General features: G+C 69.5%; 80 protein-coding genes, 5 tRNA genes and 1 riboswitch. Of the genes, 31 read left to right on the forward strand and 54 right to left on the reverse strand.

Annotated elements, in window-relative coordinates:
* The 10 genes from C5H89_RS09090 to C5H89_RS09135 all read right to left on the reverse strand — a co-directional run.
* The coding region (locus tag C5H89_RS09090) for an acyl-CoA dehydrogenase family protein (protein ID WP_205304936.1) at positions 1 to 1111 on the reverse strand (1111 nt) is incomplete at its 3' end.
* A 5-nt stretch (positions 1112 to 1116) separates the two neighbouring features.
* On the reverse strand, positions 1117 to 2325 hold the full coding sequence (locus C5H89_RS09095; RefSeq protein WP_104106669.1) for a thiolase family protein: 1209 nt from the start codon (positions 2323 to 2325) through the stop codon (positions 1117 to 1119).
* On the reverse strand, positions 2322 to 3500 hold the full coding sequence (locus C5H89_RS09100) for a CaiB/BaiF CoA-transferase family protein (RefSeq protein ID WP_104106670.1): 1179 nt from the start codon (positions 3498 to 3500) through the stop codon (positions 2322 to 2324). Before C5H89_RS09100 ends, C5H89_RS09095 begins: the two co-directional genes overlap by 4 nt.
* A gap of 2 nt (positions 3501 to 3502) precedes the next feature.
* The gene (locus C5H89_RS09105) at positions 3503 to 4294 is read right to left on the reverse strand and encodes an enoyl-CoA hydratase-related protein (RefSeq protein ID WP_162799299.1); all 792 of its coding nucleotides are present in this window, start codon (positions 4292 to 4294) and stop codon (positions 3503 to 3505) included.
* A 109-nt stretch (positions 4295 to 4403) separates the two neighbouring features.
* A complete protein-coding gene (locus tag C5H89_RS09110; RefSeq protein WP_104106672.1) occupies positions 4404 to 5066 on the reverse strand; it encodes a TetR/AcrR family transcriptional regulator in 663 nt (220 codons plus the stop codon).
* Between the two features lie 93 nt (positions 5067 to 5159).
* Positions 5160 to 7472: an acyl-CoA dehydrogenase gene (locus C5H89_RS09115; protein WP_104106673.1), complete on the reverse strand. Its 2313-nt coding sequence runs from the start codon at positions 7470 to 7472 to the stop codon at positions 5160 to 5162.
* On the reverse strand, positions 7469 to 8641 hold the full coding sequence (locus C5H89_RS09120) for a thiolase family protein (RefSeq protein ID WP_104106674.1): 1173 nt from the start codon (positions 8639 to 8641) through the stop codon (positions 7469 to 7471). The genes C5H89_RS09115 and C5H89_RS09120 overlap by 4 nt, the downstream gene beginning before the upstream one ends.
* A 65-nt stretch (positions 8642 to 8706) precedes the next feature.
* Positions 8707 to 9558 carry an enoyl-CoA hydratase-related protein gene (locus C5H89_RS09125; RefSeq protein ID WP_162799300.1) on the reverse strand — a complete coding sequence of 284 codons (852 nt, stop codon included), beginning with the start codon at positions 9556 to 9558 and terminating at the stop codon, positions 8707 to 8709.
* Complete coding sequence (locus C5H89_RS09130) at positions 9555 to 11330, reverse strand: AMP-dependent synthetase/ligase (protein WP_104106676.1); 1776 nt, start codon at positions 11328 to 11330, stop codon at positions 9555 to 9557. The genes C5H89_RS09125 and C5H89_RS09130 overlap by 4 nt, the downstream gene beginning before the upstream one ends.
* A gap of 26 nt (positions 11331 to 11356) precedes the next feature.
* Positions 11357 to 12280, reverse strand: coding sequence for an SDR family oxidoreductase (locus C5H89_RS09135; protein WP_104106677.1), 924 nt, complete (start codon positions 12278 to 12280; stop codon positions 11357 to 11359).
* Positions 12281 to 12492: 212 nt separating this feature from the next.
* Between C5H89_RS09135 and C5H89_RS09140 the strand changes: the two genes are divergently transcribed.
* The 3 genes from C5H89_RS09140 (at position 12493) to C5H89_RS09155 (ending at position 17421) form a co-directional block, all read left to right on the forward strand.
* Complete coding sequence (locus tag C5H89_RS09140) at positions 12493 to 13527, forward strand: hypothetical protein (protein WP_104106678.1); 1035 nt, start codon at positions 12493 to 12495, stop codon at positions 13525 to 13527.
* Between the two features lie 445 nt (positions 13528 to 13972).
* Positions 13973 to 14152 (forward strand): hypothetical protein, encoded by a 180-nt coding sequence (locus C5H89_RS19125; RefSeq protein ID WP_205304938.1) that lies wholly within the window; start codon positions 13973 to 13975, stop codon positions 14150 to 14152.
* Between the two features lie 1406 nt (positions 14153 to 15558).
* Positions 15559 to 17421 (forward strand): DUF262 domain-containing protein, encoded by a 1863-nt coding sequence (locus C5H89_RS09155; RefSeq protein ID WP_104106680.1) that lies wholly within the window; start codon positions 15559 to 15561, stop codon positions 17419 to 17421.
* A gap of 345 nt (positions 17422 to 17766) precedes the next feature.
* Here C5H89_RS09155 and C5H89_RS09160 read toward each other — a convergent pair whose 3' ends face one another.
* The 6 genes from C5H89_RS09160 to C5H89_RS18925 all read right to left on the reverse strand — a co-directional run bounded on the left by C5H89_RS09160 (position 17767) and on the right by C5H89_RS18925 (position 30639).
* Positions 17767 to 20721, reverse strand: a complete 2955-nt coding sequence (locus tag C5H89_RS09160) for an AAA domain-containing protein (protein ID WP_104106681.1) — start codon at positions 20719 to 20721, stop codon at positions 17767 to 17769.
* 205 nt (positions 20722 to 20926) lie between these two features.
* Positions 20927 to 22465 carry a hypothetical protein gene (locus C5H89_RS09165; protein ID WP_162799302.1) on the reverse strand — a complete coding sequence of 513 codons (1539 nt, stop codon included), beginning with the start codon at positions 22463 to 22465 and terminating at the stop codon, positions 20927 to 20929.
* A 248-nt stretch (positions 22466 to 22713) separates the two neighbouring features.
* Positions 22714 to 23814, reverse strand: a complete 1101-nt coding sequence (locus C5H89_RS09170) for a 3'-5' exonuclease (RefSeq protein ID WP_104106683.1) — start codon at positions 23812 to 23814, stop codon at positions 22714 to 22716.
* Complete coding sequence (locus tag C5H89_RS09175; protein ID WP_104106684.1) at positions 23811 to 25685, reverse strand: DUF1998 domain-containing protein; 1875 nt, start codon at positions 25683 to 25685, stop codon at positions 23811 to 23813. Before C5H89_RS09175 ends, C5H89_RS09170 begins: the two co-directional genes overlap by 4 nt.
* Positions 25685 to 28927, reverse strand: a complete 3243-nt coding sequence (locus C5H89_RS09180; RefSeq protein ID WP_205304939.1) for a helicase-related protein — start codon at positions 28925 to 28927, stop codon at positions 25685 to 25687. The genes C5H89_RS09175 and C5H89_RS09180 overlap by 1 nt, the downstream gene beginning before the upstream one ends.
* Positions 28924 to 30639 carry an NERD domain-containing protein/DEAD/DEAH box helicase gene (locus C5H89_RS18925; RefSeq protein WP_162799303.1) on the reverse strand — a complete coding sequence of 572 codons (1716 nt, stop codon included), beginning with the start codon at positions 30637 to 30639 and terminating at the stop codon, positions 28924 to 28926. Before C5H89_RS18925 ends, C5H89_RS09180 begins: the two co-directional genes overlap by 4 nt.
* Here C5H89_RS18925 and C5H89_RS09190 point away from each other — a divergent pair.
* From C5H89_RS09190 to C5H89_RS09200, 3 genes are all read left to right on the forward strand, one after another.
* Positions 30638 to 31852: a sigma-70 family RNA polymerase sigma factor gene (locus C5H89_RS09190; RefSeq protein ID WP_162799304.1), complete on the forward strand. Its 1215-nt coding sequence runs from the start codon at positions 30638 to 30640 to the stop codon at positions 31850 to 31852. The two genes, C5H89_RS18925 and C5H89_RS09190, sit on opposite strands and share 2 nt — an antisense overlap.
* A gap of 404 nt (positions 31853 to 32256) precedes the next feature.
* Positions 32257 to 33446 (forward strand): IS3 family transposase gene (locus tag C5H89_RS09195; protein ID WP_104106686.1). Its coding sequence is split into 2 segments (ribosomal slippage): positions 32257 to 32541 and positions 32544 to 33446, totalling 1188 coding nucleotides; the frame shifts between segments, so codons are not numbered across the junction.
* A gap of 449 nt (positions 33447 to 33895) precedes the next feature.
* Positions 33896 to 34834, forward strand: coding sequence for a NaeI family type II restriction endonuclease (locus C5H89_RS09200; RefSeq protein ID WP_162799305.1), 939 nt, complete (start codon positions 33896 to 33898; stop codon positions 34832 to 34834).
* A 38-nt stretch (positions 34835 to 34872) separates the two neighbouring features.
* Here the strand turns inward: C5H89_RS09200 and C5H89_RS09205 are convergent, their stop codons facing one another.
* The gene (locus C5H89_RS09205; RefSeq protein WP_104106688.1) at positions 34873 to 36006 is read right to left on the reverse strand and encodes a DNA cytosine methyltransferase; all 1134 of its coding nucleotides are present in this window, start codon (positions 36004 to 36006) and stop codon (positions 34873 to 34875) included.
* 179 nt (positions 36007 to 36185) lie between these two features.
* On the opposite strand from C5H89_RS09205, the gene C5H89_RS09210 reads away from it, so the two are divergent.
* Positions 36186 to 36557: a very short patch repair endonuclease gene (locus C5H89_RS09210; RefSeq protein ID WP_104106689.1), complete on the forward strand. Its 372-nt coding sequence runs from the start codon at positions 36186 to 36188 to the stop codon at positions 36555 to 36557.
* Between the two features lie 706 nt (positions 36558 to 37263).
* On the opposite strand, the gene C5H89_RS09215 is transcribed toward C5H89_RS09210, so the two are convergent.
* The 4 genes from C5H89_RS09215 to C5H89_RS09230 all read right to left on the reverse strand — a co-directional run bounded on the left by C5H89_RS09215 (position 37264) and on the right by C5H89_RS09230 (position 40123).
* A complete protein-coding gene (locus tag C5H89_RS09215; protein WP_104106690.1) occupies positions 37264 to 38460 on the reverse strand; it encodes a hypothetical protein in 1197 nt (398 codons plus the stop codon).
* Positions 38461 to 38536: 76 nt separating this feature from the next.
* Positions 38537 to 38833 carry a winged helix-turn-helix transcriptional regulator gene (locus C5H89_RS09220; protein WP_104106691.1) on the reverse strand — a complete coding sequence of 99 codons (297 nt, stop codon included), beginning with the start codon at positions 38831 to 38833 and terminating at the stop codon, positions 38537 to 38539.
* A gap of 693 nt (positions 38834 to 39526) precedes the next feature.
* A tRNA-Val gene (locus tag C5H89_RS09225) sits at positions 39527 to 39598 on the reverse strand.
* Positions 39599 to 39640: 42 nt separating this feature from the next.
* Complete coding sequence (locus C5H89_RS09230) at positions 39641 to 40123, reverse strand: PGPGW domain-containing protein (protein WP_104106692.1); 483 nt, start codon at positions 40121 to 40123, stop codon at positions 39641 to 39643.
* A 117-nt stretch (positions 40124 to 40240) separates the two neighbouring features.
* Here C5H89_RS09230 and C5H89_RS09235 point away from each other — a divergent pair, with 117 nt between their 5' ends.
* Positions 40241 to 40675 (forward strand): SsgA family sporulation/cell division regulator, encoded by a 435-nt coding sequence (locus C5H89_RS09235; protein WP_104106693.1) that lies wholly within the window; start codon positions 40241 to 40243, stop codon positions 40673 to 40675.
* Positions 40676 to 40711: 36 nt separating this feature from the next.
* Here C5H89_RS09235 and C5H89_RS09240 read toward each other — a convergent pair whose 3' ends face one another.
* Positions 40712 to 41533, reverse strand: coding sequence for an aminotransferase class IV (locus tag C5H89_RS09240; RefSeq protein WP_104106694.1), 822 nt, complete (start codon positions 41531 to 41533; stop codon positions 40712 to 40714).
* Positions 41534 to 41669: 136 nt separating this feature from the next.
* On the opposite strand from C5H89_RS09240, the gene C5H89_RS09245 reads away from it, so the two are divergent.
* The 4 genes from C5H89_RS09245 to C5H89_RS09260 all read left to right on the forward strand — a co-directional run bounded on the left by C5H89_RS09245 (position 41670) and on the right by C5H89_RS09260 (position 42541).
* Positions 41670 to 41742 (forward strand) — tRNA-Gly (locus C5H89_RS09245).
* A 46-nt stretch (positions 41743 to 41788) separates the two neighbouring features.
* Positions 41789 to 41862, forward strand: a tRNA-Cys gene (locus C5H89_RS09250).
* A 15-nt stretch (positions 41863 to 41877) separates the two neighbouring features.
* A tRNA-Val gene (locus C5H89_RS09255) sits at positions 41878 to 41949 on the forward strand.
* Between the two features lie 286 nt (positions 41950 to 42235).
* A complete protein-coding gene (locus C5H89_RS09260) occupies positions 42236 to 42541 on the forward strand; it encodes a hypothetical protein (protein WP_162799306.1) in 306 nt (101 codons plus the stop codon).
* On the opposite strand, the gene C5H89_RS09265 is transcribed toward C5H89_RS09260, so the two are convergent.
* Positions 42538 to 42864: a hypothetical protein gene (locus tag C5H89_RS09265; RefSeq protein ID WP_104106696.1), complete on the reverse strand. Its 327-nt coding sequence runs from the start codon at positions 42862 to 42864 to the stop codon at positions 42538 to 42540. The two genes, C5H89_RS09260 and C5H89_RS09265, sit on opposite strands and share 4 nt — an antisense overlap.
* 174 nt (positions 42865 to 43038) lie before the next feature.
* Between C5H89_RS09265 and C5H89_RS09270 the strand changes: the two genes are divergently transcribed.
* Positions 43039 to 43112, forward strand: a tRNA-OTHER gene (locus C5H89_RS09270).
* Positions 43113 to 43215: 103 nt separating this feature from the next.
* Here C5H89_RS09270 and C5H89_RS09275 read toward each other — a convergent pair.
* The 3 genes from C5H89_RS09275 to C5H89_RS09285 form a co-directional block, all read right to left on the reverse strand.
* Positions 43216 to 44043, reverse strand: a complete 828-nt coding sequence (locus C5H89_RS09275; RefSeq protein ID WP_104106697.1) for an HAD family hydrolase — start codon at positions 44041 to 44043, stop codon at positions 43216 to 43218.
* Between the two features lie 20 nt (positions 44044 to 44063).
* Positions 44064 to 46682: a phosphoribosyltransferase gene (locus C5H89_RS09280; protein WP_104106698.1), complete on the reverse strand. Its 2619-nt coding sequence runs from the start codon at positions 46680 to 46682 to the stop codon at positions 44064 to 44066.
* A 65-nt stretch (positions 46683 to 46747) separates the two neighbouring features.
* Positions 46748 to 47326: a TerD family protein gene (locus C5H89_RS09285; RefSeq protein ID WP_104106699.1), complete on the reverse strand. Its 579-nt coding sequence runs from the start codon at positions 47324 to 47326 to the stop codon at positions 46748 to 46750.
* Between the two features lie 175 nt (positions 47327 to 47501).
* On the opposite strand from C5H89_RS09285, the gene C5H89_RS09290 reads away from it, so the two are divergent.
* On the forward strand, positions 47502 to 48746 hold the full coding sequence (locus tag C5H89_RS09290) for a hypothetical protein (RefSeq protein ID WP_104106700.1): 1245 nt from the start codon (positions 47502 to 47504) through the stop codon (positions 48744 to 48746).
* Here C5H89_RS09290 and C5H89_RS09295 read toward each other — a convergent pair.
* From C5H89_RS09295 to C5H89_RS19500, 8 genes are all read right to left on the reverse strand, one after another.
* Positions 48737 to 49915 (reverse strand): HpcH/HpaI aldolase/citrate lyase family protein, encoded by a 1179-nt coding sequence (locus C5H89_RS09295; RefSeq protein WP_104106701.1) that lies wholly within the window; start codon positions 49913 to 49915, stop codon positions 48737 to 48739. The two genes, C5H89_RS09290 and C5H89_RS09295, sit on opposite strands and share 10 nt — an antisense overlap.
* Before the next feature lie 30 nt (positions 49916 to 49945).
* Positions 49946 to 50692, reverse strand: a complete 747-nt coding sequence (locus C5H89_RS09300) for a hypothetical protein (protein ID WP_205304942.1) — start codon at positions 50690 to 50692, stop codon at positions 49946 to 49948.
* Positions 50692 to 51819 carry a DUF475 domain-containing protein gene (locus C5H89_RS09305; RefSeq protein WP_104106702.1) on the reverse strand — a complete coding sequence of 376 codons (1128 nt, stop codon included), beginning with the start codon at positions 51817 to 51819 and terminating at the stop codon, positions 50692 to 50694. Before C5H89_RS09305 ends, C5H89_RS09300 begins: the two co-directional genes overlap by 1 nt.
* A gap of 105 nt (positions 51820 to 51924) precedes the next feature.
* A complete protein-coding gene (locus C5H89_RS09310) occupies positions 51925 to 52503 on the reverse strand; it encodes a TerD family protein (RefSeq protein WP_104106703.1) in 579 nt (192 codons plus the stop codon).
* Between the two features lie 319 nt (positions 52504 to 52822).
* Entirely contained in the window at positions 52823 to 53842 is a 1020-nt protein-coding gene (locus tag C5H89_RS09315; RefSeq protein ID WP_162799307.1) for a cobalamin-dependent protein, read from the reverse strand.
* The gene (locus C5H89_RS09320) at positions 53839 to 54603 is read right to left on the reverse strand and encodes a GGDEF domain-containing protein (protein ID WP_104106705.1); all 765 of its coding nucleotides are present in this window, start codon (positions 54601 to 54603) and stop codon (positions 53839 to 53841) included. The genes C5H89_RS09315 and C5H89_RS09320 overlap by 4 nt, the downstream gene beginning before the upstream one ends.
* Before the next feature lie 139 nt (positions 54604 to 54742).
* Complete coding sequence (locus C5H89_RS09325; protein ID WP_104106706.1) at positions 54743 to 55984, reverse strand: HAMP domain-containing sensor histidine kinase; 1242 nt, start codon at positions 55982 to 55984, stop codon at positions 54743 to 54745.
* A complete protein-coding gene (locus C5H89_RS19500; protein WP_275887113.1) occupies positions 55984 to 56115 on the reverse strand; it encodes a hypothetical protein in 132 nt (43 codons plus the stop codon). Before C5H89_RS19500 ends, C5H89_RS09325 begins: the two co-directional genes overlap by 1 nt.
* Before the next feature lie 229 nt (positions 56116 to 56344).
* Positions 56345 to 56420: riboswitch (cyclic di-GMP riboswitch) on the reverse strand.
* A 226-nt stretch (positions 56421 to 56646) separates the two neighbouring features.
* Here C5H89_RS19500 and C5H89_RS09330 point away from each other — a divergent pair.
* The 8 genes from C5H89_RS09330 to C5H89_RS09365 all read left to right on the forward strand — a co-directional run bounded on the left by C5H89_RS09330 (position 56647) and on the right by C5H89_RS09365 (position 64126).
* Complete coding sequence (locus tag C5H89_RS09330) at positions 56647 to 58266, forward strand: ABC transporter substrate-binding protein (RefSeq protein WP_104106707.1); 1620 nt, start codon at positions 56647 to 56649, stop codon at positions 58264 to 58266.
* Complete coding sequence (locus tag C5H89_RS09335; protein WP_240181782.1) at positions 58254 to 59255, forward strand: ABC transporter permease; 1002 nt, start codon at positions 58254 to 58256, stop codon at positions 59253 to 59255. Before C5H89_RS09330 ends, C5H89_RS09335 begins: the two co-directional genes overlap by 13 nt.
* Entirely contained in the window at positions 59252 to 60115 is an 864-nt protein-coding gene (locus C5H89_RS09340; RefSeq protein WP_104106708.1) for an ABC transporter permease, read from the forward strand. Before C5H89_RS09335 ends, C5H89_RS09340 begins: the two co-directional genes overlap by 4 nt.
* Positions 60112 to 60993, forward strand: coding sequence for an ATP-binding cassette domain-containing protein (locus tag C5H89_RS09345; RefSeq protein WP_240181783.1), 882 nt, complete (start codon positions 60112 to 60114; stop codon positions 60991 to 60993). The genes C5H89_RS09340 and C5H89_RS09345 overlap by 4 nt, the downstream gene beginning before the upstream one ends.
* Entirely contained in the window at positions 60987 to 61631 is a 645-nt protein-coding gene (locus tag C5H89_RS09350; RefSeq protein ID WP_104106709.1) for an ATP-binding cassette domain-containing protein, read from the forward strand. Before C5H89_RS09345 ends, C5H89_RS09350 begins: the two co-directional genes overlap by 7 nt.
* A 77-nt stretch (positions 61632 to 61708) precedes the next feature.
* Positions 61709 to 62302: a type 1 glutamine amidotransferase domain-containing protein gene (locus C5H89_RS09355; protein ID WP_240181784.1), complete on the forward strand. Its 594-nt coding sequence runs from the start codon at positions 61709 to 61711 to the stop codon at positions 62300 to 62302.
* A gap of 41 nt (positions 62303 to 62343) precedes the next feature.
* A complete protein-coding gene (cobT, locus tag C5H89_RS09360; RefSeq protein WP_104106710.1) occupies positions 62344 to 63378 on the forward strand; it encodes a nicotinate-nucleotide--dimethylbenzimidazole phosphoribosyltransferase in 1035 nt (344 codons plus the stop codon).
* Entirely contained in the window at positions 63371 to 64126 is a 756-nt protein-coding gene (locus tag C5H89_RS09365) for an adenosylcobinamide-GDP ribazoletransferase (protein ID WP_104106711.1), read from the forward strand. The genes cobT and C5H89_RS09365 overlap by 8 nt, the downstream gene beginning before the upstream one ends.
* A 37-nt stretch (positions 64127 to 64163) precedes the next feature.
* Here C5H89_RS09365 and cobU read toward each other — a convergent pair whose 3' ends face one another.
* From cobU to C5H89_RS09380, 3 genes are all read right to left on the reverse strand, one after another.
* Positions 64164 to 64706: a bifunctional adenosylcobinamide kinase/adenosylcobinamide-phosphate guanylyltransferase gene (gene cobU / locus C5H89_RS09370; RefSeq protein WP_104106712.1), complete on the reverse strand. Its 543-nt coding sequence runs from the start codon at positions 64704 to 64706 to the stop codon at positions 64164 to 64166.
* Positions 64706 to 65698 (reverse strand): potassium channel family protein, encoded by a 993-nt coding sequence (locus C5H89_RS09375; protein WP_104106872.1) that lies wholly within the window; start codon positions 65696 to 65698, stop codon positions 64706 to 64708. The genes cobU and C5H89_RS09375 overlap by 1 nt, the downstream gene beginning before the upstream one ends.
* Before the next feature lie 103 nt (positions 65699 to 65801).
* A complete protein-coding gene (locus tag C5H89_RS09380) occupies positions 65802 to 66761 on the reverse strand; it encodes a YihY/virulence factor BrkB family protein (RefSeq protein ID WP_104106713.1) in 960 nt (319 codons plus the stop codon).
* Positions 66762 to 66778: 17 nt separating this feature from the next.
* Here C5H89_RS09380 and C5H89_RS09385 point away from each other — a divergent pair, with 17 nt between their 5' ends.
* Both C5H89_RS09385 and C5H89_RS09390 read left to right on the forward strand, forming a co-directional pair.
* The gene (locus tag C5H89_RS09385; protein WP_104106714.1) at positions 66779 to 68413 is read left to right on the forward strand and encodes an acyl-CoA dehydrogenase family protein; all 1635 of its coding nucleotides are present in this window, start codon (positions 66779 to 66781) and stop codon (positions 68411 to 68413) included.
* A gap of 140 nt (positions 68414 to 68553) precedes the next feature.
* A complete protein-coding gene (locus C5H89_RS09390; protein WP_104106715.1) occupies positions 68554 to 68898 on the forward strand; it encodes a hypothetical protein in 345 nt (114 codons plus the stop codon).
* Between the two features lie 4 nt (positions 68899 to 68902).
* On the opposite strand, the gene C5H89_RS09395 is transcribed toward C5H89_RS09390, so the two are convergent.
* Positions 68903 to 70348, reverse strand: a complete 1446-nt coding sequence (locus C5H89_RS09395; protein WP_104106716.1) for a glycine hydroxymethyltransferase — start codon at positions 70346 to 70348, stop codon at positions 68903 to 68905.
* A gap of 345 nt (positions 70349 to 70693) precedes the next feature.
* Between C5H89_RS09395 and C5H89_RS09400 the strand changes: the two genes are divergently transcribed.
* From C5H89_RS09400 to C5H89_RS09410, 4 genes are all read left to right on the forward strand, one after another.
* Positions 70694 to 72403, forward strand: a complete 1710-nt coding sequence (locus tag C5H89_RS09400) for a nitrite/sulfite reductase (RefSeq protein WP_104106717.1) — start codon at positions 70694 to 70696, stop codon at positions 72401 to 72403.
* Between the two features lies 1 nt (position 72404).
* Positions 72405 to 72569 carry a hypothetical protein gene (locus tag C5H89_RS19130; protein WP_199286643.1) on the forward strand — a complete coding sequence of 55 codons (165 nt, stop codon included), beginning with the start codon at positions 72405 to 72407 and terminating at the stop codon, positions 72567 to 72569.
* The gene (locus tag C5H89_RS09405) at positions 72566 to 73312 is read left to right on the forward strand and encodes a phosphoadenylyl-sulfate reductase (RefSeq protein ID WP_104106718.1); all 747 of its coding nucleotides are present in this window, start codon (positions 72566 to 72568) and stop codon (positions 73310 to 73312) included. The genes C5H89_RS19130 and C5H89_RS09405 overlap by 4 nt, the downstream gene beginning before the upstream one ends.
* A gap of 70 nt (positions 73313 to 73382) precedes the next feature.
* The gene (locus C5H89_RS09410; protein ID WP_104106719.1) at positions 73383 to 74126 is read left to right on the forward strand and encodes a sirohydrochlorin chelatase; all 744 of its coding nucleotides are present in this window, start codon (positions 73383 to 73385) and stop codon (positions 74124 to 74126) included.
* Positions 74127 to 74130: 4 nt separating this feature from the next.
* On the opposite strand, the gene C5H89_RS09415 is transcribed toward C5H89_RS09410, so the two are convergent.
* The 7 genes from C5H89_RS09415 to C5H89_RS18930 all read right to left on the reverse strand — a co-directional run bounded on the left by C5H89_RS09415 (position 74131) and on the right by C5H89_RS18930 (position 79174).
* The gene (locus C5H89_RS09415; protein WP_104106720.1) at positions 74131 to 74511 is read right to left on the reverse strand and encodes a DUF3037 domain-containing protein; all 381 of its coding nucleotides are present in this window, start codon (positions 74509 to 74511) and stop codon (positions 74131 to 74133) included.
* On the reverse strand, positions 74508 to 75287 hold the full coding sequence (locus C5H89_RS09420; RefSeq protein WP_104106721.1) for a HipA family kinase: 780 nt from the start codon (positions 75285 to 75287) through the stop codon (positions 74508 to 74510). The genes C5H89_RS09415 and C5H89_RS09420 overlap by 4 nt, the downstream gene beginning before the upstream one ends.
* A gap of 18 nt (positions 75288 to 75305) precedes the next feature.
* Positions 75306 to 75893, reverse strand: coding sequence for a regulatory protein RecX (locus C5H89_RS09425; RefSeq protein ID WP_104106722.1), 588 nt, complete (start codon positions 75891 to 75893; stop codon positions 75306 to 75308).
* 17 nt (positions 75894 to 75910) lie between these two features.
* Positions 75911 to 76966, reverse strand: coding sequence for a recombinase RecA (recA, locus tag C5H89_RS09430; protein ID WP_101524745.1), 1056 nt, complete (start codon positions 76964 to 76966; stop codon positions 75911 to 75913).
* Positions 76967 to 77115: 149 nt separating this feature from the next.
* On the reverse strand, positions 77116 to 78438 hold the full coding sequence (locus C5H89_RS09435; RefSeq protein WP_104106723.1) for an MFS transporter: 1323 nt from the start codon (positions 78436 to 78438) through the stop codon (positions 77116 to 77118).
* Positions 78435 to 78626 carry a DUF3046 domain-containing protein gene (locus C5H89_RS09440; protein ID WP_104106724.1) on the reverse strand — a complete coding sequence of 64 codons (192 nt, stop codon included), beginning with the start codon at positions 78624 to 78626 and terminating at the stop codon, positions 78435 to 78437. The genes C5H89_RS09435 and C5H89_RS09440 overlap by 4 nt, the downstream gene beginning before the upstream one ends.
* On the reverse strand, positions 78623 to 79174 hold the full coding sequence (locus tag C5H89_RS18930) for a DinB family protein (protein WP_104106725.1): 552 nt from the start codon (positions 79172 to 79174) through the stop codon (positions 78623 to 78625). Before C5H89_RS18930 ends, C5H89_RS09440 begins: the two co-directional genes overlap by 4 nt.
* Positions 79175 to 79228: 54 nt before the next feature.
* Here C5H89_RS18930 and C5H89_RS09450 point away from each other — a divergent pair, with 54 nt between their 5' ends.
* Positions 79229 to 79738, forward strand: coding sequence for a GNAT family N-acetyltransferase (locus C5H89_RS09450; RefSeq protein ID WP_104106726.1), 510 nt, complete (start codon positions 79229 to 79231; stop codon positions 79736 to 79738).
* A gap of 21 nt (positions 79739 to 79759) precedes the next feature.
* Here C5H89_RS09450 and C5H89_RS09455 read toward each other — a convergent pair whose 3' ends face one another.
* From C5H89_RS09455 to C5H89_RS09465, 3 genes are read right to left on the reverse strand one after another with little or no spacing between them, the layout of a single operon-like run.
* Positions 79760 to 80557 (reverse strand): ABC transporter permease, encoded by a 798-nt coding sequence (locus C5H89_RS09455; protein WP_101526199.1) that lies wholly within the window; start codon positions 80555 to 80557, stop codon positions 79760 to 79762.
* 10 nt (positions 80558 to 80567) lie between these two features.
* The gene (locus tag C5H89_RS09460) at positions 80568 to 81362 is read right to left on the reverse strand and encodes an ABC transporter permease (RefSeq protein WP_104106727.1); all 795 of its coding nucleotides are present in this window, start codon (positions 81360 to 81362) and stop codon (positions 80568 to 80570) included.
* The gene (locus C5H89_RS09465) at positions 81362 to 82276 is read right to left on the reverse strand and encodes an ABC transporter ATP-binding protein (protein WP_104106728.1); all 915 of its coding nucleotides are present in this window, start codon (positions 82274 to 82276) and stop codon (positions 81362 to 81364) included. Before C5H89_RS09465 ends, C5H89_RS09460 begins: the two co-directional genes overlap by 1 nt.
* A gap of 105 nt (positions 82277 to 82381) precedes the next feature.
* Here C5H89_RS09465 and C5H89_RS09470 point away from each other — a divergent pair, with 105 nt between their 5' ends.
* Both C5H89_RS09470 and C5H89_RS09475 read left to right on the forward strand, forming a co-directional pair.
* On the forward strand, positions 82382 to 86827 hold the full coding sequence (locus C5H89_RS09470; RefSeq protein WP_104106729.1) for an ATP-dependent helicase: 4446 nt from the start codon (positions 82382 to 82384) through the stop codon (positions 86825 to 86827).
* Positions 86820 to 87602, forward strand: coding sequence for a DNA-formamidopyrimidine glycosylase family protein (locus C5H89_RS09475; protein WP_104106730.1), 783 nt, complete (start codon positions 86820 to 86822; stop codon positions 87600 to 87602). The genes C5H89_RS09470 and C5H89_RS09475 overlap by 8 nt, the downstream gene beginning before the upstream one ends.
* 42 nt (positions 87603 to 87644) lie before the next feature.
* On the opposite strand, the gene C5H89_RS09480 is transcribed toward C5H89_RS09475, so the two are convergent.
* From C5H89_RS09480 to C5H89_RS09505, 6 genes are all read right to left on the reverse strand, one after another.
* Positions 87645 to 87953 carry a helix-turn-helix transcriptional regulator gene (locus C5H89_RS09480; protein WP_101524753.1) on the reverse strand — a complete coding sequence of 103 codons (309 nt, stop codon included), beginning with the start codon at positions 87951 to 87953 and terminating at the stop codon, positions 87645 to 87647.
* A gap of 66 nt (positions 87954 to 88019) precedes the next feature.
* Positions 88020 to 88514 carry a nicotinamide-nucleotide amidohydrolase family protein gene (locus C5H89_RS09485; RefSeq protein WP_104106731.1) on the reverse strand — a complete coding sequence of 165 codons (495 nt, stop codon included), beginning with the start codon at positions 88512 to 88514 and terminating at the stop codon, positions 88020 to 88022.
* The gene (locus tag C5H89_RS09490) at positions 88511 to 91417 is read right to left on the reverse strand and encodes an ExeM/NucH family extracellular endonuclease (protein WP_104106732.1); all 2907 of its coding nucleotides are present in this window, start codon (positions 91415 to 91417) and stop codon (positions 88511 to 88513) included. Before C5H89_RS09490 ends, C5H89_RS09485 begins: the two co-directional genes overlap by 4 nt.
* Before the next feature lie 155 nt (positions 91418 to 91572).
* Complete coding sequence (locus tag C5H89_RS09495; protein ID WP_162799308.1) at positions 91573 to 93906, reverse strand: 5'-nucleotidase C-terminal domain-containing protein; 2334 nt, start codon at positions 93904 to 93906, stop codon at positions 91573 to 91575.
* 67 nt (positions 93907 to 93973) lie between these two features.
* Positions 93974 to 94618 (reverse strand): CDP-diacylglycerol--glycerol-3-phosphate 3-phosphatidyltransferase, encoded by a 645-nt coding sequence (pgsA, locus tag C5H89_RS09500; protein WP_104106734.1) that lies wholly within the window; start codon positions 94616 to 94618, stop codon positions 93974 to 93976.
* On the reverse strand, positions 94615 to 95593 hold a 979-nt coding region (locus C5H89_RS09505; RefSeq protein ID WP_104106735.1), incomplete at its 5' end, for a radical SAM protein. The genes C5H89_RS09505 and pgsA, both read right to left, overlap by 4 nt.

Here is a 95593-nt window from a genome sequence, read left to right on the forward strand (position 1 = left end):
TGAGCCCCGACACCGCGATCTGGTTGAGCGCCAGCTCCCGGGCCACCGGGGTGGACTTCAGGAGCCGGAGGTAGCCGAATCGGTCGTACATCATCGTCTCGTCGGTGAAGCCGCTGCCACCGAAGGTCTGGAGCGCCGCGTCGGCCGCCTTCAGCCCGGCGTCGCAGGCCTTGACCTTGGCCATGTTGCAGGCCAGCCCGGCGTTCTCCCCCGCCTCGTACGCCGCGGCTCCCCGCTCGATCAGGGCCCAGGCGGCCTCGAGGTCGACCAGCGCCTCGGCCAGCGGGTGCTGCACGGCCTGGTGCTCGCCGATCGGCACCCCGAAGACGACCCGCTGCCGGGCGTACTCCGAGGCCTTGGCCAGGCACCAGCGGCCGATGCCGACGGCCTGGGCGGCCACGATCAGCCGCTCGGGGTTGAGGCCGTCGAAGAGTGCTCGACCGCCCTCCCCCGGCTTGCCGATCAGCGCGTCCGCGGGCACCTCGACGTCGTCGAAGTACACCGTCCACTGGTTCTCCGGCACGCCGACCATCACGCCGACCTGCTGCAGCTGGAGCTGCTCGCACGGCAGCGCCACGGTGAAGATGGAGAAGCCGCCGCTCTCGGAGTCGCGCGCCACCACCAGCATCACGTCGGAGTCGTCGACCGCGGAGATGTAGGTCTTCTGACCGTTGATCCGCCAGCCGTCCGCGGTGCGCGTCGCCTTGGTGGTCATGTTCGCCGCGTTGGAGCCGGCTCCGGGCTCGGTCAGGGCGAAGCAGAACCGCAGGGACCCGTCCCCGATCGCCGGCAGCCACTCCTTCTTCTGCTCCTCGGTGCCGTGGCGCAGGATGACCGCACCTCCGATGGCCGTGGAGATGGTGAGCTTGCCGGCGGGGAAACCTCCGGCGGCGAGCCGCTCCGCGACGAGCAACAGGTCGCTCATCCCCCCGGCGCCGCCGTACTCGGCGGGCAGGGAGATCGCGGGCAGGCCCGCCTGGCAGACCTCGCGCCAGTGCTCTCGTCCCGCTTCGACGTCACCGAAGGCCCGGTCCTGGTACTTCGCGCCGAGCGAGAACGCCAGGTCAGCCAGGGCCGCGCGCTCGTCGGTGCCGATGGACTCGTTGTCCACTGCGGTCACCTGTCCACGCCCACGCTCAGCGCCACGGCGTCGGCCTGACCGAGGCCACCGCAGATCGAGGCCACGCCGCGACCGCCACCGCTCTCCGCGAGCCCGCGGGCCAGGGTGAGCAGGATGCGGGCACCGGAGGCGCCCGGCGGGTGACCCAGCGCGACCGCACCGCCGTTGAGGTTGAGCCGGTCCAGGATCCGCTTCTCGCGCGCCACGTCACCGTTGGCGAGCACCCGGGCCGAGGTCAGCGGCACCGCGGCGAACGCCTCGTTGATCTCGAAGCGGTCCAGCGTCTCCAGGTCCCAGCCGGGCTGCTTGAGGGCCTTGTTGATGGCGTCCGCCGGGGCGACCGGGATCTCCCGCGGCGCGCGGGCCGCGCTGCCAGCACCCTCCAGGGTCGCCAGCGCCTCGAGGCCGCGCTGCTCGACCCAGCTGCGGCGAGCCAGCACGAGGTAGCAGCCACCGGTGTCCTGGCCGGGCGCGTTGCCGGCGGTCACGATCGGGCCGCCGAAGATCGTCTTCAGCGACGCCAGGCGCTCCAGGGTGGTGTCGGCGCGGGGGCCCTCGTCGTGCTCCAGGCTGCCCTTCTCGCCGGCGTACGCCACGACCTCGCCGTCGAAGTAGCCGCGGGCCTTGGCCTCGAAGTAGTTCTGGTGGCTGCGCAGCGAGAACTCGTCGGACTCCTCACGGGTGATCCCGTGCTCGGCCGCGACCTCGCCGGCGTCCACGGCGACCGGCTTGCCGCCGATGTCCGCGCCGGGCTCGGCCATCGGGTCCTTCAGCTTGGGCCCGCCGCGCTTGATGCCCCAGCGGATGTTGGGGTTCATCAGGAACGCCGCGCGCCCCATGTTGTCGGCGCCGCCGACCAGGACCACGTCGCTCTGGCCGCTCTGGATGGCCCGGGAGCCGAGCTGCACGGCGGTCATCGAGGAGCAGCAGGCGCGGTCGATCGTCAGCGAGAGCCGGTCCTCGGGGATGCCGGCGCGCAGCATCGCCACGCGTGCCGGGATGGACCCGTCGAGGGCCTCCTCGGCGGGGATGGTGACCCCGTTGTAGACCTCGTCCACGTCCTCGGGACGGATCCCGGCCATCCGCATGGCCTCGACCATCGCGAAGGCCGCGAGGTCCACGCTGGCGACCTCCCGCAGGGCACCGCCGAACCGGCTGAACGGGGATCGGGCCCCGGCCACCAGCATCACGTCGTTCTCGGTCATCTCGACTCTTCTCCTCGGTCGTTGGTCGTGGTGGCCCAGGCGAGCGCGGAACGCCTCACCTCGGGCGGCAGGTCCAGGCCTGCCAGGACTGCTTCGGTGTCCCCGCCCACCAGCGCTGAGGCCGGGGACGGGGTGGGGAGCGGAACGCTGAGCTTGATCGGGTTGCCGACCTGCAGGACCTCGTCCTGGCCGGGGACCGGGACGAACATCCCCCGGGCCTGGAACTGCTCGTCGGCCGCGACCTCGGAGAAGTCCTGGACCGGCGACACGCAGGTCTCCAGCCCGTCGAGCAGCTTGGTCCAGTGCGCCAGCTCCTGGGTCGCGACCAGGGCCGCGACCTCCTCGATGGCGCTGGGGTCGTGCTGACGCGCGACCAGGTCGGGGCGTTCCACCGCGGTGACGAACTGGGCCCAGAACTGGGGCTCGATCGCCGCCACGCTGAGGTAGCGGCCGTCGGCACAGCGGTAGACGCGGTAGGCCGGACCGGCGCCGGTGACGGCGGTGGACTCCGGACCGGCGGCGTCGCCGCCGGCCATCCAGGAGCTGACGTGCAGCCCCAGCGCCCACAGCGCGGCGTCGGCCAGAGCCACCTCGACCCGGGTGCCCGGGGCGCCGGAGCGCACCGCCAGCAGGGCGGCGAGCAGGCCGATGCCGCCGGTGAGCCCACCGAGCAGGTCCGCGACCTGGATGCCGCCGGGCTGCGGTCCGTGCGCCTTGGTGCCGCCGAAGTGCATGGCGCCGGCGTACGACAGGTAGTTCATGTCGTGCCCCGGCTCCTGGTCGCGAGGACCGCCGGTGCCGTAGCCGTTGACGGAGCAGTAGACGAGGTTGGGGTTCAGGGCGCGCAGGTCGTCGTAGCCGACGCCCAGCCGCTCGGCGACGCCGGGCCGGAAGGACTCCAGCACCACGTCCGCCTCGGCGACGAGCGAGTGCACGACGGCAAGCCCGTGCGGGTGCTTGAGGTCCAGCGCGACGGACTTCTTGCCGCGGTCCAGGAAGGCGTGGGTGGCCGACGTGCCGGCCACGGGCGCACCGAAGGCGCGACCCTCCTCGCCCACTCCGGGCCGCTCGACCTTGACGACCTCGGCGCCCAGGTCGGCCAGCAGCTGGCTGAGCACGCCGACGGGCAGCATCCGGCTGAGGTCGAGGACGCGGATGCCCTTGAGGGGACCCATGCTCAGCGGTGGCTGAACTGGGGGGCGCGCTTCTCCACGAATGCGGAGAAGCCCTCGCGGAAGTCCTCGGACTGCGTCACCTCGAGGAAGATCTCCCGCTCGGTGACCAGGGCGGCCGAGAGGTCCTCGTGGGTGGCCCGCTTCAGCGCCTGTACGGCGATCCGCGGGTGCCCGGCGATCTTGCGGGCCATGGCGCGAGCGTCCTCCACCACCGAGCCGGGCTCGCTGAGCCGGTTCACCAGGCCCAGCTGCTCGGCGCGGGCGGCGTCGATGACGCTGCCCAGGAACATCAGCTCCATGGCGACCTGGGCGCCGATGCGGCGCGGCAGGCGCTGGGTGCCGCCGCCGCCGGGGATCAGGCCGAGCTTGACCTCGGGGAGGCCGAACTTGGCGGTGGGCTCGCTCAGGATGATGTCCGCGGTGAGCGCGATCTCCAGGCCGCCACCGACGGCGCTCGCCTGGACGGCGGCGATGACCGGCTGCGGCAGGTCGGCCCAGGCGGCGAGCACGCCGCCGGCCCAGGCACTGTGCTTCTCCATGCCGCCGGGCGCGGCCCGCAGCTGCTCGAACTCGCTGATGTCGGCGCCGGCCATGAAGGCCTTGGTGCCACCACCGGTCAGCACGACGACCCGCACCGACTCGTCCTTGTGCAGGCGGGCGGCGACCTCGCCGAGCCCCTCCAGCACTGCCTTGCCCATCGCGTTGACGGGCGGGCTGTCGACGAGGACCACGGCGACGCCGTCCTCGATCGTGACGGACACCGGTCCGTGGTTCTCGGTCACGGCTTCGCTCACTGCTGCCTCCAGGTCCATGCGTGCCGGTTGCCGGCAACGACGTTCACGCTATGGACCGAGGCTAGATCGGCAGATCCGCCCTGTCAACCAACCGTTTGATTAGTTAGGTTCAGGACGAGAGGGCGTCCTTGTTCACCGGCTCCATCAGGCTGGCCATGGCGTAGTCGGACATCTTGGTGACCACGTCGTCGACCGAGAGGGAGCCGCCGGGGTGGTACCAGTAGTAGACCCAGTTGGTCATGCCGAACACGGCGCGAGCCGCGAACGCCGGCTCCACGCCGTCGCGCAGCGCGCCGGTCTCGATGGCTGCCGCGATGAGGCCCCGGAACTCGGCGTCGTAGGCCTCCTGGGTCTCGCGGATGATCTTGGCGCGCTCCGGGCTCAGGGCCCGGAAGTCGCGCACGAAGACCTCCGAGAAGGTGGGGTTCCACAGCGACTCGCGCATGTGCCCCTCGATGAAGGAGCGGATCGCGGCCACCGGGTCCCCGACCAGGTCACGCCACTGGGAGTTCTCCTGGGTGATGTGCTCGTGGTTGCGCTTGATGATCGCGAAGAGCAGGTCTTCCTTGGTGTCGATGTAGTGGTAGAGGCTGCCCTTGAGGATCCCGACGTCGTCGGCGATCTGCTGCAGGCTGGTCGCGTCGTAGCCGTTGCTGCGGAAGATCTCCGCGGCCGAGGTGATCACCATCTCGTACCGGTCGAACCGTCGAGGGGTCCTGGCGCCGTCGCCCTTGTCGACCTCGTCGCTGGGGCGCACTGCTCGCTTCGCCATCACACTTCTCCGTCTTCGATGCGCCGCGGCGCCAGTTCTGGGGTGTCGATCCGACCCATTATCCAGGGTGCCGGGCCGGATCCCCGCAATTGCTCAGTCACGGGGCAGTCCGAGCGCCCGCTCGCCGATGAGGTTGCGCAGGATGTTGTCGGTGCCGCCGGCGATGGAGAACGCCTGGGCGGCGAGCACCCGCTTGAGCAGGTCGCCGGTCCCGGACCCGCGAGGCCAGAGCGCCGAGCCGCCCTCGAGCAGCTCCACGGCCAGCGTCGAGGCGCTGTGCATGGTGGCGGTCATCAGCAGCTTCGCCACCGCTCCTGCCTCCGCCGGGAGGCGGTGACGGTGCTCCGCGCCGGCCAGGTACTCCAGGTAGGTGCGGAGCGCGCGCTCGCGCAGGGCCTGCTCGGCCAGCCCCGCCCGGACCAGGGGATGGGTCCCCCGCCCGGCCGCCAGCTCCACCAGGTCGGCCAGGGTGACGCGGCGCACCGCGGTGGTGCCCATCGCCATCCGCTCGTGCTGGAGGACCAGACGGGCCACCCGCCACCCGTCGTTCAGGCCGCCCAGCAGGGACTCCCGCGGGAGCCGCACCTCGTCCAGGAACACCTCGTTGAAGTCGGTCTCGCCGGTGATCTGGCGCAGCGGGCGCACCTCGACGCCGGCGGCGTCCATCGGCACCACGAACATGGACAGGCCGGCGTGCTTGGCCGCGGTCGGGTCGGTGCGCGCCAGCAGCAGGCCGAAGTCGCACAGGTGTCCGTTGGAGGTCCACACCTTCTGGCCGGTGACGAGGTAGCCGTCACCGTCCGGCACAGCCTTGGTCCTGGCCCCCGCCATGTCCGAGCCGGAGCCGGGTTCGGAGAAGAGCTCGCACCACACCTCCTCGCCCCGCAGCAGCGGGGGGAGGTAGCGCTCGCGTTGCTCGGGGGTCCCCATCGCCAGGATGGCCGGCCCGATCATGCCGATGCCGATCCGGAAGAGCTTGTCCTCCCCCGCGCCGGTCGCCCGGGTCTCCTCGAAGAAGGCGTCCTCGTACGGCGCCGGCAGCCCGGCGCCGCCGTACTCACGGGGGTAGGTGATGCCGGAGAAGCCGGCCTCGTGCAGCGCGGCCTGGTGGCGCTTCCCGGCCGCCAGCCCTTCCGCGGTGGTGCTCACCGGACCGGGCCGCACCTCGGGCGCCTCCCCCGCGGCGATCGCCGTGGTGAGCCAGGCCCGGGCCCGGCCCCGGAACGCCGCGAGCTCGGGAGTCTCCAGGGGCGCCGCCGTGGGTACGCCGTCCTCGATCGGGTCGGCGAGCGTCGTCAGGTCCAGCAGCCGGCCCAGCCGCACCGAGCGCGCCCCCGCCACGCCCCGGCCGGCGGCGGCGCGGCGGTAGAAGAGGTGGGCGTCGTGCTCCCAGGTGAACCCGATCCCGCCGTGCAGTTGGATCCCCTCGTGCGCCATCCGGGCGAACGCGTCCTCGGTCACCAGGCCGGCCGTCAGCACGGCGGCCTCGGCCCCCGGTGAGCCGGGCTGCTCCGCGAGCAGCCGCACGGCCGCATCCACCGCCGCGGTGGCCGCCTCGATCTCGACGAGGCGGTCGGCCAGGTTGTGCTTGACCGCCTGGAAGGAGGCGATGGTGCGGCCGAACTGCTCGCGGGCCAGGGCGTAGGCGGTGGTGATCTCGTGGAGTCGGCGGAGCGAGCCGAGGCTCTCCGCAGCCCGCAGCACCGTGGCGGTCGTCGCGACTTCGGTGAGCCGCTGGGCGGCACCGGCACCGGCACTGGTCAGCCGGGTGGCCGGGGTGTCCCGCAGCCGGGCCAGGCCGGTACGACGGGTGAGGTCCAGGTTGTCCACGTCGTGCCGGTGCAGCCCGTCGGCGTCGGGCTGGACCAGGAAGAGCGCCACCTCGTCGCCCTCGCCAGCTGCGGCGTCCGCGGCGTCCACCCGGGCCGCGACCAGCAGCACGTCGGCGGAGTCCAGGTGCTCCAGCGGGCAACCCTCGCCCTGGAGCCGCCAGCCGTCCGGTCCGGGCTCGGCTCGCACCAGCGCGGGGTCGAGGCTCAGCGCCACCACGGTGCGACCGTCCGCGACCTCGCTCAGCAGACCGCTCGCGGCTCTCGGCTCGGGGTCCTGGTCGGCGCCGAGCAGGAGCAGTCCGGCCAGCCACTGCGACAGGTACGGCCCGCCGTACAGCACCCGGCCGGCGGCCTCCGCGACCACGGAGGCCTCCCGGATGCCGGCGCCGAGCCCGCCGACCTCGGCCGGCAGCAGCAGCCGGGCACCGTCGAGCTCCTGGCAGTAGCGCCGCCAGGTGCGTCCGTCGTAGCCGGGTCCGACCTCGAGGTGCCCGCGGAGCGCGGACAGCGGTGCCTGCTGGTCGAAGAACGCCTGTGCGGCGGCCGCCATCTCCGGGTGCACGGTGCTCGTCACACGCGCTGGATCAGGGTCGCGGTCCCGAACCCGCCACCGCAGCACATGGTGACCAGCCCGATCTCCTTGTCCGCGCGCTCCAGCTCGTGCAGCAGCGTGGTGATGAGGCGGGCGCCGCTGGCGCCGAGCGGGTGGCCCAGGGCCATCGCGCCACCGTTGACGTTGACCCGGTCGCGCTCGGGCTTCAGCTCCCGCTCCCAGGCGAGCACGATCGGGGCGAAGGCCTCGTTGACCTCGAAGAGGTCGATGTCGTCGATCGACATCGAGTTGCGCTCCAGGATGCGCTGGGTGGCGGGGATCGGTCCCTCGAGCATCAGCACCGGGTCGCAGCCGACGGTGATCGCGTCGAGGATGCGGGCCCGGGGCCGCAGGCCCAGCTCCTGGGCCCGGCGGGCCTCCGCCACCAGGACCGCGGCGGCCCCGTCGGAGATCTGCGAGGAGCTGCCGGCCGTGATCCGACCGTCCTCGCGGAACACCGGCCGCAAGCCGGCCAGTCCCTCGATCGTGGTGCTCTCCCGGATGCCCTGGTCGCGGGAGACCTCCCCGGCGGCGGTGCGGACGGTGGTGATCTCGGCGTCGAAGCGGCCCTCGGCGACCGCCCGAGCAGCGAGCCGGTGGGAGCGTTCCGCGAGCTCGTCCATGGCCTCGCGGGTGATCTGGTACTTGTCGGCCACCCGCTCGGCCGCCTCGCCCTGACCGACCAGGGCGTGGTGGGCCAGGAGCTGGTCGGTGAAGGGGTCGCCGAAGTCACGCTGGATGGCGGGGCCGGCCGAGAAGGGGATGCGTCCCATGTGCTCCACGCCGGCGCCGAGCATGACGTCCGCCGCGCCGGAGGCGACTGCCGCGGCGGCCATGTTGACCGCCTGCTGGGAGGAGCCGCAGGCGCGGTCGACGGTGGTGGCCGGGGTCTCGACGGGCAGGTTCTCGTGCAGCCAGGCGTTGCGGGCCACGTTGGCCGACTGCACGCCGAAGGGCTGGCCGCAGCCCGCGGCCACGTCGTCCACGGCCGAGGGGTCGATCCCGGCGCGCTCCAGCACCGAGGAGTAGACGCGCCCGAGCAGCGCCACCGGGTGCACGTCGGCGAAGACCCCCTTCTCCAGGTTGCCCTTGCCGATGGGGGTGCGGGTGGCACCGACGATGACGGCCTCGCGGCCGGTCAGTCCTGTCATGGTCTCTTCTCCGGTCTGCTGGTGGGGATCGCCGCCGTGAGCGGCGGTGAGGGTGCGGGGGCGCCCTACGGGGCGGGTGGGATGAGCTCCACGGGGGGCTTCTCGCCGAGCCGGCCCTGCGGGATCGGCAGGTACTCGGGCCGGGCGTCGCGTGCCAGGGTGGCTCCGGTGGTGACGAAGTCCCTGCCGGCCAGCGAGCGGGTGGTGATCTCGTCGGCGTCGTCGAGCGCCTCCCACAGCGTCGACTCCTGGGCGCGCTGGGCCTGCCACTTGATGACGCCCATGGAGACCGCGGAGCTGTTCTCGACCAGGTTCCGGGCGTAGCGGATGGCCGCCGGCAGCAGGTCTGCCTCGTCGTGCAGCTGGTCGACCATGCCCAGGGCGTGGGCCTCCTCACCGGTGATCACCCGCGAGGTGAAGAGCAGGTCCAGCGCCCGGGAGTGGCCGACGAGGCTGGACAGCAGCCAGGCCAGTCCCTGCTCGGCGACCAGCCCACGGCGCGCGAAGCCGGTGCCGAACTTGGCCTCGCGGGTGGAGAAGCGCAGGTCGCAGGCGAGCGCGAAGACCAGCCCGATGCCGGCGCAGGCGCCGTTGACGACCCCGATCACCGGCTTGGCGATGGTGCGGGCGACCAGGAACTCCCGGCCCGGCATCTCGACCTTGTCGCCGTCGCCGAGGCCGCTGAGGACCTCCAGGTCGGCGCCGGCGCAGAAGCCGCGCCCCGCCCCGGTGAGCAGGATGACCCGGATCTCGTCGTCGTCCGCGGCCTGGTGCAGCCTGGCCGGGAGGCCCTCCTGCATCGCCGGGTCCATGGCGTTGAGCCGGTCGGGACGGTTGAGGGTGATGATGCCGACGCCGTCCTCGACGGTGAGGGTGACCGCCTCGGCGGCGGCTGCGGAGAGTCGGGCGCCGGTCACGTGTAGAGCTCCTCGATGACGTCGTTGTAGAGCGAGGCGATCTGGCCGCGCCGCATCTTGGAGGTGGGGGTCAGCTCGCGGCCGGGCAGCCACTCCCCTGCCACGATGTGGAACTTCTTGATCTGCTCGGGCCGGTTGAGGCGGGCGTTCCCGGCCTCCACGCCAGCCGCCACCTGGGCGCGCACCCGCTCGTCGTCGGCCAGGGCGGCCAGGGAGATGTCGGCAATGCCCTGCTGCTTGGCCCACCCGGTGACGTACTCGGTGTCCAGGACGATCAGCGCGACGGTGTAGGGCCGGGCGTCGCCGAAGCAGCAGACCTGACCGATGAACGGGCTGGCGGAGAGGATCGCCGACTCCACGGTCACGGGGGCGATGTTCTTGCCCGACGAGCTGATCAGGATCTCCTTCTTGCGCCCCACCACCCGGAGGTAGCCGTCCTCGTCCAGGGCGCCGAGGTCACCGGTGTGCAGCCAGCCCTCGGGGTCGATGACGTCGGCGGTGGCCTGCGGGAGGTTCAGGTAGCCCACCATCACCGCGGGGCCCCGGAGCAGGATCTCGCCGTCCTCGGCGATCTTGAGCTCCATGTTGCGGCTCACCTGGCCGACGGTGCCGATCCGGATGCTCCCCGGGTACGACGCGGTCCCCGACGCCCCGCTCTCGCTGAGGCCGTAGGCCTCGCCCATCGGGATGCCGATGGAGTGGTAGAAGCTCATCAGCGGGCCGGGGTTGGGGGCCGTGGCCACCACCGCGACGGTCAGCTGGTCCAGTCCCACCGAGCGCTTCCACGGCATGAAGAGCTCCTCGCGGGCCCGGATCGAGGCCTCCATCAGCTCCTGCGGGACGGGCTGCTGGGCCTGCTCCAGGTCCACCCGCTGCTGGCTGTCGGCCAGCGCCTTCTCGGCGTCCGCGCGCTCCGGGCCGTCCAGGCCGAGCAGCCAGGTGTCGAAGGAGGCGCGGAGCTTCTCGAAGATGCGGGGCGGGGCGAAGAAGTAGTGGGGGTGGATCTCCTGGAGGGCGGAGATCACCTGGCGGGGGTCGTCGACGGTGACGATCTCCCAGCCCTGGACGAGGGCGATGACGTAGCCGCCGAGCCGCTCCCCGACGTGTGCGGACGGCAGCCAGGAGACGACCACGCTGCCCTCGGGGATCCGCTGGGCCTCGAGGGTGGCCTCTGCGGTCGCCAGGAAGTTGCGGTGGCTGATCATCACGCCCTTGGGCACGCCGGTGGTCCCGCTGGTGTAGATCAGGGTGAGCAGGTCGTCGGCCTGGGGCCGCGCGACCTCGGACACCTCGGTGCCGCGGCCGGCCTCGACCACGCTGTCGATCGAGGACCAGCCGGGGAGCAGGTCGCCCTCCAGCTGCACCCGGCGCTCGGGCAGGTCGACCGAGGCGATGGTGCCCATCAGGGCGGGCTCCGCCACCACCAGGGTGGCGCCGGAGTCGGCGAGGGCGTGTGCCTGCTGCTCGGGCGAGGAGGTGGCGTAGAGGGAGAACGGGACCACGCCGAGCCGGACCAGGGCGAGGTCGATGGGGTAGAACTCGGGACGGTTGCGCAGCAGCAGGGCGGCTTTGTCGCCCCTGCGGAGGCCGAGGGCGTGGAAGCCGGCGGCGAGCTCGTCGACCTTCGCCGAGAGCTCGCCCCAGGTCCAGCTGAGCCGGCCGTCGTGGCTCCGGACGGCCGTCTGGTCGCCCCGCATGCCGACCATCCGGTCGAAGGCGTCGGTCAGGGTCTCGGGCAGCGGCAGCAGCTCGAAGGCTTTCGTTTCCATCATGAGGGCTCCTGGGTTCCGGGATGAGGTCACGCGGTGGCGGGAGTGCCGAGGTCATCGACGCCGAGGACGGCCTCGAACCCCTCGGCGACCTGCTGAGGGGTCCAGTCCACGTCGCTGCGCAGCACCCGCTCCGGGGAGAGCGCCCAGGGGGAGATCTCCTGGATCTCGCCGCCCCGGACGGCGAAGACCCGGCCGGTGACGGTGGTGCTCTCGGCTGCGAGGTAGGCGACCAGGGGTGAGACGTTCTCGGGGCTGAACTCGTCCAGGGCACCGGGGGCGACCGGTGCGCGCATCAGCTCCCCGATCGGGCCGGGGGTGGACTCGGTCATCCGGGTCCGGGCGCCGGGGGAAATGGCGTTGACGCGTACTCCGAGTCGTCCGAGCTCGGCGGCGGCGACGATGGAGAACGAGGCGATGGCGGCTTTGGCAGCGCCGTAGTTGGCCTGGCCGGGCAGCGCCAGGTAGGTGCCGGAGGCGGACGTGGTGTTGATGACCGAGGCGTTGACCGGCGTGCCGGCCTTGGCCAGGGGCTGCCAGTAGGCGACGGCCTGCCGCACGAGCGCGAAGTGGCCCTTGAGGTGCACCGCGATCACCGCGTCCCACTCGGCCTCGGTCATCCGGTGCAGGAAGGCGTCGCGCAGGATGCCGGCGTTGTTGACCACCACGTGCAGGCCGCCGAAGGTCTCGGCCGCCCGGGCGACCAGGCGACCGGCGCCCTCGAACGAGGAGACGTCCTCGTGGTCGGCGACCGCCGTACCGCCGGCGGCGAGGATCTCCTCGACCACCTGCTGGGCGGGGTCCTGATCGCCGTCGACGGAGCCGTCCAGGGAGCCGCCGAGGTCGTTGACCACCACCCGGGCACCTTCGCGGGCCAGCAGCAGGGCGTGTGCCCTGCCGAGCCCTCGACCGGCTCCGGTCACGATCGCCACGCGTCCCTCGAGGGTTCCCACCGACTGCCTCCTCGCCCGCCAGGGCATTTCGATCTGCACCGCCGCGCACCGCGCCGGCGGTCGCTCGCTGCGACGCGCGTCACACTAACCAATCAACTGGTTGGTAGGCAAGGGCCTCGTCTCGCTTGCTCGGCGCTCTCGGCCAGGTGGGATGAGCGACAAGGCGCGGAGGAGCCGCGCACGAGTGGCGCATCTCGGGCAGACTGCGCGACATGTCCCTGCCCCCGGCCGCCTGCTTGGACCGTCCGACCACGACCGGCCGGTCCCGCCGCACGGTCGTACGCGGGCCCGAGGACGTCTTCGTCTTCCCCGTCGATCCGCCGACCGGCCCCCCTGCCGTCTACCGCATCCACTCCCCCGTCGGCAGCGCCTCCTCCTCCGCCGGCACGCACGACCGACCGACGACGAAGGCGCACGGCGTCGACCCCCAGGCCGAGACCCCGTTCCTCCTCGGGGCGGCGCACGGGGCCAACACCGAGCCCACGTCGCTGGAGTCCGCTGCGGGCGGCCCGCTCGCTCTGCGCCGCACCTACTTCCAGTCCACCGAGGTGAACCTCGCTGTCGCGACCGCAGCCGCGGACCTGGCCAAGAACCGGACCCCGTTCGTCTCCTTCAAGCTGCCGACCACCTGGGACCGGATGGCCGCAGGTGACGGCGACGCGTGGGCCCGGGACGCCGCGCGACGACTCGCGGCTGTCGGCGAGCCCGGACGCGAGGTCTGGGTCGTCCTGCACCACGAGCCGGAGAACGACCAGGCCGACATCCGCCAGTGGACCGCCCTCCAGCAGCGGCTGGCCCCGATGTTCGACAGGCCCGGCATCCGGTTCGGCATCTGCGTAACCGGCTGGAACCAGTTCCACGGGGAGCCCGAGTTCTCGTTCGAGGCGATGTACCCCTACGGCGCCCCGATCGACTTCGTCGCCCTCGACGTCTACCAGACGTACGGCGAGCTCAAGAACCCGACGAAGTGGTCGGACCTGTCCGACTACTGGCGCCGGATGGGCGCCTTCGCCGCCTCGGTCGGGGTGGACTGGGGACTCGGCGAGTTCGGCATCACCGACGAGGGGTTCGCGGACCCGCGCGGTCGCACGTTCTTCACCGACACCGTCACCGGGATGAAGGCTCACGGTGGCTCGTTCGCGGCCTACTTCGACTCCCACCTGAACACGGGAGGCTCGTCGCTGGCGCTCAGCGGCTTGAAGCTCGTGGCGTGGGCTGCGGCGGCACGAGGGCTGCGCGACTACTGACGGTCCAGGTCGCCGCGGGTCAGCCCACCTGGAGCGATCGGGTCGAGTTCCCCCAGATCATGCGATCGACCGCGCTCACTGCGCTGCCCGGGTCGGAGGCAGTACCGAGGGTCAACAGGAGAGGCACGTAGTGCTCCGTGGTCGGGTGGGCGACCGCCACCCCGGGCGCCTGCGGTAGTCGGTGAGCGCGTCGACGTCGGCCCGGCGAGCGCGTCGACGGCCCACTCGTCGAAGGCCTGGGTATGCGCGGCGAGCCGGGAGTCGCGCATGACCGCGAAGCTGTGGGCCATGAAGCCCGAGCCGATAACGAGGATCCCTTCGTCGCGCAACGTGCGAAGCCGCTCGCCCAGGGCGAGGAGGTCGACTGGGCGGAGGCTGGGCATCGAGAGCTGCGCGACGGCTACGTCGGCGGCGGGTACATCGCCATCAAGGGGATGAAGGCCCCGTGTTCGAGTCCACGGCCGGCGAACTCGTGGACGGCACCGCCCGGCTTCAGGAGGCTGCTGAGGCGGCGGGCGAGGTGCGTGGCGTGGCGTCCGGCGACAGGAGGACCAACGTCACGCTGACCGACGACGGCTACGCCAAGGCGGTCGAGGCAGCACCGGACCATGGCGCCCCCACCTAAGTCGCCCGGCACGGCGCGACCCTCGCCGAACTCATGGCACTCGGAGGTCATTCCACTAGCCACGCCGCCCTGCGCTATCCACAAGCCGCATCTGATCGCCTCGCAGAGCTGGCGCGGAAGCGAGCTGCAGCACGGGGCTGGAAAGGAGGTACGAAAGCCACCCATGAAGCGCGTGATCCGGAGGCCCGGACCTGAATCTGCGGCCCATTGCCCCTTAAATCTCCCCGCCTCGTCCATCGCCCGGAATGCGTCGACACCTCCGGCAGGAGGCGCAACGTCAGACCGCCACCCTCGACGAGATCATCACGATCGTGTCGACCATGCTCGAGCGAGACCGGCTCATGGTGCTCCTGGCCGACAGCTGCGCCCTGCGCTTCGGCGAGCTCGCCGAACTACGACGCATGGACGTCGACCTCAAGAACGCCGTCATCCACGTCAGCCGCAGCGTCGTCCGCTCCGTCTCCGCCGGCGTGGTGGCCAAGGCACCCAAGCGCGAGGCCGGGAGCCGCGACGTCCCCATCCACCCGACATCACCGAGCACAAGACCCAGCATGCGGCTCCCGGCCACCAGGGCCCCATGTTCCTCGGCGCGAGCGGTGACTACCTACTCCCAGCGCGTTCTACGGCAAGGTCTCCAAGAGGGGACGCGGCAAGCCGGAAACCCAGGGATTCGGTTGGTTCGAGCCCGCCGCCTCGCTGGGCGTGAGCACCTCTGCTTCCACGATCTCCGCCACGGGTCCTTACCGAGGCGGCCCGCCACAGGGCCACCCTCGCCGAGCTCATTGCACTCGGCGGCCACTCAACCAGCCACGCCGCCATGCGCTACCGACAAGCGGCATCCGACCGACTAGCAAACTTGCGCGCAAGCGGGGCGAAGCGAGAGGCAGGAGAGTCGAATCTACGCGCTGAGTGGTCTACACATATCCAACCAATAACGGTGGCGCCGCGTTCGTGAGAGGCATGCATCCCCGCCGCGTCAGGGGGCGGAACCTGCCGAACGGCCTGCGCACCGACCCTCGCCTTGGACGGCCGAGAGATGGGGTTCTGGACCGGCGAGCCAACAGCGCTCACCGGGCGACTGCCCAGACGCGCAAGCAGTACCTCGCGGGGCGCTACACCCGCGGCTGGCCGAGGCCGGGCCGTCGCGTCAGTCGGTGCGACGCAGAGACTCGTAAAGCAATGCCCGGGCCGAGGCGTTCAACTCGATGTCCCATGGCGACATCGGACACGTCCCACCCGTCGACCGGGCCGCCCGCCGAACAAGCAGTATCCGTACGGCAGGAAGGCAACGACTACCAGCCCCCCGACTACCGACGTGTTAGTTCAAAGCCTCCACTGACCCGGCACGAGACAGTCATCGCTTGGTTCGGGCACTCAGAACCGTGGCCGCATGCAACGATCGCCACATGCAAGGCAACCCACGCAGCATCGCAAACATCCTGAACGCAAGCTCGGCCTACCGAATTCCGCCTTACCAACGGGCGTACCAGTGGGAGGCAGAGCGCTGGCAGGGGCTGGCCCACGATGTTCAGCAGCTCACGATGAAACCGAAGGGCGATCCTCCACACTGGCTCGGAATTCTCCTTCTGAGCGACGACACCGGAACCAAGCATCCCGGCGACGATTCCGTTCAGAGCTACACGGTCATCGACGGCCAGCAGCGCCTCACCACGACGATCCTCTGGCTCGCCGCACTCGCGCACCATGCGAAGGACAACGGGAGGGCGATCAAGCTCGACGTTTCCAAATTCGCCGCATTGCATGTTCAGGAGATCGATCGACTCCCGTTCAAGGTCGCGTTGGAGGGCAAGTGGCGACTCGCAAAGAATGCCCCGCTTCTCGGAAAGCGCCCACTGCAAGCCTACGCATACTTCCGATACCTCTTACACTTAGGCACCGATGCGTTGGCGGAGGAGGAGTCCGTCAAATACCAACAGCTCATGCCCGAGAAGGCAAAGGGGTCGTACGAGGCCCAATGGGACCAATTTCTCGCCACAAAGCGCGGCTCGGGCGTCCCACGCGGCCAGGCGGTGGACTGCGAACTGTTGGCTCAAACCACCCGCACCGAGATGTCGCTCTTCAGCCTCATTCACGACCCGAAGACTGACGAGTCGCAAGCCACGATCTTCGACACGCTCAACGGCATGCGCACTCCGCTCGAGCCGCTCGATCACGTCCGCAACTCTCTGTTCGTCCGCCTGCCCGAGGCGGACGCAAAGGATCTTTACGAGAAGGAGTGGAAGGATACCGAGGATGCCATCCGCAACGTTCGTATGAAGCGGATGGCCTCCGAGAAGGTCTTCCTATACGACTACCTGATCGCGCACGGCGAAAAGCGTCGTCAGAAGGCCCTTAACGCCAATCGGGGCGCCGCCCACTTCAGCGTGATGACGCGCAACATGGATGGGGACGCGCTTCTGGAACTTCTTCGAGAGGATCTGTTGCCAAGCATGGCCTCCTGGCCTGTTGTCGTGCGCCAGTCAGATACCTACCGGCACGCTGGAGTGAAAGTTGAGATTCCAGTCGCGGCAACGCAGCTCCTAACGTCTCTGTACGACCTCTCTGCGAACCCGGCCAACCCGATCGCGCTCCACTTTGTCACGCAGTTCGCGCTTGGCAATGTGGAAAGTGACGAACTGGTGGAGGCGCTCCTGTACGCGGAGGCCTACATCGTGCGCCAGATGCTTGCGGGAAAGTCGCTATCACCTTTGCGCGCCAGGATCATGGACGTGATGGGCAAATTCGATCGAAGCATCGTTCCCGCCGATCTGCTCACCGAGCTACAGGCATCGGTCTGGCCGACCGACGACGAGATCAAGGACATCGCGCACGAGAAGCCAGCGTACGCCGACCTGGGTGCGAGGCCGGTGACAGCCATCCTGCGCGGCATCGAGGCTGAGCTGAGCGGCGCCGGTTCGATGTTCTTTGTTCACGGAAAGAAGCCAAATGAGTACACGATTGAGCATCTCTTCCCGCAGAAGCATGCGAAGTGGGACGCCGATATTGCGGCGTGGGGCGCTGATCCGGCGGATATGAGTCACCGGTTACATGCACTCGGAAATCTGGCGGTAGTCACTGGCGCACACAATTCGGCAGTCGGCAACAGCACGTTCGCCGATAAGAAGGCCTACCCGACGAAGCCAGGCAAGAAGGTCGCCCCCATGGCAATCAACGCGGGGTGGCTAGCCGAACCGCAATGGACTGAGGAGGAGATCGACAAGCGAACGGACGAGTTCATCACCTCCGCTCTTGCACGCTGGTCTTTCTGAGACCGTTTTCGGTGCGCTCATGTCCAGACCGGGCAAAGTCCGCTCTGGGGCCATTCGATAGACCTGCAGCCGTCTTCAGTTGCGGCTCTCCTCGCACCCATCAGTCTGCTCGGCCTTGGGAGGTAGACACCCTTGAGGTTGAGCTGGCGCACCTTTTCGGGATGTCGACGACTGCGACGAAGAGTAGTGAACCGAGTCTCAGGGAATCTCTTGAGTGCCGCCCGCAACCGTCGAACTCTGCAGCCATCTGGGCACCCCGTCACCCTTCGATCCGACTCCGAGCAACGCCAGGCGACTCACGATTCCGTGCCGCTGAGGAGGATGCACTGGGCACATCCGTCGGCATCAGTGGAAACAATGCTCTGGCCGCAACAGTCGCAGGCTGCCCTTCACGCTGTAAACTCTTGCCCGGTATGGCCAGCCGTGTGGACACGTCGGGTCTTTGTCTTTAGTCGAGGGATCTATGTCCCCAGCGCGCCTCAACAGGCTGGAGACGGCGTGCGCGAAGGCCGGATTGACTGTTTTCACGAGGTCCCCCTGTTTCACGTCCAGGAGACCGCCTGTGGATGTGATCGTGGTGGATGCCGTGAAAGCTACGTTCTCGAAGCAGGGATCCACGAATTGCACGCTGCAGCCCACCTCTTGAAGTTGACCGATCAGAGCCCAGGAGTCTGGGGTCGATGCCGGAGGAAATCGGAAATAGATTGCGATGTTCGCCGCGATCGCTTCCCGTAGGCGTTGCATAGTGTGGGCTGAAATCTCGTCTGGGATACGCGTCGACCAGATCATGACCCAGCCTGACGTTGCACATTCGAGAAGCAGATCCAGCGCATCGCGAGGCGGCATGTTCGAGACGTCTGGACAGGCAGGTGCTCGGCTATCGAGTAAATCGCGCGCGTCGACAATATTTCCCAGCTGGTCAATATGTTGGACGACCTGGCTCAGGATCGATTCCCTCGGCAACTTTCGTACCCGATCCATGTCGGCCACAACGACCAGTTGATCGCGCGACCTGGACAGTGCGACATTCAACAAGCGCGACCCCTCATCTTGGGTCGAGAACGCGTTGAACCAGAGCGCGGGCTTTGTTCCGCCCATGCGTCCCTCCGTCATATCCCAAACGATGAGGTCTCTCTCACCGCCTTGGAACCGGTGGACGGTGGCCGCCTCTCGTCTCGCCGAATCACGGCCGACGAGTGTGCGTAGGAGAGAAGCTTGGGGACTGAATGGTGAAATGAGCCCCAACGGAACGTCCGCAGCAACCTGATCCAGAAGTGAAGCGACCACTTGAGCGTGAACGACGTTGTACCGCGAGTGCAACCCACCGCGTCGGCCCATCCATGGGGCCAGGCCCGAAGTGTCAATTAGGGCGACTTCACCCATTGACTGGATAGGTCTCCGCGGCGGACGCGCTGGTATCGACGAACCACTCGTGAGATTGACTTCCGGGTAGAAGTGGTCTCTCACGATGCGTTCAATTTTGCCTCGCATCCGGTGTTGCACTCTCAGCGTGACCATCGAGCGAGGGGGTACTCCGTTCGAGACCGCCGCCACTATGCCTGCGGTCTCAAAGATGCTCTGCCTTAGCCACCGCTGGGCCGCAGGCTCGGTGGACTGCGCGATTGGACCGAGCTGGCGGAAGTCGCCCGCCACAATCAGGTGACCATCTCCGAGACCCGCTGCAAGTACGGCCAGGTCCGCAGACACCATGCTGGCCTCATCGAGCACAACAACATCGAAACGCTGCTTCTCGAGATCCTGCAGGTACACCCGGTGGACCGTCGAAAAGACCACGCCTGCGTCGGACACGATCGCGTGGCGAACTTGATTCACCAACGACTCTACAGCGCGCCTGCGATCCACCAGGGTCCCCAATTGTCGGATGGTCGTGGCGAGTTCTTCCTCAAGGCCCGTCTCGCGGATCAAGCGGAGGAGTTCTAGCAACTCTAAGTCCGGATGACCCAAGGCGCCGGAGCGTGCGGCGCCCAAAGGGTCACGCACGATTTGGTCGAGTTCACTGATTCGCGCCCGCGCGGCTGCGATTTCTCGGCGACAAGTAACAAGCTGGTCTCCGGCCCCGACGCCTAGGTGGGCAGCAATCGCTCCCACTGAGAGACCCTTATCGCTCGACCGCTGATCCATGTCTCCACCGAGCCGCACCACAGCCCCAGGCGGCAGCTCGGGATCGACTGAGAGGTATTTCTCCAGCGCCGTATCCACCGCTGCGTTGGTGTTCGAGACGAAGAGGACGCGCTTGCCGCTGCGACGGAGGCGTCTGACCAGGTGGGCCAGCGTCGTCGTCTTGCCCGTGCCTGGAGGCCCCCAGAGCCAGGAGGTGCCTCCAGTGAGGGCAACGTCGTGGAATTTTTGTTGTTCGGCGCTCAGTGCGTCGTCAGGCGAGGTCTGGGATACGGAAGTGTAGACAGCATCGGGATCGACCAACGGGGCCATACCGGAAGCAGCATCAAACCAATCGCACCCTTGAGAGAGACCACTGAGCAGGTCGAATCGACGTCTCAGCAAGAATGAACTGTCCAGCAATAGCGTTGCGGTCGGAATTGCATTTGGCGGCCGCCCCGACACCCATGCGGTAAGCGACGTGTCCGACATGTCGAGCACTTCGATCTCAACGGGGGGGGCGGTGCCGTACGCCAGCTGCAAGGCACCCCCGTCCACCACAGCCGTGTCCAGGACCGCGTCGAATCTGACCGTGTGACCGTGCTTGGTCAGTGCGAGTAATACACCCGCCCCCAAGTAGATGCGCTGGCCTGAAGCGGTACGGTCCGACTCGCGTATTTCGAGCTGGAGTGCCTCCTTCATCTCACTCAGGACCTGGCTCCACTCGGGGTGACTGCGCCTGGAGGTCGCGACCTTTCGAACTGGTCGTTGCCGCGTCAGTACGGGGTGGTGGAGCACGTGTTGCAGGCTGTCAGGGAGTGCTTCGAGGCTGGCGGTCAACTCTCCGCCTGACGTGTCACGCCGGTCTTCGACGATGTCTATCTGAATGACGGGATTGATGCTTTCGTCGCACAGTCCCCGTAGGCAATCTGTCCACTCGCCGAGCAGAAGCAGGCCACCGTCGTTCGCGTTGATCGCTCGTATGGCGGCTCGCCACATCGGCGTCGTTCGCACGGCCGCCAGCTGAACGACTTCCGGGCGCGCTAGGAAGTCTTGGACTTGGTGGGCGGGCAGCTCGCGGCAACGAACGGCGCCCCACACCATGAGCACACGCCTGGGGTTGCCGTCCCCTTCCCAATCGGGAGGGAGCTTGCCGGACAGGCCCAAGGATTCCGGTGGCATGCCCTCTAGTTTGCAGAGGTATTCGGAGCCAGGTGCGAATTTGCAGGATCCCAGCCGTCAGCCCGTCACCTTTTCGCCGCGTCGAGTGCCCCGATTCGGGCAGCACGCCCCATGTGTTTAACCCGATCGCTTAACACCCCAGCCGTGTTCGCTGCCCCGTTACGTGTAGAACCTCCGCAGCATCGGGACCTGGTCGGCCCGTGATTCACCGACGGGACGCGAACGCCTCTGCGGCGCGCCGATGCTCCCCTCCCGTCAGCGACCGCAGGCGGCCAACGAACCCCTGCTCGTCGACTGCAACGCTCATCACTATCTCTTCTGCAGAAGAGATAGTGATGAGCGCGTCACCCGTCTCGACCGAGGCGCCTGAGGGCACCTGGACGCGATGCTCGACCGGCCACCCCATCGCCCGCGAGACCTTGATGCGAGTCGCTTCCTTCTTGGCGTCCGCGGTCTTCTGGTACTTCGACAGCAGGTCGGGGAGCAGGGCGCTGTGCGTGGCCACCTCGACGCCAGCGATCTTCAGCGATGTTCCGCGGCTGTTCGCGACGAACTGGACCTTCCCAAGCGGGGCAGCCCCTCGGCGCGCGACGCGAACCGCCCACGATGCCGTCAGGTCGTCCAGCTCCAGCGAACGGAGCTCAGCCGACTCTCGTGACAGACCGCGAAGGCGACCAGCGAGCACTGCAGCCACGATTCGGGTGGCGTCATCGGCGCCAGTCTCCTCGTCCGACCAGGCGAGCAGCTGGTCGAGGTCCTGGCGGAGCAGAACCAGGAGAAGCGCCTTGGCACTGACAAGCGCACGAGCCGACGGGCGGAAAGGCTCGAAGTCGACCTCGACGTTGACGATCGAGCGGACACGACCGAAGTTACGTACCAGCGCGTCGGCCGCATCATCGGCCAAGCCAGCATCGCGGACCCGCGCCTCCACGGCGTCGAGCACCTCGTTCGGGCTCCACACTTCGGTTACGTCTCGGTCACCCAGGACGTCGTAGGCGGCACGGAAACCGACATGGTCCGGCTGCGCACTGTCTGGTCGTGGGCGAACGTCCGGCGAAGCGTGGTCATCGAGGTCGAGCCACTGGAGCCACGAGGGCACGCGCGCCGATGCCGGCACCTTGCTGGCACCAAGCAACGCCGCCACGAGAGCGAGTTGCTCGCCGGAAGTGGCTGAAGCGACCGCCGCGTTGATGGCTCCGCGGATTCGGTCAAGGCCGCGCCAATCGACCGCAGGCGCAGGGCTCGGAGCACTGAAGGTAGTTGGAACTGCCGCCTCATGCATGAACAGGGCTGGCGTGACATGCAGCAGCTCGTCATGTGCATGGACGTTGCCGTAGCCTCGAGCGAGGTGCTCGCGTAAGTCTCGCTCAGAGGGTAGGTGGATCGCAAGCGCGTCCGAGAGTGCAACCGCGGGCACGAAGACGACCGGGGCATCCGTCTTCACCTTCCCGGCGACGTCGAGCGGGAACTCTACGATAATCGGCGCTCCCGCGCCGCGCTCGGTGGTCACCGCTTCGATTTGCGCGGACGTCGGCGCATGACGAAGAAGCGGAACCCAGCCGGGGGTCTCCTGCAGGAGATCGGCGTAGTACTTCTGGAAAGACTCCCGAGGGGCCACGAGCCGAGTACTCAAGATGCCGTTGAGGTTCATCCGGTTGGTCAGGAAGTACAGCGTGCTAGCGGGCGCGGCTGGTTGGCTGCCGGGTGCGGCCTTGGCGACCGATGACTCGTTCATCTCGGTCATGTCAGCCCCGGACTCTGACGGCTCCTCTGCGATTGCGCGCTCGTGGATCGGGAGCGGTTCCTCACCTTGCCCGGCGACCAGCTGCTCCACCGCCCGTGCACCTGGGCCCAGCGCCCTATGGGCTCGACCGTCACCATCGCCAGCGCTTGATGCAAGCTCCGCGGCGTTGGAGGCCTTCGCGGCTTCAAGCGGAGGCAGGCTCTGCTGGTCGTCGTTCGGGCCATTGAATGGAAGCTGATCGTCCTCGCTCACAGTTCGCGCACCAGGCCTTTCAAGTCGCTCAGGATCGGCGGGAGTCCCCCACTCCCGCTGTATGAAAGATGCAGCTCGTCCCGGGCGCGGGACATCACCACGTAGAACATCATCCTCGTTGCCGCGGACGTCGGGTCAACCGAGTGTTGCTGGAGCTCTGGCACGAAGAGCGTGTCGAACTCCAGACCCTTGAGCGAACGGAAGTTCACGATGGTGACGGCGGGGATATCGAAATCGAGCGTCTTGTGCTGTTTGTTAGCCGAGGCGTACATCTGTATGGGCACCGGCAGTTTGCGCTCTTCGAGGAGGCGCAGGAGTCGGTACTGCATTCGCTTGTTTTCGCAGGCGATGCCGATGATCAGGTTGGTGCGAGAATTGACGTAGCGCGCGACGAAGTCGGCCAAGTCGGTGTCGGAGTCGTAGCGACGCAAGGTTGGCTTTTCACCGTGCCGAGTAGGCAGCTCCGGGATGCCGGTCGGCGTGCCGGAATAGAACTTGGCCGCCACCGCGGCAATCTCAGCCGTGTTGCGGTAGTTCCGCTTGAGCTCAAGCTGCTCGTCCGCGCTGATGGCCTTCGCGATCTCCTCGAGAGTGGTGTTCTGGTCGGACAGCTGTTGGTTCTCGTCGGCGAATACGGTGACGTTCTTGGTGAAGAACCGGGTGAGTCTGTAGAAGCCGAGCGGAAGATCCTGTCCTTCATCGACGAGTAGATCTGCGAGTGTGCCGGGGTTTGGTGGCGCCGCGAAGAACTGGCCGGTCATCTCCGCCCAGTCGTGGGCGTAAGAGTTGCCCTCCAGCGTCGGTGGCTGTTGCTTGAAGTGCTCTCGCCAGAAGCGCCAGATCCAACTGTGGAAGGTACGGACAAAGCCGGCGACTTCGAGGGTATCGGCGGCCTGTGCGGTGTACTGCTGCAGCACGTTGTTGTACATGAGCAGGGCGGGCTCGCGGTCGTCGAACGTCAGCACCTGCGCTCGGTAGAGCGCCATGACGGACTTGCCAGTGCCGGGCGGGCCTGAGACGAGATAGTTGCCATCCAGGTCGAGGTTGTAGATGAGGTCTTGCTCCTTGGAGAGGTCCTCGAAGGCTGGCAGTCTCAAGAGATCCCTCTGATCCCTGCGCCAGCTGCTTCGATGGCTGCGCCGAGCACGTCTTGAAAGAAGCCGGGCACCTTGTCACTACCAACGACGAGAACCCGGTCGAGTAGATAGTTGCCGCTTTCGCAGCTCGTCTCAGCAACCAGCGTGCAGGCGTGACAGGCCGCGAAGTTGAGGCTGGCGAAAGTCGAGGCAAGGTTCTCGCTGCAAAGAGGATCAGACGAACACCACATGGCATCTTGCAAGGCCTCCAGCACGATGCCCTGCAAGTGCGGCGGCTCGCCTTGGCGCACCAAACCGCCCAGCGTGCCTTCCGAGTCTCCCGCGGCGGTGTAAATCAAGATGCCCGCCTGCTTGGACGCTCCGCCGGGGTCCGCTGAGCTCCGGGCGTAGATGCGCTCACGGAGGCTCGTGGCGGCGTAGCCGGACTCGAATGCGAGACGCCGAATCAGAAGGTGCGCGAACGTGTGCAGGAGGACGTACCGAGGCGCGAGGACCGGACCGGTGCGCTCACGTAGTCGCGGCTCCATGAACGATGCGTTCAGCCTCTTCTCCAGCTCCAGGACGCGATCACGAACGGCACCCTGCTCCTCCCAGACAGCCAGACGTCCCTCGTCCAGTGAAAGGAAGATCCCTTCGCCGCGCACGTCGATGGCGGGCAGCCAGTCGACCGTGGCCTTGTGGTTGAGCGCTACGGGCACCAGCTTGTCGCTACCCGCCGGGGTGACCCGGTGGAACCCTTCGAGGGCCCGCACTTCGCGGAGGCGGTCAGCCAGCACCACCTTGTCGACCCGGTCAGCCAGGAGCGAGGTGACCCTGGTCTTGGTGGTCTGCACCAGGTCGACGTGCCTGGTACGGAAGTGCGGGTCGTCGGAGTTGTCGATCTCCGTCAGGAAGGCCGCCCATTCCTCTCCCAGGAGGTCACCCGGCGTCGCCTCGACCGTGGTGGCCTTGCCAGCCTCACGCTGCTTCTCGTCACGGACCAGGCCCTTGACGTACTCAGGCGTGACGCCGTGCGCCTTGACCAGGGTCTCGACCATCATGTCGAACATCGGGGCGTCCTCGTTCACGCCCAGCAGAGGCCGGAAGAAATCGTCCGCCTTGATCGCGAGGGCCTTCGCGCTCTGGGAGTCTGCCCGTGACGCGTTGGGGATCTCGATCGACGAGTGCACCAGTGGGAAGTGGACATTGGAGGCGCCTCGCTGGACTGCCAGCGGCACCTCGTCGCAATCCGCGCGCTCGTCCCAGCGCTGCCAAGGCTGCCGGCCGTTGCAGGTCACACCGATCGACTTGAGCGATCCCTTGCTCGTGATGCCCATCAGGTTGCGTCGGCTGTGGCAGCTGTGGCAGTGGACCTGGAGCGTGTCGAGACCACCCGCTCCCTTGCCCGAGACGGACTCGAAGAAGAGGTTGTCTTTCTGACACTGCCGCGCTTCGGGACTGGTGTTGCGTGAGTGCGCCCATCGCTTCCAGTCCAGATCATCCATGTGCCCGTTCGGACAGATCTGGATCCAGCGCATGGGCACCAGCTGCTTCTTGCCGGGACAGCTTCCGCAAGTCGGCGCCTTGTCCGATTGCTCGAGCGCCCGCGTCCAGCGGGTCATCCGCCGGCACTTCTGGCAGAACAGCCACGCTGGGAAACGGGCGTAAGGCACACCTGCGGACGGAGCAGCCCAGGCATTGCTGGCGACGGCTGGGGCGGCGCGGAACTCCGAGACACCGAGGACAGCGGCCAGTCGCTCACTCTGGATCCGTTCACCGCGCGGACCCCAGCGGAAGGTGTCACACGCGACGAGCGACTCACCCTGGAGATCGAAGATGGCGCCGACACCGAACGGGACGATGGTCTGCGACTGCCGAATCTTGCGTTGCATCAGTCCCCCTTAGCGGCAGCGCCGCCGCCGCTGCGCGCGACCTCGATGAGCGACTCCAAGTCCACGTTGCGCATCGATCCGAGCGTCTGCCAGCCAACCGCCTTGGTGTGGAACTGACGGATCAGGTTGATCTGGCCCTTGCCGTTTGGTTTGTAGTACAGGAGCTTGCTCTCCTGGTCTGCCCGTTCAGCGCGCTCGACCCAGTCCTCAATGAACTGGTCGAGGTACTGTTTTGCGCCCTGCTTCTCACGCAGCTCGACGCGTTCGACGACATCGACCAGCCTGGCGGCCATGTCCTCGACCTCGGGCCGTCTGTCCAAGATCTTGCCCGCGCTCCCGTCCGACTGCATGCCCAGGCGATGGCGGGCCAGGATGACCAGTGCCGCGTGGAGAGCGCGGTCACGCGACGGCGGCGAGTACGGCGTCACGCTCGTGGGCTCTACGTGGCGATACAGAGCCGAGTGGAAGGCACGGAAGTTCTCGTAGTGCGAGCGATCGCGCGGCTTGGTTGAGCGGAACAGACCGAAGACCAGACCCGGGGCCGTCGAGCGACCGACTCGGCTGGTGGCCTGGATGTACTCGGCTGTCGCCTTGGGCTGCCCGTTCACCAGCATCAGGCCGAGACGCGGGACGTCGACACCGACCGACAACATGTTGGTGCTGGCAAGGAAGTCGATCACCGAGCCGCTCAACACCGGCAGATTGAGGCGCTCCAACAGGCGGGGCTGCAAGGCACGTGGCACAGACGACGACAGCTCCTCGACGTCGTACTCGCGGCGCGGTCGGTCGACGACCAGGCTGCCCAGCCGGGCATTGATGTCGTCGCGGGCGATGGTGACGGTACGGCCGAGCTCGCGGAGCGAGCTGTGGTAAGCCACCACGGTCCAGTAGGCGTCTTGGGCGTCCCCTGTCAGACCGAGATCCACTGGTGCCTGGAGCAGCGCCGCGCCGGTGTGCACGACGGCAGTGTCAGAGGTGTGACCCTGCGCCATCATGCCGACGTAGAGCCGCCCCGGTGTCTTCTCGTCGGCTCGGGCGAAGTAGGAGTCGTCGGCGTCGATGCCCGACGGCGGGAACAGGTCGACCCGCCGCCCGAAGAGGCCCATGATCTGAGCGGAGGCGCGACGGATCGTCGCCGTACTGGAGATGACCTTCGGCGGACGGTCGTCGACCTCGCACAGCAGATTGATCGCCGCCTCGTACAGGCCGACGGTGGTGCCGAGCGGTCCGGTCAACAGGTGCAACTCATCCTGGATGATCAGGGTCGGTGGGCGGTTGCCTGCGCTGCGACCGAACAGCACCCCGGACTCGGGCACCCAAGCGAGCTGCGCGAACTTGTCGACCGTCCCAAGCAGGAACGTCGGAGGCGCGTCGTAAAGCCCGTCGTCGATGACCTGCACCGGGATCTGCTCGTGAAACTCGCACTTGGTGGACGGGCAGTTGAACGCGAACGAGCGGTCGGTCGACGTGATTCCGTAGAGGGCGTCGTTTTCGTGGTGCTCGCGCGGGACGATCTCAGTGCCACACCAGGGACAACGGTCGAGCAAGAACCGCTCGTCCGTCTCGCCGGCATCCCGCAACTCCTCGAAGCGCTCACGTGCCTTGGCGTACCGGTTGGGCGATGTCGCCTCGCCGACCCAGAGTCCGACCGAGATCGGCTCGTCGCCCAGGTCGGAGCGCTGGCGGCGCAGGTACTCACAAGCGGCCGTGGTCGAAGCGGTGCGCTTGAACTGGTCGGCGGTCAACAGCGACAGCGTGTACCGACTGACGACAGCAGTCCCACCGCCCGTGTCACCGAGCACCAAGCGGCGGCGAAAGATCTCGAACGCCGCTACGAGCAGATACGCCTCGGTCTTGCCTCCACCAGTCGGGAACCAGATCAGGTCGACGACCTCGCGATCGTCATGTTGGTCGTCAACCAGGCCACGCAGCGTCGTCAGGAAGAAGCCGAGCTGGAACAGTCGCCAGCTCGCGCCCGGCCCGTAGGTCGTCGGCATATCGGGAGCCGCGCCAACCGGTCGGCGGGAGCCCGCCATGTCCTTCTGGCTGTGGCGCATCTGGAGCAGCATTGCGCGATTGGCCAGACGGAATGCTTGGAGCACCTTGACCCGATCTGGATGGTCCGTGAAGACGCTGGCCCCGTCGCGCATGCGCTCCAGCGCACGCTCCAAACGCTCGATGATCGACGTAGTGGCTCCCTGATAGCGATCGTCGAGCCCGGCTGCCTTCTTCTTGACCTTGCCGATCCAGTCCTCGTACGGATCAACGAATGCGTTCAGCTCGGCCTGCAGCACATCCGCCGAGATCGCCTCGTCGGCCAGCCAGGCAACGTCCAACGCCTGCGCAGCGTCCCCGTCAGCACTGACCCGCGGCACGACGTGCGACGGCATCACCTCGGAGCGAACCGAGGACACGACGCCTTCATGGGACGACCACTCCGGGGAGCAACCATGCCCGATCGCGTACACCTTGGCCTCGCGGTGGACCAGGCGAAGTTCGCCCTCCTCCGGGTCATGAGAAGCCAGGGCAACGCTGGGGTACTCCAGCACATGGAACCCAGCCGGCACCGTCACGTCGAACTCGACCTGCATGAGCATCTCGTCCCAGTGACGCTCCGGCCGCTCGTCATCCGCATGGCGCGCGTTGACCAGTGTGATCGTGACCAGCGAGCCGTGCGGGTAGCTGCGCCAGCGGACGTGCACCTCCGCCTTATCGCCCCAGACCTTGGTGGGCTCCTTGTCGGTGGCGCTCACCTTGACGGTGGCCTCATCCAACTGGTGACGACGCCAGATCTTCGAGGAGCCCTTGGCCTTCTGGCGTGGATCCTCTTCCTCCAGCCCCTCAGTCGCCCGCCCCTGAAGCGACAGCTCCTTGAGAACTTCCTCGGCGACGGCGCCACTGAGCGTCTCGTACTCGGCGGCGCGGGCCCGCACCGTGAGCTCAGGCGCCGTCGTGAAGAACGACAACCCCTGAGAGGCAGGCAGGAAGTCGTTGGCCGCCGAGACCGGATCGTCGCTGAACTGACTCTCTTCGCCTGTGTCGGTGGCGGAGGTCTCGTCGCGCTCCTCGCCCTCGCTCTCCACGTAACCTTCGAAGGCGACCTGACGCGGGAACAGGATGCCCATGAGGTAACGGCGGTTCGGGGGATCGAAGATGATCTCCGCTGGACCATCGAAGGGGCCGACGAGTTGCCGCCTGACGTAGGCCACGAAGTCGTCTCTGATCTGGATCAGGTCGGTCATACGGCTGCCTTCTTGTATGCGTTCATTGCACCGTCGAGGTGCTGCTTGAACAGCTCACCGAGCTGCTTGTTGACGTGGGGCGAGGTAGCCACCCAGAGGCCCGCCCGCGGGCGGCTGAGGGCGACGTAAAGGAGATCCAGTTCGGTCTCCGTAGTGACTGAGTCGATGTCGACCACGCAGACGAAGCGGTTCTCCATCCCCTTGATGTCCACGGCAGATGACCAGGTCATGCCTCCGCCGGGCCACACCGAGGCGAGGGCTGGCGACATCTGCGTCAGGCGTCCCTTCCGAGCAGCGCGCAGACTCTTGGCGACTGAGGTCTCCCACTCCCCGCGTAGCGACACGAGGGTGATGTGCTCGGGGGCCACCTCTTGCTCCGCAAGGGAACGCAAGTGCCCCTCAAGGGCGGCCAGCTCGGCCTGCTGGTCGTCGACCGCGACGAAGACGACCTCGGGGCCGGTGCCGGCGGTTGCCACTCCGGTATCTGCCCCGGTGTACGCCCGAGTCTGGAAGGCAATCTCACGAGTATTCCGGCAGTTGAACTTCAGGGCTGGCTTCACCGGACCGAACGACTGGACGAAGGCCAGCGCGTCCGGGTCGAAGTCGCCGTACAGGTGTGCCTGACTGTTCTGGTCGAGGAACATCGTCCAGCGCCCGTCGGCCCAGCCACCGACAACCGCTTGCTCCAGATGATCCAGGATGTCGAATGTCATCAGGTCCTGCGCCTCGTCGACCACCAGCACGTCGTAGGGAGTCACGTCGCCCAGTTCCGAGACCGCCCTAACCTCGACCGCGGTGCCCTCCAACGTTCGAGTGGCGAACGCCGCCAATACCTCGCTGCGGCAAGTGAAGAGCACACGTTGCCCGAGTAACGCTTGGCGTCGGGCCACCTCAGCCGCGAGGAAGGTCTTGCCGGTGCCAGCGCCACCACTACAGATGACCCGGGGCTCATCGCTAATCAAATCGAGCCGGGCGTACTGCTCGTCGGTTAAGCGAACCATCGCCGCATCGAGCAGGCTCGCCCGCGCGTCGAGCAGCGGCGAACGGTCGAATGAAGGTCGCAGATCCTGCATCACGCGAGCGCGCAGCTCCTTGCTGATCGGATTCTTGCTCACCTGCTTGCCGAGCCAGTACTTGCTTGCTCGGTCGATCGCTTTCCCAATGCCTCGATCGAACGGACCTCTGCCGCAGTAGGTGTCGTCGTCCCACTCGAAGCTGCTCGCCAGATTCACGTCGGGCGTGACAACCAGGCAGCCAAAAGCAACGTGGTCGATCTCTACACCGAGTCGCTCCTTCAGGCGCTCCCGCAGGGCGTACATCGCCGTCTGGACTTGTTTGAACGGGCCCTCACGCGAGGTCCGTCGGTGCCCCGCTCGATCGCTATACGTCCACACGCCATCGCGGCAGGAGACCTGGCCACCCTTGACCTCGACCGCGAGGATCAGGTCATCGAGAATAAGCACAAAGTCGAGTTCGGCCGTCAACTTGTATTCATGGTGTGGCAGGTTCAGCGAGTGCAGCGCAGCACCGCTAAGCGCGGTACCTGCCAAGGCTTCGAATACCCGACGTTCAGAGGTGGTGATGCCCTCCGTCCCGAGTTCTGTCGGCACCATCCGCAATGATCTGCTCCATAACGTTCGTGTGACGCCAATAATGCCGATGAGAGTCCGCTGTTGGGGCCGTTTCGGAAGAAGGGAGGCCAGAATGGACATGGAGTACCTGTCCCGCGTCCTCATGCGCCTTCGGCCCTTCGTGCGCGACGGGGCGATCCGCCGCACACGCCTTGAGCGAGTTCTCGGAACCCTAGAGATGCCGTCTGACGCAATCCGGCCAGAGGTCGAGCGCCTGCTCACCAAGGCAAAGATCCGGATCGACGAGGACGATGTCCAGGCACCGGCCACGGTCCCGTCACCGGCACAGGCACCGGCGCAGCCCCGTCCGGCAGAGCCTGAAGAGGACCGACGCGAGGGTCCTCCTGCCACTGACGCCGAGCGAAGCGAACCGCTCGACTGGAGTGAGCGCCAGTTGGCGGTGAAGGCAGCCTTGGGCCGCATCAAGGCGGATCGCCATATCGCCCATCACGCCTCGATCCTGCTGACAGCCCAGCAGGAGGTTGGACTGGCCATCCTCATCCGCGGTCGCTCAGGGCGCCCGCTGGAGCAGGGCGGGTTTGCCTCCCTGACGGGTGAGGCACGCGACGCGGCCGAGTGCCTGTTCCTGCACAACCAACGCTTGGTGCACTCCGTCGCCAAGAAGTACCCGCAGACCGGCATGAGCTACGACGACATCGTCCAGCACGGCATGACCGGCCTCATCCGAGGCGTCGAACTGTTCGACCCCGAACAGGGCAACAAGTTCTCGACCTACGCCATGTGGTGGATCCGGCAGTCCATCACGCGCGGCATCGCCAACGAGGCCCGGCTGATTCGACTGCCGGTCCACATGGTCGAGAAGCTCAATAAGGTCTGGGCGGTTCGGGCGCGCCTCACGGTAGCCGGCGAACCGCCGTCCCTATACCAGCTGGTGCGAGCCTGTGAACTCAGTGAGAAGCAGGTGCGCGAGTGCCTGCAGTTGGGCCCGCCGGACCTTCTGTCGCTCGACATAAAGATCGGCGATGGCGAGGCGACGTTGGGGGACGTGCTCGACAAGGCCGACCCGGAGCTGGATCCCGCCCACCAGGTCGAGTACCTGCTGCTGCAGGAGCAGTTGGGCGCCGTCCTCGACACGCTCAGTGACCGCGAAGCCGGCGTTATCTCGATGCGCTTCGGTCTGACCACCGGCGAGCAGATGACCCTGGACGAGATCGGCAAGGTCTACGGTGTCACGCGTGAGCGTATCCGCCAGATCGAGTCCAAGACCCTCGACAAGCTCAAGCACCGCTCCCGCAGCCACGTCTTGGAGCCGTTCCTCTACGGCGGGAGGTAAGCGTCCTAAGGAGAATCAGGCGGAGGGCGAAGGCGAAGCTGTTGAACCGGAGGGCGCGCTCGTCCCCACTAGGACGTGAGTTCCTTCAGCCGGTCCGAGTTGGCGACGATCGAGGGCTGCGACCTCGTCAACTATCGCTGTGCAGTGGTCGCCGCCTAGCGGCGGTCGCCGGTTTCATCGACCGCACGAGGCGCACAGCGATTCACTCGCCTTGACCGGATCCAACCGGACGGTCGACATCCGCTACTACAGGAGCGGCGTCTTGTTGAGCGAAAACCTATGTTGCCCTCGCACTGCAGGTCTTGCGGGCATCGCGTGCTCGCTTTAGCTCGCCCGGGACTGCTGCACGGATAGGTGACACCGACAGGTCCTAACCAGATGGTTGGGGCTGGAAGGATGTCCCCGTGACGAAGCCGTACCCCAAGGAGTTCCGCGACGACGTGGTCCGCGTCGCGAGGAACCGTGAGCCCGGTGTCGAGCTCTCCCAGATCGCCAAGGACTTCGGGATCCACTTCACCACCCTGTACACGTGGATGAAGAAGGCCGACATCGAAGAAGGTGAACGCCCCGGGACCACCGCAGTCCAGTCGGCCGAACTGCGTGAAGCCAAGAAGCGGATCAAGACCCTCGAACAAGAAGTCGAGGTCCTCAGGCGGGCCGCGGCCTACTTTTCCCAGGCCCATCTGCCGGGAAAATGAGCTACCCGCTCGTCCGCGACCTTGCCGCTGACGGAATCCCAATCACGGTGACGTGTCGGGTGCTCAAGCTCGCCCGCCAGCCCTACTACCGCTGGCTCGCGAACCCGATCACCGCCGCGGAACTCGACGGGGCCTACCGCGCGAACGCGCCGTTCGATGCCCATCGCGACGATCCCGAGTTCGGCTACCGGTTCCTGGTCGATGAGGCCCGCGACGCCGGCGTGATGATGACGCCACGAACCGCGTGGAAGATCTGCTCGAGCAACGGCTGGTGGTCGGCGTTTGGGAAGAAGAAGAGCGGTGTGAAGAAGGCCGGACCGCCAGTGCACGACGACCTCTGCGCAATCACCGATGAGAAGGGTCGCACCCGGCACGAGTTCACCGCTGATGCCCCGAATCGGCTCTGGATCGGGGACATCACGGAGCACTGGACAAGTGAAGGGAAGCTCTACGTCTGCGCGTTCAAGGACGTCTACTCCAACCGGATCGTCGGATACTCCATCGATTCGCGGATGAAGTCACGACTGGCCGTCACAGCCCTGAACAACGCCGTCGCCCGGCGCGGCGACGTTGCCGGGTGCGTGGTCCACACCGACCGAGGATCCCAATTCAGGAGCCGGAAATTCGTGCACGCCCTGAACCGTCACGACATGGTCGGATCCATGGGCAGAGTCGGGGCCTGCGGCGACAACGCCGCCATGGAATCCTTCTTCGCCCTGCTGCAGAAGAACGTCCTGGACCGCCGTTCCTGGGCCACCCGTGAAGACCTGCGGATCGCGATCGTGACCTGGATCGAGCGGACCTACCACCGCCGCCGCCGACAAGACCGTCTCGGCCGGTTGACCCCGATCGAGTTCGAGACAATCATGACCACGCCAGCCACTCAGGCTGCGTGACTAATCACTGTCACCTGATCGTGCAGCAGTCCCGTCCGTCCGCCTACACGGTCGCTCGTCCATGACTGTGACCAGCAGTGACGCGGGCACGTCAGGAGCTACCGTAGGTAACCGAAGTCCCGTCGATAAGTTCGTTCTCCCACAAGCATCCACACCCCGTCCCGGCAACGGGATCTCATAAAAGGGATGATCGTCCGGGCGCCCGTGTAGCTCGTCCAGACAGTCTATGGTGAGCTACGGCTGCCCGTCCCGTTCGAGCGCGGCTGTGTCACGGGTAACAGGCCCCCTGAACGTGCCTCGAGACACTCCGCTCTCCCCTCTGGAACAAATATCCCCGCGCGCGTGTTTCGGCCAACTAGTGCGTCGCTGTGGGGATTACGTCCCTACATCTCGGGTGCTGGTTTCGCCATTCACCGGCGCGCGAGGGACTAGGTCGATAGATTTCGGTCGTGCCCCGAGTTCCGCAGCCACCACTCGCTCAGCCAGGGGACGAGTGTGTCTCTGATCGATCGGGCGCACCCCACACGATCTCCCATCCTGACGACGACATCGACCTGCAACAGGTTCTCGCGTGGCTCCGGAGCACACCCGTCGAGCAGTTAATGACCGGTGCTGTGGTCGAGGCGGTCGAGTACGTTTTGGACGGTGCCAGGACGTTTCGGTTCGACCTTGATGCGCCGGAGGTGGATTCCGACGAACGGCGCACAGTCGGAGTCAAGCTTCAGTACCGGATACTCGAGGCTTTCGAGCTTCCGAAGGAGCGACCGCTCGATACCACGATTCTCGGCATTCCCGTCGAGCTGAAGGCCACAATCGGCGGAAACTGGGCCATCCCACGGGAGGGCCAATGCGAGATCTGCTGGCTGACGCAGGTCGACTCCAAGAACGACCGCTTCCGGGTGTTCCTCATGCGCACCCACCGGGGCTGGCTGAACGAAGGCAAGAACCAAGACGCGAAGCGCACGATCCGCGCCGACGCTCGCGACACCTTTGCAACCGTCCTGCTCGACTGGACGCCCCTCCCCCGGAACCCACTGAAGGATCTGACGCCCGAGCAACTCTCCGTCGTCTTCGAAGCACGAGTCGGCATCAAACGACGCGTGACGGCGCTCTTCGGCTTTCTTCCCGAAGTGGTCATCCCCCGTTTCGCGATCGAGACCGTCGCCGCCATGGCAAAGGACCCCCTTCGGCGCGCGCGACAGGCTAAACCGGACGTCTTCTTCAGCCACGAGCTCGTGGTCCTAATGGGGACCTGGACACCCCAGCGCGAACTCGCTGCTCGCCACGGATTCGACTTGTCAGGGGACGCTTGGGTCGCGATTCACCCGGAGACGCTTGGGGCCGACTACGGAACAGCCAAAGCGATGATGGAGCGGACGGGCAACTGATCGAGTGGCAGACACCCCGGACTGTTCGGCTTTGTCACTCACGAGATGTACGGCTTGACTTGCCGTGCTATCGCGCGTGCAAGGCCCGACGGGACGGCGTTGCCGATCTGCTTCGCTATGGCGATTTTCGAACCGACCCATAGATAGTCTCGCGGAAAGTCCTGAATTAGCGACGCCTCGTAGTGGGTCACGACCCGATTGACCGACAGCTTCGGATTTCCCTTGACGAACCTCGGGTCGTCATCGCGACGACGTTTGCCCGGTACCCACTGCGGGTGCAGATAAGCACCCTTCTCAGGCTTGAAGAACTCAGTACGGATCGTGTGCGACGGAAAGTCCCAACGCATGCGGCCCATGACGTCTGTAGTGCCGGTCGACTTCTCTCGCCAGCAGCGAGGAAGGAGTTCCGTCGGCACGTCGAACCTGCCACCGCCCGGCGGCACGTATGAGTATCGCTCGAGCGACAGAGGATTCGGGTTCCGCCGAAAGTGAACGTCGAGCCCTTTGAACACTCCTGGCATCGCTTCACCGAAGAACTCAGTGAGCGAGTCAGGCAGTTCGGTTGAGTCCGGTCGGGTCGGAAGTCCCTCGATGACATCCTGCACCGTCTGCCAAGACTTCAACCCCTTGGCACCGCCTCGAGCGTGGGTGGGGGCCGGCAGATCGATCTTGCCGACTCTCGAGCCGATGACGATGGTTCTACGCCGACGCTGGGACACGCCGTAGTCGGCAGCGTTCAACACACCGTACGAGATCTCGTAGTCCTTCAGAAGGCCGTGCTCGACCTCCCCTACAAGCATCTGGAACTCAGGCGACTTCGCGAACCGATCGACATTCTCAATCACAAACACCTGCGGCCGCGCAGTCCGGATGAATCGCATGTACTCGCGCCAAAGCTGATTTCTCGGATCACCGAGCGCCTTGAGGCCAAGGTTCGAGAACCCTTGGCACGGCGGACCGCCGATCATCAGATCCGCGGTCGGGATCTGACTCTCCTTCACCTCTGCAATGTCACCAGGAATGACATGATCCTCACCCCAGTTCGCCGCGTAGGTGGCGGCAGCGAATCTGTCCCACTCGACGGCGAGCACAGGTTCAAACCCTTCGCTGGCGAAGCCCACCGTCATGCCACCGCAGCCAGCGAAGAGATCGATCACGGTAGGCTTAGTCATGACACTAGATGGTAGGTCTCGGCACCGACATTTCTCGCAACCGCGCCGCTGCGTGGCCTCTGTGACTGGTGTGGGGTGCCTGACCTGCAGCCCCCTGACTGGGACGAACAGGTGGACTACTCCGAGACACTGTGAGTATGAGTGAGTCGTGGGCGTCCTCGCCGGGGGTGCGGCGTGGCATGCAGGCGAACCGCGGACGAGATACGAAACCCGAGATGGCTGTCAGGCGCGCGGCGCATGCAGCCGGACTCCGTTACCGGGTCGATTTCCGACCACTCCCGCGGATCGATCGGAGGGCTGACTTGGTGTTCACTCGCGCAAAGGTGGCCGTGTTCGTGGACGGGTGTTTCTGGCACGGGTGCCCCATCCATCACACGGTCGCGAAGTCGAATGCAAACTTCTGGGCGCGAAAGGTCACCCGGAACCAGGAGCGCGACGCCGAGACGGATCAACTGCTTCACGACGCCGGTTGGACCGTAATCCGAGCGTGGGAACACGAGCCTGTCGACGGGGTCATAGCTCGCATCTTGGTCTCTGTTCGACGCACGTGAGTGCTGGCCACCGCGGAAATGGTTGGCGAACACCTCGACTGTCCAAGGGAGTAGGCCGGATGTTCATCCTGGCGGACCAGAGACACCGACATATCAACACCAACGCGGCCAGTCCAAGCTTCATCCCGTCCCAAGCCCGTAGCAAGACCAGGAGGTTGAGCCATTCAGGCGCCCCCGTGCGCGATGGAGCTGGCGACGGCGTGCATTGCCCGGCTACGTCCACGAGTACAAGGTCGAAGGGCGCGAACGGAGCCTTGTGAAGGGAGAGTTCGTTGCCTGTCAGGGTCTTCCGAGCACTGCGCGCCATGGCGATCTGCCCCCTAGGACGACAAACATGTGGCGAGTGCCACATGCCCGCACCGGAGGTTAGCCCGTAGCAAAGCGCAAGATCGGACACACCGTCACCAGGACGGCGTACGAGGTTCAGCGCCGGCGCCTGACCACGACACACCTACGCCGCAGCCGCGCCACCACCATGCCTGCCCAGTTCCTCGACTTGAACAATCCAATCGTGCACAACACACGCGAGTTCTGGAGAGACTGGAACGGTCACCTGGTTGCCAACCTGCGGAGCGCTGCTCGACTCGCACGGGGCGGACCAATCTCGGGCTCGTGGGTCACGACAACGACCTAAAGCGGCAGCATTGACTCGGAATCCGATGAGCTCCCGCCTATATAAAGAGAGGCGAGTCGGGGCGTGCTCGAGCTAGGCCTCGTCCGGCCACGGCTCGCCTGGCGGCCAATGGGCTGGTAAGCCAAAGAACTCCTCCGCGGTCGATGCGGGAGGGGTCTCCGTGAGCATGTCCGCGGGGAGAGCTATGACGTGGGCGGGAAGGCCGAGATGGTCCGGCAGTTGGTGGACGGGGTTGGGGTGGCGCCACAGCGTGACTTCCGCGCGCTGCAGGTAGTACGGCATCAGTTGATTGACCAAGAGCACTCCAGACACATTGCGGTGCTGCCATTCAGACGCGACCCCGAAGTAGCCATCCGACTGTCGAACCTCACGAGTGACAACCTCCCCGTCTGGGCCCTCACTCCACTGAACCCCGAGGGCCCCGTACAGGGCGTTGGTTGTATGCCAACGGTCTGTGTCGTGGATGTACATCCCCACGGCGATGACGAAGGGCGCATCTAGGTCGCCGTATTCGTGATGCTTGGAAGTGAGCGCCTTGCGGATCGCGGGCGCATCATCGATCCAGCCGACCCCCGTGTGCCCGTAGACGCCGATGGCCCGGTGGTTGGTCCGCCGTCCCCGCGCCTCGGCATCTTTCGGAATCGCCTTGAACGTCGCAGACCACCCTGCGTGCTGCCACTGATGCGCCGGGGTGCTGTCGTGATCCCACGGTGCGTCGGGGTCGAGACCCCGCAACCAGCGGCGGAGATCGGCTCTCAGCCGCGCCGCCGCTGGCTGCGTGGACCCCTCCACCAACTCGTCCAGCCACAATATGAAGTTCGGGTCGTCCAGTCGGTTCACGGTGTCGAACAGGACTGATCGGCGCTGCGCAGCAGCCTTGGCAGAGGGGGTCGAGCCCGGTGCGATCGCCTCGATGTAGAACCGCTCGCACTGTCGCTCCGCAAGGAAGTCGGGGTGCGTAGACGTGCCATCGATGACGGGATGGATCGTGACCGCGTATCCGGCTCTAATGAGGCTTTCGTGGAGGTACAGCTCGAGGAAAGCGCTCCGGAATTGCTCGTCGTCCCGTGATCGAAGCCGCTGGCACAGGTCCCTGTAGTCCGTGCCGTTCTCGATGCGGTCGAGCCACTCCTGCATGAGCGACCGGGGGTGCTGCCAATAGTCGCCCGCGATCCGGTTCATGAAGTCGAAAGTGGACTCCTGGTGCTGACTAGGGGAGGCGTCCGTGCGTACGACTTCGTCGAAGATCGGCGGGCGGCCTGCGTCCATGCCGACGATGGTGTCAGCAACCAGTGAGATCCGCGCTGGAATCTTGCGGCGGGCCCCCCGGTGGTGCGGGTGGTGGTCAGCCCTTGCTGCCCTCACCGTGAACATGCATGGTCTGGCCACAGGTACGGCAGACGTGGATGTGGCCGATCCCGCTCGGTGTGATCTTCACTCCGAGCTGCTCGACGGCACCTTCCTCGATCAGGGTCGTCACGTGCGTGTGGACACGGTTCTTGGAGATCCCAAGTTCCCCCGCCAGCGCCGCCCGCGTCATCCCGTCGCCGCCGTTGTCCACGTCCGCGGTGACCAGTTCGACGATGAGCTTTCGCGTGTCGATGCCGGCTTGTATGGCCGCCGGGTTGCCGCCCGTGGCCAATTCAGGCCCTCGGTCCGTGCGACCGGGTGCCGGAGAAGGCGCAGTCGGGGTGTTGGCAATACTTGGTCACGTCAGCTCTCTGTAATCGTCTGAACCTGGGCGGGTACGTCGTAGTCAACCATTCCCGGGTAGGCCCCCGTTGGGTCCGACCCACAGCAGCTGGAGAGCCTCGAAGCGGACAGGGCCGAACATCGCCGTGCTGGCATGGAGGGGACGGGGTTGCGTGGGCGACCTTCAACTGCCGGTCGCCGAACGCGATGACCCCGAGCAGCAGAGGGTCGTCATCGTCCAAGGTCACTGCCGTCGAGCCAACACCTTGGTTCTCCAGCGGGGTGGACGGCCGGAGATGAGCAGGTCGGGCCGCCCTCGCAACGCCCGTCCGGTGGTGTAGCCGTAGGAGCATCGGCAGCGACGTCCGGCCGCCCCAGAACCCGCTGGTGCTTAGCTGCGCCGCACCAGCGTAGCGGGACGTTGCGCTCAAAAGGGCCCTTCTCAACGGACGTTCGGCGGGCCATGAAATTTCCTCGGTTGGCCCTATCGCGAGGGAGTGCCTGCCGTGCAGTCGCACTGTGGACCCCGAGACTGAGGCGCAAACGCGGGGGGACGATCGATTGCCTGCATGTTGCCTGGACACCTAAACGCAAAACTGCCCCTGCACTGCGTTTCCGCAGGTCAGGGGCTGTTTATGCTGGGTGGGCGATACTGGGTTCGAACCAGTGACCTCTTCGGTGTGAACGAAGCGCGCTACCACTGCGCCAATCGCCCCTGCGGTGCGTTGCGAAACATTAGCGCATGCCCCGGCAGGACTCACATCCCGGGCAGCTCCGGCACGACTCCGGACAGTCCCTGGACCCAGTCCCAGCCGGTGATCGCGAAGCCCGGCCAGTCGTAGACGACCACGTACGTCGTCACCGCACCGACGACCAGCACGACCGCCAGGCCCGTGGCCACCAGTCGCTGCTGACGAACCTTGGGGTCCATGTTGCGGGCCTTCTCGGCGGCATTGTGGGCGGCCTCCTTGGCGCGGTCCAGCGCGTGCTCGGCCCAGCTCCACTCGGTCGCCAGGATCGCCAGGCCGAGGATGATCGCCACGATGCCGGGACCGGGGGCCACCATCATCACCAGGCCGGCCAGGATCACCGCGACCCCGACGAACGTGACCACCACCTTGGTGGCCAGACCCGTGACCGGGTTGGCGTGCAGCCGACCGTGCAGCCGGTGGAAGAAGTGGGGCTCTGGGCTCGTCTCTTCGGGCCGGGTGGGGGCCTGGGGCAGCGGCTTCTCCGTCACGCCTTGACCTTAACGGGAGCCGCCTAGGAAACTTCCCCAAAATTAATCTTGACGTTTCCCCGTCACGTGGGGGCCAGAGGTGCGTTACTACTCCATAAGAGGGTCTACGGAGGAAACATGACGAATCGTAGCGACCGGCGCCTCGCCGGTGTTGTCGAACAGGACATCACGATGCAGTGCATCGACTCGCTGGGTCGTGGACACGACCTTGAGACGGTGTTCTCGTATCAGCGCAGCGACCCGTTCGCCGTGACGATCACCTTCGTCACGCACGAGGGTGATCTCCCGTGGACCTTCAGCCGGGACCTGCTGGCGCGAGGCATGACCGAGCCGACCGGCGACGGCGACGTGCACGTGTCCCCAAGCATCGATCAGCGGGGCCGGGCCGTGGTGGTCGTCGAGCTCAGCTCGCCCGACGGCCACCTCGTCACCCAGGCGTACATCAAGGACGTCCGTCAGTTCATCAGTCGTTCGTTCGCGCTGGTGCCCGAGGGCGAGGAGTCCCAGCACATGCCGATCGACGACATGATCCTGCAGCTCCTGACCGCCTGAGTCTCTCCCCCGTCCTGCTCGGACAGCCGACCCGTCTCACGGGTCGATGCCGGCCCGCTCCCCCGTCTGCCACGCCGCCATCGCCTCGGTGGTGACCGGCCCCGGTGCGGGCAGTTCCTTCCCGTCCCAGGAGTGCACGCCCTGCACGTCCCGTGTCGTCGAGACGAGGAAGACCTCGCTCGCCTCGGCCACCTCCTCGATCGGCGCGTCGACCTCCCGGCCGCCGTACCACTCCAGGACCAGGGCGCGGGTGACCCCGGCCAGGCAGCCGCTGGCCAGCGTCGGCGTACGTAGCTCGCCGTCCAGGACGTAGAAGACGTTCGACCCCGTGCCCTCGCACAGGTCCCCCACCGTGTTGGGCAGGACCGCCTCCGTGGCGCTCTGCTGCGCCGCGTGCGCCAGCGCCACCACGTTCTCCGCGTACGACGTGGTCTTCAGCCCTGCCACGGCTCCCCGCTCGTTGCGGGGCCAGGGGACGGTGCAGACCGCCGTCGTGGGTGCCAGCGGCTCCATCGGCGAGGCGGCGACCACCAGGGTGGGTCCTTGATCGCCCCTACCGCTGCCCATCGGGGCGACGCCGCCGGTGTAGGTGATCCGGAGCCGGCCCAGGGCCAGCGGATCCCCCGCGAGCACCTCCGCGACGCCTTGGCGCACCAGCGCCTCGTCCAGCGCCGGCAGTCCCAGGCCCGCCGCGGAGTGCGCCAGCCGGGCCAGGTGGCGGGTGAGGGCGAACGGCTGGCCGGCCACGACCTTGATCGACTCGAAGACACCGTCCCCCACGGTGAACCCGTGGTCGGAGATGGTGATCGCCGGCGCTGCCGGATCGGTGAGCAGTTGTCCGTCGACCCAGGCGCGCATGTCCCTCACTCTAGGCCGGAGGCCGCGGTGACCGGCCCCCCGAACACGCCAGGGGACCCCTGGTTTTGTCGCCCCTGCAGCCATCGGCTACTGTTCTGCTCGCACCAACGGCCGGAAGAACGGCCGGGAAGCGCAAGCGGACGTAGCTCAGTTGGTAGAGCGCAACCTTGCCAAGGTTGAGGTCGCGAGTTCGAGTCTCGTCGTCCGCTCGGAGAATGGTCTTTCCACCTGGTCCTTCCATGGAAGGGCTGGCATGGTGGGTTGGCCGAGAGGCGAGGCAACGGACTGCAAATCCGTGTACACGGGTTCAAATCCCGTACCCACCTCCATAAAATTCAAGACTTGGGCGATTGGCGCAGCGGTAGCGCGCTTCCCTGACACGGAAGAGGTCACTGGTTCAAACCCAGTATCGCCCACACTCGAAACCCCCCGTGACCTGCGGTTATGCAGGAAGTACGGGGGGTTTCATGCGTTGTATGGCGCGTCATTCACGCCATGGCATGGCATGGCTAACCATTCCGGCAACTGGGGGGACACCTCCCTCTAGGAGCCCGCCATGGCGACCGAGACGTGGCAGTCGGAGTACAACACCCTGACGGGCGGAACGCTGGGGGAATCCTCGCCCTCGGCCCACTGATCGTCGAGTACCGAGGGGCGCTGGAGTACGACTTCCGAACGAGGTTCCGGTTCGAGTTTGATCGGGTGGACACGGGCGCGATGTCATGGGGTGAGGCTCTGGGGCTGGTCCGCATCCTGCGCGCCGATCCAGGCTCCATGCTGGCTGCTGCGATCGAGGGCTGGGACTATCCATTCCCCCGCGGCGAGGCGATGCAGGCAGACCTGTACGACCTTCAGTACGCCAAGACCGGGGCTCAGGGTCGCAAGCCGTACCCCCCGGCCCTCCAGGGCGATGACGCTCAGAAGACACGGCGGGGCAACGCTGCTGGCCGAACGCCTGAGCAGGTCATGGAAATCCTGCGGGCATACGGCCACGAGGCGCCTGTCTAGTTCAGCATGAGCCGAGTCAGGGTCGACTTGATCTGCTCGGCCTCCGCCTTGCTGACGCGCATGTCGATCGTGTTGCCGCCGGTGATGATCGACACCGAGTGGTTGCGCAGACCGTCCTTCTTTGTCGTCACGGACGTGATGGCGCGGACGGGGATCATCTCCGTGCTCCCACCCTTGCGGGCGCCCGTGATGAGCGCGGCGCCCGTGATGACGCGGGTCGCACTCACACGCCCCTGCTGCTCCCACTCGATGCGGTCGGAGTGGATCTCCACCGTGGCGTTCTTGCCAGCAATGTGGGACGTGAAGGTCATCAGCGCGGTCATGGTCGCGAGCGTAGGGCAGCCCACACACATCTGAACAGAGAATCCTCAGGAGGCTCGCGTGGAGATCGCCAGCGCATTCGTGAGCCTGCTGCCCTCACGCAGACCGAGCTGGGGGCTTTCGGCGTTCCCCCAGATCCACATGGCTGCGTAGATGGCTAGCCTTTGGCCGATATCGGCGCTCGCTGAGCGTGACCAGCGCTTCCCTGACAACGGAAGAGGTCACTGGTTCAAACCAGTATCGCCCACCACAGAGATACCGCAGATCAGGCCCCGTCTCCCCCGCCAGGGAGTCGGGGCCCGCTTTCATTTATCAGACACTCCGTGCCCGCAGTGCGCCCAGCACGCGCCCGATCAGCCGAGGACCCGGCCGGCCAGCCAGCCCGTGATCTCCTCCCCCGCCATCACCCCGCTGGTGGCGGTGACCCGCACGTGCTCGCTCGTCCACCCCACGTCGGCCAGCTCGCCGTGCGCCGGCCGGATCGCCTCGTCCGCCGCCTCCAGCAGGTCCTGGTCCAGCAGGGAGTCACCGGCGGCCAGCAGGTGCCGACATCCCAGCATGTCGGCCACCTCGCGGGCCGCCGCAGCCTTCGTCAGCGCCGTCGGTACGACGTACACCTTGCGGCCCTGCACCGAGACCCCCCAGGCTCGCTCGCCGGCGAACCCGGTGAGCTCCTCGACCCAGCCGCTGGGCATGGCGTCCCGCTCCACCACGGCGTAGCAGAACAGCCCCTCGGCGTCGCGGACGCTCCGCAGGAACCCGTCGGCACCTGCGGCCCGCGCCGCGGCCTGCAGCCACTGCGACACCTCCTGCAGCGGGCCACTGGCCTCTGCCAGTCGTCGGGTGACCGCGGCGGTGAAGTCCAGGTCCTCGACCCCGTCGCGCAGCAGCCGGCCACCGTTGGCGCACAGCGCGAACTTGGCAGGCGGACCGGGCAGGTTGATCCGCTGGAACTGGGCGGTGGTGCGGGTGGTGACCGGGACGAGCTTGCCGGCCTCGTTGAGCGCCGCGACGTGACCCGCGGCGGTCTCGGTGAGGAACGACAGCGGCCGGCCCTGGTAGACCTCGACGCAGAGCAGCCGGGGGGCGTCCTGGTCGGGCACCGGGAGCATCAGCGCGGCGGGCGAGTAGAGCAGGGTGCGGTCCAGGTCGCTGGCCACCACCATGTCCCCAGACGTCATGCCCGAACGCTGCGGACCGCTCATGCCCCGACCCCCGCGGTCGCCGCGGTGCCGTCGGTGCCGGTGGCGCCGCGGGTGAACCTGGGGTGGATCAGTCCGATGGCCGAGTACGGCAGGTCGGGGACCTCCACCACCTCGACGCCGCGCTGGTCGGCCAGCAGCCTGATGTGGCCCAGCTCGTCCGCTGCGTCCGCCCGGACCAGGACCTTCCACGGGACCCGGCGCAGCAGCACCCGGGTGGTCTCCCCCACGCCCGGCTTGACGAGGTTGGCGTCGCCGATGCCGTACTCCCGGCTCACGGCCTCGACCGCGGCCCAGCCGGACCACGTCGCGGTGCGGTCGGAGGCCAGGTGAGCCGGCAGGGACGCCAGGACCTCGTCCCGGACCGAGGCGAACTCCGCGGCGACGGTTTCGACGAACGCCGCGGAGACGTCCGAGGAGGCCAGGTCGGCGTAGAACTTGGCCCCGTGAAAGTCTCCGGGCCCGATCAGGGCGTCGTTCAGGACGGTGCGCGAGACCAGGCCCGAGACGGTCGAGTTCAGGCATGCCGAGGGGATCAGGTAGTCCTCGCGGGTGCCGAAGACCTCCACGCACCGGCCGGTGTCCGCGAGCACGGCCAGGTCGGCCGCGAAGTCCGCGCCCAGCGCGGCGTTCGCCGCCTGCACGGAGGCGGCCAGCTCGCGGGTGATCGCTCCTTTGCCGGTCCAGCCGTCCACGAACATCACCGTGGCCGGGTCGTGGTGCGCAGCCAGGTAGGCCAGCGCCACCTCGTCGATGCCCTTGCCGCGCACGATGGACACCGCGTAGTGCGGCAGCTCCAGGCCGTGCACCTGCTGCGCCCAGCGGCGCATCAGCACCCCCACCGGCGTACCGGCTCGAGCCAGGGAGACCAGCACCGCCTCCGGGCCGCGCAGGGCCAGCACCTGCTCGGTGACCAGCCCAACCGCTCGCGCCAGACGGGTCGCGGACGAGGCCAAGGTGGCGGTGAACAGTGCCTGGTACGCCGCGTCGGGTTGGAACTCCACCGGCAGCGACTCCGCGTAGTGCGCACCACCGGACTGGATGGCCTCCTCGCGCTCCTCGGTCGGTGCCTCCAGGTCGACGTGGGACAGGTCGGTGAGCAGCCACGCCACGTCGTCGGGACGGTAGGACCCGAACCGCGGACCCCGCAGCGGCTCGGGCAGCGGCTCCGGCAGGGCACGGGGCCGGTGCGCCGGCACCGTGACCACCAGCACCCGCGGCGCGACCTCGGCGAGCCGGCTCACCAGCCCGGCCGCGGACCAGAGCTCGTCGGTGTCGCCGGCGTCGTCGACCACCAGGACCACGGTCTCGAAGCGGGACTCCCCCGCCGCCGAGGTGAGGTTGTAGGCGAACCGCGGGCCGGGGCCGTCACTGGGGTCGTCGTGGGCGGGGAACCTCAGGGCGGACCTGATCGCGTAGCCGGCCTCGGGCACCGGCAGCACCGGGGACCGGGTGGTGCTCGAGCAGGTCACCGTCACCTCGCCGACCCCAGAACGTGCGGCCAGCACGGCGCCGAGCTCGCCCGCGAGGCGGAACGGGGCCTGCATCAGCTCCTCGAAGCCGAGCACGTGCACCCGTCCGGCCCCAGGCCCGACGGCATCGGCCAGCGTCTCGGCCAGCACCGGCAGCGCCGCGGCGAACCGGACCCGGTCGGCCCGGGTGAACCCGTGGCGACCTCCCTCGCGCAGCCCCGACGGCCAGGCCAGGTCCACCCGCGTGATCTGGCCGCGGGGTCGCTGGGCGTCGACCGCAGGGGCGGCGCTCGGGCCTGACTCGGTCTCGTGGACCAGGGCGGCACCGCGCCCCAGCACGTCGGAAGGAGCGTCGACGGCTCCCGCCGCGAGCGCGACCAGCTCGATACGGGTCCCCAGTTCACCGGCCACCCGCGCCATTCGTTCCCGGTCGGCCCCGCTGCGCAGGTCGACCAGCGCGGCGATCACGTAGTGGCTGCGGGGAGTCGCTCGGTGCAGGGCCCTGATGGTGTTGAGCGCCGTGCTGCCGGTGGAGAGCTCGTCGTCGACGAGGACCAGCGGGCCCGGCCGCGCGAACGCAGCCGGATGCTCGGGGAGCAGCAGGTGGCTAGTCGCGTGGGAGTGCTCCTCCTGGAACGAGCCCAGCTCGCGCATCCCGGGCACCGCCCGGCGCGTGGAGTGCAGGTAGGGCACGTCGAGGGCGTCGGCCACTGCGTGGCCCAGGGCCGTGGCGGTCTCGGCGTACCCCAGCACCACGACGCCGTCGGGCACGGCGACCGGGGGCGTCCGGGCGTGCTCGACCAGCCGGGCGGCACTGCCGCGGACGCCGTGCAGCGCCTGGCGCAGCAGCTCCCCCCCGAGCAGGTCCTCCGGATGCGGCGCGCCGGCCGGGGCCGCCAGTCGGGCGGCCGCCAGCCGCCCCAGGAGCAGACCGGTGCCGTGCACCAGGTCCGGGTCCGTGGGGACGTGCTTGCCCAGCACCAGGGAGACCAGCAGGTGGGCGCGCCGGGGGTTGCGGCGGACGGCGAGCCCCACCAGCTCGTCGAGCTGCACCCCCAGCGGCGCCGCGCTGGTGCGCAGCGCGAGGTCGAGCCGGTCCCGGACCCAGGCGCCGGTCCACGGCGCGGTCTCGGGCTCGTTCGGCATGCTCGAGGGTGCCGGGGACGACGAGGGCGGCTCGGCCGCGCTCTGCGGCGCGGCCGAGCGGGCGCTCACAGGTGCTGGGCCGCCGCCGGTGCGATGGCAGCCACGGTGCGGCCACTGGCGGTGCCACCGATCGCGGTCATCGACCAGCCGGCGCCGTCCCTGGACACCTTGGCCATGATCTGGGCGGTGTGGCTGCCGGTGGCCGACAGGTCGTAGCGCGCGATCTCGTCCTCGTTGGCCTCGTCGACCAGGCGGCAGAAGGCGTTCTCGACCTGGGCGAACCCCTGTCCGGTGAACGAGTTGACGGTGAACACGACCGTCTGGACGTTCGACGGCAACGCCGACAGGTCGACCTTGATGGACTCGTCGTCCCCGTCGCCGGCGCCGGTGCGGTTGTCGCCGGTGTGCACGATCGAGCCGTCCTTGGAGACGAGCTGGTTGTACCAGATGGTGTCCACGACGTTGCCCGAGGCATCGAAGAGCAGCGCGGAGGCGTCGAGGTCGATCGACTGCTCCGACATCCGGCCCAGGAAGCCCTTCTTCTTGGCCGCGTCCCAGCCGAGTCCCATCCGGACCTTGGACAGCGCGCCGCCGCTCTTCTTGGTCAGGGACACGGTCTGGCCCTTGGTCAGGCTGATGCTCATCGGTTTGGTCTCCTCGTCGTGGCCGCTTCTTCTGGGCTCACCCTCTCATCCACCGCCAAGGCACGACGAGGTTCGTCCTCGGATTCTGCGACGCGCTCGGTAACCTGACCTCCAGCGCTCCGTCGAGGCACCTTGCTCCGGCGGTCGCTCCGAGCAACGACGAGAGGACCGGCCCGTGGTGTTCACCTCGAACGCGCGTCAGGTCGCCGCGCGCAACGAGGCCCTCGCCGCCAAGCACGAGGCGGGCGACGCGTTCATCGCCCTCGACCTCGTCCAGAAGGACGTCGCGGTGCTGGTCACCGCCTTCGCGGGCCTGGACGCCGGCCCGGCCGGGCTCCGCCTGCAACGCAGCTTCGAGCCGCTGGAGCGTGCCGGGAACCAGGCCGCCCAGACGTGGATCGACGCCCTCGACGCCCACGACGCGTCCCTGGAGGACGGTCGCGCCGAGGTTCGTGCCCTCCGTGAGGCCCAGACCGCCTTCCGCGCGGCGTACGCCGCTCTCAGCGCCGCGCACCGGGATCTCCAGCAGTTCGCCGAGGAGCACCGCGACGTCGAGGCGCAGGTCAGGAAGGTCTGGGGGCAGGTGGCCCCCAGGACCGCCGCCGCCCGGCAGGCGCTGACCAAGGCCCGGGACGCGGTGGCGCGGGTGCGGGCCGCCGGCCTGACCTCCCCCGCGCTGGACCAGCGGCTCGCCAGCGCCGAGCAGGCCGCCCGTCCCGTGCTCGACGGCGGCGCCCACAAGCACGGGGCCAGCGCCACCATCGAGGCCGCCGCCCGGGCCGTCGACGCCGCCCAGGAGGTCGTCCGAGCCGCCGACGAGCTGGCCAGCCTGGCCAGCGACACCCCCCGGCGCCTGAGCACGACTCGCACCCGGCTGGACGCGGTCTCGGTCCGGCTCGATGCCGCAGAGCCCCAGCTCTCCGTGCTGCGGCGCGAGTTCTCCCTGGCCTGCTCCGCGGACCTCGACGACGTCCCGGCCCGCGGCCGGGCCCTGGTGGCCGAGGCCGCGGACCTGCTCGCCTCGGCGAACCGGCACGCCGCCGCCCAGCACTGGGAGGCGGCGGCCGCGGACCTGGCCGCGTGCCGGGAGCGGCTGGCCGAGGCCGAGACCGGCCTCACCGCGGTACGCCGACGCGTCGACGACCTCAAGGACGTGGCCGAGGACCCGGCGCGCGCGAAGGCCCGGACCCGGTTCGCGGTGCGGGACGCCCAGCGGCTGGTCGTCGCCTCCGGGTCCCGGGTCCCGGCACGGGAGGCGGGCATCCTCGACAACCTCGCCGCCCGGCTCGACGCCGCCGACCAGCTCCTGGACGCCACCAAGCCCGACTACTGGGGATACCTCAAGGAGCTGCGCGCCATCGACCAGCTCACCGACGACGTGGTGCGCCGGTGCCGAGAGGCGATCAGCTCTCAGGCCTGAGTCGCCGCCGCGGCCAGGAAGTCCACGAACGTCACGTCCTCGTGCGCGACCCCGAAGGCGTCCGCCCGTCGCAGCGTCTTCTGCGCCCACGCCAGGTGCGGCTTCGCCTCGTTCATCTTGTTGCGGTAGCTCGACGCCCGCACTCCCCCACCCGCCTGAGCCTGACCGGTGATGTCGCAGGCGTCGGAGTACTCCTCGCTGGAGACGACCGACAGCGCGTGCACGGCGACGACGTGGGTGGGGTGGATGACGGTCTTGCCGATCAGGCCGTTCGCCTTGTCGAGCACGACCTCGCGGATCAGCGCGTCCAGGTCGCGGGTGATCAGCTGGCGCCGCAGCCGCCCGGCATCGTGCTCGAGGAAGGGGGACTCCCGCAACAAGGGCTTGAAGATGCGGTCGGCGCCGGCGAAGTACTCCCACACCGTGCCGGTCACCACGTGTCCCGTGCCGTCGGCCCGGCCGAGCACGTTGACCACGTCGGTGATCACCTCGGCCACCAGGCGTACGTCGTACACGGTGAGCGAGCGGTCGCGCCGCAGGCCGTAGACCGAGGAGAGGTCGGTGGCACCCAGCCGCACCGCCAGGACCACGTCGCGGTGCTTGGCCAGGAGGCTCGCGACCCCTGCGAGGACCGAGTCCCGGGTCTCGCGGTGGATCACCTCGGGCGACTCGATGACCGGCATCGCCCGCAGGTCCACCCCTGTCTCGGCCCGGGCCGCCAGCAGCGCATCGAGGAAGTCCCCACCCGAGACGTCGGTGAACTTGGGCAGCACGAAGCCCGACAGCATCGAGGTCTGCTCCCCCAGCCCCTGCGTGACCGCCGCGATCTGCTCGGGGTGGCGCACCCGCACGAACGTCAGCGGCAGCGTGTCCGAGGCGCCGAGCCCGTCCTGACCGGCCTGGGTCAGCTGCCGGATCAGGTTGGCCTGCGCGGCCGGGAGCTCGTCGTCGGAGATGGCGTCCTCCAGGCACACCACGCTGGACAGCACGCCCCTGGCGCCCTGTCGTCGCAGGTCTCCGGCGAGGTCGGGCCTGGTCGCCGGCATGTACAGCGTGGCGCCGAGCGCCGCCGCCATGGTGTCGATGTCGGCGGTGCGGGAGAACTCCCGCGGGGGCCGGAGGAAGAGCTGCTCGCCCTGGGCAGCGCTGAGCTGGTGGAAGTGCCGCACTGACTTCCCCCTGTCCGACGTGTCTTCGGGCTACTTGCTACCGGCGGTCCAGCGCAGGCCCCACCCGAAGGCTCGGTCCAGGTCTGCGTGCCCCTTCACGTAGTTGACCTCGCGGCGCACCTGGAGATCACCACCGATGTTCTCCAGCATCGCGATGCCGCACATGCCGTTGCCGGGCCGGGTCTCGTCCAGCCGGACCTCGACCTCCGGGCCCGAGGCGGGGAACAGGGTCACCACGCCGTCGGCCTCGCCCCAGTTCGGGACGCCCTGGTAGATGAAGGCGAAGACGATGATCCGCTTGATGGCCGCCACGTGGGCCAGGTTCACGAACAGGTTCTCCCCGGCCGTGTTGGTCCCGGACCGGTCGTCCCCGTCGAGCCAGCAGATCGGGTCGGGGCCGAGGGTGTGCTGGTCGCGGAAGGCGTTGCCGAGCGCCTGTACGACGCCCTTGGAGCCGTCCGCGTACTCGTAGAGGCACCCCAGGTCGAGGTCGATCCCGCTGCTGCTCCCCGGCGACATCATCCGCTTCAGGAACCCACCCGCCGCCGGGGCGGGCGCGGAGGGGGGACGGGCGTTCCAGTTGAGGTTCACCCGCAGCGTGCCACCGGCCGATCCGGCCTTCGTCAGGGACACCGACGGTGCGGACTTGGTCAGCGTCACCTTGCTCAGCGACACCGGGTTGGCGGGACCGGCGGGGCCGGCGGGACCGGCGGGGCCGGCGGGGCCGGGTGACGCCGCCGCGGCCGGCTTCGGCTTCTTGGTGTAGTCGATGGCCATCAGGACGTCCTCACGTTGGCGGTGGTGGGCAGCGCCGGCTCCGGGTGGTCGTCCCCGTCACCGCCGGACTTCCGGTTGCGCAGCAGGGAGGAGATGAGCGCCGCGCCGATGAAGCCGACGCCGATGAGGCCGGTGATGATCTCGTGCACCTCGTACTGGATGGTCACCAGCAGGATGGTGGCCAGGGCACCGATCGCCCAGTGGGCGCCGTGCTCGAGGTAGACGTAGTCGTCCAGCGTCCCCTGGCGGACCAGGTAGACGGTGATGGACCGGATGTACATGGCACCCACGCCGAGGCCGACGGCGACGATGAAGATGTTCTGCGTGATGGCGAACGCCCCGATGACGCCGTCGAAGGAGAAGGACGCGTCCAGGACCTCGAGGTAGAGGAAGAGGAAGAAGGCGGCCTTGCCGCCCACCCCCACGATGCTCGCGCCGCCGGATTTCTCCTGCTCCGCGTGCAGGGTCTCGTCGGCTGCGGCGACCACGGCCTCGGCCTCGAACAGCGAGCCCAGCCCGTTGACCAGGAGGTAGGTCACGATGCCGAGCGCTCCGGAGATCATCACGGTGCCCGGGTCCTCTGCCAGCCAGTACGCCGCCGCGGTGAGCGCCAGGGTGGCGACGACGACCGAGAGCTGGTCGAGCTTGCCGATCCGCGCCAGCGGACGCTCCAGCCACGACAGCCAGGTGTGCTCACGCGACTCGAAGATGAAGTCGAGGAACAGCATCATCAAGAACATGCCGCCGTACGCCGCGATGGCCGGGTGCGCCTCGTGCAGCAGGTAGGCGTAGGTGCCGGGCTCATCGATGCTGCCGCCCTCGATGGCCAGCCGGATGGCCTCGATCGGCCCCAGGCTGGCGGTGATCCCGACCAGCAGCAGCGGGAAGACCAGCCGCATCCCGAACACGGCGATCAGGATGCCGACGGTGAGGAACATCTTCTGCCAGAAGGGGTTCATCCGCTCCAGGATGGTGGCGTTCACGACCGCGTTGTCGAAGGAGAGCGAGATCTCCAGCACGCACAGGATCAGGACCAGCGCGAAGACGGTCGGGCCGCCCAGCAGGAAGGCACCAACCAGCGCGATCACAGTGACCGCGAATGACCAGCCGAACGTTCTTAGGATCACAGTTCCCTCAGGGAGGTTTCGAGGACGGCTCGATCAGCCGTCGGGAGGCGCAGCAGCGCCGTGCCGATGCACGGCGCTGCCTTCAGGATAGGGCTGCGGAGCGGCTCAGCCGACGTTGACGCCGTAGTCCTTGGCGATGCCGGCCAGGCCCGAGGCGTAGCCCTGCCCGATGGCCCGGAACTTCCACTCCGAGTTGTGACGGTAGAGCTCGCCGAAGATCATCGCGGTCTCGGTCGAGGCGTCCTCGGTGAGGTCGTAGCGCGCGAGCTCGGTGCCGTTGGAGCTGTCCACGACCCGGATGAAGGCGTTGATGACCTGGCCGAAGGACTGCTGGCGGGCGTCGGCGTCGTAGATCGAGACGGGGAAGACGATCCTCTCGATGTCTGCCGGCACGGTGGAGAGCTGGACCTTGACCACCTCGTCGTCACCCTCGCCCTCGCCGGTCAGGTTGTCGCCGAGGTGCTCCACGGAGCCGTCCGGCGACTTGAGGTTGTTGAAGAAGACGAAGTGGCCGTCGTCCTTGACCTTGCCGTCGGCGCGGCACAGCAGGACGCTCGAGTCGAGGTCGAAGTCGGCGCCGGTGGTGGTGCGGATGTCCCAGCCGAGCCCGACCGCGACTGCGGTCAGGCTGGGGGCCATCTTGGTCAGGCTGACATTGCCACCCTTGGAGAGGGAGACCGACATGTTTTCCTCCAGGTTGCTCACGTGCGCAGCTTGCGCTGCGGGCTGATTCGTTCAGGTCTGTTCGTCACGCTATCCCGCCGGTCTCGGCGCTGCTCGTCCACGGACTGTCGCGATCGGCCGTCGCCGCCCCGGCCACAGGTCGCGAACGCTAGCAGCCGGGGCCCGCGTCTGAGGTGGGGCTGGAAATCGGGTCGGGGCCGAACGCGGGGAGAGCGGGGGGACGCCCGCAGCTCAAACCTCTGCCTGATACTCAAAATTTGGGTATGCCTTGTTCCGGTAACCGGGCTGACTCTGGTGGGCCCCGGCAGTGTCCGGAGAACTAGGACGATCGTGCCAGGGACCGCCGAACCAGCTCAGCCGCTGGGGCGTCCACGGGCACCAGCGCCGTGACGAGCGCCTCGAGACCTGCGGCCAGCGCCGCCCGAGGAACACCGCGGTGCTCGAGCAGCTCTCCCAGCCACGCCACGAGGTCGACGAGCACGCGGTCGTCGTCCACCAGGCCGGCGGCGGCGACGAACCTGACGATGAACTCCAGGTCCTCCAGGGTCCGGGCCCGCTGCTCCTGGTCGTAGCGCGCTACCTCCGGCAGGGACCGCTGGAGACTATCGGCGGCGACCTGGGCCAGGTCGGCCGCCCGGGCCTGGAGCACGGAGTACCCGGCGGGGACGGGAGGCGCCACGGTCCGCTCGACGGGAGGGGTCACGGCCCAGGCTTCGAGGGTCTCCGCGGCCGCCGCGGCGTCGGGCGCCCACCCATCGGCCCCGAGCATCGCGGCCCGACTGCTGTCCGCTCCGAGCGCTCGTCCGCCAGCCAGGACCGGGATGCCCCGCTGGTGGGCGACCTCCGCGACTCGGCGCACGCCCATGAAGCTCAGCGGGAGGCTGCAGGAGACGGCCACCGCCGTTGCTGGCCGCCGGTCGAGATACGCCGCGACGTGGGCGGCGGGAGTGGAGGCACCGAGGCAGCTGACGTCCCAGCCGCGGCCCTGGAGCACCTCGGCGATGGCCTGCGCCGGGAGCGAGTGCCAGTCCCCCTCCGCGCACACCACCAGGACATGACCCCGATCGCCTGGGACGAAGGGGCCGCCGGCGACCAGACCGATCAGCACGCGCTGGGTCAGGCCGGTGACCAGGTGCTCGTCGGCCACCGACCACTCGTTGCGGTGCCATCGCTCCCCCACCTCGCGCTGCGCGGCGCAGAGTAGGTCGACGATGATCGACTCCTGGGTCAACCCACGTCCGAGCAACTGCGTGACGACGGCTCGCGCGCCCCTGAGCTCACTGTTCCGGGCCAGCTCCAGGTAGCGACTGATCTCCTCCTGCGTGACCGCCGCGGTCACGGGTAGTCCGCCAGCTCCGCCGAGCACCAGCGGTCCCGGCCCGCGCGCTTGGCGCGGTACAGCGCCCGGTCCGCCGCGATCACGGCATCCTCTGCCCGGGCGTGGACCGCGGCGGTGCCGGCCGAGAATGTGACGGGGTCCCGACGGGTGGCCTGCCACGTCTGCCGGAGGCGCTCGAGGAAGGGGTCCGGCTCCGGGCCCCGGAGTACGACGAGGAACTCCTCGCCGCCGGTACGCGCGACGTAGTCGGCGGTGCGCGCGGTCACGGACAAGGCATGGGCGAAGTCCTGCAGCACCCGGTCGCCCGCGTCGTGGCCCCAGGAGTCATTGACGCGCTTGAAGTGGTCGAGGTCGACCACGACCACCGAGCCCTCGTGGATGCGTGGCAGCAGCCTGGTCACCATGCGGCGGTTCCACAGGCCGGTGAGGGGATCACGCGTGGCCTCGTCGGCGAAGCGTCGCGACCGGTCGAGCAGCTCCAGGGCACGGTGGGCGTCCCGGACGAACAGTGGGAGCTGCCTCTCCAGCGTCTCCCGGGCGGCGCTGCCCGGAGCGGCGGTGGGCAGCACCGGTGGCCCGGTGCCGAGCGCCAGATCCACCGGTATCGCCTCGCCGGGCGTGGCGCCGGCGGGTAGGAGCGAGCCACCCAGGGATCGCACCAGGTCCCGACCAGTCGCGAGGACGGCCTCGACGTCGGCCGCCCACAGCAGTCGTCGGGTCGCCTCCAGGAGCAACGAGTCGCTCGGGTTCGGCGCTGCCACGTGTCCGTCCTGCTCTCCGCGGTCGCATCGCCGCGGGATCCCGCGGGATTCGCCGACTTCAGGTTCGCTCCCGATGCTGGATGATCCCACGAGAGCGTCGAGCCCGTATCGGTAAGCGGGGATCGAACAACGTGCCGGATCACGGCGCGAGGGGCAGGCGCACGGTGAAGACCGTGCCTCGTGGATCGTTCTCGGACACCAGGATCCGCCCGCCGTGCTGCGTCACCACCGCAGCCGCGATGCTGAGCCCCAGACCCGGTCCCGGGACGGCTGCCTCCTGTACGGCGGCGCCTCGGAAGAACGGCGTGAACAGGTGCGGCACCTCGGACTCCGGCACCCCCGGCCCGGTGTCGGAGACCTCGATCGTCGCCTCGCCCTCGGACTCCGCAACCCGACAGCTCACCCGACCTCCGGGAGGAGTGAACGTCACGGCGTTGTCCACCAGCTGGTGCACGAGCAGCTCCAGCTGGGAAGCCTCACCGCGAACCAGGGTGGGCCGCTCCGGCCAGCTGAACTCCGGGACCACGCGGTCGTGCTCCTGTTCCCTGTCGAGGTCGACTGTGGTGGCACGCACCGCCGCCACCACGTCACGCAGGTCGAGTGGCTCGGAGGAGTGGGGGTGCGCGGAGCTGGTGTCCGAGAGGGTGACCAGGCTCTCCGCCAGCTGCTGGAGCCGGGACACGTTGCGTCTGATGGCGGTGGCGAAGCGGTGCCGTCGCTCCGGGTCGTCGACACCGTTCTCGAGGAGCTCCACGAAGCCGAGGATGCTCGTCAGCGGAGTCCTCAGCTCGTGACTGGCGGTGGTCACGAAGTCGTCCCGCAGCCGGTCCAGCTCGGCCTGCCGGCGTGCCGTCTCCTGCTCGCTGTGCAGCACCTGGGCCAGGATGCTGCTGGTCCGGTGCTCCTGGGTGACATCGACACCTTGCGCCCAGTAGCCGTGGACCTCCCCGGAGCTGCCCACCACCGGCTGGACGTTGACCGAGATCACTCGCGGCACCCCGTCGACGCCGGTCATGTTCCAAGTGCAGCTGGTGCCTGCCGCTGACTGGTCCCTGTCGCTGTCCCCGCCCCGGGACGAGGCGGCTGTGTCCACTGGCTCGGACCGTCGCCGGTCGAGGTCTCCGAGGCGCACCTGCGGTCGGCGCCGCCGGTCGAACCGGGCGGGATCGACGAGGAACAGCCCCGGGCCGCAGGCGACCCCCGCCGCGGCGGCACGCCTTGCGAGCTGCTCGCCCTCGAAGATCTCCTCCGGGAAGGGGAGCCCCACCAGGGAGGCCGAGGGTCGTCCGACCAACGCCTCGACCGCGGCGTTGCACCACGTCACCAGCCCCTGGGAGTCAGTGGAGACGGCCAGGACGCCGGCTGGTCCGAGTGGACTCATCACAGCGCCGAGCGGGCGATGGCGCCGGGGCAGACCCCGGCGGGCAGGTTCGCACCCACGGCGACATGGATGGTCGGGTTCCAGGTGGCGGTCGCGGCCACCAGTGCCATCAGGGTGAGCAGTCGAGGCATGGGGGGTCGAGGCTCAGGAGACCGAGGCGACCGAGGTGAGCGAGGTGAGCAAGCCGGAGATGGAGGTAGCCCCCGACATCCCGGCATCCCGAGTCGCGACGGCCAGGGTTCCTACCGTGCGCAGAGCCTTCATGAGAGGTGCTGACCAGCTTCCTGTGATTGCGGTCCTCGCGTCCACAGCAGCCGCTTCGTGCGGGTGGGCCACCCTCACGGGATCGACGAGGACCAGTTCGGCAACCCGGCTGACCCTGGTGGGCCCCGTGGCTTTGCGTCCCCGACTCACATCGGGTTTGCCGTTTCGCTCTGACACCGACCTCGGCCCGTGCTCAGGATCTGGATCGCGGACAACCGCTTCCCGTCTCGAGCGCTACGGTGCCACACCGTCCTCAGCCTGTCCGGCTCTTGCGACAATTCCCCGGGCCCCACGCACGGAGCCCCTGAGCCCGTGCGCACCCCCGGTTCCGGGACGTTCGGAACAGGTGACCTACGCTTCTTGTTGCAAACTGTTCGCAATAAGGCGCTGGAGGAACCATGCGACGCACCAGCCTCGCGCACTGGCTCACTGCCACGACTGGGGCGCTGCTGCTGGTCATCGCGCTCGCCGCGTGCGGCCCCAGCACCACCGAGGCGGATGCCCCGCACACGGCCCCCAGCGAGCTGCGGCTGGCGGTGGGAGGCGAGTCGGAGGAGGGCTACGACCCGACGCTGGGCTGGGGCCGCTACGGCTCGCCCCTGTTCCAGTCCACGCTGCTGGTGCGGGAGCCGGACCTCGGGGTCGGCACGGACCTGGCCACCTCCTACCAGGTCAGCGAGGACGGACTCAGCTGGACCGTCGACATCCGGACCGATGCGCAGTTCACCGATGGCGAGCCGGTGACCACCGCTGACGTGGCCTACACCTTCAACACCGCCGCCACCCGCGGTGGGCTGACCGACGTGACCGCCCTCAAGGAGGCCGTGGCCATCGACGAGGACACGGTGGAGCTGCGCCTGTCCGAGCCCCGCAGCACCTTCGTGAACCGGCTGATCAGCCTGGGCATCGTCCCCGAGCACGCGCACGGCGCCGACTACGCCCGCCAGCCCGTCGGCTCCGGGCCCTTCGAGCTGGTGGACTGGCAGCAGGGCCAGCAGCTCGTCGTGGCGCGGAACGAGGACTACTACGGCGAGAAGCCCGAGTTCGAGCGGATCGTGTTCGTCTTCACGGACGAGGACGCCAGCCTCGCGGCCGCGCGGGCCGGAGAGGTCGAGATGGCCGCCGTCCCCTCGGCGCTGGCCACCCAGGACATCGCCGGTATGAGGCTCGAGGCCGTCACCTCCCTGGACAACCGGGGCATCTCCTTCCCCACCGTCCCCGCCGCCGGCCGCACCAGCCCGGCGGACGCGCCGGTCGGCAACGACGTGACCGCAGACCTGGCGATCAGGCGTGCGGTGAACACTGCCGTGGACCGCGAGCGACTGGTCGACGGAGTGCTGGAGGGCTACGGCTCCCCCGCCGCGGGCCCGGTGGACGCAGCTCCCTGGTTCGAGCCACGGAGCCGGATCGCCGACGCCGACCCCCACGCCGCGGGCCAGCTCCTCGAGCGCGCCGGATGGACCGACACCGATGACGACGGAGTCCGCGAGAAGGCCGGGGTGGATGCCTCGTTCACCCTGCTCTACCCCGCCGACGACTCGCTGCGTCAGGGCCTGGCTCTCAGCGTGGTCGACATGGTCGCGCCCGCCGGCATCGAGATCCGCACCGAGGGGGTCGCCTGGGACGAGATCTACCAGCGTCAGCACGCCGACGCGGTGCTCTTCGGATGGGGCAGTCACGACCCGACCGAGATGTTCAACCTCTACCACTCCTCCCTGGCCGGGACCGAGTCGTTCAACCCCGGCTACTACTCCGACCCCACAGTGGATCAGCACCTGGACGCCGCCATGGCGGCCACCGACGCGGAGGAGGCCACCCGGCAGTGGCGTGCCGCCCAGCTCGACGAGGAGGCACGGGGCTTCAGCGCTCCGGCCGACGCGGCCTGGGCCTGGCTGGTCAACCTGGAGCACACCTACTTCGTCGACGAGTGCCTGGACCTCGGCCCGGCGTACGTGGAGCCGCACGGCCACGGCTGGCCCGTGACGGCCGGGATCACGTCCTGGCGGTGGGACTGCTGACCGGGATCCGTCGACGCCTCCCCCGGCTCGCGGGCCGGGCGCTTCGGCTGGGCAGCCTCCTGGCCGCGGTCGCAGTCGGCTCCTTCCTGCTGGTCGCCAATTCCCCCGTCGACCCGGTGCAGGCGTACGTCGGCGCCGACGCCGCGGCGATCGGGAGCGAGCAGCGCGACCAGATCGCCCAGCGGTGGGGGCTGGACGACCCGCCGCTGGAGCGGTTCGCGGCCTGGGCCGGGAACATCCTCACCGGGGACCTCGGCACCTCCCAGGTCTTCGGCCAGCCGGTGACCGCCGTGATCGCCGACCGGTTCGCCGCCAGCCTGGCGCTGATGGCGCTGGCGTGGCTGTTCTCCGGGGTCCTGGGGTTCACCCTGGGGCTGGTCGCCGCCGCCACCCGTGGGCGGTTCGTGGACCGGGGGCTGACATGGTTCGCCTACACCCTGGCCTCGGCACCCACCTTCTGGGTGGGGCTGCTGCTGCTCTACGTCTTCTCGGTCTCCTGGCAGTGGACGCCCGTGTGCTGCGCGGCCCCGCTGGGGAGCCTGCAGGGCGAGGCGTCCGTGTTGGAGCGGCTGCACCACCTGGTGCTCCCCGCGCTGACCCTCAGCGTGGTCGCGATCTCCCCGGTGCTGCTGCACACCCGCCAGGCGGCCGTCGAGGTGCTGGACAGCGACCAGGTGGCCTTCGCCCGCTCGCAGGGCGAGCGGATGCCCGGGCTGGTGCTGCACCGGGTGGCGCGCAACGCGGCGGGGCCGGCGCTGATGCTCCAGTTCGCCTCCGTGGGCGAGCTCTTCGGGGGCTCGGTGCTGGCCGAGCAGGTCTTCACCTACCCCGGCCTGGGTGAGGCCACCACCACCGCGGCGCTGCGCCAGGACGTGCCTCTGCTGCTGGGCATCGCCCTCTTCACCGCCGTGGTGGTCTTCGTCGGCAACGCGCTGGGCGACCTCGCCCATCGCCTCGCCGTCCCGGGAGCGCGGGAGGTCCCGGCATGAGCCTCGCGGTCCCCGACGCCCGCGTGCGCCTCCTCCCCACCTGGCGGGACCGGCGTACCCGGACCCTGGCCGCCCTGGCCCTCGCGGTGCTGGTGGCCGTGGCCCTGGTCGTGGCCGGAACCCTGGCTGCCGCGCCCGCGCAGGTCACTGACCTGGACCGGCGCAACCTCACCCCCGGCCTGGACCATCCCTTCGGCACCGACCGCTACGGCCGTGACCTGTTCCTGCGGACCCTGGTGGGGCTGCGCCTGAGTCTCCTGGTCGGAGCCGTGGCGGCGCTGATGTCGGGCGGCATCGCGATCGTGCTGGCGCTGCTCGCCGCCGTGGGGGGCCGGGCGTCCGCTGCCGTGGTCAACTGGCTGGTCGACCTGTTCCTCGCCCTGCCGCACCTGGTCCTGCTCATCCTGCTGGCCTTCTCCCTGGGCGGAGGCACCGGCGCGGTGGTCCTGGCCATCGGCCTGACGCACTGGCCCCGACTCACCCGGGTGCTCGTCTCGGTCGGGCGCGAGACCACCTCGGCCGAGTACGTCGCGATCTCCCGCGCACTGGGCCACGGCCCGGTCCACGTCGCCCGGCGACACCTCGCACCGCACCTGGTCCCGCACCTGAGCGTCGGGGTGGTGCTGATGTTCCCGCACGCGATCCTGCACGAGGCAGCCCTCTCCTTCCTGGGGCTCGGCGTCGACCCCGGCCTGCCTGCCGTGGGCGTGCTGCTGGCCGAGTCCATGCGGTACCTCTCTGCCGGCCACTGGTGGCTCGCCGTCCTGCCGGGACTGGGCCTCCTGCTGATGGTCCGGCTGGTGGACCGGATCGGCGAGAACCTCCGTCTCCTGCTCGCCCCGAGGAGTGCCCAGCTGTGACCAGCTCACTGGAACGCCAGACCTCGCCGCGAGCCGGGATCGTCGGCTCGCCCAGGGCGTCGCCCGGGCGGGCGCTGCTCGAGGTGCGCGACCTGTCGGTGCACTTCGAGCAGTACGACCGGGGACTGCGTCGCCGCACGGTAGCGGCGGTGGAGCAGATGTCGCTGACCGTGCGCGAGGGCGAGGTGGTCGCCCTGGTCGGGGCCAGCGGGGCCGGCAAGAGCATCCTGGGCCACGCGGTGCTGGGACTGCTCCCGGCCAACGCCCGGGAGCACGGGGAGATCAGGTGGCGCGGCGCGCCGATGGCGCCGCCGCAGCGTCGCCGGCTCGCCGGCGCCCAGACCGCCCTGCTCCCCCAGTCGGTGTCCCATCTCGACCCAACGGCCACGGTCGGGTCCCAGGCGCGTCGTGCCGCCCGGCTGGCGGGCCACGGACGACGCGCGGCTCGCACCCGGGCGGCCGAGGCGGTGCGCGCGCAGGGACTGGCGGAGTCGGTCCTGCGGCTGCACCCGCACGAGCTGTCCGGTGGGATGGCCCGACGAGTCCTGACCGCCTTGGCACTCATGGGCGACCCGGCCCTGGTCATCGCCGACGAGCCCACCCCGGGACTGGCACCGGAGAGCGTCGTCGCCGTGCTCGACCGGCTCCGGCGCATCGCGGACGCGGGCAGCGGCGTCCTGCTGATCACCCACGAGCTCGGAGCGGCCCTGCGGGTCGCCGACCGGGTGGTGGTGGCCCGCCGGGGGCGGACGCTGGAGGAGGCGCCCGTGGAGGCGTTCACCGGCAGCGGCCAGGCCCTGGAGCACGCCTACAGCCGAGCCCTGTGGCGCGCGCTCCCCCAGAACGGGTTCGAGCTGCCGGAGACCGACGCGTGTTGAGCGGGGAGGGCCTGTGGGCGCGTCACGGGCGCACCCGCCCGTGGGTCCTGCAGGACGTCTCCATCGCCGTGGCTCCCGGCGAGGTGGTCGGCCTGTGGGGCGCCTCCGGCCGGGGCAAGACCACCCTGGCGATGGTGCTCGCCGGGTTCCGTGCGCCGGACCGGGGCAGGGTCGTCCTCGACGGGTCGCCGCTGCCTCCCACCCGGGGGCCCCGACCGGTGCAGCTGCTGCTTCAGCATCCCGAGCGCGCCATGAACCCCCGGTGGCGGGTGCGCGACATCCTGGCCGAGGCGCGCCCGGACGCACCCGACGCCGCGTGCAAGCCCGACGGCCTGGTCGACCGGGCGTGGCTGGAGCGCCGGCCGCACGAGATCAGCGGCGGAGAGCTGCAGCGGGTCAACCTGGCGCGCGCGCTGGCGGCGGATCCGGCCTACCTGCTGGCCGACGAGATCTCCAGCAGCCTCGATGCGATCACCCAGGCGATGCTGTGGCGCCACCTGGCCGAGCGGGTGCACGACCAAGGAGTCGGGGTGCTGGCGATCTCGCACGACCGGGACCTGCTCGCCCGGGTCGTGGACCGGGTCGTCGTGCTCGAGGACGCGGCCATCACGGCCCAGAACCGAGCGCAGCGCACCTGAAGCGTGCCCCGCATGGGGACGCCCACGCTGGGTACCGGTGCCGGGACAGCGAAAAGAACGTAGACGAGAGGAACACTGTGTCCGAGCTCCTTGACGAGACCGCGAAGTCGACCAAGCGCGTCGCCTTCCTGATGGCCCCTGAGGGGATCGAGCGGGTCGAGCTGACAGAGCCGTGGGACGCCGTCCGCGACGCCGGCCACACGCCGGTGCTGATCTCCACCCAGAGTGGCGAGGTGCAGACCTTCGACCACCTGGACAAGGCCGAGACCCGTCCGGTGGACGAGGTGGTGGCCGACGCCGACATCTCGACGTACGACGCCCTGGTGCTGCCGGGTGGGGTGGCCAACCCCGACGCCCTCCGCATGGACGAGCAGGCCGTGGCCTTCGTGCGTGAGTTCGTGGCGTCCGGGAAGCCGGTCGCCGCGATCTGCCACGCCCCCTGGACCCTGATCGAGGCGGACGTGGTGCGCGGACGCACCCTGACGTCCTGGCCCAGCCTGGCCACCGACATCCGCAACGCGGGCGGCGACTGGGTGGACGACAAGGCCGTGATCGACGGCAACCTGATCACCAGCCGCAACCCAGATGACCTCCCGGCCTTCATCGGCGCCCTGATGGAGGCCCTGGAGCACGGCGTGGCACAGCAGCAGACGACCGACTCCGCCAGCTGACCTGCAACCCAGGCACCGGTCCGGCCACCTAGGCTGGGCCGGTGCCTGTCATTTCGCCTCCCGACCGCGCCGTCCACGACCTCGCCCGCCAGCGCCTCTCCGCCCTGGCCACTCCCCCCGGGGCCCTGGGCCGTCTCGGGGAGCTGGCCGTCTGGTACGCCGCCGCGCACGGCCAGGTGCCCCCGCCCGAGCTGGACAACCCCCGGCTGGTGATCTTCGCCGGCGACCACGGCGTCGCCGGGCACGGCGTCTCGGCGTTCCCGCCCGCCATCACCCCCGCGATGGTGCGCACCTTCCTGGCCGGCGGAGCAGGGGTGAACGCGATCGCAGCCGCTCACGGTGTCGCCGTACGGGTGCTGGACCTCGGGGTCGACGACGACCTGGTCGGAGTGCCCGCCGCGGTGCTGGCGCACAAGGTCCGTCGGGGCAGCGGCGCCATCCACCTGGAGGACGCGCTCACGCCCGCGGAGACCGAGCGCGCTCTGGCCGCCGGCCGCCAGGTGGCGGCGGAGGAGATCGCCGCCGGCGCGCAGCTGCTGCTGACCGGGGACATGGGCATCGGCAACACCACCCCCGCGTCCGCCCTGGTCGCAGCCGGCCTCGGCCTGCCGGCATCCGAGGTCACCGGTCGCGGCACCGGCCTCGTCGGCGACGCCCTGACCCGCAAGCAGGAGCTCATCCAGCAGGCCCTGGACCGCAGCCGCGACCGGCTGGACGACCCGATGCAGACGTTGACCGCCCTGAGCAGCGCCGACCTCGCCGCGACCACCGGCTTCCTGCTGGCCGCAGCCGAGGCCGGCGTCCCGGTGCTCCTGGACGGCCTGATGTCGGTGGCGTGCGCGCTCACCGCGGAGCGGCTGGCTCCCGGCGCGACCGCCTGGTTCGCGGCGGGCCACCGCTCGACCGAGCCCGCCCAGACACTGGCCCTGGACAAGCTCGGCCTCGAGCCGGTGCTGGACCTGGGGATGCGGCTCGGCGAGGGCAGCGGAGCCGTGGCGGCGGTGCCGGTGCTCCGCAGCGCCATCGCGGTGCTCCGCGACGTCGCCCTGCTCTCCGACCTGCAGCCCGGTGGGTGACGCCTGGCGGCTGGCCGTGGGCACCCTCACCGCCCTGAAGGTCCGTCCGCCCTCGACGGTGGCGGACCCGGTGCCCGGCCGGGCCGTCCTGCTCGCCCCGCTGGCGGTGCTGCCGCTGGGCGTCGCCGTCGTCCTCGTCGGGCTCCTGGGACAGGCACTCGACCTGCCGCACCTCGCCACGGCGTTCGCTGCCCTCGGCGTCCTTGCCCTGGGCACCAGGGTGCTGCACTGGGACGGCCTCTCCGACACCGTCGACGGACTGACCGCCTCCTACGACCCGGAACGGTCCCTGGCCGTGATGCGCTCGGGCACCTCGGGGCCTGCGGGCGTGGTGGCGACCGTGGTGGTGGCAGGCCTCCAGGTCTCCGGTCTGGCAGTGCTGCTGGGCACCCCCGGTGGCGCCTGCCTCGCGGGACTCGCGGTCTGCGCGTCGCGTGCCTCGCTGTCCGTGGCCTGCCTGCGCGGTGTCCCGGCAGCGCGCCGCGACGGACTGGGCAACCCCCTGGCCGGCCAGGTCCCGCTCCCGTGGGCCGTGCTGACCTGGGCCGCGGTGGCGGCGGTGCTCACCGTCGCGGTGGTCGGCGCCGACGTCTCCTGGTGGCGCGGCCCCCTGGCCACCCTGGCAGCCCTCGCCGTTGTCTCCGTGCTGGTGCGGCACACGGTACGCCGCCTCGGCGGGGTCACCGGTGACGTCTTCGGCGCCTGCGTCGAGCTGTCCCTGGCGGCGCTGCTGGTGGTCCTGGCCTGACCCGGGCTCGGCGTGCCCCGCGGGCGCCTCCGCACCCTCAGAGCCGGAGGACCCGCCCGGCCACCACCAGGTGCACCTCGTCGCACGAGCGGGCCACCCGCTGGTTCACCACGCCCAGCAGGTCCCGGAAGATCCGCCCCGAGCGGTGCGCCGGCACCACGCCCATGCCGACCTCGTTGGTGACCAGCACGACCGGGCCGGCGTGGTCCGCCAGCACCGGGAGCAGCCGGTCCAGGTCCGCCTCCACCAGCCGTCGTACGTCGTCGGTGGGCAGGTCCCAGGCCCGGTGCTGGTCGACGACTGCCGTCAGCCAGGTGCCGAGACAGTCCACCAGCACGGCACCCTCGGCCCCCGCGAGGGCGCCGGCCAGGTCGTGCCCCTCCACCGTGTGCCAGTGGGCCGGTCGGCGCCGGCGGTGCTGGTCCACCCGGGCCGCCCAGTCGGGGTCCCCCTCGGCGTCCGGGAGGGGGCCGGGGGCCAGGTACGCCACCTGCTCGGCGTCAGCCAGCAGACTCTCGGCGTGCGTGGACTTCCCCGACCGCACTCCCCCGGTGACCAGCACCTTGCCGGGCGCCCCCATCAGTCGTCCTCGGCGGATTCCTCGCCGTGCGTCCCCGGGCGCGGAGCCCACGGCCGCTCCTTGGCCGGGCGGACCACGATCAGTCGGTCGCCACGCGCGAGCTGGGTGACCACGGGGTCGAAGTAGCGGTAGACCTTCTCGTCACGCACCACCGAGATGACCTGGTCGGGCAGGGTCTGCGGCGGCTTTCCCACCTCGCTGACCAGCAGGTCACGCTCGGCCACCTCGAGGCCGTCGCCGTAGGTGAGGAGGTCCTCCATCACCGCGCCCAGCAGCGGGGAGAGCGACGACAGCCCCAGCAGCCGGCCCACCGCCTCGGAGGAGGTGATCACGGAGTTGGCACCCGACTGCTTCATCAGCGGCGCGTTCTCGTGCTCCCGGACCGCGGCCACGATGAAGGCGTCCGGGTTGAGCTGGCGCACCGTCAGGGTGGCCAGCACGTTGGAGGCGTCCTGGTCGGTGGTGATGATGATCTGGCGGGCCTTGTGCACGTCGGCCTGGCGCAGGACCTGCCGACGGGTGGCGTCGCCGGTGACCACCGCGAACCCGTCGTTGTGGGCGTCGGCCAGAGCCGTCGGGCTGGGGTCGACCACCACGATGGAGCCGCGCTCCAAGCCGTTGCTGAGCAGGGTCTCGGCTGCGCTGCGTCCCTTGGTCCCGTAGCCGATGATGACGACGTGCTGTCCCATGTTCTTCCTCCACCGGGCGACCCGGTACATCTCGCGGCCCTGTGAGGCGAGCACCTCGAGGGTGGTACCGATCAGCAGGACCAGGAACGCGATGCGCAACGGGGTGATCACCAGCGCGTTGATCAGCCGGGCCTGGGCCGTGTACGGCGCGATGTCGCCGTAGCCGGTCGTGCTGAGGGTGACGGTCGTGTAGTAGAACGCATCGATGAGGTTGACGCGACCCGTGGGGTCGTTGTTGTCGCGGTAGCCGTCGCGGTCGAAGTACACCAGCAGGGCGGTGCCGAGCAGGATGGCCGCGGCCATCAGGACGCGGCGACCCAGCTCCCACCAGGGTGACCTGGTCTGGTCGGGAAGCTTGATCGGGCTCAGCGCCGGAGTCGGCTGCTCCGACAGGTTGCTCACGCGCTCAGTCTTTCACGCCGATACGCTGCTTGAGCCGGTGCACGAGCTCGTGGCGGGCGCGCGTCGTGCTCAGCTGCGGAAAGATGGTGTCGAAGGCGGCGTTGACCGCCGCGCCGATCAGCACCGCGATGGCCAGGATGTAGAGCCAGAGCAGGACGGCGATGGGCGCCGCGAGCGGCCCGAAGATGGAGCGCGAGTCGGCCGCGGTCACGGTGAGCACCCAGCGCAGCAGGTAGGAGCCCAGGATCCAGCTGACCAGCGAGAAGACCGCGCCCGGGAGGTTGAAGCTCCAGTTCGTGCGCACCGGCACGGACACGTGGTAGAGCGTGGCCAGGAAGCAGATGCAGACCAGGACCACGACCGGCCAGTAGAACGACATCAGGAAGTCGAACCGCTGCGGCAGCCAGTCCCCGATCAGCTCGGGGCCGACCACCACCAGCGGGATGGTCACGGCCCCGGTGAGCAGCGCGAGCAGGTACAGCGCGAACGAGAGCGCCCTGGTCCGCACGATCCCCCGGTGCCCGCCGAGGCCGTGCATGATCGTGATGGTGTCGACGAAGACGTTGAGCGCACGCGATCCGGACCACAGGGCGAGCACGAACCCGACCGAGATGACGTCGAAGCGGCCGCCCTTGAGCACCTCGTCGATCGTCTCGGTGATCACCTCGTCCACCGCCTGGTCGGTGAGGGCACGGGACGCCAGCTCGATGATCGCCTGCCGCACGTCCTCCACCTGGGCGGTGGTGTAGCGCGAGGAGATGAAGCCGATCGCGCCCGCGAAGGCAAAGATCAACGGGGGCACCGAGAGCAGGGCGAAGAAGGCGGCCTCGGCGGCCAGCCCGGTCACCCGGTAGCGCATGCAGGCACCGACGGTGGTGACCACCAGGCGCCACACCAGCTCCCCGGCCCGCGACGCCCGGAGCCGGGCCCCAGCCAGGAGTTCCTGCTGGCTGGTGGACGTCATGCGCCTACGGTAGCCACATGCGCACCGATCTCCGGGCAAGCACGAACCAGGCGCCACTTCTGGCGGGTCACAACGTGGTGCGCTCCGACGCCGCGCTCAGCGAGGCGGTGCTGCGGCACGGCAGCGAGGAGGTCCTCGACGACCTCACCGCGCTGGGCGCCGAGGCCGGCACCGAGCAGGCCCGGGAGCACGGAATGCTGGCCAACGAGCACCACCCGAGGCTGGTGAACTACGACCGCTACGGCAACCGGGTCGACGAGGTGGAGTTCCACCCGTCCTGGCACTGGTTGATGGAGCGTGCGGTGGGCCATGGGCTGCAGGCCGCGCCGTGGGAGTCGGCCTCGCCGCACGCCCACGTACGCCGCGCGGCCGGCTTCTTCGCCTGGTCGCAGACCGAGCCCGGGCACGGGTGCCCGATCTCCATGACCTACGCCGCGGTCCCGGCGCTGCGGGCCGACGACGCCCTGGCCAAGGAGTGGACCCCGCTGCTGGCCTCGACCCGCTACGACCCGGGCACCCGGCCGGCCGCGGCCAAGCTGGGCGCCCTGGCCGGGATGGGGATGACGGAGAAGCAGGGCGGGTCCGACGTCCGCGCCAACCTCACCCAGGCCCGGCGTACCTCCGAGGACGGCCTCTACACCCTGCACGGCCACAAGTGGTTCACCTCCGCACCCAGCAACGACGTCTTCCTGGTCCTGGCCCAGGCCGAGGCCGGGCTCACCTGCTTCCTGCTCCCCCGGGTGCTGCCGGACGGGACCCGCAACCCGATGGACGTGGTGCGGCTGAAGGACAAGCTGGGCAACCGCTCCAACGCCTCCTCCGAGCTGGAGTTCGACGGCACGCTGGTGCGCCGGCTCGGCGACGAGGGCCGGGGCGTGCGCACCATCATCGAGATGGTGGCCGCCACCCGGCTGGACTGCGTCCTGGGCTCGGCGGCACTGATGCGGCACGCGCTGGCGGAGGCTTCCTGGCACGCCGCGCACCGGTCGGCCTTCGGGGGGACGCTGGCCGACAAGCCGCTGATGCGCAACGTGCTCGCCGATCTCGCCGTCGAGTCCGAGGCAGCCACCGCTCTGGCCCTGCGGCTGGCGGCGGCCGTCGACAAGGCCGACGACCCGCACGAGGCGGCGCTGCGGCGCCTGGCCCTGCCGCTGGCCAAGTACTGGGTCTGCAAGCGCACCCCGGCGATGGTGGCCGAGGCGCTGGAGTGCCTGGGCGGCAACGGGTACGTCGAGGAGTCGGGCCTGCCCCTGATGTACCGCGAGGCGCCGCTCAACTCGGTGTGGGAGGGGTCCGGCAACGTGAACGCCCTCGACGTGCTGCGCGCTCTCTCCCGGGAGCCGGCGGCGCTCGAGGCCTGGATGCTCGAGGTCGGCGCCGCCCGGGGCGCCAACGCGAGCCTGGACCGGGCGGTCGACGACACCCTGCGGCTGCTGGGCGACTCGGTGGGCATGGAGTCCGGTGCCCGGCGCCTCGCTGGAGCGATGGCGGCCTGCCTGCAGGGCTCGCTGCTGGTCCGCTTCGCACCACCGGAGGTCTCCGACGTCTTCTGCGCCTCGCGCCTCGGCTCGTCCTTCGACGGGACCTTCGGGATGCTCCAGGGCGGCGACCTGGAGGCGATCGTGACCCGCGCCACACCGACGCTGGCCTGAGCCGAGCAGATCGCCGGTGACGTCGGGACCATCGGCCCGTCGTCGATGCCGATGACTAGACACCAGGTGACCATTCGGCGGCCCGCACGCTCATCAGTGGCACGCTTACGCTTGCGGTCCACCCCTGAGGAGTGATTTTCGTGGCCACCCATGGCAGCACCATCTTCACCGTCGGCACCCTGCTCAACCGGGCCCAGGACCAGGGCATGCCGGTGCGCACCCTGGTCCAGGGCAACTGGTTGGAGGGGGTCCCGGTGGCCAGCGACAGCCACGGCGTGGTGCTGGACAACCCCGACGAGGGGCAGTACCTGATCCGCCTGGACGCGATCACCGCGGTGGTCTACCTGCGCGACCCCCGCACCGAGGACGAGCCCGCTCCGTCCGCGCCGACGGCGCACGCCGCCGCTCAGCAGGACGAGCGGGACGTGCGTACCGGCTACGCCCCCAGCGCCCGCCCCGCGGTGGAGGCCGGCGCCGGGGGCTGACGCCTCAGGAGAGCTCGAGGCCCGGGTAGAGCGGGTGCTTGTCGAGCATCTCGGCACTCGCCGACCGGACCTTGTCGGCGATCCCGTCGCCCAGCACGTACGACGCCTTCGACACACCGCCGGCCTTGGTCAGGCCCTGCTGGGTGTTGGAGAGCACCTCGACGATGAGCTCCGCCACCCGGTCGAACTCGTCGTGCCCGAAGCCGCGGGTGGTCAGCGCGGGCGTGCCGAGCCGGACGCCGGAGGTGTACCAGGCGCCGTTGGGGTCCGCGGGCACCGAGTTCCGGTTGGTCACCACGCCGGCGTCGAGCAGCGCCGACTCCGCCTGGCGACCGGTCAGCCCGAACGAGGTCACGTCGAGCAGCACCAGGTGGTTGTCGGTGCCGCCGGTGACCAGCTTGGCGCCGCGGGTCAGGAAGCCCTCGGCGAGCGACTGGGCGTTGTCGGCGACCTGCTGCGCGTAGGTGCCGAACTCCGGCGTCCTCGCCTCGGCCAGCGCCACGGCCTTGGCGGCCATCACGTGGGACAGCGGACCGCCCAGCACCATGGGGCAGCCACGGTCCACGTCGGCGGCGAACTCCTCCTGGGCCAGCACCATGCCGCCGCGGGGACCGCGCAGCGACTTGTGGGTCGTGGTGGTGGTGATGTGGGCGTAGGGCACCGGGTTCTCCTCCCCGGTGAACACCTTGCCGGCGACGAGCCCCGCGAAGTGGGCCATGTCGACCATCAGCACGGCGCCGACCTCGTCGGCGATCTCGCGCATCTTCGCGAAGTTCACCCGGCGCGGGTAGGCGCTGTAGCCGGCCACCAGCACCAGCGGCTTGAACTCCCGCGCCTTCGCCGCGACCGCGGCGTAGTCCAGCAGGCCCGTCTCCGGGTCGGTGCCGTACTGCTGCTGGTGGAACATCTTGCCGCTGATGTTGGGGCGGAACCCGTGCGTCAGGTGACCGCCCGCGTCCAGGCTCATGCCCAGCAGCCGCTGGTTGCCCAGGTCGTGACGCAGCGACTCCCAGTCGGCCTCGGTCAGCTCGTTGACGTTCTTGGCGCCCAGCTTCGCCAGCGCCGGCGTCTCCACCCGGTTGGCCAGGATCGACCAGAAGGCGACGAGGTTGGCGTCGATGCCCGAGTGGGGCTGCACGTAGGCGTACGGCGCGCCGAACAGCTCGCGTGCGTGCTCGGCCGCCAGCGACTCGACGGTGTCCACGTTCTGGCAGCCGGCGTAGAAGCGGTGACCGACCGTGCCCTCGGCGTACTTGTCGCTGAGCCAGGTGCCCATGGTGAGCAGCACCGCCGGCGAGGCGTAGTTCTCCGAGGCGATGAGCTTCAGCGAGCTCCGCTGGTCCGCCAGCTCCTGACGGGTGGCTTCGGCGATGCGCGGCTCGACGGAGGCGATGACCCGCAGCGCTGCGGAGTAGGCGTCACTGGCGGTCGCGGCGAGGGAGTCAGTCATGGGGCCAGCCTAGTGAAGCGTCCCGGGTCGTCCGCCCGGGGCCGGTCGCCGGCGGCCGGAGGGAGTGTGACCTGGGCCTCACCAAGGCGTGGGGGCAGGCTGGCCCGCTTGGCGAGCGTCTTGATATTTGGACACAGCGTCCACAACATGAGATTTAACCTTGTGGGGATCGCGTCCGCCCCGTGAGACTGCTTGACATGGTCAGCTTCGCAACGCACACCTACCTCGTGGTCCGTCGCCACGTGGACCTCGGTCGCCTGCGCAGCATGATCTGTTGGCCCCGCTGACTGACGCCCCCACCTCCGCGCCCAACGATGCGCGCGACCCTCAGCGTGAAGGACCACCATGACCTCCAGCTCCGCCGCACCTGCTCGCCCCGCCCGCCCCCGTCCCAAGCGCGGTGAGGGCCAGTGGGCGCTCGGCTACTCCGAGCCGCTGAACAAGAACGAGCAGACCAAGAAGGACGACAACCCGCTCAACGTGCGGGCTCGGATCCTCAACATCTACTCCAAGCGCGGCTTCGCCTCCATCGACCCCGCCGACCTGCGGGGTCGGTTCCGCTGGATGGGGCTCTACACCCAGCGCGCCCCCGGCTTCGACGGCGGCAAGACCGCCTCGCTGCCGGAGGAGGAGCTCGACGACAGCTACTTCATGATGCGGGTGCGCACCGACGGCCAGATCCTCGACGCCGAGGCGCTGCGCGCCCTGGGCAGCACCTCGCAGGAGTTCGCCCGCGGCACCGCGGACATCACCGACCGCAACAACATCCAGTACCACTGGATCGAGGTGGAGAGCGTCCCCGCCATCTGGGAGCGGCTCGAGGCCGCCGGGCTCACCACCATCGAGGCCTGCGGCGACTCCCCTCGGCCCTTCCTCGGCTCGCCGGTCGCCGGGATCGCCAAGGACGAGATCATCGACGGCTCCGAGGCGCTCGCCGAGATCAAGCGCCGGGCGCTGAACAACCCCGAGTTCTCCAACCTGCCGCGCAAGTTCAAGACCGCCCTCACCGGCCACCCCAGCCACGACGTCGCCCCCGAGGTCAACGACATCTCGTTCGTCGGCACCGTGCACCCCGAGCACGGCCCCGGGTTCGACGTGTGGGTCGGCGGCGGTCTCTCGACCAACCCGATGCTCGCCCAGAAGCTCGGCGTGTGGGTCCCGCTGGACCAGGTCGCCGACGTGTGGGAGGCCGTGTGCGGCATCTTCCGCGACTACGGCTACCGGCGGCTGCGCTCGCGGGCCCGCCTGAAGTTCCTGGTCGCGGACTGGGGCAAGGAGAAGTTCCGCGAGGTGCTGGAGACCGAGTACCTGAAGCGGTCCCTGATCGACAACCCCTCCCCCGCGGTCCCGGTCACCCAGGGCGACCACATCGGCGTGCACGAGCAGAAAGACGGCAAGTTCTACGTCGGCGTCGCGCCGGTGGTGGGCCGCGTCAACGGCGCCATCCTGCTCGGGCTGGCTGATCTGGTCGAGCAGTACGGCGCGCGCGGCATCCGCCTCACGGCGTACCAGAAGCTCGTGGTCATCGGCATCGACGCCGGCGACACCGACGCCTTCCTCGACGACCTGGAGAAGATCGGGCTCACCGCCCGTCCCTCGAACTGGCGCCGCAACACCATGGCGTGCACCGGCATCGAGTTCTGCAAGCTCGCCATCGTGGACACCAAGCAGCGCGCCGCGGACCTGATCGCCGAGCTCGAGCGTCGGTTCCCGCAGCTCGACGTCCCGATCACCGTCAACGTCAACGGATGCCCCAACGCCTGTGCCCGCACCCAGGTGGCGGACATCGGCCTGAAGGGGCAGCTGGTGATGGACGCCGACGGACAGCAGGTCGAGGGCTTCCAGGTCCACCTGGGCGGCGCGCTGGGCCTCGGTGCGAACTTCGGCCGCAAGCTGCGGGCGCACAAGGTCACCAGCACCGGCTTGGACGACTACATCACCGCCGTGGTGCAGGCGTTCCTCGACGACCGACAGGACGGCGAGTCGTTCGCCGACTGGGCGGCACGGGCCGACGAGGTCCACCTGCGCGGCGACCGCAGTCTGGAGTCGGTCTGAGATGAGCGAGCGCGCCCAGCCCTTCCACTGCCCCTACTGCGGTGACGAGAACCTCTGGCCCCACGAGGCCGAGGGGGCGCCGGGCGCCTGGGAGTGCCGTGCCTGCCTGCGGGCGTTCACGGTCAAGATGCTGGGGATGGTCCGACCGGGAGGAGGGCAGGCATGACGACGGCGACGACCCGTGCCGCCCGGGACTTCCGCGGCACCCACACCGAGGGGCGCAGCCCTGAGGAGCTTCGCGAGCTCGTCTCCCACGTCGGTGCCGAGCTGGAGCTGGCGCCCGCGGAGCACATCATCGAGTGGGCCGCGGCCACCTTCGGCGAGCGCTTCTGCGTCACCTCCTCCATGGGGGACGCGGTGCTGTCGCACCTCGCCTCCCAGGTGGTGCCCGGAATCGACGTCGTCTTCCTCGACACCGGCTACCACTTCGCCGAGACCATCGGCACGCGGGACGCGGTGGAGGCCACTCTCCCGGTCAACCTGATCACCATCACCCCGGTGCAGAGCGTGGCCGAGCAGGACCTCACGCACGGGGCGGACCTCTACAAGACCGATCCGGACCGCTGCTGCCAGCTGCGCAAGGTCGAGCCCCTGGCCAGGTCCCTCGCCGGGTACGACGCGTGGGCCACCGGTCTGCGGCGCGCCGAGACCCACAACCGGGTGATCGCACCGGTCGTGGGCTGGGACGCCCGCAAGGGCAAGGTCAAGGTGTCTCCCCTGGCCCGGTGGAGCGACGAGCAGATGGAGCGCTACATCGCCGAGAACTCGGTGCTCGTCAACCCCTTGGCCTACGACGGCTACCCCTCGATCGGCTGCTGGCCGTGCACCCGACGGGTGGCGCCGGGCGACGACCCGCGCAGCGGCCGCTGGGCCGGCACCGGCAAGACCGAGTGCGGGATCCACTCATGAAGTCTCACCGCAACACCAAGATCGACAGCGTCGTCGATGCACACCTCACAGGAGATGGGAGGCAGTTCTGATGGCTGCTCCTGCATTGGTTGCACTCGCCCACGGAAGCCGTGACCCTCGGTCCGCGGCCACGATCAAGAGCCTGATCGGGGAGGTACGGCGCCTGCGTCCGGACCTGCGCATCGAGCAGGCGTTCCTGGAGCTGGCGAAGCCGGGTTTCCAGCAGACCGTGGACAAGCTCGTCAAGGCCGGCTTCGACGAGATCGTCGTCGTGCCGTTGCTGCTCACCGAGGCCTATCACGCCAAGGTGGACGTCCCGGCTGCCGTGGAGGCGGCGATGGGGCGCCACCCGGGACTGAAGGTCCGCTCCACCGGTGTCCTCGGTCTGGAGACGGCGTTCCTGGATGTCCTCGACATCCGCATGCGCGAGGCCCTCAGGGCGGCCCGGGTGCGCGAGCTGGACGCGCTGGTCCTGGCCGCGGCCGGCTCGTCCGACGCGCTGGCCAACCAGTCGGTGGCCCGCCTGGCGCGGACCTGGGGAAGCCGGCACAAGCTGCCGGTCACGGCCGCCTTCGCCTCCGCGACCCCGCCAACCACCGGCGAGGCGGTCCGGGCGTTCCGGGCCCAGGGCAAGCGGCACATCGCCGTCGCCTCGCTCTTCCTGGCACCCGGCTTCCTGCCGGACCGGGCGGCCGAGCTGGCCGTCGAGGCCGGCGCGGTGGCGGTCTCGGATCCCCTGGGGGCACACCCCGAGGTGGCCCGCACGATCCTCGCCCGGTACGCCGTGGGCGCGGTCGAGCTCGTGCCGGTCTAGGGGCTCAGCCCACCAGGCGCTCGACGAGGTGCTCCAGGGCCCGGGCCGGCTCCGCGGTGATCCCGCCATGGACCGGTCCGGGCTGGAGCACCGTGGACTTCGGCGCGCGGAGGAACCCGAAGCGCTGACCCATGGGCTTCGTCGCTGCGGTCCCTCCGCGGGAGTCCCCCGCACAGACGCCCGCCACGAAGTCCAGGGCCGCGCAGACCTGGTCCACGTCCAGGGAAGGTGCGAACGAGCTCAGCCGGTCGCGGTCGCACCGCCAGGCCACGTCGAGGAACTCCGTGCTCTGGCAGTACAGCACCACACCGACGTTGAGGAACTCCTCGCGATCGGGTCGCGGGACGCAGCGCAGGACGACGTACTGGTAGGACAGCCGCGTCATGCCGCACCTCCGGGCAACCACTGCCGGCTTCCCAGCCGGGCCGTCAGGAACTCCACGTAGGCGGTCCTGAGCTCGGCCGGGCTGACACCCGGCACCCAGGTCAGCCACTCCTCGGGCACCAGCGCCACGATGTCGGTGAACACCTCGGTCGACAGGACCGCACGCGCTGCGGCGTCGGCCGCCCCCAGGTCGCCCAGGAACTCGCCCAGCACGTGGTCACTGCTGTCCCACGGCTGCGCCGCGAACCGCTGCGGGTCAGTCACCTGGGTCGTCCAGGCGTGATGGAAGTAGAGCGCCGCTCCATGGTCGATGACCCAGACGTCGCCGTGCCAGACCAGAAGGTTGGGGTTGCGCCAGCTGCGGTCCACGTTCGCGGTGAATGCGTCCAGCCACAGGATGCGCTCTGCCACGCCCGGCTCGATGGTCTGGGCTCCGTCGAACCCGAAGGCGCCCGGCAGGAAGTCCACCCCGAGGTTCAGGCCCAGGCTCGCGGTGAGCAGGTCCTGCACCTCCTCGTCGGCCTCGTACCGGGCGATCTCGCCGTCCAGCTCCAGGGCAACCAGGCGCGGTGTCCGCAGACCGATGCGACGGGCGATCTCACTGACCAGCACCTCGGCCACCAGGACCCGGACGCCCTGGCCCGCACCGGAGAACTTGCACACGTAGATACCCAGGTCCTCGGCCTCGACGAGACCGGGCAGACTCCCACCCTCACGCAGCGGAGTGACGTACCGGCTGACCCCGACCCGCGGGATCACGCCGGACCTGGCGCGCACGTGTGCTTCATGAGCACATCATGACTGATCCGGTTCCAGGTCCGAGCCCAGCTCCTCTCGGACCACCGCGAAGGCCATGCCGCTGGAGTAGCCCTTGCGGGCCAACATTCCCACCAGTCTCCTGGTAGCGGTCACCGTGTCGAGCGCGCGCATGCTCCGCATCTTCTTGCGGACCAGGACCCGTGCCGCGGCCTCCTCGTCGGCGGGGTCGATCTCCGCCACCGCCTCGCGCACCAGCTCCTCGTCGATCCCCTTGCGGCGGAGCTCCTGGGCCAGCGCGCGCCCGGCCAGGCCCTTGCCCGGCTGCCGGCTCGCGATCCACGCTCGGGCAAACGCCTCGTCATCGACGAGGCCCACCTCCTCGAACCGGTCCAGGAGCGCCTCGGCGATCTCCACGGGAACGTCCTTGGCGGCCATCTTGTCGGCCAGCTGCTTGCGGCTGCGAGCCTGCCCGGTCAGCTGGTCCAGCAGGATCTTGCGGGCCACCGCCTCGGGGTCCGCCTCGGGCCCCGCCTGGACCGGATCCTCAGGTACGGATCCGGTCCACGCGGCGACACCGTCGTGCACGTCGCCCTGCCACCGGGACCTCGGGCGTCTCTGCGACATCACAGGTCAGCTCGGACTCAGAAGTCCTTGACGCCGATCGGCTCGTCCGAGAGGTCGTCCACCACCGGGGTGTTCACCTGGGGGCCGACGCCGAGCTTCTCGAGGATCTTCTTCTCCAGCTCGTTGGCCAGGTCGGGGTTGTCCTTGAGGAAGGACCGAGCGTTCTCCTTGCCCTGGCCCAGCTGGTCGCCCTCGTAGGTGTACCAAGCGCCGGCCTTGCGCACCAGGCCCGCCTCCACGCCCACGTCGATGAGCCCACCCTCGCGGCTGATGCCCTTGCCGTACATGATGTCGAACTCGGCCTGCTTGAACGGCGGCGCGACCTTGTTCTTGACGACCTTGACCCGGGTCCGGTTGCCGACCATCTCCTGGCCGTCCTTCAGGGTCTCGATCCGACGCACGTCCAGACGCACCGAGGAGTAGAACTTCAGCGCCCGACCACCGGTCGTGGTCTCCGGGGAGCCGAACATGACCCCGATCTTCTCGCGCAGCTGGTTGATGAAGATCGCGGTGGTCTGGGAGTTGTTCAGGGCACCGGTCATCTTGCGCAGTGCCTGGCTCATCAGCCGGGCCTGGAGCCCCACGTGGCTGTCCCCCATCTCGCCCTCGATCTCGGCACGAGGCACGAGGGCCGCCACCGAGTCGATCACGATCAGGTCGAGGGCGCCGGAACGGATCAGCATGTCGGCGATCTCGAGCGCCTGCTCGCCGGAGTCCGGCTGGGAGACCAGCAGGGCGTCGGTGTCGACGCCGAGGTTCTTGGCGTAGTCGGGGTCGAGCGCGTGCTCGGCGTCGATGAACGCCACGATGCCGCCCGCTGCCTGGGCGCTGGCCACCGCGTGCAGGGCGACGGTCGTCTTTCCCGACGACTCCGGACCGTAGATCTCCACCACCCGGCCGCGCGGCAGACCACCGAGGCCCAGCGCCACGTCGAGCGCGATGGAGCCCGTCGGGATCACCTCGAGCGGCGCCCGGGTCTCGTCGCCCAGTCGCATGACCGAGCCCTTGCCGAACGACTTCTCGATATTGGCGAGGGCGGCATCCAATGCCTTCTCGCGGTCTCCACCAGCCATGTCTAGCCCCATTCATCTCGTCGGTGTGCCAGGTACGCCTTCGACGCTAGGCGTCACCGCCGACAGCGCTGGTCGGACTGACCCGGGCTGTGGAGAAACCGCTCACACGTCGTACCTGTGCACCCAGCGTAGCCCGAACAGGTGTTCGATCAAGACTTCCCGCGCCCGCGTGTCGCGCTCGGGTCCAGCGGCGCCCCGATCGGTGCCGCGGGCGGTGCCGCGGGCGGACTCGCGACACGTCGCGCGACCAGGCCGGCGCCGACCACCCCGGCGGTGAGGAACGCCGCGAAGACATTCAGGGCCGGGTAGCCCCAAGCCCCCACGACCACTCCGGCGAGGGCGCCCGCGGCCGCGGCCATCAGACCCATCGCCATGTCGGCCGCGCCCTGGACGTCGGTGCGGGCGTCCAGGGGGGTGAGCTCCGCGATCATCGTGGAGGCGGCCACCGTGACCAGGGACCAGCCGAGGCCGAGCAGGAAGAGGCCGACGGTGATCCCGGCGGAGTGTCCCTCGGGTGCCCGCCCACACAGCAGCAGCGCCAGCAGCAGCACCACTGCTCCGGCCAGCAGCACCGCGGGACGGCCCGCCCGGTCCGCGGCGATGCCGGCCAGCGGCGAGAAGGCGTACATGCCCAGCACGTGCACCGAGATCACGAAGCCCACCAGGTCCAGCGCGGCTCCGCCGTGCTCCATGTGCAGCGGCGTCATGATCATCACCGCCACCATCACCGCGTGTGCGGAGGCCAGCGCCCCGATCGCGGCTGCCAGCGCCGGCGTGGCCCGCACCACCTGCCACGCCCGCTGCCACGAGCGCCCTGCGGGGACCCGCGGCTGCTCCGGTGCCAGCTCGCGGGCGGTCAGCAGCGGGTCCGGGCGGAGGAAGACCCCCAAGAACGCCGCGGCGAGCAGCATGCTGAGGGCACCCAGGGCGAACGGCCCGGTGAGCTCGGGGATGTCGAGCCGACGGGACAGCGCCGCGGCGGGACCGGTCAGGTTGGGTCCCAGCACCGCGCCCACCGTGGTGGCCCACACCACGGTCCCCAGCGCCTTCGCGCGGGTGGCGTCGGGCGCCAGGTCGGTCGCGGCGTACCTCGCCCCGGAGTTCGCCGCCGTGGTGGCCCCGAGGAGGGCAGCGCCGACGAGGAGCAGCCCCATCGAGTCCAGCACGCCGGCGACCACGGCGAGCATTGCCCCGGACGCGCCGATCAGCAGTCCGGTCACCTGGCCGAGTCGCCTGCCGCGAGCGGCCATCAGGCGCGCCAGCAGGTAGGAGGCGAACGCGGCCCCGAGCACCTGGGACGTCTGCGCGAGGCCGGCCTGGCCCTCGGAGCCGGAGATGTCACGGGCGAGCAGGGAGGCCGTGGCGATGCCGATGGTGATGCCGACCGCCCCCAGCGCCTGGCCCACCACGAGGACCCGGACGGTCCGGCGCTGGATCCGCCGTACCTGCTCGGACTCGAGCCGACTGTTCATCTCGCTGACTCGGGGAGCTCCAGGACCCGCCACACCGCCGCCCACACCTGCTTGGGCGGGACCCCGTCCTCCAGGGCCTCGTCGACTGTGCGGGAGCCGAGCTCGGTGATCACGAAGAGCTCGGACCAGGAGCTGGCCTCCCGACCCAGCACCGCCTCGAGGCGGGCCCGGAGCTCGGTGTGCCTCACGGGCTTCCCACGTCGTCGCAGCCGATGTCGTGCAGGTGGTGCAGGACGTCGTGGAGGTGGTACTGCCCCAGGGCGCGCACGGTGAACTCACTGCCGTTGCTGCGCAGCCCGCTCCGATCCTCCTGCTCCGCGGTCACGCCGGCGTACAGGGCGGCCACCTCCGCGGCGGCCTCGAGCAGCTCGACCTCCACCTCCACCGGGTCCTGGGTGGCGTACGCGGACTCCACGGCGGTGGCGTCCTGGTCCCAGTTGGCGAAGGTGGGCCGGTCGGCGGCGAGCATGGCGCGCAACCGCTCGGCGAAGACGCGGTGCACGTCGCGGACGTGGCACGCGTACTCCAGCACCGACCAGGTCCGGGGATCGGGACGCAGTCGCACGTCGCCGACGTGCCGCATCGCGTCGCCGAAGCGCAACGCACTCTCCTTGAGCAGCCCGGGCAGCGAGGCGACCTCCAGGTCGCTCGACACCAGTCCGCACTCCGGGCAGCGACGATCCAGGACCCAGGTCCAGTCCTTGGTCTCCGGCACGATCTCCTCGGCAGCTGGCACGGGCACATTCAACCAGCCGCCGTACACCCGTGCCGCACCTGCAACGATGCACTCATGTCATCCTTCGCCACGCGATCCGCAGAAGAGCGCGACCTAGCGGTGATCTCCTCGATCTACACCCAGGCCGTGGAGCACTCGACCTCCACGTTCGACTTGGAACCGCCTGATCTCGACTACTGGCGGGCCCGCCTGGACGGCCAGCACCCCGGGGACCACCTGCTCGTGGCCGTGGACTCCGACGACGTGGCCGTGGGCTACGCCTACTCCTGGTCCTACCGGCCCCGCCCGGCGTACCAGCTGACTCGGGAGACCTCGATCTACCTGGACCGCAAGGTCCGTGGCCTGGGAGTGGGCAAGCTGCTCTACCCCGCCCTGCTGGAGACCATGGCCGTCTCCGGGGTGCACAGCGCGATCGCCCTGGTCGCCCTGCCCAACCCCGCCAGCGAGCGGCTGCACCTGGCGACGGGCTTCGAGAAGGTCGGGCAGATGCGCGAGGTCGGCTACAAGTTCGACCAGTGGATCGATGTCGCCTGGTACCAGAAGCTGCTGGTCACCCTGCCCTGAGGCGCTCCGACGTCCGCGCCCTCACTTCAGGAGCAGCAGGTCCAGGCGCCGCCGGACGATCGCGAGACCGAGCAGCCCCATCAGCAGCAGGTAGACCACGCTCACCCCGGACGCCCAGGAGAGCTCGCCCGTGGTGAGCTCGCGGCACAGCACCACACCGCGGTACAGCGGCGTCGCCTCCACCAGCCAGCGCAGGGCCCCGTCACCGAACTCGGTCACCGGGAAGAAGGTGGCCGAGAACAGGAACAGCGGCAGCTGGGCCAGGGTGATCTTGTCGAAGTCCTGGAAGGACTTCATGTAGGTCGTCAGCCCCATGCACACGGCCGAGAACGCGAAGGCGATCAGGATCGCCGCGGGCAGCGCCAGGACCGCCCACCAGGAGCTGATCAGCCCCATGGCCGCCATCACCAGCAGGAACGCCGCCGAGTACGTGGACCCGCGGATCAGCCCCCAGGCGATCTCGCCGCGCGCGACGTCCCGGGTGGTCAGCGGCGTGGCCAGCATCTGGTCGTAGAGCTTGTCGTACTTGAGCTTGAAGAAGACGTTGTAGGTCGAGTCCATCAACGCGCCGTTGAACGCCGACGCCGCGAGCATCCCGGGAGCCACGAACGCGGCGTACGAGATCGGCTCGCCGTTCAGCTCGAATCCCTCCACCAGCTGACCGACGCCGACCCCGATGGAGAACAGGTAGAACACCGGCTCCAGGAAGCCGGTCAGGAAGAGCTTCCACGCCGACCGGTAGGTGATGTAGTTGCGCAGCACCAGCAGCCTGGCGGCCTGGACCGGAGTGAGAGGCGACGGGATCACCGTCTGGCCCATGATCGCCACCTCAGACCTCCAGCCGCTTCTCGAGACCGGTCACCGCGAGGCGCCACCCCACGACGGTGAGCGCCGCCAGCACCGCCACGTGCACCAGCGCCGCACCCACGTCCACGTGGTCCAGGCAGAGCATGCGAGACAGGTCGACCCCGTGCCACAGGGGAGTCACCACGGCCACCCACTTCAGCGCCGGTCCCAGGTTGTCGATCGGGAAGAAGGCGCCGGAGAAGAGCGTCAGCGGCACCACGCCGAGTCGGAACAGCACGCCGAACCCCTCCTCGGAGCGGAGCCGGACGCTGAAGGCCATCACCAGGCAGCCGAAGGAGATCCCCACCAGCACCTGGGCCAACCAGGCCAGGACCGCGCCCCACCAGGTCGCGAACACCCCGAACGGCGCCAGCACCAGCATGAACACCGCGCACGCGGAGGCCACCCGGAAGAGCACGAACCCCAGGTGCGCGTTGACGATGTCACGGATCGACAGTGGCGTGGCCATCTGGGCCAGGTAGGTCTTGTGCCACTTGATCCCGCCCATCACCGGGTACGTCGTCTCGCCCACCGCGATCTGCATGGCGTGGCTGGCCACCAGGCCGGGGACGACGAAGTCCAGGTAGGACGTCGCGCCCTCCAGCCTGCTCGGGTCGCCCTCGATGAACCCGCCCAGGAGCACGCCCATGGCCACGACGTAGAAGAGCGGGGCCACGAAGCTGGAGATGGCACCCCCGCGCCAGGTGCGCTTGAACACCGTCCACCAGTAGTCGACCTGGCGGGCCGCCCCTTCGACCGGGGAGAGCTTGGTCGCCATCAGTCGACCAGCGTCCGGCCGGTCAGCGCGAGGAAGACGTCCTCCAGGGTGGAGCGGCGCACGAGGACCGCCGCCGGACGCAGCCCCCGCTCGTGCACCTTGGCCACGACCTCCTCGCCGTTGTCGGAGTAGACCAGGAGACGGTCCGGCAGCACCTCGGTCCGCTCGCCGAGGTCGCTCACCTTCTCCGCGGCCCGCTCGTTCTCGCCGGCGCCGAAGCGCAGCTCGGTGACCTCTCGGGTGGAGTTCTGCCGGATCAGCTCGATCGGACTCCCCTCGGCCACGATCAGCCCCTTGTCCATCACCACCAGGCGGTCGCACAGCTGCTCCGCCTCGTCCATGTAGTGGGTGGTGAGCACCAGCGTCACCCCCGCGTGCTTGAGTCGGAAGAGCTGGTCCCAGAGCACGTGGCGGGCCTGCGGGTCCAGGCCCGTGGTCGGCTCGTCCAGGAGCAGCAGGTCGGGTGAGTTGATCAGGCTCCGCGCGATCGTGAGACGGCGCTTCATGCCACCGGAGAGGTCCTCGACCCGCGCCTTGCGCTTCTCGGTGAGCTGCACGAACTCCAGCAGCTCCTCGGCCCGGGACCGGACGTCGGCCTTGGGGATGCCGAAGTAGCGGCCGTAGATGTAGAGGTTGTCGAAGACGTTGAGCTCGTTGTCGAGGGTGTCCTCCTGCGGGCACACCCCGAGCCGACCCCGGATCGTGGGCCCGTCGACGGCCGGGTCCAGGCCCAGGATGCGCAGCTGACCGGAGGTCACCGGGCTGACTGCGGCGATCATCCGCATCGTGCTGGACTTGCCGGCGCCGTTGGGGCCGAGGAACCCGAAGGCCTCGCCACGGCGTACGTCGACGTCGATCCCCTTGACCGCCTCGAAGGTGCCGAAGGACTTGCGCAGTGCTGTGGCGTGGATCATGGACTCTGTCACGGCGCCGACCTTACGCACCGGCGCCGACACGACGCAGCCGGGTTTCCCGTTCACCGGCCCGGGTCGTGGGGTGCCCGGTGACAAGATGACACGGTGCCCGCGCTCGACGACTTCAGTGCTCCCACCCGTGAGTGGTTCCGCGCTGCCTTCGAGAGCCCCACACCCGCCCAGGAGGGTGCGTGGACGGCGATCCGCCAGGGCCGCCACGCCCTGGTCGTGGCACCCACCGGCTCGGGCAAGACGCTGAGCGCCTTCCTGGCCGGCATCGACTCCCTGCTGACGACGCCCCCTTCCGACCCCAAGCACCGCTGCCGGGTGCTCTACATCTCCCCGCTGAAGGCGCTCGCCGTGGACGTCGAGCGCAACCTGCGCGCCCCGCTCACCGGCATCCGCCACACCGCGGCGCGGCTCGGCACCGAGCTCCCCGATGTCCGGGTGGGCATCCGCTCCGGGGACACGCCGCCGGCCGAGCGACGCAAGCTGGCGACCAGTCCGCCCGACATCCTGATCACCACGCCCGAGTCGCTTTTCCTGATGCTGACCAGCCAGGCACGCGAGTCCCTGCGCGGGGTCGAGACGGTGATCCTCGACGAGGTGCACGCCGTCGCCGGCACCAAGCGGGGCGCGCACCTGGCCCTGACCCTGGAGCGGCTCGACGCGCTGCTGCCCAGCCCAGCCCAGCGCATCGGCCTGAGCGCCACGGTCCGGCCGCTGGAGGAGGTGGCGCGCTTCCTGGGCGGGACCGCGCCGGTGGAGATCGTGGCGCCGCCCAGCGAGAAGCAGTGGGACCTCAAGGTGGTCGTGCCCGTGGAGGACATGACCGCCCCCGAGGAGTACGACGAGGAGTCCGGCGATCCCCGGCGGAGCCAGTCGATGTGGCCGCACGTGGAGGAGCGGGTGGTCGACCTCGTGGAGCAGCACCGCTCCACGATCGTCTTCGCCAACTCCCGCCGGCTCGCGGAGCGGCTGACCGCCCGCCTCAACGAGATCGCCGGCGAGCGCGCCGCCCTCGCCGAGAGCGAGCAGCCCACGACCGTGGTGATCGCGAAGGCGCACCACGGGTCGGTCTCCAAGGAGCAGCGGGCCCTGATCGAGGACGACCTGAAGCAGGGCCGACTGCCGTGCGTGGTGGCCACGAGCAGTCTCGAGCTCGGCATCGACATGGGCGCGGTCGACCTGGTGATCCAGGTCGAGTCGCCCCCCAGCGTGGCGAGCGCACTGCAGCGCGTCGGGCGCGCCGGTCACCAGGTGGGTGAGACCAGTCGCGGAGTGCTGTTCCCCAAGCACCGCGGCGACCTGGCGCAGACCGCGGTGGCGGTGCGACGCATGCTCAGCGGCGACATCGAGAGCCTGCGGGTCCCCACCAACCCGCTCGACGTGCTGGCCCAGCAGGTGGTCGCCGCCACCGCGCTGGAGGAGTGGGACGTCGAGGAGCTCTTCGACCTGGTCCGGCGCGCGGCCTCGTACTCCTCGCTCCCCCGCAGCGCCTTCGACGCCACCCTCGACCTGCTCAGCGGCCGCTACCCGAGCGAGGAGTTCGCCGAGCTGCGGCCCCGCATCGTCTGGGACCGGGTGACCGGCGCGCTCACCTCGCGGCCCGGCGCCCAGCGGCTCGCGGTGACCAGCGGCGGCACCATCCCGGACCGCGGCCTCTTCGGCGTCTACCTGGTCGGCGAGGGCACCGGCCGCCGGGTCGGCGAGCTGGACGAGGAGATGGTCTACGAGTCCCGGGTCGGGGACGTGTTCGCCCTGGGCGCGACGAGCTGGCGCATCGAGGACATCACCCACGACCGGGTGCTGGTCACCCCCGCGCCCGGGGTCCCGGGCCGGCTGCCGTTCTGGAAGGGCGACACCCTCGGCCGGCCCGCGGAGCTGGGTGCGGCGATCGGCGCGTTCTGCCGCGAGCTGGCCGCGATGGGCACCGGTCCGGCAGTCGAGGCCGCCCGGGCCCAGGGGCTCGACGAGTACGCCGCGACCAACCTGGTGCACTACCTCTCCGAGCAGCTCGAGGCGACCAACGTGCTGCCCAGCGACCGCCAGGTGCTCGTGGAGCGGTTCCGCGACGAGCTGGGTGACTGGCGCCTGGTCGTCCACTCCCCCTACGGCACCCCGGTGCACGCGCCGTGGGCGCTGGCCATCAACGCCCGCCTGCGGGAGCGGTACGGCATCGACGGCCAGGCGATGGCCTCCGACGACGGCATCGTCATCCGCATCCCCGACGCCGACGACGAGCCGCCCGGCGCGGACCTGGTGGTCTTCGACCCCGAGGAGATCGAGCAGCTCGTCACCGCCGAGGTCGGAGGCTCGGCCCTGTTCGCGAGCCGGTTCCGCGAGTGCGCCGCGCGCGCCCTGCTGCTCCCACGTCGCGATCCGGGACGACGCAGCCCCCTGTGGCAGCAGCGTCAGCGCAGCGCCCAGCTGCTCGAGGTCGCCTCCCAGTACCCCTCCTTCCCCATCGTCCTGGAGGCGGTGCGGGAGTGCCTCCAGGACGTCTACGACCTGCCGGCCCTGGTCTCGCTGCTCAAGGCGGTGCAGCGGCGCGAGGTGACCGTGGTCGACGTGGCGACCACGCAGCCCTCGCCGTACGCCCGGACGCTGCTGTTCGGCTACGTCGCGCAGTTCATGTACGAGGGCGACTCCCCCATCGCCGAGCGACGTGCCGCCGCCCTGAGTCTCGACCAGGGGCTGCTGGCCGAGCTGCTGGGCCGCGCCGAGCTGCGCGAGCTGCTCGATCCCGAGGTGCTCGCCGAGGTGGAGGCCGAGCTGCAGTGGCTGGTGCCCGAACGCCGGGCCCGGGACGTCGAGGCCATCGCCGACCTGCTGCGGCTGCTCGGTCCGCAGAGCGCGGAGGAGATCACCCGGCGCACCGTGGACGGCGTCGACGTCCCGGCTGCCCTGGAGCAGCTGCGCCTGGCCCGGCGGGTCGCGGAGGTGCGGATGGCGGGCCGGCCCGTGTGGTGCACCATCGAGGAGATCGCCCGGCTCCGCGACGGCCTCGGGGTCCCGGTGCCGGCCGGCACCCCGGTGGTCTTCACCGAGCCCCAGGAGGACCCCGTGGGCGACCTGGTCGCGCGGTACGCCCGCACCCACGGGCCGTTCACCTCCGCCGACGTGGCCGACCGGTTCGGGATCGGCGAGGCGGTCGCCCGCCACGCGCTGCAGCGACTCTCGGCGCGGGGCCGGGTGCTGGACGGCGAGTTCCGCCCCTCCGGCGCCGGTCCGGAGTGGTGCGACGCGGAGGTGCTGCGAAAGCTGCGCCGGCGGTCCCTGGCCCGGCTGCGCAAGGAGGTCGAGCCCGTCACCCAGACCACGCTGGCGCGCTTCCTGCCCGCCTGGCAGAAGGTGGTGACGCAGCGTGGCGGGCTGCGGGGCGTCGACGGGGTGCTGAGCGCCATCGACCAGCTGGCCGGGTGCGCCGTCCCGGCCAGCGCGTTGGAGCCCCTCGTGCTGGCCGCCCGGGTGCGCGACTACCAACCGGCCTTCCTCGACGAGCTGACCGCCTCCGGCGAGGTGGTCTGGGCCGGGCACGCCCCGCTGCCAGGCAGCGACGGCTGGGTCAGCCTGCACCTGGCCGACCAGGCTCCGCTCACCCTGCCCGACGCGGACGACACCGAGCTCGACGAGCTCCAGCTGCGCCTGCTCGCGACCCTGGAGCCCGGGGGCGCCTGGTTCTACCGCCAGCTCGCCGACCAGGTCGGCTCGATGTCCGACGCTCAGCTCAGCGCCGCCCTGTGGGGCTTGGTCTGGTCGGGCCGGGTCACCAACGACACCCTGGTGCCGTTGCGCGCCCTGGTCCGATCGGGCACCGCCAGCCACCGCACCCGGCGCCCACCGCCCCGCACCGGACGCATGCCGAGCCGGGGCGGCCCCCCGGAGACCGCCGGTCGCTGGTCCCTGCTCCCCCTTCGCGACACGGACCCGACGCGTCGCGCGCACGCCGGCGCCGAGCACCTGCTCGAGCGGCACGGCGTCGTGACCCGCGGCGCCGTGGTGAGCGAGCGAGTGGTCGGAGGGTTCGCGGCCGTCTACAAGGTGCTGTCCGCCTTCGAGGACTCCGGGCGCTGTCGTCGCGGCTACTTCGTCGAGGGACTCGGCGCCGCCCAGTTCGGGACCGCCGGCGCCGTGGACCGGCTGCGCACCTACAGCGAACCCGTCGAACGCGAAGACCCGGTGTGCCTGGCCCTGGCCGCGACCGACCCCGCCAATCCCTACGGGGCGGCGCTGGGCTGGCCGGAGTCGACGGGTGGGCACCGTCCCGGTCGCAAGGCGGGCGCCGTCGTGGTCCTGGTCGACGGTCGTCTGGTGATGTACGTCGAGCGCGGTGGCCGCACGCTGTTGACGTGGTCCGAGGAGCCGGAGATGCTCGTCCCGGCCGCCGCCACGCTGGCAGATGCCGCCCGCCGTGGTGCACTGGGACGACTGACCGTTGAGAAGGCCGACGGCGAGCAGCTGCTCGGCGCCGGTGGCACCCCGCTGCGCCTGGCGCTGCAGGAGGCCGGATTCGTCGCCACACCGAAGGGGCTGAGGATGCGTGCCTGAAGGAGACACCGTCTGGCGGACCGCCCGGCTGCTGGATCGCGCCCTGGCGGGCCACCAGCTGGTCTCGACCGACTTCCGCGTGCCGCAGCTGGCCACCCACGACCTCGCGGGAGGCAGGGTCCGCAACACCGCGAGTCGCGGCAAGCACCTGCTGACCCGCATCGACGCCGATCGGCAGTGGACCCTGCACACTCACCTCAAGATGGAGGGAGCGTGGCAGGCCTACACCCGCGGCAGCACCTGGCGCCGACCCACGCACAGCGCACGCGTGGTGCTGGAGACCGCCGATCGCGTCGCGGTGGGATTCTCCCTGGGGATCGTGGAGCTGCTCGCCCGCGAGGACGAGCACCTGGCGGTCGGGCACCTCGGGCCGGACCTGCTCGGGCAGAGCTGGGACGAGGATGAGGCGCTACGCCGCATCACCGCCGACCCGTCCCGGCCGGTCATCCAGGCCCTCCTGGACCAGACCTGCATGGCCGGGGTCGGCAACATGTACGCCGCCGAGCTCTGCTTCACCAGCGGCGTCGCCCCCACGTCGCCCGTCGGGGACGTGCCCGACATGCGACGCATGGTGCGGCGGGCCAAGCTGATGCTGGAGGCCAACAAGGAGCGCGCCGAGCAGTCCACCACCGGCGACCTGCGGCGCAACCGACGTACCTGGGTCTATCGCCAGGAGAGCTGCCTGCGCTGCGGCACCGCGGTGAGCGTCGAAATGGTCGGTCCGGTGGGCCGGGAGCGGGCGGCGTACTGGTGCGCCAACTGCCAGCCGGGCTGAGCGTTCCTCCACGACTCGCCAGGAGCCGCGGCGGCCACAGCCTCAGGCGGCGGAGGCGACGACGTCGTTGGTCGGCAGGGGGCGGGCCACCTCGAGGCGGGTGGCGGCAGTGAGCGCCTCCTCCTGGGCTACGACCTCACTGACCTCGCGCAGCACCAGCGAGAGCGGCATGTCCAGAGCGGCGCACAACGAGGCCAGCAGCTCCGAGGAGGCTTCCTTCTGACCACGTTCGATCTCGGAGATGTAGCCGAGGCTGACACGGGCCTGCGCCGAGACCTCGCGCAGCGTCATGCCCAGCTCCATCCGCTTGTGGCGGAGGACTTCGCCGAGGGACCGACGAAACAGCACCATGCGGACGTCCTTCCGGGGATCGAGTCGTAGAGAGCCCACGCTACCGGAAGGAGGAAGGCACGCTGGCTATTCCCCCACCCTCGTGTCCCCGAGCCGGTCCCGGAGCAGGTCGACGGCCCGCCGACAGGTCTCCTCCTGGATCTCCCACCGGTTGCCCGAGAGCGCCAGCGCGACCGCGGTGACGCCGTCCGGCCCGGCGATCCCGACGAAGACCGTGCCGGCCGCCTTGCCCTCCTGGATCCCGGGGCCGGCGACGCCGGTGGTGCTGACCGCCCAGGTGCTGCCCAGCAGCGCCCGCACCCCCGCGGCCATCGCCTCGGCACACCTGGCCGAGACCACCCCGTCGGTGGCGACCACCTCGGCAGGGACGCCGAGCAGCTCGGACTTCACCCGCGTCGCGTAGGCGACGACCCCACCCACGAAGGCCGCGGAGGCTCCCGGTACCTCGGTGACCGCCGCGGCGAGCAGCCCACCGGTCAGGGACTCCGCCACCGACAGGGTCGCCTCGGAGTCGGCGAGCAGCCTCAGCAGCTCCCGGACGTCGCCCTGCTCCTCGGTCACCGTCGCCCCTTCACCCGCACGGACACCGTGGTGCGCCCGGGTCTCGTGGTGGCGTCACCGAGGTACTCCACGACGATCCGCCGCACCCCGGGGCGGCAGAACGGTCCCACCGACAGCACCGCCCGGCCCCGGGTGAGCTCCGCCCGACCCACGGTCCGGCCGCCGAGGATCGCCCGCACGATGCCTGTCGGGGCACCGCGCGAGGAACGCACCACCGCGGTCAGCCGAGCGCGACCGCGGCCGACCTGGACCACGCGCGGGGCCACCCGGGCACGTACCGAGGCTGGGACCGTCCGCCGGGTGGCGAGGCCGACCAGCTCCGGGTCGTGGTCGGAGGTGGCGAAGGGGTCGGCAGCGCTGAAGAGCTGGCGCACGTTGTAGTTGAAGCGGCTGTACTGGTACGCCGGGGACTCGCTGGAGTTGATGCTCCAGATGTCGGCGCCGGTCACCATGGCCATGGCCGCCGGGTTGCCGAGCACGTGGTCCAGGGAACCCGACAGACCGCCGTAGGAGTAGGTCTCCTCCCCCTGCGACTCGACGGGGGCGTAGCCCCGGTCGTAGAGCACGTGCATGGGGTCCTCCTGGCTGTAGGAGTTGAAGTCTCCGACCAGGAAGACGGCCTTGGCGCGGCGGGCCGCGGCGAACTGGGTCGCGAACTCGCCGAGCCGGGTCGCCTGCCGCACCCGGTCGCCGTTGAACGCCCCGGTGTCGGGGCTCTGGGCGTTGTCGCCGGTGGCCGGCGGGGTGCTGTCACCCTTGGACTTGAAGTGGTTGGCGATCACGGCGAACGCCTCGGGCCTGCCGGCGCCGCGGGGACGGAAGGCCTGGGCGAGCGGCTCCCGGGCGTTGGCGAACTCCGTGGTGTCCAGCAGGAGGTCGGACCGTCCGACCGGGCGGACGGCGCGGTGCTGGTAGATGAACGCGGAGCGGATGACGTCCTGCTGGCTCACCGCCGCCGGAACGACAGCCTCCTGGGGCGAGGGCACGAAGCGCCACCGCCGCGATCCGGCGTCGGCGTTGAGCGCCGTGACGAGCGAGGCCAGGGCGTCGTCGCGGTCGGCCTCCCCCACCAGCTTGATGGAGTTCTCGACCTCCTCGAGCGCCACCACGTCGGCGTCGAGGGTGTTGATGGCGCGCACCAGCTTGGCCTGCTGCCGGCCGAAGCTCGCCGCGGTCGCGGCACCTCGCGGCCCGCTGCCGTCGTTGCCGGAGCCGGTGCCCACGCCGCAGGACCGGTTGCCGATCCGGTTGCCGTCCCGGTCTTCGAACCAGGTGCAGGCGGTCTGGACCGGCGGCGACTGGGCCGCGCCCGCGGCGACGTACTGCTCCCCGGTGGTGTTGAAGTAGTTGAGCACGTTGAAGGTCGCCAGCCGCAGGTCTCCGCCCACCGGCGCCGGGGCCGCGTTGGTGGCGCGGGTGTCCTGGAACGTCGCGGTGTCCGTGCCCTGGTCGGTCACCGGCCGCCTCGGCTGCAGCTTCCAGGTGTTGTTGCGGAAGTCCAGGATGACGGGGGCAATCAGCGTGGCTCGCGCTCCGACGCGCACCGAGTGCGTGGCGCTCAGCCACGGCAGGGGCAGGTCCTGCTGCGGGGAGTCGTTGGTCAGGTAGTTGATCCCGGTGCCGTCGTCCAGGGTCACTGCACGGGCCGCGTTGTCGGCCTTCACCCGGGCCAGCCCGGCGACGTCGTCGTCGCGCACGACCTCGGTGGGCTGCACCAGCGGCGTGCCGCCGGTGGCGAGACCGATCTCGCCGTACTGGTTGGTGGCGAAGCTGTTGGTCACGGTCAGCTCGTCGGTCAGGGTGAGCAGCTCGCCCTCGTGGGCCTCCCGGCCGGCGTCCGTCGTCGGGTACGCCGTCTCCAGCGCGGTCACGGGCGCCAGCGGCGCGGCCAGCTCGACCACGCCGGCGCCGTCGGCGACGACCTGGGTCAACCCGAAGAACTCCGCCACCTCACCGGTGACCTGCACCGAGTCGCCGACCTCGACGCCCGCCAGCGGGGACGCGCCGGCGTAGACGAAGACCGCGTCCGAGGCCGACGGGGTCGCGTCGGTCCCGCCGCCCGTGCCCGAGGTCTGCAGGTAGAAGCCATCGAAGCCGCCGTACGTGCCGAGCTCGGCCGGGTAGGGATCCCCGAGCACCGCGGTCACCACGCCGCGCGTGGAGGCCCTGGTCCCCACCAGCGGGGAGGTGTCCCCGGGGCCCTGGATCTCCGCGATGCTGCGCGCCGTCGGCGCGGCCGGGTCCACCGGTCCGGGACCCGTCGGAGCCTGGGTCTGCCCGGCGGCGTTGGTCGGGGTGGGCGCGCCGATGGTGAAGTCCGCGGCGTTGTCGTCGGTGTCCCCCGCCGGGCGTGCCGCCGACGTGGTGCTGGTCAGGGCGACGCCCGTGGGGGCAGTCTCGAACACGCTCGGCGTGGTGCCGAAGCCGACCAGGTCCACCACCCGCTCCTGCGCCACCGAGCTGCCGGGCCTGAGGATGACCGGGGTGGTGCCTTCGGCCAGGAAGGCGATCCCGTTGCTGCCGGACAGGTTGAGCTGCCCGGAGGCGTCGACCGCCGGCAGGGCGGTGCCCTCGGTCCCGCCCGCCTGGCCCACCAGGTAGTGGCCGCCGGCGGGGACGCTCCCGGTGAGCGCGGTGACGCCCGTGCCGCCGTTGCCGGCGGAGCGGTACTGGACCGACATCCCGGCGACGCTGATCGCTGCGGAGGTGGGGTTGAACAGCTCGACGAAGTCCTGGTTGCGGACGGCACCGCTGTTGCCCCCGGCGCCGTACACCTCGCTGATCACCAGACCGGTGCCTGCGGGGTTCGCGGTGGCGCTCAGCGGCACCAGCGCGGTGGCGGCGACCAGCAGGCCGAGACCGGCGGGGAAGGCGTGGTGGCGACGAGGCGGGGCAGTGCCCATGGGTGACTCCCGAGAGATGAGATGAGGTCCTGGTTGGCATCCTCTACGACAAACGCCGGGGGCGACAGAGCGCCAGGTGAAGTCCTGCCGAACACCCCGAGACGCGAAGGAGGGACCCGGGGCAGCCCCGGGTCCCTCCTCTTCGTGCGGTGCGGTCAGCGGCGACGTACGCGGATCTTGTACGTCTCCTTGACTGCCTTGTAGTTGTCATTGCCCGCGTAGCGGACCTCGATCGTGCGCATGCCGGTCTTGCGCAGCGCCTTCAGCGTGATCTTGGCCCGGCTCTTCGGCTTGCCCTGGACCTTGGTGAGGGTGGTGAAGTACGTGCGCCCGTCGACCTTGATCCGAACCTTGCCCGCGACCTTGCCCTTGTTCTCGGCCGTGACGAAGACCCGGACGCGGGGCTTGGTCTTGCCGACCTTCACGACCTTCGGGAAGACCCGGAAGGCCTTGAGGGTCGGCTTGGTGCGGACCACCTTGCGGGTCACCGTGGTCCCCGACGGCTGGGCCACCAGCTCGATGGTGTCGGCAGCCGGCACGGTGAACTGCACCCGGACCCGGCCCACGTTGTTCATCTTGACGGACTTCATGATCTTCCGCTTGCCGTCACGCACCCGCACCACGTCGACCGAGGTGTTGCGAACGGCGCCGACCGAGCTCATGTCCAAGTCGGCCAGCTTGACCTTCAGCGGGGCACCGGCGGTGAGCGTGTCCGGCAGGTTCTGGGTCCGGACCTGCTGCAGGGCGAAGTCCGGGGCGACCGGCTGCGCCTGGGTCTGCTGCAGGTACTTCAGCCACACGTCCCGGTCCACCAGACCGGTGTCCTTGGCCGCGCCGTCCTTGAAGCCGGTGAAGTTGTCACCGCCGGTGGCGAGGAAGGAGAACGTGGAGACCTTGTAGACCTTGCTGTCCTTCACCCACTTGTCGTCGATCCGGATCGAGGTGATCCGCGATCCCACGGGACGCGAGAGGTCCTGGGTGACCTCGACGTTGTCGGAGAGGCCCAGGTGCAGGTAGGGACGCTGGGAGCCGGCGGGCTGCCACTGCTGCTCCAGCACCTTCTTCAGCTGGGCGCCCGTCAGGTCGACGGTCCAGACGTTGTTCACGAACGGCAGCACGTTGTTGGCCTCGGCGTAGGTGATCACGCCGTCGGTGTTGGCCGGGTTCGTCGCCGGGGAGCCGGCGTGCAGCAGGTCGGCACGCAGACCGCCGGGGTTGACGATGCCGAGGTCCGGAGCGGCGACCTCGGCGGGAACCCCGTCGCGCAGGGCGTTGGCGACCAGGTCGCCCAGTGCGGACTCCGCACCACGGTCCTCGGCGGGCTTGCCGGACTCGTCGACACCCTTGTAGGCCCGGGTGATGTCGGCACTCTGCCGGCCCACGGGCTGGTTGCCGATCTCGGCGGCCTTGGCCAGCGCGGCCTTGACGATGTCGTCCACGGACTTGACCGTCGGGTTGCTCAGGTCGGCGCTGTCGGCCCGCTTGATGTTGGCGGCCCGGACACCGGTGACGCTGGGACCGCCGGCGGCACCGACGTCCACGGTGAGCTTGACCTGGCCGACGTTTGCGGCGTACTCACCGGTCTGCAGGTAAGCCCGCGTCCCGCCACCCGGCTTGGCACCGGTCCAGGCGTAGGTCTGGTGGGTGTGACCGTTGAGGATGGCGTCGACGCTGCCGGTCATGGCCGCCATCCGGGCGAAGGCACCGCCCTTGGCGACCTCGGCCTCGAAGGTGGATCCTCCACCGACCTGCGCACCGGAGTGGAAGCTGGCCACCACGATGTCAGCCTCGCCGTTGGCCGGGTTGCCGTCCTTGAGGGCGTCGGCGTACTTAGCGGCGGCTGCGACCTCCTCGCTGAACGCGAGGTCGGCCACCCCGGCGGGGCTGACCAGCGAGGGCGTCTCGTCGGTGACGCCGCCGACCACACCCACGGTGAGGTCGTCGCTGGTGTCACCCGGGGTCCCGCTGTCCAGGGTGAACGTCCAGTACGGCGGCAGGGCCGTCTCGCCGTTCGCCTTCAGGGTGACGTTGGAGGCCAGGTAGGCCCAGTCCGCGTTGCGGCTGGCGGCGCCGGGCGCGCCGGGGCCGATGACTCGGTCGCGCAGGTCGGCCCAGCCCTTGTCGAACTCGTGGTTGCCGACGGCTGAGGCGTCCAGCCCCACGGCGTTCAACACGTCGATGGTCGGCTGGTCGCCCTGCACGGACGAGGCGAACTCGGAGGCGCCGATCAGGTCACCGGCCCCGACCATGAGGGTGTTCGCCGGCGTGGTGGTGTCCGCGGAGACGGCCGCTACGGTGCTGGCCCACTTCGCGGTGTTGGAGTTGATCCGGCCGTGGAAGTCGTTGACGGCAACGATGTTGACCTCGACCGAGGGCGCTGCTTGTGCAGCACCTCCCGTAGCGGCTACCAGCGCCAGCGGCGCGGCCACCAGGCCCGAGATGGTCGCCGACGCCGCAAGGCGTCGTGGCAAGAAGTTGTGTGCTGACACAGTGAGAATCCCCGTTCGAATGGATTGGTGATCCGGCTCACCATAACGGCACGGGAGGGTCTTGGTGTTACTGGTGTGACTTGGCCGCCGCGTCCGGAGAGGCCGCACGGCGGGCCCGGACCACGTCCCGGAAGAACTCGTACCCCGACCACATCGTCATCGCCACGGCCCCGGCCAGCGCCACCTGGCCGAGGTAGAACAGCACCTCACCGGGGGTCCCGAAGACGTCGAAGGCGCCCCCGTGCGCGTCCCCGTGGGGCAGCGGCAGCAGCAGCACGCCGAGGGCGACCGCCTGCAGGGTCGTTTTGATCTTGCCGCTCTGGGAGGCGGCCAGCACGACGTCCTTGAGCACCGAGAGGCGCAGCAGCGTGACGCTCCACTCACGCAGCAGGACCACGATCGTCACCCACCACCAGATCTCGCCCACGAGCGAGAGCCCGACGAACGCCATGCCGGTGATGGCCTTGTCGGCGATCGGGTCGGCGATCTTGCCGAAGTCGGTGACCAGGTTGTGCTTGCGCGCCAGGTCGCCGTCGATCTTGTCGGTGATCATGGCGACCGCGAAGATCGCGAACGCCACCCACCGCCACACCGAGGAGTCTCCCCCGTCGTGCAGCAGCGCCCAGCCGAAGACCGGCACCAGCAGGATGCGCAGCACGGTGAGCGCGTTGGGCACGTTGAGGTTGCTCGGCCGCACGCTCTCGGTGCTCACGCTGGGAGCTCCGCTACCAGGTCGACACCCTCGGTCCCGACGACCACCGCGTCGAGCAGGTCGCCGATCTTGACGCTCGCCGGGGCGTCGAGCAGACGGGTGGTGCCGTCCACCTCCGGGCCCTGGTGCCGGGCACGGCCCTCGACACCGTCCTCGAGGGACTCCACGAGCACCTCGACGCGCTCGCCGACCCGCTCCTCGGCGCGCTGGGCGTTGAGCTCCTCCACCAGTGCGGTGACGTGGGCGGTCCGCTCCGCGACCTCGTCGGGGTCGAGCTTGCCGTCGTAGCCGGCCGCCTCGGTGCCGTCCTCGTCGGAGTAGCCGAAGACTCCCGTCACGTCCAGGCGCGCGGCCTCGAGGAAGTCGCAGAGCACCTGCAGGTCGTCCTCGGTCTCTCCGGGGAAGCCCACGATGACGTTCGACCGGACGCCCGCCTCCGGCGCCTGCGCCCGGACCCGCTCCAGCAGGTCGAGGAAGCTGTCGGGGTCGCCGAAGCGCCGCATCCGGCGCAGCAGGGTGGCGCTGGCGTGCTGGAAGGAGAGGTCGAAGTACGGCACCACGCCGGGGGTGCCGGCGATCGCCTCGATCAGCCCGGGACGGGTCTCCGCGGGCTGCAGGTAGGAGACCCGGACCCAGTCGATGCCGTCGATGGCCGCGAGCTCGGGCAGCATCGTCTCCAGCAGCCTCAGGTCACCCAGGTCCTTGCCGTAGGACGTGGAGTTCTCGCTCACCAGGAAGAGTTCCTTGACGCCCTGCTCGGCCAGCCACCGGCCCTCGGCGATGACGTCGCTCGGCCGACGGCTCACGAAGGACCCGCGGAAGCTCGGGATCGCGCAGAACGCGCAGCGTCGGTCGCAACCGCTGGCCAGCTTGAGCGGGGCCATCGGGCCGCCGTCCAGCCGGCGACGCATCGCGCGGGGCCCGGTGGCGGGCGACTGCTCGGCCTCGAGGTCCGGGACCGCGTGCCCGGGCACG

It is taken from the genome of Nocardioides sp. 616 (assembly GCF_002930065.1).
In the GTDB taxonomy this organism is placed as follows: Bacteria; Actinomycetota; Actinomycetes; order Propionibacteriales; family Nocardioidaceae; genus Nocardioides; species Nocardioides houyundeii.

Bases quoted from the DNA above. Each gene is read 5' to 3' on its own strand.
- C5H89_RS09410 (WP_104106719.1), top strand. From the start codon at position 73,383: ATGGCTGCTCCTGCATTGGTTGCACTCGCCCACGGAAGCCGTGACCCT.
- cobU (WP_104106712.1), bottom strand. From the start codon at position 64,706: ATGGGGGCGCCCGGCAAGGTGCTGGTCACCGGGGGAGTGCGGTCGGGG.
- C5H89_RS09385 (WP_104106714.1), top strand. From the start codon at position 66,779: ATGCGCACCGATCTCCGGGCAAGCACGAACCAGGCGCCACTTCTGGCG.
- C5H89_RS09205 (WP_104106688.1), bottom strand. From the start codon at position 36,006: ATGACTAAGCCTACCGTGATCGATCTCTTCGCTGGCTGCGGTGGCATG.
- C5H89_RS09450 (WP_104106726.1), top strand. From the start codon at position 79,229: ATGTCATCCTTCGCCACGCGATCCGCAGAAGAGCGCGACCTAGCGGTG.
- C5H89_RS09310 (WP_104106703.1), bottom strand. From the start codon at position 52,503: ATGTCGGTCTCCCTCTCCAAGGGTGGCAATGTCAGCCTGACCAAGATG.
- C5H89_RS09330 (WP_104106707.1), top strand. From the start codon at position 56,647: ATGCGACGCACCAGCCTCGCGCACTGGCTCACTGCCACGACTGGGGCG.
- C5H89_RS19130 (WP_199286643.1), top strand. From the start codon at position 72,405: ATGAGCGAGCGCGCCCAGCCCTTCCACTGCCCCTACTGCGGTGACGAG.
- recA (WP_101524745.1), bottom strand. From the start codon at position 76,966: ATGGCTGGTGGAGACCGCGAGAAGGCATTGGATGCCGCCCTCGCCAAT.
- C5H89_RS18925 (WP_162799303.1), bottom strand. From the start codon at position 30,639: ATGTCCATTCTGGCCTCCCTTCTTCCGAAACGGCCCCAACAGCGGACT.
- C5H89_RS09490 (WP_104106732.1), bottom strand. From the start codon at position 91,417: ATGGGCACTGCCCCGCCTCGTCGCCACCACGCCTTCCCCGCCGGTCTC.
- C5H89_RS09120 (WP_104106674.1), bottom strand. From the start codon at position 8,641: ATGACAGGACTGACCGGCCGCGAGGCCGTCATCGTCGGTGCCACCCGC.
- C5H89_RS09100 (WP_104106670.1), bottom strand. From the start codon at position 3,500: ATGGGTCCCCTCAAGGGCATCCGCGTCCTCGACCTCAGCCGGATGCTG.
- C5H89_RS09405 (WP_104106718.1), top strand. From the start codon at position 72,566: ATGACGACGGCGACGACCCGTGCCGCCCGGGACTTCCGCGGCACCCAC.
- C5H89_RS09425 (WP_104106722.1), bottom strand. From the start codon at position 75,893: ATGTCGCAGAGACGCCCGAGGTCCCGGTGGCAGGGCGACGTGCACGAC.
- C5H89_RS09400 (WP_104106717.1), top strand. From the start codon at position 70,694: ATGACCTCCAGCTCCGCCGCACCTGCTCGCCCCGCCCGCCCCCGTCCC.
- C5H89_RS09465 (WP_104106728.1), bottom strand. From the start codon at position 82,276: ATGATCCACGCCACAGCACTGCGCAAGTCCTTCGGCACCTTCGAGGCG.
- C5H89_RS09460 (WP_104106727.1), bottom strand. From the start codon at position 81,362: ATGGCGACCAAGCTCTCCCCGGTCGAAGGGGCGGCCCGCCAGGTCGAC.
- C5H89_RS09375 (WP_104106872.1), bottom strand. From the start codon at position 65,698: ATGGCCGCGGCCATCCTGCTCGGCACCGCCCTGCTGGTGTACTTCGAC.
- C5H89_RS09240 (WP_104106694.1), bottom strand. From the start codon at position 41,533: ATGCGCGCCTGGGTCGACGGACAACTGCTCACCGATCCGGCAGCGCCG.
- C5H89_RS09160 (WP_104106681.1), bottom strand. From the start codon at position 20,721: ATGCCACCGGAATCCTTGGGCCTGTCCGGCAAGCTCCCTCCCGATTGG.
- C5H89_RS09140 (WP_104106678.1), top strand. From the start codon at position 12,493: ATGTCCCTGCCCCCGGCCGCCTGCTTGGACCGTCCGACCACGACCGGC.
- C5H89_RS09395 (WP_104106716.1), bottom strand. From the start codon at position 70,348: ATGACTGACTCCCTCGCCGCGACCGCCAGTGACGCCTACTCCGCAGCG.
- C5H89_RS09165 (WP_162799302.1), bottom strand. From the start codon at position 22,465: ATGACCGAGATGAACGAGTCATCGGTCGCCAAGGCCGCACCCGGCAGC.
- C5H89_RS09175 (WP_104106684.1), bottom strand. From the start codon at position 25,685: ATGCAACGCAAGATTCGGCAGTCGCAGACCATCGTCCCGTTCGGTGTC.
- C5H89_RS09215 (WP_104106690.1), bottom strand. From the start codon at position 38,460: ATGGACGCAGGCCGCCCGCCGATCTTCGACGAAGTCGTACGCACGGAC.
- C5H89_RS09300 (WP_205304942.1), bottom strand. From the start codon at position 50,692: ATGGCCATCGACTACACCAAGAAGCCGAAGCCGGCCGCGGCGGCGTCA.
- C5H89_RS09180 (WP_205304939.1), bottom strand. From the start codon at position 28,927: ATGACCGACCTGATCCAGATCAGAGACGACTTCGTGGCCTACGTCAGG.
- C5H89_RS09095 (WP_104106669.1), bottom strand. From the start codon at position 2,325: ATGACCGAGAACGACGTGATGCTGGTGGCCGGGGCCCGATCCCCGTTC.
- C5H89_RS09325 (WP_104106706.1), bottom strand. From the start codon at position 55,984: ATGAGTCCACTCGGACCAGCCGGCGTCCTGGCCGTCTCCACTGACTCC.
- C5H89_RS09415 (WP_104106720.1), bottom strand. From the start codon at position 74,511: ATGACGCGGCTGTCCTACCAGTACGTCGTCCTGCGCTGCGTCCCGCGA.
- C5H89_RS09435 (WP_104106723.1), bottom strand. From the start codon at position 78,438: ATGAACAGTCGGCTCGAGTCCGAGCAGGTACGGCGGATCCAGCGCCGG.
- C5H89_RS09235 (WP_104106693.1), top strand. From the start codon at position 40,241: ATGACGAATCGTAGCGACCGGCGCCTCGCCGGTGTTGTCGAACAGGAC.
- C5H89_RS09155 (WP_104106680.1), top strand. From the start codon at position 15,559: ATGCAAGGCAACCCACGCAGCATCGCAAACATCCTGAACGCAAGCTCG.
- C5H89_RS09380 (WP_104106713.1), bottom strand. From the start codon at position 66,761: ATGACGTCCACCAGCCAGCAGGAACTCCTGGCTGGGGCCCGGCTCCGG.
- C5H89_RS09280 (WP_104106698.1), bottom strand. From the start codon at position 46,682: ATGCCGAACGAGCCCGAGACCGCGCCGTGGACCGGCGCCTGGGTCCGG.
- C5H89_RS09265 (WP_104106696.1), bottom strand. From the start codon at position 42,864: ATGACCGCGCTGATGACCTTCACGTCCCACATTGCTGGCAAGAACGCC.
- C5H89_RS09275 (WP_104106697.1), bottom strand. From the start codon at position 44,043: ATGACGTCTGGGGACATGGTGGTGGCCAGCGACCTGGACCGCACCCTG.
- C5H89_RS09480 (WP_101524753.1), bottom strand. From the start codon at position 87,953: ATGGTGCTGTTTCGTCGGTCCCTCGGCGAAGTCCTCCGCCACAAGCGG.
- C5H89_RS09340 (WP_104106708.1), top strand. From the start codon at position 59,252: ATGAGCCTCGCGGTCCCCGACGCCCGCGTGCGCCTCCTCCCCACCTGG.
- C5H89_RS09110 (WP_104106672.1), bottom strand. From the start codon at position 5,066: ATGGCGAAGCGAGCAGTGCGCCCCAGCGACGAGGTCGACAAGGGCGAC.
- C5H89_RS09285 (WP_104106699.1), bottom strand. From the start codon at position 47,326: ATGAGCATCAGCCTGACCAAGGGCCAGACCGTGTCCCTGACCAAGAAG.
- C5H89_RS09190 (WP_162799304.1), top strand. From the start codon at position 30,638: ATGGAGTACCTGTCCCGCGTCCTCATGCGCCTTCGGCCCTTCGTGCGC.
- C5H89_RS19500 (WP_275887113.1), bottom strand. From the start codon at position 56,115: ATGCCTCGACTGCTCACCCTGATGGCACTGGTGGCCGCGACCGCCACC.
- C5H89_RS09455 (WP_101526199.1), bottom strand. From the start codon at position 80,557: ATGGGCCAGACGGTGATCCCGTCGCCTCTCACTCCGGTCCAGGCCGCC.
- C5H89_RS09130 (WP_104106676.1), bottom strand. From the start codon at position 11,330: ATGATGGAAACGAAAGCCTTCGAGCTGCTGCCGCTGCCCGAGACCCTG.
- C5H89_RS09210 (WP_104106689.1), top strand. From the start codon at position 36,186: ATGCAGGCGAACCGCGGACGAGATACGAAACCCGAGATGGCTGTCAGG.